This is a genomic window from Paraburkholderia xenovorans (assembly GCF_046030735.1).
Classification (GTDB): domain Bacteria; phylum Pseudomonadota; class Gammaproteobacteria; order Burkholderiales; family Burkholderiaceae; genus Paraburkholderia; species Paraburkholderia xenovorans_A.
Window position 1 is genome coordinate 1 of sequence record NZ_JAQQBV010000025.1, and the last position, 115,343, is coordinate 115,343.

At 63.7% G+C, this 115,343-nt stretch carries 102 protein-coding genes (1 of these 102 running past the window's edge); 47 read left to right on the forward strand and 55 right to left on the reverse strand.

Annotated features, from left to right (window positions below):
• Positions 1–118: 118 nt before the first annotated feature.
• The 3 genes from PQQ51_RS23025 to PQQ51_RS23035 form a co-directional block, all read right to left on the reverse strand.
• Positions 119–598, reverse strand: coding sequence for a hypothetical protein (locus PQQ51_RS23025; RefSeq protein ID WP_408499154.1), 480 nt, complete (start codon positions 596–598; stop codon positions 119–121).
• An 83-nt stretch (positions 599–681) separates the two neighbouring features.
• Positions 682–972, reverse strand: coding sequence for a hypothetical protein (locus tag PQQ51_RS23030; protein WP_408499155.1), 291 nt, complete (start codon positions 970–972; stop codon positions 682–684).
• Positions 973–1,058: 86 nt separating this feature from the next.
• The gene (locus PQQ51_RS23035; RefSeq protein WP_408499156.1) at positions 1,059–1,202 is read right to left on the reverse strand and encodes a hypothetical protein; all 144 of its coding nucleotides are present in this window, start codon (positions 1,200–1,202) and stop codon (positions 1,059–1,061) included.
• Between the two features lie 194 nt (positions 1,203–1,396).
• On the opposite strand from PQQ51_RS23035, the gene PQQ51_RS23040 reads away from it, so the two are divergent.
• From PQQ51_RS23040 to PQQ51_RS23065, 6 genes are all read left to right on the forward strand, one after another.
• On the forward strand, positions 1,397–2,386 hold the full coding sequence (locus tag PQQ51_RS23040) for a BMP family protein (protein WP_408499157.1): 990 nt from the start codon (positions 1,397–1,399) through the stop codon (positions 2,384–2,386).
• A gap of 6 nt (positions 2,387–2,392) precedes the next feature.
• Positions 2,393–3,787, forward strand: a complete 1,395-nt coding sequence (locus PQQ51_RS23045; protein WP_408499158.1) for an amidase family protein — start codon at positions 2,393–2,395, stop codon at positions 3,785–3,787.
• The gene (locus PQQ51_RS23050) at positions 3,784–5,316 is read left to right on the forward strand and encodes an ABC transporter ATP-binding protein (RefSeq protein ID WP_408499159.1); all 1,533 of its coding nucleotides are present in this window, start codon (positions 3,784–3,786) and stop codon (positions 5,314–5,316) included. Before PQQ51_RS23045 ends, PQQ51_RS23050 begins: the two co-directional genes overlap by 4 nt.
• 1 nt (position 5,317) lies before the next feature.
• On the forward strand, positions 5,318–6,364 hold the full coding sequence (locus PQQ51_RS23055) for an ABC transporter permease (RefSeq protein WP_408499160.1): 1,047 nt from the start codon (positions 5,318–5,320) through the stop codon (positions 6,362–6,364).
• A complete protein-coding gene (locus PQQ51_RS23060; RefSeq protein WP_408499161.1) occupies positions 6,361–7,284 on the forward strand; it encodes an ABC transporter permease in 924 nt (307 codons plus the stop codon). The genes PQQ51_RS23055 and PQQ51_RS23060 overlap by 4 nt, the downstream gene beginning before the upstream one ends.
• Positions 7,285–7,428: 144 nt before the next feature.
• A complete protein-coding gene (locus tag PQQ51_RS23065; RefSeq protein WP_408499162.1) occupies positions 7,429–9,117 on the forward strand; it encodes an APC family permease in 1,689 nt (562 codons plus the stop codon).
• Positions 9,118–9,209: 92 nt separating this feature from the next.
• Here PQQ51_RS23065 and PQQ51_RS23070 read toward each other — a convergent pair whose 3' ends face one another.
• From PQQ51_RS23070 to PQQ51_RS23080, 3 genes are read right to left on the reverse strand one after another with little or no spacing between them, the layout of a single operon-like run.
• On the reverse strand, positions 9,210–9,950 hold the full coding sequence (locus tag PQQ51_RS23070) for a PAS domain-containing protein (RefSeq protein WP_408499163.1): 741 nt from the start codon (positions 9,948–9,950) through the stop codon (positions 9,210–9,212).
• Between the two features lie 15 nt (positions 9,951–9,965).
• On the reverse strand, positions 9,966–10,613 hold the full coding sequence (locus tag PQQ51_RS23075; protein ID WP_408499164.1) for a response regulator: 648 nt from the start codon (positions 10,611–10,613) through the stop codon (positions 9,966–9,968).
• Positions 10,585–11,730 (reverse strand): sensor histidine kinase, encoded by a 1,146-nt coding sequence (locus tag PQQ51_RS23080; protein WP_408499165.1) that lies wholly within the window; start codon positions 11,728–11,730, stop codon positions 10,585–10,587. Before PQQ51_RS23080 ends, PQQ51_RS23075 begins: the two co-directional genes overlap by 29 nt.
• Before the next feature lie 307 nt (positions 11,731–12,037).
• Between PQQ51_RS23080 and PQQ51_RS23085 the strand changes: the two genes are divergently transcribed.
• From PQQ51_RS23085 to PQQ51_RS23120, 8 genes are read left to right on the forward strand one after another with little or no spacing between them, the layout of a single operon-like run.
• Complete coding sequence (locus PQQ51_RS23085; protein WP_408499166.1) at positions 12,038–12,625, forward strand: dimethylamine monooxygenase subunit DmmA family protein; 588 nt, start codon at positions 12,038–12,040, stop codon at positions 12,623–12,625.
• Entirely contained in the window at positions 12,622–13,557 is a 936-nt protein-coding gene (locus PQQ51_RS23090) for a PDR/VanB family oxidoreductase (RefSeq protein ID WP_408499167.1), read from the forward strand. Before PQQ51_RS23085 ends, PQQ51_RS23090 begins: the two co-directional genes overlap by 4 nt.
• A gap of 10 nt (positions 13,558–13,567) precedes the next feature.
• On the forward strand, positions 13,568–14,584 hold the full coding sequence (locus PQQ51_RS23095; RefSeq protein ID WP_408499168.1) for a heme-dependent oxidative N-demethylase family protein: 1,017 nt from the start codon (positions 13,568–13,570) through the stop codon (positions 14,582–14,584).
• A 44-nt stretch (positions 14,585–14,628) separates the two neighbouring features.
• Positions 14,629–15,759: an aminomethyl transferase family protein gene (locus tag PQQ51_RS23100; protein ID WP_408499169.1), complete on the forward strand. Its 1,131-nt coding sequence runs from the start codon at positions 14,629–14,631 to the stop codon at positions 15,757–15,759.
• 54 nt (positions 15,760–15,813) lie between these two features.
• On the forward strand, positions 15,814–16,671 hold the full coding sequence (gene purU / locus PQQ51_RS23105; protein WP_408499170.1) for a formyltetrahydrofolate deformylase: 858 nt from the start codon (positions 15,814–15,816) through the stop codon (positions 16,669–16,671).
• A complete protein-coding gene (gene folD, locus PQQ51_RS23110) occupies positions 16,668–17,552 on the forward strand; it encodes a bifunctional methylenetetrahydrofolate dehydrogenase/methenyltetrahydrofolate cyclohydrolase FolD (protein WP_408499171.1) in 885 nt (294 codons plus the stop codon). Before purU ends, folD begins: the two co-directional genes overlap by 4 nt.
• Positions 17,553–17,563: 11 nt before the next feature.
• A complete protein-coding gene (locus PQQ51_RS23115) occupies positions 17,564–18,931 on the forward strand; it encodes a trimethylamine monooxygenase (protein WP_408499172.1) in 1,368 nt (455 codons plus the stop codon).
• A gap of 48 nt (positions 18,932–18,979) precedes the next feature.
• Positions 18,980–21,322 carry a trimethylamine N-oxide demethylase gene (locus PQQ51_RS23120; protein WP_408499173.1) on the forward strand — a complete coding sequence of 781 codons (2,343 nt, stop codon included), beginning with the start codon at positions 18,980–18,982 and terminating at the stop codon, positions 21,320–21,322.
• A gap of 65 nt (positions 21,323–21,387) precedes the next feature.
• Here the strand turns inward: PQQ51_RS23120 and PQQ51_RS23125 are convergent, their stop codons facing one another.
• The 6 genes from PQQ51_RS23125 to glnT form a co-directional block, all read right to left on the reverse strand.
• Entirely contained in the window at positions 21,388–23,205 is a 1,818-nt protein-coding gene (locus tag PQQ51_RS23125) for a bifunctional protein-serine/threonine kinase/phosphatase (protein ID WP_408499174.1), read from the reverse strand.
• The gene (locus PQQ51_RS23130) at positions 23,206–24,642 is read right to left on the reverse strand and encodes an APC family permease (RefSeq protein WP_408499175.1); all 1,437 of its coding nucleotides are present in this window, start codon (positions 24,640–24,642) and stop codon (positions 23,206–23,208) included.
• A gap of 79 nt (positions 24,643–24,721) precedes the next feature.
• Positions 24,722–26,083, reverse strand: coding sequence for an FMN-binding glutamate synthase family protein (locus PQQ51_RS23135; RefSeq protein WP_408499176.1), 1,362 nt, complete (start codon positions 26,081–26,083; stop codon positions 24,722–24,724).
• A 25-nt stretch (positions 26,084–26,108) separates the two neighbouring features.
• Positions 26,109–26,798, reverse strand: coding sequence for a GltB/FmdC/FwdC-like GXGXG domain-containing protein (locus PQQ51_RS23140; RefSeq protein WP_408499177.1), 690 nt, complete (start codon positions 26,796–26,798; stop codon positions 26,109–26,111).
• On the reverse strand, positions 26,786–27,694 hold the full coding sequence (locus tag PQQ51_RS23145) for a class II glutamine amidotransferase (protein ID WP_408499178.1): 909 nt from the start codon (positions 27,692–27,694) through the stop codon (positions 26,786–26,788). The genes PQQ51_RS23140 and PQQ51_RS23145 overlap by 13 nt, the downstream gene beginning before the upstream one ends.
• An 11-nt stretch (positions 27,695–27,705) precedes the next feature.
• Positions 27,706–29,094 (reverse strand): type III glutamate--ammonia ligase, encoded by a 1,389-nt coding sequence (gene glnT, locus PQQ51_RS23150; RefSeq protein WP_408499179.1) that lies wholly within the window; start codon positions 29,092–29,094, stop codon positions 27,706–27,708.
• A gap of 157 nt (positions 29,095–29,251) precedes the next feature.
• On the opposite strand from glnT, the gene relB reads away from it, so the two are divergent.
• The gene (gene relB, locus PQQ51_RS23155; RefSeq protein WP_408499180.1) at positions 29,252–29,854 is read left to right on the forward strand and encodes a type II toxin-antitoxin system RelB family anti-toxin; all 603 of its coding nucleotides are present in this window, start codon (positions 29,252–29,254) and stop codon (positions 29,852–29,854) included.
• A 416-nt stretch (positions 29,855–30,270) separates the two neighbouring features.
• On the opposite strand, the gene PQQ51_RS23160 is transcribed toward relB, so the two are convergent.
• Positions 30,271–31,473, reverse strand: coding sequence for a lactonase family protein (locus PQQ51_RS23160; protein ID WP_408499181.1), 1,203 nt, complete (start codon positions 31,471–31,473; stop codon positions 30,271–30,273).
• A gap of 10 nt (positions 31,474–31,483) precedes the next feature.
• Here PQQ51_RS23160 and PQQ51_RS23165 point away from each other — a divergent pair, with 10 nt between their 5' ends.
• A complete protein-coding gene (locus PQQ51_RS23165) occupies positions 31,484–31,933 on the forward strand; it encodes a hypothetical protein (RefSeq protein WP_408499182.1) in 450 nt (149 codons plus the stop codon).
• Between the two features lies 1 nt (position 31,934).
• Here PQQ51_RS23165 and PQQ51_RS23170 read toward each other — a convergent pair whose 3' ends face one another.
• The 4 genes from PQQ51_RS23170 to PQQ51_RS23185 form a co-directional block, all read right to left on the reverse strand.
• The gene (locus PQQ51_RS23170) at positions 31,935–32,348 is read right to left on the reverse strand and encodes a DUF3331 domain-containing protein (RefSeq protein ID WP_408499183.1); all 414 of its coding nucleotides are present in this window, start codon (positions 32,346–32,348) and stop codon (positions 31,935–31,937) included.
• A 22-nt stretch (positions 32,349–32,370) separates the two neighbouring features.
• Positions 32,371–34,080, reverse strand: a complete 1,710-nt coding sequence (locus PQQ51_RS23175; protein ID WP_408499184.1) for a thiamine pyrophosphate-dependent enzyme — start codon at positions 34,078–34,080, stop codon at positions 32,371–32,373.
• 33 nt (positions 34,081–34,113) lie between these two features.
• Positions 34,114–34,488, reverse strand: a complete 375-nt coding sequence (locus PQQ51_RS23180) for a tautomerase family protein (protein ID WP_408499185.1) — start codon at positions 34,486–34,488, stop codon at positions 34,114–34,116.
• A 94-nt stretch (positions 34,489–34,582) separates the two neighbouring features.
• On the reverse strand, positions 34,583–35,383 hold the full coding sequence (locus PQQ51_RS23185; protein ID WP_408499186.1) for an acetoacetate decarboxylase family protein: 801 nt from the start codon (positions 35,381–35,383) through the stop codon (positions 34,583–34,585).
• 341 nt (positions 35,384–35,724) lie between these two features.
• Here PQQ51_RS23185 and PQQ51_RS23190 point away from each other — a divergent pair, with 341 nt between their 5' ends.
• The gene (locus PQQ51_RS23190) at positions 35,725–38,820 is read left to right on the forward strand and encodes an AAA family ATPase (protein ID WP_408499187.1); all 3,096 of its coding nucleotides are present in this window, start codon (positions 35,725–35,727) and stop codon (positions 38,818–38,820) included.
• Here the strand turns inward: PQQ51_RS23190 and PQQ51_RS23195 are convergent.
• The 11 genes from PQQ51_RS23195 to PQQ51_RS23245 form a co-directional block, all read right to left on the reverse strand.
• On the reverse strand, positions 38,817–41,924 hold the full coding sequence (locus PQQ51_RS23195) for an ATP-binding protein (RefSeq protein WP_408499188.1): 3,108 nt from the start codon (positions 41,922–41,924) through the stop codon (positions 38,817–38,819). The two genes, PQQ51_RS23190 and PQQ51_RS23195, sit on opposite strands and share 4 nt — an antisense overlap.
• Positions 41,921–43,627, reverse strand: coding sequence for a helix-turn-helix transcriptional regulator (locus tag PQQ51_RS23200; RefSeq protein ID WP_408499189.1), 1,707 nt, complete (start codon positions 43,625–43,627; stop codon positions 41,921–41,923). The genes PQQ51_RS23195 and PQQ51_RS23200 overlap by 4 nt, the downstream gene beginning before the upstream one ends.
• A gap of 219 nt (positions 43,628–43,846) precedes the next feature.
• Complete coding sequence (locus PQQ51_RS23205) at positions 43,847–44,878, reverse strand: helix-turn-helix domain-containing protein (protein WP_408499190.1); 1,032 nt, start codon at positions 44,876–44,878, stop codon at positions 43,847–43,849.
• A 172-nt stretch (positions 44,879–45,050) separates the two neighbouring features.
• Complete coding sequence (locus PQQ51_RS23210) at positions 45,051–45,464, reverse strand: Ros/MucR family transcriptional regulator (protein WP_408499191.1); 414 nt, start codon at positions 45,462–45,464, stop codon at positions 45,051–45,053.
• A gap of 172 nt (positions 45,465–45,636) precedes the next feature.
• Positions 45,637–47,100, reverse strand: a complete 1,464-nt coding sequence (locus PQQ51_RS23215; protein ID WP_408499192.1) for a mechanosensitive ion channel domain-containing protein — start codon at positions 47,098–47,100, stop codon at positions 45,637–45,639.
• Complete coding sequence (locus PQQ51_RS23220) at positions 47,101–48,669, reverse strand: MdtP family multidrug efflux transporter outer membrane subunit (RefSeq protein WP_408499193.1); 1,569 nt, start codon at positions 48,667–48,669, stop codon at positions 47,101–47,103. It abuts the gene before it with no gap.
• Positions 48,669–50,843, reverse strand: coding sequence for an FUSC family protein (locus PQQ51_RS23225; RefSeq protein WP_408499194.1), 2,175 nt, complete (start codon positions 50,841–50,843; stop codon positions 48,669–48,671). The genes PQQ51_RS23220 and PQQ51_RS23225 overlap by 1 nt, the downstream gene beginning before the upstream one ends.
• Entirely contained in the window at positions 50,840–51,949 is a 1,110-nt protein-coding gene (gene mdtN, locus PQQ51_RS23230) for a multidrug transporter subunit MdtN (protein WP_408499195.1), read from the reverse strand. Before mdtN ends, PQQ51_RS23225 begins: the two co-directional genes overlap by 4 nt.
• 26 nt (positions 51,950–51,975) lie before the next feature.
• Complete coding sequence (locus PQQ51_RS23235) at positions 51,976–52,329, reverse strand: YtcA family lipoprotein (RefSeq protein WP_408499196.1); 354 nt, start codon at positions 52,327–52,329, stop codon at positions 51,976–51,978.
• On the reverse strand, positions 52,329–54,050 hold the full coding sequence (gene poxB / locus PQQ51_RS23240; RefSeq protein WP_408499197.1) for a ubiquinone-dependent pyruvate dehydrogenase: 1,722 nt from the start codon (positions 54,048–54,050) through the stop codon (positions 52,329–52,331). Before poxB ends, PQQ51_RS23235 begins: the two co-directional genes overlap by 1 nt.
• 235 nt (positions 54,051–54,285) lie before the next feature.
• Entirely contained in the window at positions 54,286–55,203 is a 918-nt protein-coding gene (locus PQQ51_RS23245; RefSeq protein WP_408499199.1) for a LysR substrate-binding domain-containing protein, read from the reverse strand.
• Between the two features lie 183 nt (positions 55,204–55,386).
• Here PQQ51_RS23245 and PQQ51_RS23250 point away from each other — a divergent pair, with 183 nt between their 5' ends.
• Positions 55,387–56,082 carry a pirin family protein gene (locus PQQ51_RS23250; RefSeq protein ID WP_408499200.1) on the forward strand — a complete coding sequence of 232 codons (696 nt, stop codon included), beginning with the start codon at positions 55,387–55,389 and terminating at the stop codon, positions 56,080–56,082.
• A 47-nt stretch (positions 56,083–56,129) separates the two neighbouring features.
• Complete coding sequence (locus tag PQQ51_RS23255) at positions 56,130–56,552, forward strand: DoxX family protein (RefSeq protein ID WP_408499201.1); 423 nt, start codon at positions 56,130–56,132, stop codon at positions 56,550–56,552.
• A 12-nt stretch (positions 56,553–56,564) separates the two neighbouring features.
• On the opposite strand, the gene PQQ51_RS23260 is transcribed toward PQQ51_RS23255, so the two are convergent.
• On the reverse strand, positions 56,565–56,702 hold the full coding sequence (locus PQQ51_RS23260; protein WP_408499202.1) for a hypothetical protein: 138 nt from the start codon (positions 56,700–56,702) through the stop codon (positions 56,565–56,567).
• Here PQQ51_RS23260 and PQQ51_RS23265 point away from each other — a divergent pair.
• Together PQQ51_RS23265 and PQQ51_RS23270 are read left to right on the forward strand one after the other, a co-directional pair.
• The gene (locus tag PQQ51_RS23265; RefSeq protein ID WP_408499203.1) at positions 56,701–57,498 is read left to right on the forward strand and encodes a pirin family protein; all 798 of its coding nucleotides are present in this window, start codon (positions 56,701–56,703) and stop codon (positions 57,496–57,498) included. The two genes, PQQ51_RS23260 and PQQ51_RS23265, sit on opposite strands and share 2 nt — an antisense overlap.
• 50 nt (positions 57,499–57,548) lie before the next feature.
• Positions 57,549–58,382, forward strand: a complete 834-nt coding sequence (locus PQQ51_RS23270; protein ID WP_408499205.1) for an aldo/keto reductase — start codon at positions 57,549–57,551, stop codon at positions 58,380–58,382.
• A 42-nt stretch (positions 58,383–58,424) separates the two neighbouring features.
• Here PQQ51_RS23270 and PQQ51_RS23275 read toward each other — a convergent pair whose 3' ends face one another.
• The 6 genes from PQQ51_RS23275 to PQQ51_RS23300 all read right to left on the reverse strand — a co-directional run bounded on the left by PQQ51_RS23275 (position 58,425) and on the right by PQQ51_RS23300 (position 64,768).
• Positions 58,425–59,423 (reverse strand): sugar ABC transporter substrate-binding protein, encoded by a 999-nt coding sequence (locus PQQ51_RS23275; protein WP_408499206.1) that lies wholly within the window; start codon positions 59,421–59,423, stop codon positions 58,425–58,427.
• 62 nt (positions 59,424–59,485) lie between these two features.
• Positions 59,486–60,409, reverse strand: a complete 924-nt coding sequence (locus PQQ51_RS23280; RefSeq protein WP_408499207.1) for an ABC transporter permease — start codon at positions 60,407–60,409, stop codon at positions 59,486–59,488.
• A gap of 44 nt (positions 60,410–60,453) precedes the next feature.
• Positions 60,454–61,974 carry a sugar ABC transporter ATP-binding protein gene (locus PQQ51_RS23285; protein ID WP_408499208.1) on the reverse strand — a complete coding sequence of 507 codons (1,521 nt, stop codon included), beginning with the start codon at positions 61,972–61,974 and terminating at the stop codon, positions 60,454–60,456.
• Positions 61,971–62,933 (reverse strand): ABC transporter permease, encoded by a 963-nt coding sequence (locus tag PQQ51_RS23290; protein WP_408499209.1) that lies wholly within the window; start codon positions 62,931–62,933, stop codon positions 61,971–61,973. Before PQQ51_RS23290 ends, PQQ51_RS23285 begins: the two co-directional genes overlap by 4 nt.
• 156 nt (positions 62,934–63,089) lie before the next feature.
• Positions 63,090–63,968, reverse strand: a complete 879-nt coding sequence (locus PQQ51_RS23295; protein ID WP_408499210.1) for an SMP-30/gluconolactonase/LRE family protein — start codon at positions 63,966–63,968, stop codon at positions 63,090–63,092.
• 8 nt (positions 63,969–63,976) lie between these two features.
• On the reverse strand, positions 63,977–64,768 hold the full coding sequence (locus tag PQQ51_RS23300) for an SDR family NAD(P)-dependent oxidoreductase (protein WP_408499211.1): 792 nt from the start codon (positions 64,766–64,768) through the stop codon (positions 63,977–63,979).
• Between the two features lie 393 nt (positions 64,769–65,161).
• Between PQQ51_RS23300 and PQQ51_RS23305 the strand changes: the two genes are divergently transcribed.
• A complete protein-coding gene (locus PQQ51_RS23305) occupies positions 65,162–66,169 on the forward strand; it encodes a LacI family DNA-binding transcriptional regulator (RefSeq protein WP_408499212.1) in 1,008 nt (335 codons plus the stop codon).
• A gap of 43 nt (positions 66,170–66,212) precedes the next feature.
• Here PQQ51_RS23305 and PQQ51_RS23310 read toward each other — a convergent pair whose 3' ends face one another.
• The 11 genes from PQQ51_RS23310 to PQQ51_RS23360 all read right to left on the reverse strand — a co-directional run bounded on the left by PQQ51_RS23310 (position 66,213) and on the right by PQQ51_RS23360 (position 76,642).
• Positions 66,213–66,641 (reverse strand): ExbD/TolR family protein, encoded by a 429-nt coding sequence (locus PQQ51_RS23310; RefSeq protein WP_408499213.1) that lies wholly within the window; start codon positions 66,639–66,641, stop codon positions 66,213–66,215.
• Between the two features lie 47 nt (positions 66,642–66,688).
• Positions 66,689–67,114, reverse strand: a complete 426-nt coding sequence (locus PQQ51_RS23315) for an ExbD/TolR family protein (RefSeq protein WP_408499214.1) — start codon at positions 67,112–67,114, stop codon at positions 66,689–66,691.
• Between the two features lie 39 nt (positions 67,115–67,153).
• Entirely contained in the window at positions 67,154–68,038 is an 885-nt protein-coding gene (locus PQQ51_RS23320) for a MotA/TolQ/ExbB proton channel family protein (RefSeq protein ID WP_408499215.1), read from the reverse strand.
• Positions 68,039–68,126: 88 nt separating this feature from the next.
• Positions 68,127–68,840: an energy transducer TonB gene (locus PQQ51_RS23325; protein ID WP_408499216.1), complete on the reverse strand. Its 714-nt coding sequence runs from the start codon at positions 68,838–68,840 to the stop codon at positions 68,127–68,129.
• A 109-nt stretch (positions 68,841–68,949) separates the two neighbouring features.
• The gene (locus PQQ51_RS23330; RefSeq protein WP_408499217.1) at positions 68,950–69,840 is read right to left on the reverse strand and encodes an alpha/beta fold hydrolase; all 891 of its coding nucleotides are present in this window, start codon (positions 69,838–69,840) and stop codon (positions 68,950–68,952) included.
• Positions 69,837–71,525 carry a dipeptide ABC transporter ATP-binding protein gene (locus PQQ51_RS23335; RefSeq protein WP_408499218.1) on the reverse strand — a complete coding sequence of 563 codons (1,689 nt, stop codon included), beginning with the start codon at positions 71,523–71,525 and terminating at the stop codon, positions 69,837–69,839. The genes PQQ51_RS23330 and PQQ51_RS23335 overlap by 4 nt, the downstream gene beginning before the upstream one ends.
• Positions 71,522–72,505 (reverse strand): ABC transporter permease, encoded by a 984-nt coding sequence (locus PQQ51_RS23340; RefSeq protein WP_408499219.1) that lies wholly within the window; start codon positions 72,503–72,505, stop codon positions 71,522–71,524. The genes PQQ51_RS23335 and PQQ51_RS23340 overlap by 4 nt, the downstream gene beginning before the upstream one ends.
• Positions 72,502–73,503, reverse strand: coding sequence for an ABC transporter permease (locus PQQ51_RS23345; protein WP_408499220.1), 1,002 nt, complete (start codon positions 73,501–73,503; stop codon positions 72,502–72,504). The genes PQQ51_RS23340 and PQQ51_RS23345 overlap by 4 nt, the downstream gene beginning before the upstream one ends.
• Before the next feature lie 4 nt (positions 73,504–73,507).
• On the reverse strand, positions 73,508–75,199 hold the full coding sequence (locus PQQ51_RS23350; protein WP_408499221.1) for an ABC transporter substrate-binding protein: 1,692 nt from the start codon (positions 75,197–75,199) through the stop codon (positions 73,508–73,510).
• Positions 75,199–76,440 carry an SfnB family sulfur acquisition oxidoreductase gene (locus PQQ51_RS23355; RefSeq protein WP_408499222.1) on the reverse strand — a complete coding sequence of 414 codons (1,242 nt, stop codon included), beginning with the start codon at positions 76,438–76,440 and terminating at the stop codon, positions 75,199–75,201. Before PQQ51_RS23355 ends, PQQ51_RS23350 begins: the two co-directional genes overlap by 1 nt.
• A complete protein-coding gene (locus PQQ51_RS23360) occupies positions 76,421–76,642 on the reverse strand; it encodes a hypothetical protein (protein WP_408499223.1) in 222 nt (73 codons plus the stop codon). Before PQQ51_RS23360 ends, PQQ51_RS23355 begins: the two co-directional genes overlap by 20 nt.
• A 148-nt stretch (positions 76,643–76,790) precedes the next feature.
• On the opposite strand from PQQ51_RS23360, the gene PQQ51_RS23365 reads away from it, so the two are divergent.
• The 6 genes from PQQ51_RS23365 to PQQ51_RS23390 are packed head-to-tail and all read left to right on the forward strand — an operon-like array spanning position 76,791 to position 84,466.
• Positions 76,791–79,133, forward strand: a complete 2,343-nt coding sequence (locus PQQ51_RS23365; RefSeq protein WP_408499225.1) for a TonB-dependent receptor — start codon at positions 76,791–76,793, stop codon at positions 79,131–79,133.
• Between the two features lie 15 nt (positions 79,134–79,148).
• Positions 79,149–80,522, forward strand: a complete 1,374-nt coding sequence (locus PQQ51_RS23370) for an LLM class flavin-dependent oxidoreductase (RefSeq protein ID WP_408499226.1) — start codon at positions 79,149–79,151, stop codon at positions 80,520–80,522.
• Entirely contained in the window at positions 80,519–81,511 is a 993-nt protein-coding gene (locus tag PQQ51_RS23375) for an LLM class flavin-dependent oxidoreductase (protein WP_408499227.1), read from the forward strand. Before PQQ51_RS23370 ends, PQQ51_RS23375 begins: the two co-directional genes overlap by 4 nt.
• An 11-nt stretch (positions 81,512–81,522) precedes the next feature.
• The gene (locus tag PQQ51_RS23380) at positions 81,523–82,596 is read left to right on the forward strand and encodes an LLM class flavin-dependent oxidoreductase (protein WP_408499228.1); all 1,074 of its coding nucleotides are present in this window, start codon (positions 81,523–81,525) and stop codon (positions 82,594–82,596) included.
• Positions 82,593–83,366, forward strand: a complete 774-nt coding sequence (locus PQQ51_RS23385; RefSeq protein ID WP_408499229.1) for an LLM class flavin-dependent oxidoreductase — start codon at positions 82,593–82,595, stop codon at positions 83,364–83,366. Before PQQ51_RS23380 ends, PQQ51_RS23385 begins: the two co-directional genes overlap by 4 nt.
• Positions 83,366–84,466 (forward strand): LLM class flavin-dependent oxidoreductase, encoded by a 1,101-nt coding sequence (locus PQQ51_RS23390; protein ID WP_408499230.1) that lies wholly within the window; start codon positions 83,366–83,368, stop codon positions 84,464–84,466. The genes PQQ51_RS23385 and PQQ51_RS23390 overlap by 1 nt, the downstream gene beginning before the upstream one ends.
• 60 nt (positions 84,467–84,526) lie before the next feature.
• Here PQQ51_RS23390 and PQQ51_RS23395 read toward each other — a convergent pair whose 3' ends face one another.
• Positions 84,527–85,615, reverse strand: a complete 1,089-nt coding sequence (locus PQQ51_RS23395; protein WP_408499231.1) for a sigma-54 interaction domain-containing protein — start codon at positions 85,613–85,615, stop codon at positions 84,527–84,529.
• Between the two features lie 167 nt (positions 85,616–85,782).
• On the reverse strand, positions 85,783–86,550 hold the full coding sequence (locus PQQ51_RS23400; protein WP_408499232.1) for an SDR family oxidoreductase: 768 nt from the start codon (positions 86,548–86,550) through the stop codon (positions 85,783–85,785).
• A 203-nt stretch (positions 86,551–86,753) separates the two neighbouring features.
• On the opposite strand from PQQ51_RS23400, the gene acnA reads away from it, so the two are divergent.
• The 3 genes from acnA to PQQ51_RS23415 are packed head-to-tail and all read left to right on the forward strand — an operon-like array spanning position 86,754 to position 91,084.
• Positions 86,754–89,378: an aconitate hydratase AcnA gene (gene acnA, locus PQQ51_RS23405; protein ID WP_408499233.1), complete on the forward strand. Its 2,625-nt coding sequence runs from the start codon at positions 86,754–86,756 to the stop codon at positions 89,376–89,378.
• Between the two features lie 40 nt (positions 89,379–89,418).
• A complete protein-coding gene (locus PQQ51_RS23410; RefSeq protein ID WP_408499234.1) occupies positions 89,419–90,312 on the forward strand; it encodes a GntR family transcriptional regulator in 894 nt (297 codons plus the stop codon).
• Positions 90,313–90,349: 37 nt separating this feature from the next.
• Positions 90,350–91,084, forward strand: coding sequence for an ABC transporter substrate-binding protein (locus PQQ51_RS23415; RefSeq protein ID WP_408499235.1), 735 nt, complete (start codon positions 90,350–90,352; stop codon positions 91,082–91,084).
• Between the two features lie 17 nt (positions 91,085–91,101).
• On the opposite strand, the gene hpnK is transcribed toward PQQ51_RS23415, so the two are convergent.
• Genes hpnK through PQQ51_RS23430 form a run of 3 tightly spaced genes read right to left on the reverse strand, consistent with a single transcriptional unit; the run spans position 91,102 to position 93,574 of the window.
• Positions 91,102–91,956 carry a hopanoid biosynthesis-associated protein HpnK gene (gene hpnK, locus PQQ51_RS23420; RefSeq protein WP_408499236.1) on the reverse strand — a complete coding sequence of 285 codons (855 nt, stop codon included), beginning with the start codon at positions 91,954–91,956 and terminating at the stop codon, positions 91,102–91,104.
• A complete protein-coding gene (gene hpnI, locus PQQ51_RS23425; protein ID WP_408499237.1) occupies positions 91,946–93,178 on the reverse strand; it encodes a bacteriohopanetetrol glucosamine biosynthesis glycosyltransferase HpnI in 1,233 nt (410 codons plus the stop codon). Before hpnI (PQQ51_RS23425) ends, hpnK begins: the two co-directional genes overlap by 11 nt.
• Before the next feature lie 45 nt (positions 93,179–93,223).
• Positions 93,224–93,574 carry a hypothetical protein gene (locus PQQ51_RS23430; protein ID WP_408499239.1) on the reverse strand — a complete coding sequence of 117 codons (351 nt, stop codon included), beginning with the start codon at positions 93,572–93,574 and terminating at the stop codon, positions 93,224–93,226.
• Positions 93,575–93,738: 164 nt separating this feature from the next.
• On the opposite strand from PQQ51_RS23430, the gene PQQ51_RS23435 reads away from it, so the two are divergent.
• Positions 93,739–94,398, forward strand: a complete 660-nt coding sequence (locus PQQ51_RS23435; protein ID WP_408499240.1) for a response regulator — start codon at positions 93,739–93,741, stop codon at positions 94,396–94,398.
• Positions 94,395–95,810, forward strand: coding sequence for an ATP-binding protein (locus PQQ51_RS23440; protein ID WP_408499241.1), 1,416 nt, complete (start codon positions 94,395–94,397; stop codon positions 95,808–95,810). The genes PQQ51_RS23435 and PQQ51_RS23440 overlap by 4 nt, the downstream gene beginning before the upstream one ends.
• On the opposite strand, the gene PQQ51_RS23445 is transcribed toward PQQ51_RS23440, so the two are convergent.
• From PQQ51_RS23445 to PQQ51_RS23460, 4 genes are all read right to left on the reverse strand, one after another.
• Positions 95,766–96,788 (reverse strand): lysylphosphatidylglycerol synthase domain-containing protein, encoded by a 1,023-nt coding sequence (locus PQQ51_RS23445; RefSeq protein WP_408499243.1) that lies wholly within the window; start codon positions 96,786–96,788, stop codon positions 95,766–95,768. The two genes, PQQ51_RS23440 and PQQ51_RS23445, sit on opposite strands and share 45 nt — an antisense overlap.
• A gap of 108 nt (positions 96,789–96,896) precedes the next feature.
• Positions 96,897–98,057, reverse strand: a complete 1,161-nt coding sequence (gene hpnI / locus PQQ51_RS23450; protein ID WP_408499244.1) for a bacteriohopanetetrol glucosamine biosynthesis glycosyltransferase HpnI — start codon at positions 98,055–98,057, stop codon at positions 96,897–96,899.
• Positions 98,054–99,475: a hopanoid biosynthesis associated radical SAM protein HpnJ gene (gene hpnJ / locus PQQ51_RS23455; RefSeq protein ID WP_408499246.1), complete on the reverse strand. Its 1,422-nt coding sequence runs from the start codon at positions 99,473–99,475 to the stop codon at positions 98,054–98,056. Before hpnJ ends, hpnI (PQQ51_RS23450) begins: the two co-directional genes overlap by 4 nt.
• Positions 99,476–99,665: 190 nt before the next feature.
• The gene (locus PQQ51_RS23460) at positions 99,666–100,550 is read right to left on the reverse strand and encodes a LysR substrate-binding domain-containing protein (RefSeq protein WP_408499247.1); all 885 of its coding nucleotides are present in this window, start codon (positions 100,548–100,550) and stop codon (positions 99,666–99,668) included.
• A gap of 290 nt (positions 100,551–100,840) precedes the next feature.
• Here PQQ51_RS23460 and PQQ51_RS23465 point away from each other — a divergent pair, with 290 nt between their 5' ends.
• The 14 genes from PQQ51_RS23465 to PQQ51_RS23530 all read left to right on the forward strand — a co-directional run.
• Positions 100,841–101,572: an ABC transporter permease gene (locus PQQ51_RS23465; protein WP_408499263.1), complete on the forward strand. Its 732-nt coding sequence runs from the start codon at positions 100,841–100,843 to the stop codon at positions 101,570–101,572.
• Positions 101,573–101,576: 4 nt separating this feature from the next.
• A complete protein-coding gene (locus tag PQQ51_RS23470; protein ID WP_408499248.1) occupies positions 101,577–102,623 on the forward strand; it encodes an ABC transporter ATP-binding protein in 1,047 nt (348 codons plus the stop codon).
• 86 nt (positions 102,624–102,709) lie between these two features.
• Entirely contained in the window at positions 102,710–103,750 is a 1,041-nt protein-coding gene (locus PQQ51_RS23475; protein ID WP_408499249.1) for an extracellular solute-binding protein, read from the forward strand.
• 10 nt (positions 103,751–103,760) lie between these two features.
• Entirely contained in the window at positions 103,761–104,591 is an 831-nt protein-coding gene (locus PQQ51_RS23480) for an ABC transporter permease (RefSeq protein ID WP_408499250.1), read from the forward strand.
• Between the two features lie 70 nt (positions 104,592–104,661).
• Positions 104,662–105,138: a TIGR00725 family protein gene (locus tag PQQ51_RS23485; RefSeq protein WP_408499265.1), complete on the forward strand. Its 477-nt coding sequence runs from the start codon at positions 104,662–104,664 to the stop codon at positions 105,136–105,138.
• Between the two features lie 109 nt (positions 105,139–105,247).
• The gene (locus PQQ51_RS23490) at positions 105,248–106,447 is read left to right on the forward strand and encodes a porin (RefSeq protein WP_408499251.1); all 1,200 of its coding nucleotides are present in this window, start codon (positions 105,248–105,250) and stop codon (positions 106,445–106,447) included.
• A 377-nt stretch (positions 106,448–106,824) separates the two neighbouring features.
• On the forward strand, positions 106,825–107,985 hold the full coding sequence (locus tag PQQ51_RS23495) for a porin (RefSeq protein ID WP_408499252.1): 1,161 nt from the start codon (positions 106,825–106,827) through the stop codon (positions 107,983–107,985).
• A gap of 313 nt (positions 107,986–108,298) precedes the next feature.
• Positions 108,299–109,504 (forward strand): M14 family metallopeptidase, encoded by a 1,206-nt coding sequence (locus PQQ51_RS23500; RefSeq protein WP_408499253.1) that lies wholly within the window; start codon positions 108,299–108,301, stop codon positions 109,502–109,504.
• Between the two features lie 64 nt (positions 109,505–109,568).
• The gene (locus PQQ51_RS23505) at positions 109,569–110,585 is read left to right on the forward strand and encodes a quinone oxidoreductase family protein (protein WP_408499254.1); all 1,017 of its coding nucleotides are present in this window, start codon (positions 109,569–109,571) and stop codon (positions 110,583–110,585) included.
• Positions 110,582–111,010 carry a PaaI family thioesterase gene (locus PQQ51_RS23510; protein ID WP_408499255.1) on the forward strand — a complete coding sequence of 143 codons (429 nt, stop codon included), beginning with the start codon at positions 110,582–110,584 and terminating at the stop codon, positions 111,008–111,010. The genes PQQ51_RS23505 and PQQ51_RS23510 overlap by 4 nt, the downstream gene beginning before the upstream one ends.
• Positions 111,011–111,136: 126 nt before the next feature.
• Positions 111,137–112,792 (forward strand): ABC transporter substrate-binding protein, encoded by a 1,656-nt coding sequence (locus tag PQQ51_RS23515; protein ID WP_408499256.1) that lies wholly within the window; start codon positions 111,137–111,139, stop codon positions 112,790–112,792.
• 37 nt (positions 112,793–112,829) lie between these two features.
• Positions 112,830–113,798: an ABC transporter permease gene (locus PQQ51_RS23520; RefSeq protein WP_408499257.1), complete on the forward strand. Its 969-nt coding sequence runs from the start codon at positions 112,830–112,832 to the stop codon at positions 113,796–113,798.
• 26 nt (positions 113,799–113,824) lie between these two features.
• Positions 113,825–114,697, forward strand: a complete 873-nt coding sequence (locus tag PQQ51_RS23525; protein ID WP_408499266.1) for an ABC transporter permease — start codon at positions 113,825–113,827, stop codon at positions 114,695–114,697.
• A gap of 40 nt (positions 114,698–114,737) precedes the next feature.
• Positions 114,738–115,343, forward strand: partial view of a class I adenylate-forming enzyme family protein gene (locus PQQ51_RS23530; protein ID WP_408499258.1) — the start only. 972 nt of this gene lie beyond the right edge of the window; the window shows 606 of its 1,578 coding nt (coding positions 1–606); its start codon is at positions 114,738–114,740; the stop codon falls past the right edge of the window.

Sequence of the window (115,343 nt, forward strand, 5' to 3'; positions counted from 1 at the left end):
CCACGGCATCACGCTGTCGAAGGAAACCGTGCGCCACCTGATGAGCGACGCCGGGTTATGGATCCCGCGCCGTCAGCGTCCGCCGAATCGCTACCGGCCACGGGCACCCCGATCGTAATCAGCTCTTCCAATCCAAATATGCTGTCGTTATCTTCCGAACTGCGCTGATAGCTCCTAAAAATGCACTCACAACCCCAAGTAGTATCGTTAAACCGCCAAACCAATGAAGCAAGTGGCCGGCGACGGTGAGCATTGTCGACACAACGGATGAAGACGCAAGAATCTCCGTGTAGAACTTCTGTTCCTTAAGAGAATCCTTGGGCACTTCTGAGATGTTAGTGAAGGAGTAATATGCGAAAAATAGCCCAAGCACCGTGAAATTGATAACAATTATTTCCAGAATTGTTTGCGGATCCGAGGCGGAGGGTGCGTAGTGCACTACTTCCCAAACAGTAACGCCAACGGTCGCCACGTACACTGCGATAGCAATGATGTCGCGGATATTTATACGGGCGCCCAGATATCGCCAGAAAAGCATCGCCCTCAGGGTCGACACTACCCGGCAGAGCGCAGCCTTGCAATTAATCGGTGATTTCATTGGTTAATAAGCGCATAGCCCGACGCGAGTGCCAACCCAGCCTGACACTCGAACATGCTTCGATACACTGGCGCGAAAATATGTCAATTGTTCGGCAACCCACTTGAGCAGTACCAGTACATTTCACGACTGGTCGATGAAGTTCGACGAATGTATTTGAAACTGGCTAAAGTCCGGCCGAACTCAAAATCTGACTTCCGTTGCCAGTTCAAGTCAACTTCCGCCGACCACTCTCCCCGCTTAAACGCATACGAAATGCTCAAGGGCTGCGGATGTATGTTCGATTCTTCAAAGTGCTGCGCAAATATTTGCTTAACGGCGACGACCAACTCTTTACGGATGCTATCGTCTGGTTCAACGTACTCATCGGACATGCGTTTTCCTTTGCGGCCGAAGCCACTTTTCCGTGCTGGCTCGAATGTTGAATCTGCGCCCAATAATAGTTAACGGCATCCGGGCATCAATCTTTATCCAAAACCCCGTCGAATGCCGCGATAGCTTCCCATCGTTCCATCCGGGTCACCTCCAGATATGCGGCGACGCGATCCAGATGAAAATGCCCGCGCAGCAAGCGCACCGTGTCGAGCGAATGGCCTTGCGCCACCGGGCGGCTTGCAAATGCCCGATGCCCAAAACCTGTTCAAACGGTCAGTTTTGGTGCGAGATGTCTCCATTACCTAGCATGCCGGACGGGCGTCAACGCCAGAAAACAAGACAAATTCAATCCGAATCAAATTGGCACACACGTTGCTTGATGCCTATGCATTTTCTGGCGCACTCAAACAGGAGGAGACTTTCATGTCCGATGCACAAGCGTACCGACGTCGATTGCTCGCGGGGCTGGCCGCCGCGGCCGCCCTTCCCCTCATCGGGAAAAACGCATTCGCGTCGTCCCCGAAAATCAAGGTGGCGGGCGTGCATTCGGATCCCGTCGCCAATGCCTGGAACGCCCGCCTGCATGAAGCCCTGCAGCAGGCCGCGAAGGCGGGACGAATCGACTACGTGTTCTCTGAATCGGTCTCGAACACCGACTATCCGCGCGTGTTGCGCGAGTATGCCAACCAGGGCGCACAACTGATCGTCGGCGAATCGTATGGCACCGAGCGCGACAGCCGCGCAGTCGCCCGGGACTATCCCAAAGTCGGCTTTCTGATGGGCTCCAGTTCGGGCCCAGCAGGCGACAACTTCGGCGTGTTCGGCACGTGGAACCATGAAGCCGCCTACCTGACCGGCATCCTCGCCGGCCACATGACGAAGACCGGCAAGCTCGGCGCGGTGGGTGGCTATCCGATCCCCGAAGTCAACCGGCTGATCAATGCATACAGGCTCGGTGCGAGCGAAGCCAAACCAGGTCTCGTGTTTCAGTCCGGGTTCATCAACACGTGGTTCGACCCGCCCAAAGCCAAGGAAGCCGCGCTCGCGCAAATCGACAGCGGCTGCGACATCCTGTTCGGCGAGCGCATCGGCACGGCGGACGGCGCGAAAATGCGCGGCAAACTCGCGATCGGCTCATTGATGGACTATATGCCCCGCTATCCCGGCACCGTGTATTCGAACGCGTCCTGGTACTTCGATCCGATCCTCGAAGCAGCCCTTGCCGATCTCGCCGCGGGCAAGCCCGTGGGCCGCGACTACAGCCCCTATAGCATGATGGCGCGTGGCGGCAACGACATCACCTTCGACAGATCGCTCGTCCCCGCCGCCGCGCTCGCGCAGATGGAAGCGCGGCGAACCGCAATCAAATCGGGTGCGTTCAAGGTGCCGGTGAACGACGCCAAGCCGGCATAACACTCGATGAGCTTCGACGAACAGGACTACGTGAGCGCCGATGCGACCGCGCTCGCACAGGCGATTGCAGAAGGACGCACGGATTCGAGCACGTTGCTGTCGATCGCACGCGCGCGCGCCCAACGCCTCAACCCCGTGCTCGGCGCAATCAGCCATTTCAGCAATCCCCATGCTATGGCGACGGGCAGCATGGGCAACGCAAGCAGCGCCAGCACGTTCAACGGTGTCCCGATCGCCGTCAAGGACCTGGGCGCACCGCTTGCCGGCGTTCCCACGTTTGCGGGATCGCGGGTGCTGCAACGCGTCGATCAACCGGCGCCGCACGACGGCGCATTGATCGGCGCGTTGAAGCAAGCGGGCTTGATCCCTTTCGCCAAAACCACGGTGCCGGAGTTCGGGCTGAACCTGTCGAGCGAACCCGCATGCGGGCCGGCCTCGCGTAATCCGTGGGCGCTGGAATTCAGTTCGGGCGGCTCATCCGGTGGATCCGCCGCGGCCGTCGCGGCCGGGATCGTCCCGATCGCCCATGCCACCGACGCAGGCGGGTCGATCCGCATCCCCGCTGCCGCGTGCGGCGTGCTCGGCCTGAAACCGGGGCGTAACGTGATCAGGCGCGGCCCCGACTACGGCAACGTATTCGGTACGCTTGCCGCCGAATTCGTCGTGACGCGCAGCGTGCGCGATGCTCAATCCGTCTGGCAAGCAGTGACAGGACAACACGCGCTGCTACACCTCCCCCGTTTGAATATCGTGCTGATGGTCGATGCTCCGCAGGGTGTCCCGGTCGATCCGGCATGGCAGCAGGCTGCCGTCTCGGCTGCCGCTGTAATGGAAGCCGCTGGTCACAAGATCACGAGCATCACGCCGCAGCACCTCCACGGGTTGCGGCAGGCGAGTGCAGACGCCACGCTGGCTTTCGAAACCTACGCATGCAGAAGCGCAGCCGCCGCGGCGCTCGCGCTCGCGCCACGGGACGGAGAGTTCGAATCGATCACCTGGTGCGCTGCCCGTCGGGGAGAGTCGCTCAATGCACTCGATCATCAGCAAGCCGAAGTAGCGGTTGCCCGCGCCACGGATATCATGAGCGACCTGTTCGCCGATTTCGACGTGCTGCTGACACCTGCACTCGCGCTGCCCTTGCCGGAGATCGGCGTGTTGCGCACAGACGGCGAAGATCTCGACGCCCATTTCGCGAGATTCACGCGTTACGCGCCGTTCTCGCCGCTCGCCAATGCGGCAGGTTGCCCAGCCATTGCCGTGCCGCACGGATCCGCCCTTGGGCGGCCGTTGTCGGTCCAACTGATGGCGCGCCAGCGCGCCGAACCGCTTCTGCTCGCGCTTGCCGCACAACTCGAATCGCGCGCACCGTGGCCGCCTGTCGCACCGGGTTTCTCGTCATGACGGAGTCCACCAGAACACCCGTGCTCGAACTGCACGGCATCACCAAACGTTTCGGCGACATGTACGCCAACCGCGATATTTCATTGACGCTGCAGCGCGGTGAAGTGCTGGGCCTGCTAGGCGAAAACGGCGCGGGCAAGACCACGCTGATCAACATTCTCTTCGGCCACTACGTCGCCGACGCGGGCAGCATCCGGATCAGCGGGCAGCCACTCGAAAGCGGTTCGCCGCGCGCGGCTCTCGCAGCGGGCATTGGTCTCGTCCACCAGCATTTCACACTGGCGTCGAACCTGACGGTACTCGAGAACGTCATCGCCGGTACCGAATCGATCTGGCGCCTCGCGTCGAACAAACGGATGGCCAAAGAACGGCTACGCTCGCTCAGCAGGCAATTCGGTCTCGACATCGATCCCGATATGCGAGTCGCCCGGCTCTCAGTGGGGCAACGCCAGCGCGCGGAGATATTGAAATCGCTCTATCGGGACGCCGATATTCTCGTGCTCGACGAACCCACCGCCGTTCTTACTCCCGCCGAATCGCTGGCGTTGTTCGAGACGCTTAAACGTATGGCGCATCATGGGTTGTCAGTGATCCTGATCAGCCACAAGCTCGATGAGGTTCTGCGCGTCGCGGATCGCGTCGCCGTGCTGCGTGCCGGTCAACTCGTCAGCGAGCGCCCGACTGCCGGGCTTCAACGGGATGCGCTCGCGGAACTGATGGTCGGGCGCCGGGTGAGCCGCCCGCAGCGCAAGCCGCTCGCCGCGGGTTCGCCGGTGTTGCAACTGGACCGCGTGAGTGTCGCGGGCACGCCGGGATTGCACGCTGCGTCGCTTACCGTCAGAGCGCGCGAGGTGGTCGCGGTGGTCGGCGTGGCGGGAAATGGTCAGCGCGCATTGATCGACCTCGTGTGCGGGCTCGCCGTGCCCGCCACCGGCACACTGACGCGCAACGGCCGCCTCGCGAAGCGCGGCGACCTGTCCGGCATGCACCGCATGGGTGTCGCGCGTATTCCGGAAGATCGCCATGAGGAAGGCGTTGTCGGCGATATGGCGTTGTGGGAAAACGCGATTCTCGAGGACCTCGCCGAACCTCGCTTCGTTCGTTACGGTTGGGTACGGCGCAACGCGGCACGCGCGCACACCGCGAACCTGATTGCCGCGTTCGACATTCGCTGCCAGGGCGTCAATCAGAGAACCCGTCTGCTTTCAGGCGGCAACATGCAAAAGCTGATTATCGGGCGTGGGCTCGTCACGGCACCCACGTTGATCATCGCCTGCCAGCCGGTTCGCGGACTCGACGAAGGCGCCATTGCCGAAGTCCACACGCGTCTGCTCGACGCGCGCGAGCGCGGCGCGGGAATATTGCTGATTACCGAGGATCTCGACGAAGCATTCGCGCTCGCGGATTGCATCGTCGTCATGCAGAACGGCCGTGTCTCCGAAGCGATTCCAGGGCCGCAATTCGACGCGAACCAGATAGGTTTGCTGATGCTCGGCGAACATGCGCCAAACGAAAAGGATGCAAGCTGACATGCGCATTGAACGTCGTGACACCCGTTCCGCGAAACTCGTGGCAGGCGGCAGCATTGCCGCGCTGATCGTCATGGTCGCGCTGGGGTCCTTGCTGATCGCCACAACTGGCGCGCCCGTGCTGGCAAGCTGGCGTGCGCTCGTAACCGGCGCATTCGGATCCCGGCTTGCGATCAGCGAAGTGCTGACGCGCACCACGCCGCTCATTCTGACCGGGCTCGCCTGCGCGGTCGCGTTCCGCGCGCGACTATGGAACATTGGCGCGGAGGGGCAGCTTTATGCGGGCGCGCTCGCGGTTGCCGCGCTCGGCAGCGGTCTGATCGGGGCGCCGTCCATCGTGCTGATCCCCCTTCTGATGACCGCCGGCTTCGCTGCGGGAAGCGCGTACCTGCTGGGTCCCGCGTTGCTCAAACGCTTCCTGAACGTCGACGACGTGGTGACCACCCTCCTCCTCAACTTCGTGATGGGGCTGATCGTCTCGTTGCTGGTTCAAGGGCCGATGCGCGATCCCCTCTCGATGGGATGGCCGCAAACCATGCCGGTCGTGGATCAGGCCGTGCTGCCGAAACTGATGGCGCAAACCCGCCTGCACGTCGGCCTGCTCGTCGCGCTCGCATGGGCGCTCGTCGCCAGTGTGATCGAAGCACGCTCCGCGTTCGGACTGAAACGCCGAGCCGCAGGCGCGGCACCGCAGGCGGCACGCTTTACGGGCATTTCGGCGACCAGGGTGATGATCCTGACCGCGCTCTGGTCCGGAGGACTGGCGGGGCTGGCCGGCGCCGTCGAGGTCATGGGGCTGCGCGGCTACGTGACGGGCGATCTGTCGCCGGGTTTTGGCTACACCGGCGTGATCATCGCGATGCTCGCGCAACTGAATCCGCTTGCGGTTGTGCCTTCGGCATTCGCGGTCGCGGCGGTCTTCGTGGGTGCCGATGCGATGAGTCGCGCGTACAACGTGCCCGGCTACATTGCCGACGTGATGGTCGGCCTCTCGCTCTTCGTGATGCTCGGCACCTCCTTTCTGCTCGGCTACCGGATCAAACGATGACTGACTCCCTGCACATCCTGTTGACTGCGTCGATCTGGGCTGCCGTGCTGCGGATCGCGACGCCGCTCATTTTCGGCATGCTGGGCGAACTGCTTTGCGAGCGGGCGGGCATCGTCAATCTCGGCATCGAGGGGATCATGACCGTGGGGGCGTTGAGCGCGTGGCTCGCGGCTCACGCAGGACTCGGCCTCTGGACTGCCTGGCTGGTGGCGGCTCTGGTGGGCGCCCTCTTCGGTGCGTTTCATGGACTGTTCTCGATCTCGCTCGCGCAATCCCAGCACGTGACGGGGCTCGGCGTCACTTTGCTGGCGAGCGGACTCGCGTCGTTTGTTTATTCGGTATCCGTAACGTCAGCAGGATCGCCGCCGACCATCACGCCGTTCTCGCCGTTGCTGCTGCCGTTCATTCACGCGCCCTTCCTCCAGGCAACGGCGCCCACGTATCTTGCCTTTGCCCTCGCGGCGCTGCTCGCGTATGTCTTGTGGCGCACGCCATTGGGTCTTGCGATCCGGCTCGTGGGTGAACATCCGCAAGCCGCGCATGCGCAAGGGTTGAGCGTGGTTGCGATCCGCTACGGCGCGCTCTGCACGGGAAGCGCGATCATGGCGCTGGGCGGGGCCTTTCTGACGACTGCGGTGTTCAACAGCTTCGTCATCAATATGGTGCAGGGGCGTGGATGGATGGCGCTGGCGCTGGTCGTTTTCGGCGCGTGGCGACCTGGTCTGGGTCTGCTCGGCGCGTTGCTCTACGCAACGTTCGACGCGTATCAGTTGCGCTTGCAGACGCAGTTCCCGAATATCCCGTATCAACTGTTTCTGGCCGCGCCTTATCTGCTTGCGATTGTCGCGATGATTCCAATGGCCAGACGCGCAATCGGCCCGCAAGCGTTGATGAAAGCTTATGTGAAGGGAGACCGGTGACGGCGCCAGCGAGACGGCTCCTGCATCGGTCCTATCCTGATGATGCCCATCCCTCCCTCCGATGGAGTACCTCCTCGCGCCGCTTGCCCCACCGATATTGGCCGGTGAATGTCTGCAGAGTGACGACACCTCTGGAGAGCGAACGTGAGTTCAGTAAACGATGCAGGTCAGCAACTTCATCTTCCCGCGCAAGCCGACGCGACAGGACTGCATAGAAAGATCGGCTGGGTGGGCGCATTCTGGGTAGCCAGCGGCGTCCCGGCGCTGGTGCTGTTCTCGATCGGCTCGATTGCCGCGACCGTCGGCAAGCCGTCGTGGATCATCTGGGCGATTTCGATCTGTTTCGGCTTCATCCAGTCGTTCTCCTATGCGGAAATCGCCGGACTGTTCCCGCACAAGTCCGGCGGCGCGTCGGTGTATGGCGCGGTTGCCTGGGTGCGCTACAGCAAGCTGCTCGCCCCGCTCTCCGTCTGGTGCAACTGGTTCGCGTGGTCGCCGGTGCTGGCAATCGGTTCGGGCCTCGGCGCAGGCTACGTGCTGAACATGCTGTTCCCGGCGACCGCGGCAATCAATACCTGGCAGTTCACGCTGGTCGATCTGGGCTGGCTGTCGAGCGGACTGAGTCTGCGGATCAATGCGACCTTCGTGATCGGCGCCGCGATTCTGCTGACGACCTTCGCCATCCAGCATCGCGGCATTCTGCAGGCCGCGCGGCTCCAGATGATTCTCGCGATCTCCGCCTTGCTGCCGCTGCTGCTGGTCGGCGTGTATCCGCTGCTGACCGGCGATCTGCCGATGCACAACCTGTTCCCGCTCTATCCGCTGGCCAAAGACGCAGGCGGCCGCGTGATAGACGGCACGTGGAATCTGAGCGGCATCGAACTGATGGCCGGTGGACTTTTTATCGCAGCCTGGTCCACCTACGGATTCGAAACCGCCGTCTGCTATACGCGCGAATTCAAGGATCCACGCCGCGATACGGTCAAGGCAATCGTCTATTCCGGACTGCTGTGCCTCGTGTTCTTCACGCTTGTTCCGCTTGCTTTCCAGGGCGCGCTCGGTCTCGGTCAACTCGTGTCGCCCGAAGTCAAGGATGCCGCCGGTAACGTCACGCAACCCGCGGTCTACGACGGCATTCTGTCGCCCGGAATCTATAGCGGGATGGGTGTTTCAGAGGCGATGGCGAAAATCGTACACGCCGGCGGTTGGGGCGAATTCATTCTGAAGCCGATGCTGGTATTCGCGCTCGTGCTCGCCATCATGACCTCGATGGCGGGGTCGTCGCGCACGCTCTATCAGGCTTCCGTCGACGGCTGGCTGCCCCGCTATCTTTCGCACGTCAACCACAACGGCGCACCGACGCGCGCGATGTGGACCGATCTCGTATTCAATCTCGTGCTGTTGCTGATGTCCGACTACGTCGTCGTACTGGCGATGTCGAATGTCGGCTACATCATCTTCAACTTCCTGAACCTCAACGCGGCGTGGATCCATCGTCTCGACAGGCCGACCTGGGAGCGGCCGTTCAAAGCGTCGAAATGGGTGCTCGGCGCGGGCGCCGTTCTGTCGTTCGTCAACCTCGCGCTGATGGGACTGGGCGCGGACGTGTGGGGCAAAGGCACGCTGATTTCCGGCATCGTGTTCTCCGCGCTGATCGTACCGGTGTTCATCTGGCGTCACTACGTGACCGACAAAGGCCGCTTTCCGGATGCAATGCTCGACGATATGGACCTGTCGAACTCCGGCACCCAGCGGCGCGCCGGAGTTCTGCCGTACGCGGCGTTGCTGCTCGGCGTGGCAGTGGTGTTCGTGAGTCACTGGATCGCGACCTGACTGAACACGCGTCTGTTTCGCTGAGAACCGGCCGGCCGTGTGGCGCGACTCAGCGCGACTCAGCGCGACTCACCGCGTCACACGGCCGATATTCATCGCACCGCGAAGATCGCGCCTTCGATACCGAGCACTTCGCTGCTCGCCGAATAGATACCGATACCGCGCTCCCATACACTTCTCACGTCGCCACTCGCCCTTCGGATGCGATAGCGCAGCTCGAACGGCCGGCGATCCGCGAGTGCTTCCTGCACGCCGCGCCACACGTAATCCACGTCGGCCTGCACGATCAACTGGCTGTAACTATGTTCGTGACTGTCGACGAACCAGGCCGCCGGATAGCCCGTCAATTCTTCGCACCCATCGCTGACGAACTCCATCGACCACGACGGATTATTGCGGCCCCGGTAGATCAATCCCGGTACACCGTTCAGGAGTCCCATCGCGCTGCGCAGCCTCGCTTCGATTGACGTCTGCTGACGCTTTTGCGCGGTCGCGTCGAATGCGGACACAAAGAAAGCCCCGTCGTGCCGACGACATGTCAACTCCAGCCAGCGAAGCTCGCCGGGTGGACGCACGAACCGTATCCGCTCGCGAATGCAGACACCGGCTTCAGCATGCGTGCGCTCCAGCATCTCTCGCCAGATCGGGCGATCTTCCGGATGGATATATCCGGCCATCTCGGCGCCCACTGAGTGGGCGTCCATCAACTCGCCCCATGCAGCGTTCGCATTGCGAATGCGGCCGTCGTCATCCACTTGAAGCAGCGCGACCGGAAACGCGTCGAGGCTCGGCGCGCTCGCGTTCCTTTCGCTTGCAACAGCATTGTCTTGCATGTGTTTAAACCTTCATCATTGACGCCCGATGGCATCGCGGTGAGCCCACGCCGCCAGTTCAAGCCGGGAGCGCAAATTCAGCTTGCGCAGCAGATTCTTGACATAGACCTTGACGGTACCGTCGCTGATGCCCAACTGCCGCGCGATCTGCTTATTGCTCATGCCCTCCGAGATGAGCGCCAGAGTCTGTGCTTCACGCTCGGTCAGTTCGACCTGACGAGCGCTTCTTTCTCCTTCGGGCAGGTCGGCGTCTTTCGCGAGAAGCGTGACCAGACAATCGTCGAGCACGATCACGCCTTGCACGCAGTTGCGTATGTACACGCGCAGATCCTCGGGTTCGGTTTCCTTCAGCATATAGCCGTCTGCGCCGAGGCGAAGCGCGCTCAACAATTCGTTGCGATCGAGCGATGCCGTCAGCACGACCTTGCGGCAGTCGATTTCGAGCTGGCTGAGTTCGTCGAGTACATGCAAGCCGCCGAGTCCCGGCATGTGAAGATCGATCAGGATCAGACCGGGCTTCAACTGCTCCGCGAGCGTAATACCTTGCCGGCCGCTGGACGCTTCGCCGACCACCTGAAACTCGCCGGTCGAGTTGAAGTACTCGGCGAGGCCACGCCGGAACAGCGGATGATCGTCAATCAGAAGCAAGGTCGTCGGACCCATCGAGACACTCCGTTCTGGCATCGTCATTCGGGACAAGCAGGCGTACCCGCGTGCCGTTCGGCTGCATATTGTCGATCGCGACCCGCGCGCCTATCGCACGTGCCCGCTCGCGCATGATTTCCAGCCCGTAGTGCGTATCTTCCACCGACGCAGGCCGCAACCCGAGTCCGTCGTCCGTTACGGTCACGCACAAGGTGCCGGGGGGCACACCGGTCACTTCGATGCGCGCGTGTTTGGCATGCGCATGGCGCACCACATTCGACAATGCTTCGCGCACGATCTGCAACGCGTGCAGCGCGACATCCGGTGCGAGTTCGATTTCCGGCACGCGGTTGTCCAGTTCGAACACGACGTTGCAGCGGCGCGAAAACTCATCGACGGAATCGGCCAGCGCCTGACGCCACGAGCGTCCTTCGAGCGTCAGGCGTGCGCCGGTGATCAATTGGCGAACGTCTCGCTGCAACCGCGTCATCGTGGTTCGCAACTCGGCAAGCAAGGGTTCCGCGATCTCGGGTTCGCGCGAGCGCTGCTGCACGCGGCTGACGAGAAACGACATGAAGCCGAGCTGCTGCGCGACTGAATCGTGAAGCTCGCGTATCAGCACCTGCGCGCCGCCTTCGGACGTGTTTGCGTTGTTCGCGTTGGTGGTGTTGTCCTGCGTTGTCTCCCGAATGAGGCCGATCGCGGCACCGAGCGACTGCGCTGCATTGCCGACCTCCGCCGTCAGTGCCTCGCTCGCGGGCGAAGCCAGTTCGAGCATCAGCACAGCGCCGCCGCACGGCGCAACCAGCCGCGAGCGGCCGTTGCGCGCGCATCCCGAACATGGCCGGCACGACGATCCGGCACGCGATGCCTTCAGCGCGCAGTCGCGCTGTTCCTCACACGCGGGTTGACCTCCCGACGCGCCCGCACCCAACGTTTCGCCCGCGATCACGAGCACCGCGCAACTGCCGGGAATCTCCGTTTCGAGCCAGCCGAGAAACCGCTGCAACGGCTGCGTCGACCGGTTTCCCCCTGCGATGTCGGCAAAGATCCGCAGCAGCGCATCGCGCAAGCTCAACGAAAGATCGACGCGATCGGCCTCGCCGGCGGCTTGCGACGATGCGTGTCGCGGCATCACGGTCCGGCTCGACGCCATGCAGGGCATCCCATGAGAAAAGCCAGTGTAGAGGCAAGAACCATGCCCTTTGACGCGTTGATTCCGCACCACGCCCGCACTACTCCTTTCGACATACCTCGTTATCAGGATTGAACGGCGTTTCCCTTTAAGAAACTATTTTGCTTGTGGGGAACGCAGCTTTTTCGCGTGTTTTGACCGTCGGCCCCGCAGGTTACAACGCACTCGAATGGCGCAAACGCCCCGTTTTAGTTCAGATGCCAATGCACACGATTGAAGCGACAAGACAGAACCGGCGACTCAACACATGACATCGACGCACAACAGAACCCTAGGCGCGCCTGCGAGCCTGCCGCACTATCAGACACTCCGGATACGTGAAGACGCACGTCGGCACGTCGTGGTGGTTCAAGCGGACGCACTCGCGAAGATCGCGGCTTTCATCGCGACGCTGCCGGAAGAGCCAGATGTGAGCACCGTGCTCGTTCAGGGCGATACGTCGGCAACGTCGGCGACATCGGCAATAGCGTATCGAGCATCGCTCTTTCCAACGCACGACGCGCTCGCGCGCCAATTTCTCGCGACGCTGGATCGCGCGGAGATCGGCATGCGGCTCTACATTTGCGGCGATGAAGCGTTCATCTGGCGCATCCGTCGACTCGCCGACGAAGCCGGCATGCTGCCCGAGGAAATCGCGTCCCAACTGGAGGCCGCACCGCGCGCGGTCTACTGCGTGCACTGCGCCGCATCGCACGTGTACGACACATTGCCTGAAGTCGCCTGCACCGGCTGCGGCATCAACCTGAGCGTGCGCCAGCATTTTTCGCAGCGCGCCGGTGCCTATCTCGGTGTTTGCGCGGACCCGGATCGTCCCTATGCGGAGCGTCGCGTATGAACACAATCGAAGTTCGCATCGCGGCAACCCGGCTGCTGACACCCGTGGTGCGCGAGTTCACGCTGATCGCCCTACACGGCCGGTTGCCGAAGTTCTCCTCCGGCAGTCACATCCAGGTGCAACTGCCGCTAGATGAGCGGCCCTTGCGCAACGCCTATTCGCTGCTCGGCGATCCGGCGGACGCGTCCCGCTATCGCATTGCCGTGCGCAAACAGGACGATTCGCGCGGCGGTTCAGTGTTCATGCACGAACGGCTGCGTGAAGGGGCGACGTTGAAGATCACGCGGCCTGCCAATCTGTTTGCGCTGCACTCGGGCGCTCGCGCGCACATCCTGATCGCGGGCGGTATCGGCATCACGCCGTTTGTCGCGCATGTCGCCGCACTGGAGCGGGACGCCGCCGATTTCGAATTGCACTACGCGTACCGGCAAGGACTCACCGACGCGTATCGCAACGAGTTGAGCGAACGCCTCGGCAGCCGGTTCCATGCGTACGACGGAACCCACGCACGCCTCGACATCGACCGGGTGCTACGCGGCCGGCCGCTAGGGACGCATCTCTATGTGTGCGGCCCTCTAGCGCTGCTGAATGCGGTGCGAGCCACGGCTCGCGCACTCGGCTGGCCGGACGGCCGCGTGCACTGGGAAGCGTTCGGCGCGCCCCAACCCGGCGCTCCGTTCGTCGCGACACTCATGCGTAGCGGCACGAGGCTCGACGTCGCCGCGGACCAAAGCCTGCTCGAAGCGCTCGAAGCACATGGACTCGAGATCCCGAACCTGTGCCGAGGCGGCGTGTGCGGTCAGTGCGCGACCCGTCATGTTGCGGGCGAAGTCGATCACCGCGATCTGTTCCTTCACGAATCCGAGCGCGCCACGCACCTGATGCCGTGCGTTTCACGCGCTCACAGCACGTCCCTTTTCCTGGATCTCTGAGGACCGCCCCATGAGCGTCGTTCTGAAGCCTGTCGAAAGCTATCGCGAAGCGTTTTCGTTTCGCAACAGCGAAACGGCGATCGCCCGTTTCCCGTTCCCTTTTCCCGAAGACGCGTACATGTATTCGGTCAATATCGAGCCGGCCACGTCGCGCGATCCGGGTTCGGTCTTCGAGCACTGGTTCGATATCGACGAGCACTACCGCTCCGAAATCGCCGAACGCTCGCTCGTGCTGCAGAGCGACACGCGCCGCTCGATGGCGATGCCGCACATGCAGAAGGCGTCGTGGGACGCGCTGGAAATGATCATGGAGCATCTTGCCCACGACTATCCCGAACTGTTTTCGCTGCAGCGCGACGGCGACCGGTGGTTATGGCGCAATCACGCGCTCGGCATCGAGCAGGCGTTTCATTTCGGCGATGCACGCACGCTGCCCTATGCGCCGCTCGAATACATCATGAGGCAGACGCAAGGCGACATCGCGTTGCTCGATCAGCGCGCCGGCGACCTCTTCATGGACGCCGGTGTCATCACCGGGCCGGCCGACTGGTCTCTCGCGTTCGATGCGGGAATGAGCTTCAAACAATGGCATTCGCCGGTGCCGATGGCGCACGACATGGGGATTTTCGATCGCGCGTTGAAGTACCTGCTGCAGATCCAGCTGGATCGTCCGGTCCGGCGTCTGAACTGGACGATCACGATCAACCCGCGCCTCGATACCTCGCCTGAAACCTATCACCTGTGGGGCGCGGAGCGCGGCCAGGTGACGCCGGAAAACGTCGCGCAATGCGTGCATCTGCGCGTCGAGCTGCAATTCATGGCGCGGCTGCCGCAGAGCAACGCGCTGATGTTCAGCATCCGCACCTATCTCGCGAGCATGGCCGAACTCGCCACTCATCCCGCGTGGGCGCGCCGTCTTCATCGGGTTCTGCGCGATCTGCCCGACCCGATTGCCGACTACAAGGGCATCACGCGTTACCGGAAGACGCTCGTCGACTGGTTGAGCCAGTTCGACGACGGCGTCTGACGCGCCACCCGATTCACGCACACCTCACCTCTGGAGTAAAAGACATGGCTAATTCTTGGCGTATTTCCGCGCTCGCGGACCGGCATCGCGCATTGGGATCGAACCTCGAAGACTGGAACGGAATGGGCACCGCGTGGACGTACTCGGGCGAGCTCGCGGACCAGCACGAGGCGATTCGCACGAAAGCCGGGCTGATGGACGTATCCGGTTTGAAGAAAGTCCACTATGTCGGCCCGCATGCGGAAAGCCTGCTCAACTGGGCCACGACGCGCGACATCGGCAAGCTCTATCCCGGCAAGTCGGTGTATGCGGCGATCCTGAATGAAGACGGCAAGTTCATCGACGACTGCATCGTCTACCGGACCGGACCCAATGCCTTCATGGTCGTGCACGGTTCAGGAACCGGTTATGAGCGCCTCGTTCGCTCCGCACAGGGCCGCCAGGTCGCCGTATTGTTCGACGACGATCTGCACGATCTGTCGTTACAGGGCCCAGCGGCCGTGGATTTCCTCGCGGAACACGTGCCGGGCATTCGCGATCTGCCCTACTTCCATCATCTGCAAACGCGGCTCTTCGGCAAGCCGGTGACGATCTCGCGCACCGGCTACACCGGCGAGCGCGGCTATGAGATCTTCTGCAAGGCCGCGGATGCGCCGTTGATCTGGGACACGGTCCTCGATAAAGGCGCGCCGTTCGGCATCGTCCCGTGCGCGTTTACGGCACTCGACTGGTTGCGCGTCGAAAGCTATCTGCTGTTTTTCCCCTACGACAACTCCGAGATGTACCCGTTCGCGAATGAAAAAGCGGGCGACACGCTGTGGGAACTCGGACTCGACTTCACCGTATCGCCGGGGAAAACCGAGTTCTGCGGCGCGGGCGAACATTTCCGTCTGCAAGGCAAGGAGCGTTTCAAGATCTTCGGCGTGCTGGTGGACTCGCAAGAAGCCGCTAATGGCGGCGACGCATTGTGGAGCGACGGCAAGCAGGTCGGCGTCGTCACGTGCGGCATGTACTCACGGCTCACCGGGCGTTCGATGGCTATTGCACGCGTCGACGTGGATTACGCACGCGAAGGCGCGCCGCTCGAAGTGCGCGGCCGTATCAAGGCTCGGGCAAACGCCGCAACGTTGCCGTTCGACGATCCGGAAAAAAAGAAACGCACCGCGACCGGCTGATTTCCGCCGGTTCTCCCGTGATGTCTGTCATACCGTACTTTCAGGAGTGTCGCAGTGACCCAGAACACCATACTGACGATCAGTTGCCCGGCTACATCCGGCATCGTCGCGGCCGTCACGTCGTATCTCGCGCAATCGGGCTGCTATATCAGCGAGCTCGCGCAATTCGACGACGAATCGAACGGCACCTTCTTCATGCGCGCGGTGTTCCGCTTCAACGAAGCGAAGACCGGCAACATCGATAAACTCCGCACCGACTTCGGCAGCATCGCGAACGACTTCGCGATGCAATGGAAGCTCCACAGCGCCGCGCAACCGATGAAGGTGCTGCTGATGGTCAGCAAGTTCGACCATTGCCTCGCCGACCTGCTGTACCGGCATCACAAAGGCCAGTTGCACATGCAGATCACCGCGATCGTGTCCAACCATCTGGATTTGCGGCCGATGGCGGAGCGCGAAGGCATCCGCTTCATCTATCTGCCGGTGACGCCGGAAACCAAGGATCAACAGGAAGCCGAACTGCTGAAGATCGTCGCGGAAACGGAGACGGAACTCGTGGTGCTCGCGCGCTACATGCAGATTCTCTCCAACAATCTCTGCAAGCAACTCGCCGGCCGCGCGATCAATATCCATCATTCGTTTCTGCCGGGATTCAAAGGCGCGAAACCCTATCACCAGGCGTTCGAACGCGGCGTCAAGCTGATTGGCGCCACCGCGCACTACGTCACGTCGGATCTCGACGAAGGACCGATCATCGAGCAGGAAGTGCAGCGTGTCGATCATGTGCTGCAACCCGACGGTCTCGTGGCGATCGGGCGCGATACGGAAACGGTGGCGCTGTCGCGCGCGGTGAAATTCCACACCGAACATCGCGTGTTCCTGAACCGCGACCGCACCGTGATCTTCCGATGAGCCAGGCCCAACACCACGCTCAACTCATCGACGGCAAAGCCGCCGCAGCAGCGTTGCTCGAAACCGTCCGGCAGGACGTGGCAGCGCTGCGCGCCAGCGGCGTAATCCCCACGCTCGCCGTCGTGCTGGTGGGCGACGATCCCGCGAGCCACGTCTATGTGCGCAACAAGGTGCTGCGCGCGAGCGAAGTCGGCATCCGCTCGCTCGAACACCGGCTGCCCGCGGACACCGGTCAGCACGCGTTGCTGAAGCTGATCGCCACGCTGAACGCCGATGCCGGCGTGAACGGCATTCTCGTGCAGATGCCGTTGCCCGCGCAGATCGACGAGGGCGCGGTGATCGACGCGATCGATCCGCACAAGGACGTGGACGGCTTTCATCGCGAGAACGTCGGCCGGCTGGTGCTCGGCGAACCGGCATTGACGCCCTGCACGCCAAGCGGCTGCCTGTTCCTGCTGAAGCAGACGCTGGGCGACCTGTCCGGCAAGCATGCGGTGGTGATCGGCCGCTCGAACATCGTCGGCAAACCGATGGCTGCGCTGCTGCTGCACGCGAACTGTTCGGTGACCGTGCTTCATTCGCGCAGCGTCGGCGCGCGCGAGTTGTGCCGTCAGGCCGATATCGTCGTCGCCGCTGTCGGGCGCGCGCAGATGATCGACGCAAGCTGGATCAAGCCGGGCGCAACCGTGATCGACGTCGGCATCAATCGCATCCAGGCCGGCGATAAAACGCGGCTCGTCGGCGATGCGGAGTTCGACAGCGTCGCGCGCGTGGCCGGCGCCATGACGCCGGTGCCCGGCGGTGTCGGTCCGATGACGATCGCCTTTCTGATGAAGAACACCGTGCTGGCGGCAAAACGTCAGTCGCAACACGACTTGTGAGGGAAAAGACCATGAAAAAACGCGTCGCAATCATAGGTGCGGGCCCTTCCGGAATGGCGCAATTGCGCGCGTTCCAGTCCGCGAGAGAAAAAGGTGCGGAGATTCCCGATATCGTCTGTTTCGAGAAACAGAAGGACTGGGGCGGCATGTGGAACTACACGTGGCGCACCGGCACCGACGAGAACGGCGAGCCCGTACACGGCAGCATGTATCGCTATCTGTGGTCCAACGGCCCGAAGGAATGTCTGGAGTTCGCGGACTACACGTTCGAGGAGCACTTCGGCAAACCGATCGCCTCCTATCCGCCTCGCGAGGTGTTGTGGGACTACATTCGCGGACGTGTCGAAAAAGCCGGCGTGCGGCCTTATATCCGCTTCAATACGGCGGTCCGTCAGGTGAGCTTCGACGCCGCCACTCAGAAGTTCGCCGTCACCGCACAAGACTTTTTCGCCGGCACGACGGTGCGGGAGGAATTCGATTATGTGATCAATGCATGCGGCCATTTTTCCACGCCGAATGCGCCGACGTTCCCCGGCTTCGAGAGTTTTGGCGGTCGCATCCTGCACGCGCACGATTTCCGCGACGCACTCGAATTCAAGGACAAGGACGTGCTGCTGATCGGCAGCAGCTATTCGGCGGAAGACATCGGCTCACAGTGCTACAAGTACGGCGCGAAGAGCATCACGAGTTGCTATCGCACGGCGCCGATGGGTTATCACTGGCCCGACAACTGGGAAGAGAAACCGCAACTGCAACGTGTGCGCGGCAATATTGCCTACTTCGCCGACAACACGCACAAGCGCGTCGACGCGATCATCCTGTGTACCGGCTATCAACATTATTTTCCGTTCCTGCCGGACGAACTGCGCCTGAAGACCAACAATCGCCTGTGGCCGTTGAACCTCTACCAGGGCATTTTCTGGGAGGACAACCCCGGCCTGATCTACCTCGGCATGCAGGACCTCTGGTATTCGTTCAACATGTTCGACGCCCAGGCCTGGTACGCGCGCGATGTGATTCTCGAACGCATCGCACTGCCGCCGAAAGCGGAAATGACCGCGCACAGCCTCACGTGGCGCGCGAAAGAAGAACAGCTCGTCACCAATCAGCAGATGTTCGAGTTTCAGGGCAGCTATATCCAGGCGTTGCTCGATGCGACCGATTACCCGAGTTTCGACATCGAGGGCGTGAACCGCACCTTCCTCGAATGGAAACACGACAAGCACGACGACATCATGGGCTACCGCAACAAGTCTTACCGCTCGCTGATGACCGGCACGCAATCGCCGCCGCATCACACGCCGTGGCTGTCGGCTCTCGACGACTCGATGGGCGCGTATCTGGGCGACCCCGTGCCGGCTTTGAAAACCGCCAGTTAAGTGGAACGAACGCGCGGTACCAACAAGCGGCACGAACGAAGGAAAAACATGCTGATACGCAGTCCCACAAGCTCGCGTCCCGCCGAGCCCGCGCTGTTTGCACGCGCGGCTGGGCGTGAACGATATCGTGTCGCGGGCGGCGGTCTCACGGTCGTTGCGCTGACACCCGGCGACACCTTGCAGATCGTGGATATCGAAGGCCGCCAGCCGTGCGAACTCATGGCTTTCGATGCACGCGGCGAAGCAGCGCTGGCCGCGCTCGAACTCCGCGCGTCGGAGGATGCTTCGTTCATCGCGAGTGTGTTGCATAACGGCGAGCCCTCGCCTGTGCTGCGCGGTCTGCTCAAGCGTGGTGTCGCACAGAATGCATTGCAGTCCGCGGCGACGCTGTGGAGCGGCGACACACCGGCGGGCTTCATGCGACAACGGGTTGCCGCCGAAGCCTTGCTGGTCGTCGTCGGCGCGCCGGGGGCCGTCGCCGCGATCGATTCGCAGAACCCGCCCACCGGTTTGAGTGTCACGATCGATCGCGCGAATCCCGCGCTCATTGCCGCGCCACCGCTTCCCGACCCATTGGCCGAGCCGCTGAACGACTTCACGATCAGGCCCGGCACCGCCAGCGCGTACACGGTGCGAGCGGGAGAATTCATTCAGGTACTGGACGTGTCCGGCCGGCAATGTTCGGATTTTGTCGCGTTCGATCTCGCCGCGCTGGACAGAAACCAGGAACTCGATCTCGACCAGACCGTGACGAGAACGCTGAACGGCAACGCTTATCCCGCGCCTGGTCTATTCTCGAAGTTCTTTAACCGGAACATGCAGCCGATGCTCGAAGTCGTACGCGACACGGTAGGTCGTCACGATTCGTTTGCATTGGCCTGTGCGGCGCGCTACTACGAAAGCCAGGGCTACTTCGGCCATAGCAATTGCAGCGACAACATGAGTCGCGCACTGGCCGCGTTCAACGTGGCGCCGCGCCCCGGCTGGCCTGCGATCAATTTCTTTTTCAACACCGGCATCAATGCACATCAGCACATGACGCTGGACGAACCGTGGTCGCGTCCGGGCGACTACGTGCTGATGCGCGCGTTGACCGATCTCGTATGCGTGAGCACGTCCTGTCCCGACGACATCGATCCCGCCAACGGCTGGAATCCGACCGATATCCAGATCCGTGTCTATCCGAACAAGGAGCGCTTCTCCATTGCCATGGCCACACGAACGACACCCGACGCCGAACCGGTCCTGACTCGCGAGTCGGGCTTTCACGCGAGAACCTCCGCGCTGACCCGCCATTTCACCGACTATCGCGGCTGGTGGCTGCCCACCCATTACGACGGTTTCGGCACGCACGAAGAGTACTTCGGCTGCAGGGAGCGCGTCGCGATGATGGATCTGTCGGCCCTGCGCAAGTTCGAGATCGTCGGGCCGGATGCGGAAGCGCTGCTGCAATACTGTCTGACGCGCGACGTTCGGCGCCTCGCGATCGGCCAGGTCGTGTATTCGGCGATGTGTTATCCGCACGGCGGCATGCTCGACGACGGCACGCTGCTGCGCCTCGGCCCGGACAATTTCCGCTGGATTTGCGGCGAAGACTACGCCGGTATCTGGTTGCGTGAACAGGCGGCCGCGCTCGGCATGAAGGTGTGGATCAAATCCGCGTCGGACCAGATTCACAATCTGTCGGTTCAGGGGCCGTTGAGCCGCGAGTTACTGAAGCAGATCGTGTGGACGCCGGCCACTCAGCCGTCTCTTGAGAGCCTCGGCTGGTTCCGCTTTCTGGTCGGCAGACTCGACAACTACGACGGTTGCCCGATCATGGTCTCACGCACCGGTTACACCGGCGAACTGGGCTATGAAGTCTGGTGTCATCCGCAAGATGCCGAACGCGTGTGGGACCGTTTGTGGTCCGCGGGGCAACCGTTGGGTATCGTGCCGCTCGGATTGGCTGCGCTCGATATGCTGCGAGTCGAAGCCGGCCTGATCTTCGCCGGGTACGAGTTCACCGACGAAACCGATCCGTTCGAAGCGGGCATCGGCTTCTCGGTCCCGTTGAAGAGCAAAGCCGACGACTTCATCGGCCGCGACGCGCTGCTCGCTCGCAGCGCGCATCCGCGTCACAAGCTGGTCGGTCTGGAACTCGCCGGCAACGAACCCGCGCATCACGGCGATGGTGTGCATAGCGGGCGCGCGCAGATCGGCGTAGTTACCAGCGGCGTGCGTTCGCCGATACTCGGCAAGAACATTGCACTGTGCCGGATCGATATCGGCCACGCCGAAGCGGGAACGCGCGTCGAGATCGGCAAAGTCGACGGACATCAAAAACGTATCGACGCACAGGTCGTCGCGCCGATCTTCTACGATCCGGACAAGAGCCGTGTCCGCGCTTGAACGGCCGTCGCTGTGCCGCGAGGTGAGCCACGGCGCGCGGGTCGGAACGCGCCACTCACCTCCGCTCAATGCCGCATCAACGACCACAACAGCAGGGCCAATAACAGCACGACGATCACTTGCCAGAACAGCACCGGATCGCTCTCAAGCAAAGGCTTGCGCCGAACCGGCGCCATCGCATCGCGACCGCTCGAAAACCGTTCGAGATCCGCGCAGACTTCACGCACATCCTGATACCGGCGTGCGGGATCGGGCTGCAAGGCTTTTTCCAGCACAAGGTCGAGCCATTCCGGCGCGTCGAGCCGGTTCTGATAAAGCGGTACGCGGCCATTAAAGCCGTAAGGCAGCTTGCCGCCGCTGAACAACCGGTACAAGGTCACGCCATACGCGAACACCTCGGAGCGCGCATCGCCCTGTGCGCCCTTCATCAACTCAGGCGCCATATAAGCCGGCGAACCTGGCGCGGCGTCGGGGCCGGGCAACTGCATGCCGGGCATATAAGCAAACCCGAGATCGAGCAGGCGTGTGCTATTGCCGCGAATCACCAGCACGTTCTCGGGTTTGATATCGCGATGGAATATCTCGCGGCGATTCAACGCATCGATCGACTGACCCAATTGCCGCGCAATCTCCAGCGCACGCGGCAGCGCGATCGGCTGAGGCGCCTCCAGTAGCTTCTCGAGCGTGATGCCTGCGCCGAGCGGCATCACCACGTAAAGCCGGGTTTGTCTGTCGGCATCGACCGGCATCGGCGCGAGCACGCCATCGTCGCCGATCTTGCCGGCGAGCCAGCGTTCGCGCACGATCGCTTGCCGCACGTTCTCGTCCTGATCGACTCGCGGCTTCGGAAATTTGAGCGCGAGCGGCGTGTTCGGATCGGCCAGATCGCAGCCGGCGAAAATCCGCGAGTAGTAGCCGTCGCTCAATACACTCTGCAGCAGATATCCGTCGACCACGTCGCCGGCATCGGGAACCGCCGGAATCGGCAACGCACCGACCACACGTTCGAGGTAACCGACGTCGAGCGAAGGCAGGCCGCCCACATCGAGCACCGCGCTCGTCACGTCGTCCTGCGAGCCGCGTGTCATTGCCAGCGCATTCAGCCGGCGCGCAGTGTCGAGCGCACTGCCGCGCGCCGCCAGCACAGTCTGCAACTCGCGCATCGGCACGCGGCGATAGAGCCCGTCGGAGCACATCAGCAGACGGTCGCCCTCGCGCAACTCGACAGTTTCGATCCGCGTCACCAGCGTCGGCAGCATGCCGACCGCATGCGCGACATAAGAACCGAACGCGACCGGCACGACGTCGTCGTCGCCGAGCTGGGTCAGTTGGCTATCGCGCAGCAGATAGAGCCGCACGTCGCCGGCCGCCACCAGATAGGCAGTCGCGCGACGCACGATCAGCGCCGCAAAAGACGCGGCCATCTGCGTCAGTGCGGGATCGACGCGGCCGATCTGATGCAGCCAGCCGTGGATGGCTTCGAGCGCGCGCGCGGCGGCCACGCCCGGCTGCAACGTGTCGGGCAGCGCGTAATAGGCATCGATAAAGGTTCGCACCGAGAGTTCGGCCGCGACCCGGCCGCCCTTGCTGCCGCTCACGCCGTCGGCCAACGCGATCACGCTGCCACGCGCGGCGCGCGCCGACAGATCGCCGGGCATGACCGCGACGTAGTCTTCATTGACGTGATCCTGGCCACGCCCGCGCGCAGCGCAAGACACGCAGCCGATATCGACCGAAGCGCATTCGTCGCGCTCCGGCCGCAACTGCAGATCGATTTCCTGAGCACCCGTTCCGCGACGGCCGGCAGCCCTTCCCTGTGGATCGTCTGAAATCCGGCCCGTGCTCGGTGCAGACAAACTATCCGGGGAGAAGGGGTCATTCATTTACTTTTTGCCGTGGGTCATCACGTCGCTGGTTTCCAGATCGTGCTCGATCTTTTCGAGTATTTGCGGCGAGCGCTTCCTGAGCATCATCAACCAGACTGCGCCGACCAGCATATACGCAACGAACAGATAAGGCAGGATGTTATACGGATAGTCGGGCACCGGATACACGCTGCCGATGACCGCGCCGACCATCGCCAGTGCGCCCAGCACGCCCCATACGACGGTGCTCGTCTTGAGCTCGCCCTGTTTCTTCAGATAAACCGGTGCCGAGATGGCAACCAGAAAATACACGACCAGAAAGCCGAAGGTCGCAAACGTGCTGGTATAGCCGAAGGTGTTGAGCGGGCCCGTGCCGAGCATCGCAATGCACACCACGAGGGTCACGATCGACGAGAACGCAACGGCCAGGTAAGGTGTCTGGTGCGTGCGGTGCACCATGCCCATCGAGCGGTGCACGAACTGATAACGGCCCATCGAATACAGCAGGCGGCTGGACGAGTTGATGCACGCCAGCACGCACGAGAATGCGCTGACCGAGGCGATCAGATAGAACACCGGACCGAGCGGCGACGCGCCGACGCTCGTGAGCAACGTGCTGAGCACGGCCGAATCGCCGCCGAGTTTGGCCGCGTCGTCGTGGTAGGCGATCGTCATCGAATAGGCGACGAACATGAAGAACAGGCCCGACAAAATCACGCTCCAGACCACCGCGCGCGGAATCACGCGCAGCGGGTTCCGGGTTTCCTGGCCGAGCGACGCCGCGCTTTCGAAACCCACATACGAGAAGATGCCGAGCACCATGCCCTGCGCCATGCCCTTGCCGCTCACGCCCTGCAGACTCAATTGGGTGTGGTCGACGATATGGTCAGGATGCAATGCGAGCACATAGATCAGCACCCCGCCCACGATCACCACCGAAGCGGCTTCGATCACCAGCGACAGCCGCGACGAAAGCTTCACGTCGCGTGCGGAGAAGAACCACGCGAGGCCGACAAAGATCGTGTAGACCGCCCACGACGGAATCGCGATCCCCCAGGCCGAAAAAGCATTCTGCACGAACACCACGCCTGCGGCGCCCACCCCCATCGCGGTGCCTACGTAGGCGGCTATCAGGCCCCAGCCCGCTATGCCGCCCGCCATCGGTCCGAGCGCGCGCGAGATGTAGATGAAGAACGAGCCGGCCGTCGCGATCCGGCTCGATAGCGCGATGATGCTCATGCTCACCAGCAGCAGCCCGAGCGTCGAAAGACCATAGATCAACCAGGTCCCCGCACCGGCCAGCGCCGCGATCGCGGTCACGTTGATCGACGGTGTGAAGGTCGGTGAAAGGTTGGCGATGGACTGGCCGATCACCTCGGCAAAACCTAACGTACCGGCGCGCAGTCCGCCGGACGATGCCGGCGCTGCTTGAGTACTGCTTTGCGGAGTGCTCATATTGGGCTCCTGAATGATTAGTGGATCGACGTCGACGCGCTCAACTTTTCCACAGTCAAAAAACGCGAAAAAACTTAATTCATGCGGTCCATCCGGGAATCCATGAGGTCCCCGCGAGCGGAATGCGCGCCATCGCCGCGGCTTCCACCGTCAGCGCGACGAGATCCTCGGGTTCCAGGTGATGCACGTTCTGCTTGCCGCAGGCGCGCGCGATCGTCGTCAGTTCCATGTTCAGCGTCTTCAGGTAGTTGCGCACGCGGCGCGAACCTTCATCGGGCTGCACACGCTGTTCGAGCACCGCGTCCTGCGTGGTCACGCCGACCGGGCACTTCCCCGTATGGCAGTGGTGGCAGAAACCCGGCGACGTGTTCAGCGCCGCATAATCCGCCGCTGCCGGATGCAACGCGCCGTTCTGGAAGTACGTATCGCTGTTGCAACCGAGCGCCATCAGCATCCCCTGCCCGATCGCCACCGCATCCGCGCCGAGCGCCAGCGCCTTCGCCACGTCGGCACCGGTGCGGATGCCGCCCGACACGATCAGTTGTACCTGGCCTTTCATATTCAGATCTTCGAGCGCGTCCACGGCCTGGCGAACCGCGGCCAGCGTCGGAATGCCGACGTTTTCGATGAAGCAGGTCTGCGTCGCGGCCGTGCCGCCCTGCATCCCGTCGATCACGACCACGTCCGCACCCGCATGCACCGCGAGCTTCACGTCGTTGAACGTGCGGGTCGCGCCGACCTTCACGTAGATCGGTTTTTCCCAATCGGTGATTTCGCGCAGTTCCTGAATCTTGATCGTCAGATCGTCAGGGCCGGTCCAGTCCGGATGACGACTCGCCGAACGCTGATCGACGCCCGCCGGCAACGTGCGCATCGACGCGACGCGCGGATTGACCTTCTGTCCGAGCAGCATGCCGCCACCGCCCGGTTTCGCACCCTGGCCGATCACGATTTCGATCGCGTCGGCGCGGCGCACGTCGTCCGGGTTGAAGCCATAACGCGACGGCAGGCACTGATAGACCAGCGTCTTCGACGAGCGGCGTTCTTCCTGGGTCATGCCGCCGTCGCCGGTGGTGGTCGAAGTGCCCATCGCGGTGGCGGCCTGGCCGAGCGCTTCTTTCACGTTCGCGGACAGCGCGCCGAAACTCATCCCGGCAATCGTGATCGGAATGTCGAGCACCACCGGCTTTTTGGCGAAACGCGAGCCGAGCACCGTCTGCGTCGCGCACTTCTCGCGATAGCCTTCAAGCGGATAGCGCGACAACGACGCGCCGAGAAACAGCAGATCGTCGAAATGCGGTACACGGCGTTTCGCGCCCAGACCACGGATTTCATAGAGGCCGCGCTGTGCGGCGGCGTGGATATAGTCGATCGTCTTGCGGTCGTAGCCTTGCGACTCTTCCTGCTGCAAACGGGCGAAATGAACGGGTTTGGCTTCCATGGGGACCTTCTCAGAGAGCGTGTATTCAATATTCCTGGTTCGCGTCGGCGTTCCAGTGATAGAGCGTGCGGGCGGAGGCGATCCGTTTGAACGACGCCGGGTCGTGGTCGATACCCGCGGCAGCCAGCAGGTCGCGCACCGCAGCGAGGTCGGCGTCGGTCATCGGTTCGTACTGTGCGTCGGCGCCGAGCGATTTCACTTCGCCGCGTACGTACAGCACCGCTTCATAGAGCGAGTCGCCGAGCGCGTCGCCCGCGTCGCCGCAGATCACCATGCGGCCCGCCTGCGCCATGAACGCGGAGAAACTGCCGACCGAGCCGCCCACCACGATGTCGCCGCCCTTCAGCGAAATCCCGCACCGCAGACCCGCGTCGCCGTCGATCACGAGCAGTCCGCCGTGCGCGGAAGCGCCCGCGCCGTTCGACGCGAAACCCTTCACGTGCACCTTGCCGCTCATCATGTTTTCCGCGACGCCGGTGCCCGCGCTGCCTTCGATCTCGATGGTGGCGTGCTTGTTCATGCCGCCCGCGTAGTAGCCGGCGTGACCGGCAATCGTCACCTGCAGCGGCGCATCCACGCCGACCGCGAGGTTGTGCGCACCGTTGGGCGTGATCACCGTCACCTTCTGCCCTTCCAGTTCGCTCGCCGGTTGGTGCAGAAACTGGTTCAGCTCACGGACCGTCGTGCGCGCCAGATCGAAAGTCAGGCTTTCCATACATACATCTCCTCAGGTGCAGGTTCGAAGACCTTGGCGTTCTTGATATCCGGCAGGTGCGCGAGCGAGCGGAACTCCGAAGCAATCGCGACGTAATCGTCGTTCTCGGCGACCACCGCGGGCTTGCAGGCGAACGGGTCGCGAATCAGCGCGAGTTCGGTCGAGGTGCCCATCAGGAACGTATAGAAGCCGTCGAGCTCTTCGAAACCCTTCTGCAACGCGTCCGGCAACGTATCGCCTTCGCGCAGCCGCCATTCGAGAAAGCGGCACGCGGCTTCGGTGTCGTTGTCGGTGTCGAAGTGGATGCCTTGCGGTTCCAGCTTGCGGCGCACGCCATGCGCGTTCGACAGCGAGCCGTTGTGGACCAGGCAGAAATCGTCGCCGGCCGTGAACGGGTGTGCGCGATCGGGCGTCACGGCGGATTCGGTCGCCATGCGCGTATGGCCGACCAGATGCGAGCCCTTCAGATTCGCGAAGTCATAGCGGCCCGCGACTTGCGACGGCGAACCGATGTCCTTGTACAGATCGATCGAACGGCCGCTCGATAGCAGATAGAGCTTCGGGTAGCGTTCGCGCAGCCACGTCTTCACCCGCTCGACGTTGCCTTGCACGGTCAGCACCGCGTGATTGCCTTTCGAATCGATGCGGGCGGTGACGTCCATCGACGCGTTCAACGCATCCAGCAACGGCTGCCATGCGAAGTCCGCGCCCTCTTCGGTAAAGCCCGCATAGATGCTCAGCTTGCGCTGACTCGCATCCACCGGTTTGCCGAATACGGCGAGGCCCGCTGAATCCGGTCCGCGCTCGGTCATGCCGATCAGCATCGGCACCATCAATTCGCCCAGCCGCTCGCGCAGTGCCGGCGTCTTCACCAGCAAGCCTACAATTCCGCACATCGTGGTTCTCCTTAGAAAAATTCGAGGTAAGTCTTCAGTTCCCAATCCGACACGTGACGCATGTATTCGAGCCACTCCATTCGTTTGAGCTTGAGGAATTCGTCGGCAACCGGGCCGAGCGCGTCGCAGATCACGCGGTCGGACTCCAGTGCGTCGAGCGCCTGCTCGAGGTTTTGCGGCAGCACGCCGATACCGTGTTCGGAAAGCTTCGCGGGCGACCAGTCGTACAGGTTCTCGTTAGCCGGTTCGCCCGGCGACAGACCGCGGTCGACGCCGTCGAGTCCCGCGGCGATCACCGCTGCCGTCGCCAGATACGGATTGCATGCGCCGTCGGGCAAACGCAGTTCGATGCGCTCGCCTGGCATACGCACCATCGTCGACCGGTTGTTGTCGCCGTAACTGATGTATGCCGGCGCCCACGTGGCGCCCGTGAGCGAGCGGCCCACGACCAGCCGCTTGTACGAGTTCACCGTCGGGTTGCATAGCGCGGTCAGCGCCGGTGCATGGGCGAGCAGGCCCGCGGTGAATCGATAGCCGAGTGTCGAGAGACCCATGCCGAGCTTGTCCGACGGATCCGCGAACAGATTGCGTTCGCCGTCGCCGATCGACATATGCATGTGCATGCCGTTGCCTGGGCGATTGGCAAACGGCTTCGGCATGAACGAGCAGATCATGCCGAGTTCATTGGCGATCTCGGAGGCGGCCATCTTGAAGAACACGTAGTGATCGCACGAGGTCAGGCAATCGGTGTACGTGTAGTTGATTTCGAACTGGCCGTTCGCGTCTTCGTGATCGATCTGATAGACGTCGATGCCGACCGCGCGCATCGATTCGGTGAGCTTCTCCAGGAACACGCGCGTGCGCGACAGGCCTTTGTAGTCGTAGCACGGTTTGGCCAGCGTATCGCTGGGATCGCACGGCTCGAGCGAGCCCGATGCCGAGCGGCGCAGCAACGAGAATTCGGGTTCGAGGCCCGTAAAGAGCGTCCAGTTGCGTTCGCTCATCCGGGCGACCTGCTTTTTCAGCGTCACGCGCGAATCGTATTGCCACGCCTGACCGTCCACATGACCGTCGCAGACGATCCGAGCGAGTCCCGCTTGCCACGGCACCGGCGTGAGCGTCGCCAGATCGCCGACGGCCATGTAGTCGGGGCCGTTCGGCGCAATGCCGACACCCCAGATGGCGAACCCCGCGAAGCCGGCGCCGGCCTTCAGCACGCTTTTCAAATGGCTGACCGGCACGGACTTCGCCTTGGCCACGCCGTGAATATCCACAAACTGCGCCAGCACGTACTTCACGCCCTGCTGCGTCAGATAAGCTTGCGCCTCTTCCGCCGAGCCGAAGCGGGGCACGCATCCGAGTTCGTTGACCGGCAGCTTGCTCGCATCGTTCAGGTTCATCGCCACTCCTTGCAACTGCATCTATCGTGGGTTGGAAAGGCCACGCGCGATGCGCGCGGCCAGGCTATTCGTAAGAAACAAAAATTCCCATAGTGAAACTCTTCGCGCGTGACTCAGCGCTGCAATCTGCTACGCTTTCCTTTTACGTGAGGCCTACATGCAAACCGGTGACGACAACACGCCGCTCGAACGCTACCTTGGTAACACCATCCGCGAACTGCGCCAGCGTCACGGCCTGACCATCGCCCAGGTTTCGGCACAGGCCGGTATCAGCCGCGGCATGCTGTCGAAGATCGAGAACGCGCAAACATCCGCGGGTCTCGAAGTTCTCAACCGCATCGCCCAGGCGCTCGGCGTTTCGCTCTCCATGCTGTTCCGCAATTTCGACGTGCCGCAAGGCGGCGCCCAGCTCGTCAAAAAAGGCGGCGGTATGGAAGTGGTTCGCAAAGGCACCAAAAGCGGCCACACCTATCACCTGCTTGCCTACGACCAGGGTCCGCGCAAACTCTTCGAACCCTTCCTGATCACGATGGAGGACGAGGCGGAACGATTTCCTGTGTTCGAACATCCCGGCACCGAATTCATCCACATGCTCAAAGGCGTGATCGAATACCGCCACGGCCAGCAAACGTACATCCTGCATCCCGGCGACACGCTCACCTTTCAGGGTGAAATACCGCACGGCCCTGAGCGGCTGATCAAGACGCCGATTCAATTCCTGTCGATCTTTGTGTACCCGCAGTCGAGCGCGGCAGACTGATCGTTCGCCGCGCTCGTCACGATCTACTCGCCTGTTAATGCAACCTTTGTGCCATGTTTATCTTGGTGAATCAAAGATTCCCACTGATAAACGCTCCCGGCGTAGTGCGCCATTGCCGGCTGCGGCGCTGAACGACACGCCGGCCTGACCGCGGTGCACGCGTGCAGGGTGGCTGGTGCGACCTTGCACAAAAACGAGAGGCGCACTTAAGCCGCTTCAACAGCAATGCTTATACAAACTCAATGGGTGTGGTCGCGCTGCTTGCAGCGGCATGTCGGGCGACTCGACGCTGCTTGCGCGTGCTGAGTCGTCGAACGGAGTGGTTTGATTCAGGTGGGCGGACGAAGCTGCGTTGCGGGAGATGGTGAATTCGATTTGCGGACTGCCGGCCGTATTTTCCGGTATGCGCAAGGTTCTTACGGTACTGGCCGGGCGATGGCAAGAGTCGTCGGCGAGTTGCCGGCCGGAGCCTGGTTGCCTGGGACCGCCGTCAACGCGCCCGAGGTCGCGTCGATCGTAAATGCAGCAACCGTCCCCGCGGCTGTCGGCGCATACAACCATCGTCCGGTCGGATCGACGGTGACGTGCACGGCCTCGGAGCCCGGCGATATCTGGACGCTCTGAACGGTTGTGGGATCGAAAAGGCCGTCCGTTGCGCCGACGTTGTATATCTGAATCGTGTTGCTGCCTATCTTGCCCATATAGGCGAACTTTCCGGACGGCGTAATGGTTATCGAGGACGCGCCGACACCTGCGAGCGTGGTGGATACGCCCAGTTGACCTGTCGACGGGTTCGCGTTTTGCATGGAGATATCGTTGCCTCCATTACAGACTGTATAGACGTACTGCCCGGATGGCGCGACAGCGATGGCGAATGGCTGAAAGCACTCGAAGAATGGTGTGCCGAGTGCGGTGGTCAATGCACCGGTCGCTGTATTGGTGGTGAAACTAAAATCGAAGCCGCTGCTCTCGTCTGCAACATACAGCGACGGGCCGGTAAGAGAGACGGCCAACGCAACCGGTTGGCTTCCGGCCGGCTCCGTATCGACTGCGCTGAGTGCATGACTCGTCGGATCGATGCTGAACGAAGTGACGGTGTCGCTGCCCGCGTTCGCCACATAGACGAACTTACCCGATGGGTCGCTGACAATCGATTCCGGAGATAGCCCTGCTGCCACGCCGCCGTCTATAGGCGTGAGTGCGCCGGTAGTCGCATTAATGCTGAAACCCTGTACCGTGTTCGACCCAGGTTGGGCGATGTACGCAACGTTTCCCGTGACGGTGATATCCGTGGGCTGCGAGCCGGTGGGGAAAGGACTACCCGGCACCTGACCGAGCGCGCCGCTCGAGGGGTCGATTCGATACACCGATGTCGTGCCGTCCGCGCGATTCGGCACAAGCGCAAATTCCGCCTGCTCGCAATTGACTGAAATCGCTGCGACGTTCGATGCGGCGACTACACCGGCACCGTTTGTCACCACGCATGTCTGGCCGCCGGGTTGAACTGCGACGGTTACCGAATACGCCGCGCCACTTGCCAGTGCGGTCGGAAATACAAATGGTCCATTGGCAGAAATCGCGACGACGTCGCTGCCGCCATTACTCAGTTGGAGCGACACACCGCCCGGCATGCCTGCCACAGTACCGCCGACTGTAAATGTCGGCGTCGGCGTCGGCGTCGGCGTTGACGTCGAGGGCGTGTTCGGCGTGGAAGGAACAGACGGCGCGACGGGACTATCGGGAGGCGACGGCGACGCCGGGGGCGCGACGGGTGCTGTAATCGACGGATTGTTCGGGGCAATATCGCCACCGCAGGCGGTCAACGTCAGCAGCAAAGCCCAGGCTGCAACGCAGGCGTGGCGTTTCGCTATTGATACGACCGAGTACCCCGTTATTGTCGCCTTGCCGTTGGGACGTAATAAATCCGTCATGGTAGCGCTTGCTCTCGATGCCTGGTTCTTGTTCCGTGGGAAACCACTGCTTCTTTTTGTTAGCGATTATGTCAGAGCAAGTAGACTTCGCAACTTCTTATTAATAAACGGAAACATTGACCCGATGTCGCGGCACCGCGAGCAATAAACTAAACACCCTCGTCCGGCCCGTTCCCCTCCATCACGGACGCGAGAATCATCGCGTCGATATTTTGTGGAGCGTGTCGCGTGATTCGAGGGCGGTACACCGCATCACCTCGGGCTATCACCTGCCCGCTCAGTGCGCAGATGCCGCTTTTCCGTGCGACGCAGCGTCGCCAGATCTGTTCGCCATAGCGGCACGCGGTCGGGTCGCTCCATGCGACGGTGGCAATGGTCCGGCTCCTTCGCTCCAGCACCTGGATTGCGCACCTTCTGTAAGCGGCATGACGATAGTCTGCGCGAGCAGGCCGGTGCATCGGCGACGTGGCGCAGCTATCGGCGCTGAGATCAGCGCTGAAATCAGCATTAAGAAGCGCCACGATGTGGACCCAGGCGCGGTCGATGTCGCTGGCATCCTTCATGACGCGCTCCTTGAAGCAAGTCCTATAAGTTTTCGCGGATCATCGCGAACACATCCGCGGACTGCCCCTGCAGCATCGCTTTCGCTGAATAGAGGACCATTCCGTATGCGGAGCCCCACTCTATTTTCGGCGGCATCACGAGCGTCATCGTATCGACCTTGACGTTCAGAAGCGCCGGACCGGGCTCGTTCAACCATGTGACGACAGCCTCTTCGAGCTCATCGGCTTGTGTCACCGTGCGCCCCCAGAATCCAATCGCTTCGGCAACTTTGCCGAAGTCCGGATTTTGCAGGCCGGTATAGAGCGGAAGCATGCCTTCGGACTTCTGTTCGATGTCGATAAATCCAAGCTTGCCGTTGTCGAACACGACCACCTTGATGGGCAGCTTCTCCTGCACGGCCGTCATCAACTCGCCGAACAGCATCGCGAGGCCGCCATCGCCTGACATGGAAATCACCTGACGTCCTGGCTGGCACTTCTGCAACCCCAACGACATGGGCAGCGCCGCCGCCATCGTGCCGTGAAGCAGACTCGAAAACACGCGGCGCTTTCCATTCGTCTCGATGTGACGATATAGCCACACAGTGGGCGTTCCATCGTCGGCGCAAAAGAGCGCATCGCTCGCGGCATGCCGGTTGATCAGCTCGGTCAGATAGATAGGCGGAATCGTTCCCCGGTCCGACGCCACGGCCTTGGAGCGGTGGGTTTCCAGCGCAGCGGCATGCCGCTGGACGAGCTTGTCGCGGAACGTGGTTGCGCTGCGCGATTTCAGGCGCGGCAGCAACGCCTCCATCGTGGATTTGATGTCGCCGACCAGCCCTAACTCAACCGGATGCCGGCGGCCGAGGTGATCGGGCGCGAGGTCGATCTGAACGATTTTTGCCTTCTCAGGATAGAACTGCCGCCACGCGAAGTCGGCGCCGAGCATCAACAAGGTGTCGCATTCGGATACCGCCAGATAGCCCGCTTCGCCGCCGATAATGCCGGTCATGCCGACGTTGTACGGGTTATCGTGCTCGAGCACGTCCTTGGCGCGCGAAGTGTGCGCAATAGGCGCATTGAGCCGCTCCGCTACCGCAAGGATTTCAGCGTGAGCGCCACGGCATCCTGAGCCCCCATAAATCGTGATCTTTTCGCCGGAGTTGAGGATGTCGGCAACACGATCGAGATCGGCATCGCTCGGGCGCACCACGGGCACATTCGTGTGTACCGAATACGGAACGCTATCGCTCGTATTCGCATGGGCGATGTCGACCGGCACGATCAGCACGGCCACCCCGCCCTTCGCAATGGCGGTCTGGCAGGCAATCACGGTCTTGCGTCGCGCCTGCTCCGGCGTGATGATCATGTCGCAGAAAACGCTGCACGATCCGTAGATCGCCTTGAAGTCGACCTCTTGCGGAAAGTTGAAGCCGAGCTCCTCGCTCGCCACCTGGGTTGCGATCAGGATCACCGGAGCCCGATTGCGGTTCGCGTCCACCAAGCCGTTAATGAAGTGAAGACTCCCGGGGCCGCAGCTTCCTGCTACGGCGGTCAGGTTGCCGGTCAACATGGCTTCGCCTTCGGCGGCGAATGCTCCCGCCTCCTCGTGACGCACATGGACCCACTCGATCTCGCTCTCGTTGATGTGGTGAGCGATGAGATTGAGCGTGTCGCCCACGATCCCGTAGCAATGCTTGACGCCCGCCGACGCGAGCGTATCCACAATGACTTCGGCCACTTTCTTGCTCATTTATGTTCTCCTGAGAATACGCTGCGCCGTCGCCTATTCGCCCACGACGTCCGGCATGATCTGTCCCATCTCCATCGCCTGACTGGGCGGCACCTCCTGAATGCCGATGACAATCTGATCGTCGGGCGCCCCCGTCGCGCGCTGAAACAATGTCCACAGACGCTGCAGCAAGCCCCGTTTATAGTCGGCTGTGCGTCCGGTTCGGATCAGAAGCGTCAGCGCGGCAGTGGCCGCCGCTTCGCCGGCCGTGAACCCGTTGCCCGGCGCATATTCCTGAAACACCACATGCACCCAATTCTTCGGCACACCGGAGTATTCAGAATGCAGATGGGTCAATTCGGCCGCGAGCGTGGCCTTGGCCTCGCTGCTGAGCACGCCATCCTGAGTAATCAATGTGTAGAGCGGCATTCGAGCAATTCCTATGCGGACGTTGTACGAGCATCCATACCGCGACGCGTGCAAATATCGAGGCCTCCGCTAATTCGGGAGGCCGTCGCACCGTTCATTCAACGTAGTTCTTCAGAATGCGCAAATCCGTCACGGAGTACGCCATGCCAAGCCGGTACCCGCGCCCGACACGCACCGGTGCAATCAGATGCATCTCCTCGCCGGCGACCTCGGGAATCTTCAGTTCCGCCGATCCGGCCCAGACATCCACGATCGCGAGATTGTCCGTGAGCGACATGGTCAGTTCGTCGACCGGCGGCTTCTCCTGAAGTCCCGCCGCGAGTTGAGGAAAGTAGCGGCGCATCGTCGTCGGCCGGTTGAAAACCGTCGTCGGATCGGTCACGGCTTCGTCGAGCTGGATACGGGCGGTTGCAAGGCGTTCCCCGTGCGCTGACACACTGGCGCCGAAGCGGCTGCCCTTGGCAAGCGGCGCTGCGGCGAGGCTGGGCGCGGAGAAGCTGCGGGTCTGATAGACGCTCGCCAGTTTCTTCGGAAAGCCTTGCGCCCAACCGCGGGCGATAGCGGCATCGTTATCGACGAAGATGTACGGACAGTAGTTGACCGGCACACCGTCGAAGACCGCTTCAACCAGAACGAACGCCTCACGGTATTGATAGCGAGCCGGGTCCGTCAATTCGTCGTTGGAGCCGGTGAACTGCCAGTCGAGAAACCAGAAGAACGCGCGGCCGGCAGACTTCTCGTCCACCGTGACGCCCGGCGGCAGCAGCGCCGCGATCGCATTCGGGTCGGTCCAGTATTCGATCGCGATGCAATCGCTCGAGTAGTGCCACGGCGGCAACGTCGCCAGCGCGGACTTGCCTTGCGGCGTGACAGGAACTGAAAACGCTTTAGTCATTTTGTTGGGTCCTCGATTGGGGCGACCGGAAGTCGCTGTTCATGGGGGCGGGCATTCCCGGCAACTCCTCGGCAACTTCTCGACAACCAGCGCGCATTGCCTGACGCCGACCATTCGAAGGTGCATGTCGGCCGGACACCCTCCCCTTCGGTCCATTGCCATGAACCATTATTGTCGTAGGCGTTATTGCGTCCTATCCCCCGATCGGGGGGCGATGTCATCGACTGAAACCGCGCTCCCGACGTGCGCTTATCGGTACATCCAAGGTTTCCGCGGCTATTTTGCCGGTATAGAATCCGCTGGATATCAGAAATAGACGCGCCGTACGGCCGGAGACAAACGTGAGCGATTTCCCGCCTTTCCGGCTTGACCGAGCCAATCAGTGTGTCTGGCAATCGCTACCCGACGCGGGCGAGCGCCGGCTCAACCTCAGGCCTCGCGCGTACGACATGCTTCAGTATCTGGTCGACAACGCCGGCCGCCTCGTCACGCACGACGAATTTCTCGACGCGCTCTGGCAAAACGTTCTCGTGCAACCGGAAGTGCTGAAGGGGCACATGCTGTCGATACGCGCCGCGCTCGGCGACGATCCGGCCAACCCCAGATTCATCGAAACGCTTCGCGGCCGCGGCTATCGATTCATCGCGCCCGTGCTTGTCCAGCCGTCCGTTCATGCCGCAGATGCAGAGAAAACGGCTGATGGCACGATCGTCGGACGCGCGCCGCAGTTAAGCAAACTCAAAGCGCTATTCGACGAAGCCTGCGCAGGAGAGTCGCGCGTGGTGTTCGTCGCCGGAGAACCGGGCATCGGCAAGACGACGCTCGTCAACCAGTTCCTGGAATCTCTCGACGGCCGTGGCGACGTATTGATTTCTCTCGGGCGCTGCGTGGAGGGTTACGGTGGCACCGAGCCGTATTACCCCGTTCTCGAAGCCCTCGCCCAACTGGTGCGTGGCGACGCGGGCGCAGCCATTACGCGCAGTCTGGTTTCGATTGCTCCGACCTGGGCCGCGCAGCTTCCCGGTTCAGTGCCGCAGCGGCACCGCGCTGCGCTGCAACGCCAGTTGATCGGCGCCGTCAGCGGTCGGATGCTGCGGGAAATCTGCGAGTTTCTGGCCGCGCTGTCGGTGCAGAAGCCCATTGCGCTCGTCTTCGAAGATCTTCATTGGTCGGACTATTCGACCGTCGACATGCTCTCCGCTATCGCCCGTCACCGCACCCATGCACGCGTGATGGTGGTGGCCACCTATCGCCCCGAAGACGTGGAAGTCGCTCGTCACCCACTGGGCCGCCTGAATCGCGACCTCGGCTTGCAGAAGCTGTGTCATGACATCGTGCTCGGACCGCTAACCCAAGGTGCGATCGCCGAATACCTGCAAGGCAAAGGGCAACAAGCGCACACGCCAACGCCGGAGCAGGCACACGAAAATGAACTCGCGCAGTTCGTGCGCGAGCGCTCCGGCGGCAATCCGCTCTTCATGGTGGCGACGCTCGATCATCTGGTTGCGCAAGGAATCGCGCAGTCCACGCCGGATGGCTGGAAACTGCATGTGTCACCGTCCGAAGTGCGGCTCGAAGTGCCGCTGACGCTAAGCCAGGTGATCGAACATCGCATTCAACGGCTCACGCACGATCAGCAGCGCGTTCTCGAGGCGGCCAGTGTGGCAGGGCTCAGCTTCGACGCGACCGTCGTCGCTCCCGTGGCCCAGTTAAGCCAGGAATGTTTCGAGGAGATGTGCGAGGCGTTGTGCCGGCAGGAAAGTTTCATCCGCCGCGAGGCGCCTGCACCGCTCGATCATCAGGTCGCGGCGCGCACCTTCGCATTCCGCCATACGATGTACCGGCAGACCTTCTACGAGCGTCAGGGCGCACTGCGTACCGCGCATTCGCATCTTCGGATCGCGCAGACCCTCGAAGCGCGTTGCGCGCCCGAAGCACGTGGCAGCATTGCGGCCGAGCTGGCCCAGCATTTCGCGGCCGCAAGGCAATGGTCGCGCGCGCTCGGCTATCTGCGGATCGCGATCCAGACAGCGAAAAAACGCCTCGCCTATAACGATGCGCTCGCCATTCTCGATCGCGCGATGATGCTGGCCGCCAATCTGCCGGGCGACGCACGGGCCGCGGCGGAAGCTGAATTCCTCGAGGGGCGCGCATCGATCTATACCGCGGCGCATGACCGGCGCGCACGCGAGACATGCGAGCAACTGGCGGCGCGTGCCGCGCAACTCGGTCTGATCGACATCCAGAGCCGCGCGCTGCTGAGCCTCGCTTACGCTTATAGCTGGCGCGATCAGCTCCGCTGCAGCCGGATCATCGACGAAGCGCTTGCGCTCAGCGAACAGCAAACCGATGCGCAGCAGCAGGCCCGCACGCGCATCAGTTGCTATGTCTGGCGAATGTGGGTGCGCGGCTGGAGCGCCGAAGACATTGATCAGTGCGACGCTGCACTCGAAGCATTGCGTAACGGCGACGATCCGTTCACGACCGCCTGGTCGCAATGCGAATACGCGATGGTGCTGATGGTGTCCGCACGCTATCAGCAGGCTCAGGACAAGATTCTCGCGAACTACCAGTTCCTCGTCGACAACGACGAGAACCGGCCCGAGTTCAACATGGCCCGCGCCACCTGGATGGTCAATCTCGGCGTGCCCTGGACGCTGTTGTATCTGGGCGAGTTCGGGCGCGCGGAGCGGGAGTTCGACCGTGCGATTGCGATGTTCGCCGCGAACGGCAATCAATATGGCGCCGATACGCTCACGCTGTATCGCTGCTGGCTGCAATTTCATGCGCTGGACTTCGATGCGATGCTGGAGTCCTGTCAGCAGGTTATCGTCGAGTTACCGGCCGAGTTACCGGCCGGATTGCCGGCCAGAACCACCGGACACCGCTCGACACTGCCCGCGGAGCAGCGGCTCGGTATTCTCCTGAAGGGCCTGGCTTACCTGGGCCTCGGCGACAGCCACGCGGCACGGATTCATCTGCTCGACGTGATGCAGCGCATGGATGACGAACCGGTGATTTTCGACTGGTACTGGCGGCTGTCGCTCGAATGGGGACTCGCGAACCTTGCGCTGATGGAAGAAAAGCCGGACGAAGCGATCACGCATGCCGCTCGCCTGGTCAAGCTGGCAACCGGCACGGAAGAGCGCACGTGGCACGGCCTCGCGTGGGAAGTACAGGCGCGTGTCGCGCTGCAAGTCGGTGCAGTGACGGACGCCGTGCATTGCACGGAGAAAGCGATTGCGGCCACCCAGCACTTCCAGACCCCGCTCGCGGACTGGCGCATCCATCGCACGGCGAGTGAAGCCTACAGCGCGAGCGGTGACGCGCAATTGGCGGCTCGCCACGCGGCCCTCGCGGCAAGCAAAAAGGCGGCGCTGACGGCAAGCTTGCCCGCCGGGCATCGTCTGCGCGACACGCTGGGGGCAGACAGCTAGTCTGCAAACTGATCCGCGGGCTGCGCCGCGAGACGCCGGCCGATCCCGGTTCCCTGCGAGATCGAACCGGCAAGCCGGGCCCGTGATTCGATGCAGCACTGTCGCGCAACGGCCATGCGCTGCGTGTCGCCACGTGCTTCATGCAGCCACGCCGACGTGCGCTGCAGACGCCAGTTCGCGAGCGGCGTCTCGAAGCCTTCGGTTGCCGAAAACGCGGCCTTCAGATGACCCGCCGCGCGCGCCAGATCGCCCTCGTTCAACGACGCTCTTGCCATGGTGTCCCACGCCAGCGCTTGCCAGGTGCGTTCTTCGGTGGCGAGCGCGCGTTCGAGGAAGCGGTGCGCGCGATGCTGCGACGCATCGCGATCGTCACCCGCAATCGCGAGGTCCGCCCAGCCCCATTCGAGCGCGAGGCGCCAGTACCAGTCGAACATGATCGGCTCGTTTTCCATCAGCCGTTCGGCTTCGGCGAAACGCGCGGCGGCAGCGGCGTTCTCGCCGAGCCCTGCGTGAGCCAGCCCGGCGAGAATGGTCCAGACGCGCTGCTGCGGCGGCAGAAAAGCGGCGCGCTCGCGGACCTCGGCGTCGGACCCCGGCCGATCCGCCGCTGCGCTGAACTGCCGGTCGAGTTCGACCACGGTTTCGAAGTCCATCGTATGGACCAGCAACCAGCCGCGGTAAACCTGCAGTGTGCGCGCTGCAAAGTAATTGCCGTTGTCGTGATAGTCGCGGATGCCGCGATCGAACTCGTCGAGCGAACGGCCCAGATCGCCCACCGACATATGCGCCCACGCGACCCCGAGGCGCACCATCCACGTGCCGCGTGCGATATCGAAACCCGGATGAACGACCGCATGCCCGTACAGCACCTGATAGCTCGTCTGCGCGGTGTTCAACGCCGTGCGGTATTGCGTCGACACCATCAGCAGCATGCAGTGTTCGAGGTTCGCTTTCGCCATCGATACCGGATCGCCCACCTCGCGCAACGTGGCGAGCGCATGCGCACAGTGCTGCGCGTCGGCGGCACGCCAACCTTGCGTCCAGATACGCCGGACATGACACGCGATCTGCGTCGACGCACTGACACGCCGATCCGGATAGGACGCCGCGAGCGCAAGCGCCTCGTCGAGGCAGGCCACCGAGCGTGTCTGACCGCTCCAGCTCAGCACGTACGCGAGACCGAGCAGCGCGCGCAGTTGCACTTCGATCTTGCCGAGCTGCGTGGCCTGTTCGTGCAGCATGCGATACGCGTCGACTGCCTGCGGATCGTGGGCGGCGGCAAAGAGCGCCGCGCGCGCTTCGACGAATTCGATACGCCTGAGCGAGCGCAAGTCCGCCGGCAGTCGCGCGAGCAGCGTATCGGCCTGATCGAGCACCGTGAGGGCCTCGCGATACGCGCAGCGCACCTTCGCCGTTTGCAACGCGATTTGCACATAGTCGAGCGCCTTGTCCCATTGCCGCGCGTCCGCGAAATGCCAGCAAAGCTCCGCGGCAATGCTGCCGCGCTGCCCCGCGAGGAACAGCCGCTCGAGTTGCTCACCGATCAGCCGGTGCGACCTGGAGCGCCGCGTCAGCCCCTGGCGGTCGTAGAACACGCTGCGAACCAGCGCGTGTGCAAAGCTGAACAACTGTGTGCCGGAGCCATCGGGCAAGGTCCGAACGCCGGCGCGGCGAACGAACTGGCCGCGGCGGGCCAGTTCGTCGCACAGGTCTTCAAAGGCCTCGACGCTCATCGCGGCTGCTTCGGCCGTCGTCGCCGAGGCGAACGTCAATCCCGCCACGCTCGCCGCTTCGAGTGCACGTTGTGCCGCAGGCGTCAGCCGCTGGATGCCCATCTCGATGACCTGGGCGATCGTGCGCGGCAGCGCGCCGTGCAACTGCGTAGCGCTCGCGCGCAGATGCCAGCCGTCAGGCGTCGGTTCCACCAGCGCCTGCTCGTGCAGATGGTCGAGAATCGCCTGCATGTACAGCGGATTGCCGCCGGAGCGGTCGGCGACCAGATGCGCGAGTTCCTCGTCGAGCGGATTCAGGCTGGCGCCGTGCGTGAGCCACGCGCCGATCGCGTCGGGCTTGAGCGGCGCGAGTTCGATGAGTTCGCACGCGCCACGCAGCAGCAGCGTGTGACTGAGTTTTATCACCGGATGTTGGACAGATGCCGCTTCGTCGTTGCGGTAAACGGCCACCAGCATGAGCCGCCAGGGGCCCTCGAGCCGCGCGATCGCGGACAGCATGTCGATCGTCGAAAAATCCGCCCACTGCAAATCGTCGAGCACGATCAGTAGCGGACGTTCTACCGCCAGCGCTCGCAGCAGATCGCAGATTTCGCGCATCATCCGCTGCCTGCCGGCGCCGATCGTCTGTGCGAGCAACGTTGCGCGGATGTCGGCCGGCACATGAGCGGGCATCAGCAGCGCCCACGTGGGCGCGATTGCCACGAGCGCGTCGCGCACTTCTTTTCCACCCGCGCCGCGGCATAGACGGCCTAGCGCCTCGAGCAGCGGATAGTACGGCTCGGTCCCGCCGTAGCCTTCCACACATCCGCCGCTCAATACACGCGTGTCGCCGCGGGATACATCGGCAAGAAACCCGTCGACGAGCGCCGTCTTGCCGATTCCCGCCTCGCCGGCGATGAACACGATCTGCCGCGTGCCCGCCTGCGCGCGTTGGTGTGCGCCCAGCAATGCAGCGAGTTCGGACACGCGGCCCACGAACCGTTCCGCGCTGTGCGCGAGAAGGCCTGACTGGCCGCCCGCTGCAAACGTATCGACGGGTGCGATGAAGCGATAGCCACGCCCGCGATGCGTTTCCACATAGCGCGGACGCTCCGCGCTGTCGCCCAACGCACGGCGGATCGCCGCGATGTGCCCCTTGAGCACCTCGGGCTGCACATGCACGTCCGGCCATACCGCTTCGAGCAGCGCTTCAGACGACACGAGCCGCTGCGGATGCTCGACGAGATGACGCAGCACGGCGAATGTTTTCGGCGGCAAGTCGATGCGGCTAGCGGATTGACCCGGATTCAAACGCCACACGCATTGATTGGACAGGTCCAGCCTGAAGCCGGCAAAGTGGAGTGAGATTCGGGTGCGACAGTCGGGATTCAAACGGCAGAACTCCTCGGTGCGTGAAGCAAACCGAGGCGTGTCGCGAGCGCGACCGCCTCGGTCCGGTTTCTGACCGACAGTTTGGTGTAAAGATGCTTCGCGTGAGATTTGACGGTTTCGGGCGCGATGCCGAGCTCGACCGCGATCTGCTTGTTGGACAGCCCTCGCCCCATCAGCGCGACGATGAGGCGCTCGCGTTCGGTGATTCCCGCGCCCACGTTGGGGCGTCGTATCGCGAACGGCTCATTGGCTTCGCTGACGTCACGTCGATGCTGCCGCAGCATTCTCGCATACGGCAACAGCTCCCCGATATCGCCGGGCGCAACGATCCGCCGCTGCACGATCGCGTCGATCAGCTCGGCGACGCGCGCGCTGCAATCGACGAGCGTTTGATGCAAACCCACGACAGGCGCGCGCCTGAGCACGCCGACGAGCCGTTCGAGCGCTTCGTCGCGTTGCCCGCTCGCGAGCAACGCGTCGACGAGCAACAGCTCGACGGCCACCGCCGCGTAGAGACGGCCGCGGCGAACCATGTCGCGATGAACCTGCCGCACGGCATCGACATCGACATCGACATCGACATTGCCCGCGCACGGCGAATGCGCCAGCGCAAGACGCACCTCCGCGACCGTGTGAAAACGCGCGATCTCGACGCGCACGTTGCTGCTTGCGGCTCGCGATTCATCCGCGAGTTCGGCGAGGCGCTGCAAGCAGTTCGCGGCCTGTTCGACGCGCCCGCAGCCGGCCTCGATCTCCACCTGGTGCGCGAGACTCGCCGCCCGCAGTCTCGGCCAGCGGCGCCGCACGCCGAGCGCCTCGGCTTCACTGAGAATCACGAGTGCCCTGCCATGCTGCCCACGGCTTGCGGCAATGCGCGCGAGCAATCCATGCGCACGCAGCGCGCTTTCGACCGTACAGCATTCGCGGATGCCCGCGATCCGCGCGACGAGCAGCGCCTCGGCTTCGTCCACCTGTCCCTGTTCATAGAGCACTTGCGCGATGACGCATACCGGAAACGTGTCCGCCAGCGGGTGCGTGCCGACGAGGCACCGCCCGCGTTCAAGCGCGTGCGCAGCGAGCAGACGCGCCGCGCCGAAGTGCATCTGGTCGAGCGCGACTGCGGCGTCCAGTCCCAGATCGAACAGCGTGGACACCGTTTGCCTGCGGGTGGGCTGGTGACCCGGCTTGAAGCGCTCCACCGCGTAGAAGCTCTCCAGATCGCCGAGCCGCCAATACACGCTGCGGCACACGGTCAGCGCGACGTGCGCGGTCGTCGCGGTGGCGTGAGCGCCGCGCGCGGACCATGCGGCCGCCAACGCAGCCGCTTCGTCGTCCTGCAGCACGAATGCCACGGCCCGCAATGCCGCGATCTCGCAACGCAGCGCCTTGGCGGCCGAAGCGGACAGGCGGGTCGCCTGGTGTTCGATCAGGTCCGCGATGACGAGCGCCTCATGGCAATCGACGCGCATCGCGCTCTGCCATGCGCGTTCGATATCGAGCCTGAGTTTCGCAAAGCCGATGCCGACCCGCGCGCCGCCATGGCGAGCCATCCACGGAATCTCGGCGACGCAAACGCCTACTGGCAGACGCGCTGCGGCGATCACGTGCAGCGCGCCCGCCTCGGACGAAACGCAAGGGCTCGGCGCGCCTGGCTGCGACCGGCCAGATTTCGAAATGCTTTCGTGCGCTACGACGTCGTTCATGCGGGCTCCGGCGGGACACTCGCTCGTCGCAATGACTCGACGAGTAAAGATGCCGCCCAGACTAAACCTGACGTCGTCGCGAAGCGTGATGATTCGGTCATTTTTCGGTAATGGCCCGGTTGTGACGCGGCTTATACGGGAAGTCCGCGGACTAACCGGTGGCTCACAACCGCTAGACGGCGCTATTCGCGGGCGGGATGGCCGCCGTCAAGCAGCGCTTCATTCAACTGCCTCAGCCGGCGCATGGACCAGCGGCTCATCCGTCGGCCGGCCGCCTTGCACCCGCATCCGCGTACGCCACACGTTAGGCGGCTCGCCGAGCATCCGCTTGAAGACCGCCGTGAAATGCGCATGCGAATTGAAGCCGCAACTGAGCGCAACGTTGAGCACGCTGAACTCCGACGAGCGCAGCAGCATCTGCGCATGGTCGAGCCTGCGCCGCAGCAGGTAAGCGTGGGGGGAAAAGCCGGTCGTCGAACGAAACTGCGCGGCGAAATGCATCCGCGTGAGCCCGGTGCTGGCCGCCACTTCGGCGAGGCCGATCGGATTCGCGAGATTGGCTTCGATGAAATCGATGGCGCGGCGCAAACGCCAGCGCGGCAACGGCGCGCTCTTCGACGCCGCGCCGTCCGCGCGCCGGGCCAGCAAGCGCGCCACGATCGCATCGCAGACGCTGTCCGCATACATGCGGCCGAACGTATCGGCGAGCGGATTCGCGTCCTGGAGCGCGAGCGCCAGCCGCTCGATCGCGATGTCGCGAAAGATGCGCGGACTCTGGCTCGACAGATCGGGTCGCGCGAGTTGCCCTTCGGCTTCGTCATAGCGGCGCGACAACAGCGCCGGCGCGATGAACAGATGCATCACGCGGCACGGCGACGCGTAAGCAGCCTTGACGCTTTCGCCGGGTCCGGTGATCTGGATCGAACCGGGCATCAGCGGACCGTCGCAGAGAATCCGGCCGTCATGCTGAAACGTCAGCGTGGTGGCCGTCAGGCTGATGCCGATCGTGTAGAAGCGCTCGTCGCCCGCGCTCGACACTTCATGCGGCTCTTCCGCGTCCGCGCCCCAGCTTCCGGCGAGGATGCGATCCGCCGCCGCGGTATCGAGCGCGGAAAACGGCGCGCAGCGCCAACGCTCCTCAGCCCGTACGATCGAACGCTCGCTCGCGCACGGGCGTGCGCCCAAGCCGCTTCCTGTATCCGGACAGGTTGCCTGGCGAACGCGCGCCGCGTCCTGTGACTGTCTGGACATGGTGCTACTCCTGTCATGCGGCGCGCGCTCGCGGCGCCGACGGATTAGCAGCGCCCTCCCCGCGCGCCGCTTTCATTGATGAGCATCATGCGCGACACCGCGACCGCTGCGGTATCCCTCGAATGGGTGAAACGCCCCGGCGCGATTACGTCCACCTTTCTCTTTCGTCGCATCAGGATTTGGCAGGACGCCGCGGTTTGATCGCGCCGGCGGGATGATTCTTCGCAATGGTCGAGCGCAGCATCGAGTAAGCGGGCGCGACCATCGGATAGTCGGCGGGCAGCCCCCATTTCGCGCGATATTGATCGGGCGTCATTCCATAACGGTGCTGCAGATGGCGTTTGAGCGACTTCAGCTTGCGGCCGTCCTCGAGGCAAACCAGGTAGTCGTCGTGGATCGATTCGTCGATCGGAACCGCTGCTTCGGCCGACGGATTTGCGTCGTCGCCCGGGTCGCGCAGCGCGGCGAGCGCGGCATGGGTGCTGGAAATGAACGCGGCCAGATCGGCGGCCGGCAGCGGATTGCACGACACGAAGCTCGCGACGATTTCGGCGGTCAGCTCGACCAGGTGAGAGCGTGCCGTCATGGGCGGCCTCGCGGGCAAGACAGCTTTGCGTCAGTGAGTAAGGTGCCCGAAAGCGACGGGCGGATTCGCGACACCATGACCTTGCCTCTCTCTTAGGCGGGTAGTTTCCGAAGGTAGTGCCGCGCGCTGCACGGGTCAATCCCCCGATCGGGGGCGGACCCGCGCAGCGCGGCTAGAAGTGCAGCCCATGCAGCGCCTGCATCCCACGCGCGATCCATGCGGCGAGGCCGTGCGGTGTCGTCGGCATGGTGCCTGCCGGCTCCATCAGTGCCTGGCCGCAGCGTTCGCGCTCCGCGAGCTTGGCGGCCAGCACGTGCGTCAACTCGGGATGCCGTTTGAGCAGCGCGGCAATCGCGATGCCAGGGAGCTCGTAGACGATCGCATAGGTTTTCGCGGAGACCTCCGCCGCGATCGCCACGCCCGCGATGGGACCGCCTTCGCCGAGGTATTCGCAGGGCGAGAACCGCATGACGTCGACGGCCACGCCTTGGTGCCGGCTTGTCGCGTTGATCACGCCGTAGCCGACCAGCGTGATCGCGGCCGGCACTTCGCCGGCTCGCAGCAGTATCTCGCCCGGCGCCAGTTCGCGAACCTTCAACAGGCTGGCGAGCTGTTCCTTTTCGTCACGCGAGAGCAGCCCGAAAATGCCGATGCCGTCGATCAGCCGGCGTCCGACCGGGCGCTCGCCGGACAGCGCCGCGTCGTCGAACAGCGACAGCGCTTCGAGGTGCCGATGCGCGGCGTCGAAGAACGTATTGAGCGTGTCGTCGCTGCTGCGGCCGCTCGCGACGAAGAACGACACCTCGTAGTCGCTCGCCTGCCAGCCGACCGACTTCGTGACCACGTTCGTGGGCAACGCGGCGTCGATGCCGACGCACGAGTCGATCGCGAGCCGCAACGCCGACACCACCAGCGACGGACGATACGCGGGCAGCGCCTGGAATCGCACCACGGTTGCATGCGCGCCGGCCGGCATGCTCGCGTTGACGACCTTCGACTTCGCGATCACCGAGTTCGGCACGACGATCAGATCGTGGTTGCCTTTCAGCACATGCGTCGCGCGCCAGGTCACCTCGCGCACCGAGCCTTCCGAGCCGTCGTCCAGCACGATCCGGTCGCCGACGCGATACGGCGCGGTCGCATTGATCACGAAGCCGGAAAACAGATCTGCCAGCGTGCTCTGCAACGCGAGCCCAAGCACGATCGCCAACGCGCCGGAGGTGGCCAGCACGCCTTTGAGCGGAATGTCGAATACGTCCGTGACGATCGCGACGAGCGCGGTCAGATACAGCACCGTCTCGACGACGTCGAGCGTAAAGCGCTCCTCGCGCGTGCGATCGTTGACGGTGTAGTAGAGCCGCACCACCGCTGTCGTGGTGGACGCCGCGAGCAGCCACCAGACGATCTGCACCGCGCCGCGCGCAAAGCGGTATTCGGCGGACGCGCCCAGATCGGGCGTCTGGGTCGGCGTCAGCTGCGCGTGCAGCATCGCGACGGTCAATGCGGCGAACGCGAGGCCGCGCAACGCCGCGCGCGGCACCGTGAAGCGCAGGCGCGCGCAGAACAGCAGCACGACGAGGTTGAGTGCAACCGCGGCGACCGGCAAAAACAGCGGCGCAAGCGATTGGGCCGGCATCTAGCGCTCCGCGCGCGCCGGCTGGGGCGGCGACGACGGCAGGTCGTCGCCGCGATAGCCGCCGCCCAGCGCCCGCGTCAGCACGATTTCCGCTTCGAGTTCGTCGCCGTTCAATTGCAGCAGCGTGAGCTGCCCTTCGATCAGCGGCGCTTTCGCGCGTATTGCCGCGGTGTGGTCCGCGAGACCGCGCTGGTAGCGCGCGTCGGTGCTGTCGCTCGTGACACGGATCGCGTCGATCCGCTCGCGCTGCAATTGCACGCGATGGTCGAGATCGTCGATCTGGCTGCCGGTTTGCGCGACGTCGCGAACCGCGTCGAGCACCGCCTCGTTGTACTGTTCGATCAGCGTATTGCTGGCCGTGCGTGCGCCGTGCAGGCTTCCGTTCAAACGGCCGCTGTCGAAGATCGGCAGATAGAGCCCCGGAATCAGGTTGATCTGCTGGCTCGAATGCGTGAACAGATCGCGCATTCGCAGTGCGTTGAAGCCGAAGAATGCGGTGATGTCGAAGCTCGGATAGAACGCGGCTTTAGCGGCATCCACGCGATCGAACGATGCTTCGACCAGCCAGCGCATCGCCTGCAAATCCGGCCGCCGGCTGAGAAGCTCGAAAGACAGCGTGGACGGCAGTCCGACCGAAGGCGCCGGCAACGCGGCCGGCGCGATCGGCGGCAGATCGTCCGGGCCCGCGCCGATCAGCGCGCGCAGCGTTTCGCGGGTCTGCACGATCTGCTGCTGCGCGGCGGCGATCTGCTGGTCGAGCGCGAGCAGTTGCGAGCGCGCGTCGGCCGACTGCATCAGCGCCTCCAGACCGCGCTCGTGACGCGCGGTTCGGGTGTCGAGTTCGAGCGCGTCGACGCTGCGCAGTTGCTGCAACAGCGCCAGGCTCGCGTAGACGATCTGGACCTGGTAGTAAAGCTGTGCGACGCCCGTCGACACCTCCAGCTCCGCCTGCGCCGCATCGGCGCGCCGCGCATTCTGCTCGCCGAGCGCCGCACGCACGAGGTCGCGCTGCTTGCCCCAAACGTCGATATCGTAATGCGCGTCCACACCGACGAGGCCCGTCCAGTACCAGGGGCCGGACGCGCCGATCGCCGGATCATGCGACGCGTACGCGCTGAGAAAACCGTGGCCGGACACGTGTTCGCGATCGGCGGCGGCAATCCCGGAGAGTTGCAAGCCGGCGCCGGCGCGGGCCAGTTCGACCTGCGCGCGTGCCTGCGATACGTGCTCGCGCGCGATCGCCAGCGTCGGTGCGTGACCGAGCGCGCGCTCGATCAGCGCGGTGAGTTGCGGATCGCGATAGCGTTCCCACCAGCGTGCCGACGGCCAGCCTTCGCGCGCGAGATGGATGTCGTCGGCAAGACGGATCTGGTCCGGTGCGATGACGGCTGCCGGCGGGCTGTCGTGATGAATCAGCGCGCAGGCGGCGACGCATGAACACATCGGCAATAGCATGAGCCAGCGGCGCATGAAACCGGGCAAGCGTCGGACGGCGGCTTGCGCACGCGCGGTTTGCTTCAACGGATTTGACGGATTCAACGGATTCAATCGAAAAAGAGTGCCGCGCATCACGCTATCCCTATCTGTCCGGAGCCGGCCGAACCTGCGGCGCTCAGCTCGCCCGACGACCATCGCGGCAAGCCCGCGAGCGTCGCGTCGAGATGGACGGCGCGCTCCAGCAGCGCAGCGATGCGCGCGTCGCCGTCCGGTTGCGCCGCGGCGCTTGCCAACTGCGTCAAGTCCAGCGGCGCGGGCGGGCTCGCGAGCGGCGGCTCACTCGACAATTGCTGCGCGTAGTGTTCGAGCGACTCGCAGAGGTTCTGCTGCAGCGCCCCGCAGGCTTGTGTCAGAGCCGCCGCGGATGGACCGGCGCGTCCCGCTGCGAACATCGCCTCGTCGTGAAAAGCGTTGCTCGCCAGCAGGATGGAGCGACTCTGCGCGAGCACCGTTTGCGTGAGCAGCGTGACGCGCGCGGTCTCGCCCTCGCGCCAGTCCGGTTCGAGAGCGACTCGCGCGAGCGTCGCTTCGCAATCCGCCAGCATCGCCCAGGCGGCCGACGCGGGCTGCGATTGCGCCGCCCGCGCGGCGGCCTCGATGGCCTGCGCGTGGCCCCGCACGAGCGCCGCAATCGCACGCAAGACTTTGGACAGTTGCGAGCGCAGCGCGTCGGCTTCGCCCTCGGGCCAGACCGACATCTGGATGAAAGTCGCAACGCCGACCCCGAGCAGAATTCCCACCAGACGGTCGCGAATTTCGGTGAGATCGGACGGCGGCGAGAACGGCTCCAGCAGCGCGAGCGAAAACGTGAACATGATCTGCAAGCCGGCGTAGCTGATCCGCTCGGAACCGGCCGACACCCACGCGCCCAGCGCGATCACGGGCAGGCTCATCAGCAGCAGACCCGTCACGCTTTCGAGTTGCGGAATGACGAACGCGACCATGAACAAGGCGAGCGCGCTGCCGATCAACGCGCCGCTGATGCGCAGCAGCCCGTGCCGGCTCGACGCGCCGAGACTCGGCAACGCGACGACGAGACACGTGAGCATGATCGTGTGAATGCCGGGCCATCTCACCGCGTTGTAGAACACGTAGCAGATCAGCACCGACAGCAGCGTGCGAAGTGCGAACCGGGCGTAGCGCGGGTTCGAGTACGCATCGGGCGGCAGTAGCGCGGCGGGTGCAGCCGATGCTGGCGGCGTGTTCGCGTGCGAGCTTTGAGAGACGGTCGCGTCGGCCAATGCATCGAGCGCGCGCCGCATCGCGGCGACGGCGGGAAGCGACGCCGCTTCGGCATCGCGCTCCGCGGCGGCTGGGAGCCGTAATGGCACATCGTCGGCAATCGCTGCGTCCAACGCGGCGACGTCGTTGCGAACGCTTCGGATCGCCGCAGCACCCGCAGCACTCGCAGCACCTGACCCTTGCGCCATAGCCGGCAATTCGGCCGCCGCTTCGTACAGACGCGATACGGCGGTCACGCACGCGAGCAGCGTGGCACTTTCAGACTCGCTGTAGCGCTTGCGCATCGTGGAGAAGCGCAGGAGTTTCTGCAACGACAACGCCCCTTGCTGCAGATCGCTTGCACTGACAACCGGCGCCGCTTCTTGCGGATCGATCAGAGCGGCCAGCCTCGCTTGCACCACCGCGAGTTGCCGGCGCATCGCCGCGCGCAGTTGCCGCTCGGGCTCGGCGGGCAGCAGGATCGTATTGAGGATCAGCGCCACGGCCACCGGATAGTTGACCGCGGACCACACCCACAGGCAACTGCGCACCAGTTGCTCGGCGTTGTCGGTCCAATCGACAAAGCTCTGCGCATAGATCACGATGAGCGCGACCATAAAGAACACCAGCCCGAACTTCGTCACCGCCCGCATCAGGTACACGCTGCAAAAAAATACCGCGCTCGCGACGACGATGCGCACCAGCGGATAGTCGAAAGTCAGCACGAAGAGCGCGATCGCGCCGGCAATCGCACAGGTCGAACCCACGACCAGGTTCAGCGCGATCACGCGGGTCAACACCACGTTGGACTGCGTCACGTAGAACAGCGCCATCAGCGAGAGCGCCAGCTCGGGCACGCGCAGCGTCATCGACGCGACGATCACGATGGCGCTGCCCACCACGCAGCGCATCGTCACATTGCCGCGGCCGGGAAACCTCGCCAGTTCGCGTTGCAGGAATGCCGCGAAACGCGTGAGCGGATGCGGCCACGCGAGATAGCGTCGCAGGCCGGTCGCCGCGCTCACGACTGCGCTCCGCTCGCCGCAACCGCTGCGTGTTCGTGAACCCGCAGCACCGCGACCGCCGACGTGCCGATCCGGAACAGGCGCGGATCAGGTCGATCGACCAGAATCTTGACCGGAAAACGCTGCGCGACGTGAACCCAGTTGATGCTGCGCTGAATGCTCGGCAAGCCGTTCGCGGTGCCGCTGCCGTCCTGCGGATCGACGCCGTAGCCGATCGAATCGACCGTGCCGCTAAAGCGAAGCCCGGTGTCGCTCATCAGGTACACCGTTGCACGCGTGCCGGGATGAATCTGGCCGAGCTCGTTCTCGCGGAAATTCGCAATCACGTACCAGTGTCGCGTGTCGATCAGCGTGAAAACCGGTTTCTGCGCGGACACGTACTGGCCGACCGACGTGCGCAGTTCCACCACGCGTCCGTCGAATGGCGCGCGCACCGTCGCGTACTCGAGGTTCAGTTGCGCGCTCGAGATTTCGGCCTGCAACACCGAACGCTGCGCAACGAGCGCATCGACGCTGCTGACCGCCGCCTGCGCCTGCCGTGCCTGCGCTTCGGCGGCGGCCAGCTCCGCGAGGGCCGAGCGCTGCGCGGTGCGCGCGCGCTCCAGGTCGTCGGCGGAAACGTATCCCTTGCCGAGCAGCGGCTCCATTCTCGCGAGCGTGTCGCTCGCCTGGTTCGCCGCCGCCTGCGCGCGCGTGACCGCCGATCTGGCCGCAGTCGCGCCGAAGGTCTGCGCGTCGACGCTGCGCTGCGTGAGCGGGATCTGCGCGTCGAGCTGCGCGAGCGACGCCTTGGCCCGCAGCAGCGCGTATTGATACGGACGCGGGTCGATCTCGAACAGCAGATCGCCCTGCTTGACCGCCTGATTGTCGTGCACGGCAAGCTTGACGATCTTGCCGCTCACTTCCGGCGACACGCCGATCGTGTCCGCGTACGCGTAGGCATCGTCGGTTCGCGGCGCCGTGTCGACGCGCCAGATCGCCGCAATCGCCGCGACGACGGTCAGCACGATCAGCACGAGCGCCGGCCAGGTTCGCGGGCGCCTGGTCGCGCTGTTGCCGACGTTGTTGCCGACGTTGTTGCTGGCGTTGGAATTTGCCGCGCTCATGTTGGAAGCCATGTTCATACCCTGTGTCACAAATTGAAGCCGATGGCCCAGAGCACGATCGAAAAGAGCACCGTCAGCGCCGGATAAACGAGCGCCGGCGGCGTCAGCCAGCCACCGTAGCCAGTGCGATACGCGAGCACGTGTACAAGCGCCGTCAACACCGCGCCGCCGACGATGCAGAACAGCCAGTCCGGAAAGTACGCGCCGAGTACGCCCACCGACGGCGCGCCCGTACACGCGCTGAGCAGCACGACCAGCAACAGGCCGAGGGCCGCTTCGCAACGGCGCGCCGGACCCGTGCGGAGGGGCTCGAACGCGCGCCTGAACGTGCGCGCCCCGCACAACGCGCGGGTGCGGGAACCCGAATGAATGGCCGGCATCAGCGCGTCAGATTCACTTTCGCGACGTCGATCAGTTCACGGCCGCGGCCATCCAGCACCGCCTTCATCATGAACAGTCCGAAATGCCACGCTTCGTCGACGGTGGTTTTCGGCGGCATGATCAGCTCCTGCCGCGCGCTGACGACATCGACGAGCGCCGGGCCATCGTGCGCGAACGCCGCGGCGAGCGCCGCTTCGAGATCCTGCGGCCGCTCGACGCGAATCCCCTTGACGCCGATCGCCTCCGCCATGTTCGCGAAGTTCGGATTGGTCAGATCGCAACCCGTGTCGAGAAAACCCGACGCGCGCATTTCGATTTCGACGAAGCCGAGCGTGCCGTTGTTCAACACGACGACTTTCACCGGCAAGCCCGCCTGAACCAGCGTCAGGAATTCGCCCATCATCATCGCGAAGCCGCCGTCGCCGGACATCGACACGACCTGGCGATCCGGGAACGTTGCCTGCGCGCCGATCGCATGCAGCAATGCGTTGGCCATCGAGCCGTGATTGAACGAACCGATCAGTCTGCGCTTGCCGTTCAGTTTGAGATAACGCGCGCTCCATGCGATCGGCGTGCCGACGTCGCAGGTGAAAATCGCGTCGTCCGCCGCGAGTTCGCTGACGAGCCGCGTCACGTACTGTGGATGAATCGTCGTGCTCGACGGATTGCTTTCGGCGAGTGCATCCAGATCGTCGCGTGCGCGCGCATAGTGTTCGAGCGCGCGTTCGAGATGCGACGAGTCGGTCTTTTCGTCGAGCTCCGGCAGCAATGCGGCGAGCGTGTTCTTCACCGTGCCGAGCAGGCCGAGATCGAGCGGACAACGGTTGCCGAGCGCCTCGGGACGTACGTCGATCTGTGCGATCTTCGCGTTGTCCGGATAGAACTGCCGATACGGAAAGTCCGTACCGAGCAGCAACAGCATGTCGCAGTCTTTCATCGCGGCATAGCCCGACGCAAAGCCGACCATGCCCGTCATGCCGACGTCGTACGGATTGTCGTGTTCGATGTATTCCTTGCCGCGCAGCGAATGCACGATCGGCGCCTTGAGCCGCTTCGCCAGTTCGAGGACCTGATCGCGCGCGCCGGCGCATCCGGCGCCGCACAGCAGCGTCACTTTCGATGCGTCGCGCAGCAAGTCGGCGAGGCAGGCAATGTCCTCGTCGTTCGGGCGCAGCACGGGCGGCGTGGTGGGCACGACCCAGGCCGGCACTTCGGCAAGCGACGGCGACAGCGCGACGTCACCCGGCATCACGACGACGGCCACGCCGCGGCGCGCCACCGCAACGCGCATCGCCCGGGTCAGGATCTGCGGCAGTTGCGCGGGGTTCGACACCAGCTCGACGTAGTGACTGCACTCCTTGAACAGGCTCTCAGGATGCGTGGCCTGAAAATAGTCGATGCCGATCTCGCTGCTGGGAATATGCGCGGCGATCGCCAGCACCGGTACGCCGCTGCGTTGACAATCGAACAGCCCGTTGATCAGATGCAGATTGCCCGGCCCGCAACTGCCTGCGCAAACCGCGAGCTGGCCGGTCAGGTGCGCCTCGGCACCGGCGGCGAAAGCGGCGCCTTCCTCGTGCCGGACATGAATCCAGTCTATGTCGCCTGAACGGCGCAGCGAATCGGAAATGCCGTTCAGCGAATCGCCGACAACGCCATAGATGCGCTTGACGCCGACATGCGCGAGGGTGGCGACCAGGTAGTCAGCTGCAGTAGTCATGCAGCACCTCCAGAGAGTTGAGTGCGATTGCGCGGCGCGTTGAGCTCAAGCTGGGGTTCAAACTGGAGGTTCAAGCCGGACGCCCAGACGGACATTCGAGCCAGCAGGCCGCGTATGAAGCGATAGTGCCGCCCCTCGCGTGGCGGCGCTGTTCAAATCGCACGGGCCGCTAGCGATTTAGCACGGAGGAAGCCTGGTCGCTCCAAGGTCGCTCCAAGGTCGCACTAAGGTCCCTCTAACGCTGCCAGTTCCGGTCGGCGCAGCCGGCCGCGAGTGCATCGAGGAAATGACGGACGGCCGGAACCATGCCGCGGCGCGTGGGGAAGATCGCATGCACGAGGCCGGGCGTGGAGGTCAGGCCTGGCAGCAGGTGCTGCAACCGGCCGGCCTGAATATCGGCCTCGACCAGTTCTTTCGGCAATAACGCCACGCCGACCCCGGCTATCGCCGCAACCCGAAGGCTGGCGAGGTCGTCGGTCGCGAGGCGAGGCTGATGCGCCCATGAGGTCGCCTGCCCGTCGGCGTCGATCAGGTTCCAGACAAATCGCTCGCTGCTGCTCGCCATCGAAAGCGTGGGCCATCCCTGCACGGATTCGAGCGAGCCGGGCGCCACATGGCGTGCCGCCAATTCCGGACTGGCCACCAGAATATGGATCGACAAACCCAACTGACGCACGGCGAGATCGGTGTTTTCCAACGGCGGAAGCCTCACGCGGATCGCAAAGTCGAGCCCCTCCTCGACGACATCCACGCGACGATTGGTGGCATCCAGCAGCACCCGGACATCCGGGTGATCCTCGACGTATCGCGCGATGATTCGCGAGATGCCGGACTCGAGCAACGCCACCGGACAGGCGATACGGACCGTGCCCTGAGGCCTCGAACGCGTCCGGTCCACGATATCTTTGGCGGCCTTCGCTTCCGCCACCAGCGCGAGGCAATGCTGGTGGAACTGCCGCCCGGTTTCCGTCAACGACAGGCTCCGGCTCGTGCGATTGAGCAGGCGCACGCCCAGTTCTTCTTCCAGCGCGCGAATGCGCCGGCTGAGTTTCGACGTCTGCAGGCCGAGACTGCGCGCGGCCGCCGTATAGCTCCCATGCTCGACCACCTCCGAGAAGAGCCGCAGATCGTTGAGATCGGTGATTTCGTTCATGGGCATGCTTCACAACTCCTTTTTATCGTTCTGCCACGAGCAACGATACGTTCCAGTTTGGTATCTATGCGCTAGTTCATTGCGAATATAGCATTCGTCTCGTCAGTCGCACCGTTGCCGAATCCGGCCAGCGGCCCAGGCGACAAGCCGCTCATTGGCGACGAAGCGAACACGGAGGCAGAGATGCTCACACATCGGAGTTGGGAATCATTGGACAGGGCGGATCTCGGCTGGCTGCGCGCGAAATACCATTTCGCGGTCGGCGTCGACGGCAATCCCGCGCATGCGGCGCTGGGTCCGCTGATCGTCTGGAACGACGACGAGATCGCCGCTGGCGGCGGTTTCCCGATGCATGGTCATCGCGACATGGAAATCATCACCTATGTCCGTCAAGGGCTGCTCGGGCATCGGGACACGCTGGGATCCGAAGGCACGATCCAGACCGGCGATGTCCAGGTGATGAGTGCCGGCACCGGCATCCGCCACACCGAATTCAACCGCGGCGACGAACCGCTCAAGCTTTATCAGATCTGGCTTCTACCGCGTGAAGCCGGCGGCAGACCCGCGTGGGGAACAAGGTCGTTTCCCAGAAGCGATCGGTCCGGCCGCTTCGTGGTACTCGCCAGCGGTTTCGACGACGAAGGCGCGCTGGCTATTCGCGCCGATGCACGTGTGCTTGGCGCGATGCTCAACGCGGGCGAAAGCGTTCGCCAGGAATTGGGGCAAGCGCGCCGGGCCTATCTCGTCGTGGCGTCGGGACGCATCGAAGTGAATGGCGAACCCGTCGGTCCGCTAGACGGCGTGGCAATCACGGATGTCGCTGCCGCGCAGATTTCCGCTCTTGAGGATTCCGAGTTGGTGATGGTGGACGCCGGCTAATTTCTTTTTCGTATTCCACTTCCGCAAGTTCATTCAAGGAGATTGTGATGGAACGCTTTAAATTTCTTCCGCTGTTAGGTCGCATTCTGATCGGTGCGCCGTTTGTCATGAGCGGGCTTGGCAAGCTCGCAGCGTATGGTGCGACGGTCGGCTATATCGCGGCGATGGGTCTGCCCTTCCCGCCGCTCGCGTTCGTTGTTTCCGTGCTGGTCGAACTCGGCGGCGGCCTGTTGTTGCTGTCGGGCTATCGGGCTCGCACCGTGTCGCTGGCGATGGCGCTGTTCTGCGTCGTCACCGCACTGGTCTTTCATCACAACTTCGCCGATCAGAACCAGATGATTCACTTCCTGAAGAACGTGATGATGGCCGGCGGCCTGCTGCAAATCACCTGGTTCGGTGCCGGCGCGTTCAGCCTCGACGCGCGCTCCGGTCGCACCGCGTTGCGTGTTTCGCCGCTGACGGCGAGCTAGAAGATGCGCGCGTCAAGCGATCGCGTGACTGAACGGTTGCGCGCTCCGCTTGCCGCGATGCTTCTCCGGTATCGGATTACCCGTGGGAGTCAACACCATGTCTTTTGAAACGATCTCGTCGCCACTGTCGGACGCGAGGAAGATAGTCATGCGGAGCGCGGGCCGGATACACGGCCCGATCAAGCGGCTCGTCAGCCCGTCCGACCTCGGAGAACGGCTGAAACCGTTTGTCTTTCTCGACTATTTCGATAAATCCGTGGACGCCGGAATGCGGTTTTCCATCCATCCGCATTCCGGTCTCGCCACGACAACCGTGCTGCTGGAAGGCGACGTGGAGTATGAGGACACGACCGGTGCATCGGGCATTCTGCGCGCCGGCGGCGTCGAGTGGATGAACGCGGGACGCGGCGTGTGGCACGACGGTCAGGGTGTCGGCGAGGTGCCGGTGCGCGGCTATCAGTTGTGGGTGGCGTTGCCGCCCGAGCTCGAATTGGGCGACCCGCACAGCAAGTATGTGTCCGCGCAAGACGTCCCCCGGAGCGGTCCGGCCTCGGTCGTGCTGGGTCGTTATGGGGACGTCGAGAGCCCGATACCCGCGCCCGCAGGCATCAACTACCTGCTCGTGCGGCTGTCGGCCGGAGAGCAGTGGCAGTACGCGCCGCCGGCCGGCCACAGTGTCGCGTGGCTCAGCATTCAACGCGGCTCACTACGCGTTGCCGACGAATCCGTCTTCGACGGGCTTGTCGTGTTCAACGAGTCCGAAGGAGTTTTGTCATTCACCGCCGATGAAGATTCGGAGTTCGTCCTCGGCTCCGCGATCCCGCATCCGCACGATCTCGTGCTGGGCTACTACTCGGTTCATACGTCGCCAGAAGCGCTGCATGCGGGAGAAGCCAGGATCGCGGAGATCGGCGCACAGTTGCGTCGCCGTGGCCGCATTGGCTGATTTCGCAGAACGGTTCCGGCACGACACGAATACGCTATAGGGAGTACCTGATGCACGACGTCCATGTTGGTCACGCGGCGATTCCGGCCATCGGCTTCGGCACTTACGGAATGAGCGCCGCCGATATCTATCGGGTGATGCCCGCGGCCATCGATGCCGGCTACCGGCATATCGACACAGCGCAAATCTATCGTAACGAAGGGGAAATCGGCGATTGCGTCGTTGATTCCGGTATTCCACGAAACGAGTTCTTTTTGACGACCAAGGTGTGGGTCAGCCACTACGCGGAGAGAAACTTCGAAGCGTCTGTCGACGAAAGTCTCCGCAAACTCAAGACCGACTATATCGATCTGCTCCTGCTGCATTGGCCGGGAGGATCGGACGTGCCGCTAGCCGAACAGATCGCGGGACTCAACGCCGTCGCGCGGGCCGGCAAGGTCCGGCACATCGGCGTCAGCAATTTCAACCGCGCACTGATGACGGAAGCCGTTCGGCTTTCCGCGAAGCCTCTCGCGACGAATCAGTTTGAATATCACCCGTACCTCGATCAGTCCGTGCTGATTGAAAGCACGTTGCAGGCGGGACTTGTCGTGACGGGATACTGCGGGATGGCGATCGGCCGTGTCTTCTCCGACCCGACGCTGAAGGAAATCGCGGCGCGTCATGATAAGACCATCGCTCAAATCGTTCTGCGATGGCTGGTTCAACAGCGAGGCGTCGTTGCGCTTTCGAGAACCAGCCGGATCGACCGGCTGGCGCAGAACATCGCGGTATTCGACTTCGAACTGGATCGCGCGGACATGGCGGCCATACATTCGCTGACGACAGCGGGCAGTCGAATTGTCGATCCTCCGGGGCTTGCGCCGCGGTGGGATAGTCGTTGAGGCCGCTCGCCGCCGCACAGCCCGCGTCGCGGGTATCCGCCGTTATTTAAAATCGCGCGACCAGAGGTTGGGCAGGCTTTTTATCGTCGCAGGCGTGACCACCTGCCCCTTCGCCAGACAGCCGTCCGGCGAGCATTTCGGATCTTCATTCTGCTTGATCGCGATGATGACGCGCACCGCTTCTCTCGCTTGCGCATACGCGTCCCACGTCGTCGCCACGTCGATATAGCCGCCCTCCATCGGTTTCACGGCCGCCGAAAGCAGATCGTTAGTCGCAAGCCACATATGTTTCGGCTGCCCTGACGGTGCCCACCGATTCGCCTTTTCGAGTGCGGCCTGGATGGACGGGAAAGCAAAGTCGCTGGCAGCGAATACGCAATTGGCCTCGGGCTTGGCCGTCAACGCATTCGTCAAACCCGAGCGGAAGAGTTCCGGGTTCCAGTCGGTCGGAACCTTGACGATCGTTTCGTACTGGCCGGTTTCCTTCCCCACCGCATTCCACGCCTTGCTGCGGTTGACCGCGTTGATGTCGGTGAGCATTCCTTGAAGTTCGATGCACTTGCCGTGTACGCCGGCTTTTTTCAACACTTCGGCGAAAGCGAGACCGGTACTTCGGGCCTCGTCGTAACTATCGCCGCCCACATGCGCGGTCGGTTTGCCGCTGGTCGAACCGCGATCAAATGTGATGAACGGAATTCCCGCAGCCTTGGCCGCCCTGATCGACGTTCCAATCGCGCCCGAGTCGAAGGCCCGGGCGACGATCACGTCGACACGGTCGGTGATGAGATCGTCGATATTGGCGGCTTGTCTGGAAGGATCCGCGTTGGCGACGTTCGTGACCCATTCGAGCTTGTAGCCCGCTTTCTGACCTTGTTTTTCGCCTTCGGATTTCAGGAAAGACATCCACGCGGTTTCCAGCGACGATTCCTTGGTATCGAGCGAGAACCCGACTTTCAACGGCTTCAACGGCGCGGACTGCGCGAAGGCGATGCCACTCATGGCCAATGCAAAAAAGCCGGCGCACAGGATATAACGTTTCATACATGTCTCCTAGTTGTCATGTCGGACTGATTGAACACGCCTCCAGGCCAGGTCCCGACGTTTTAGCGGTTCGCGCTCGGGCGCATCGAGAGCCGGCCGCTTTTTAACGCGTCGGCATACATCGCGGCGAAAATGACCGCTCCGCCAACCAGCCTGTATGAATACGGGTCGGCACCGAGGTTGGTGAGCCCGTTGCGGATCATCTCGAAGATGAACGCACCCGAGATCACACCGAAGAAGATTGCGCCACGGCCGCCAAGCAGGCTGATACCGCCGACGACGACAACAGCCAACGCCGTGAACTCGAGGCCGCTGCCAAGCCAGGGACTCACCGCGCCGTTCTGGATCGTGGTCAGAATTCCGCCTAGGGAGGCGAATGTTCCCGCCAGAACAAAACCAAGGAAGCCGTTGCGTTCGACCGGAAGTCCGACCTTCCTTGCGACTGCGATATCGTTTCCCATTGCCGTCAGATGGCGCCCGAACGCCGTGCGGGTATGGAGCAGATGTGCAAAGGCCACCACGATCAACATGACGAAGACGTCGACAGGAATGGACCCGAGCGTTGCGTTGCCGAGTACGCGAATGGGTTCGGGCAACTCCACCAGCAACGCATCCGTCAACGCAAGGGCCAGGCCCCGGTAGATGATCATCGTTCCGAGTGTCGCAATCAGTGAATTAACTTTTAATCCGACGACAATGACGCCATTGAGCGCGCCTAGCAGTGCGCCGAAGCAAACGGTTAGGAGCGCGGCGAAAACCGGCGCCGTGTCGAACTGCTTCATCAGCATCGCCCCTGCCGCGCACGACAGAAAAGCCGTCGAGCCGACCGAAATGTCGAGTCGGCCGGACAATACGACTAGAGCGAGGCCTGCCGCGGTAATGGCGAGCGGCGCCATCGTGTGAACGATGTTCAGGATGTTGCCGAGCTGGAAGAAGTACGGTGTCGCCACTGAGAAGAAGATGAAGATCCCGGTGAAAACAATCATGAATCCTCTTTCAGTCAATAGCTGACGAAGATATGTTCTTCCTGTCATGCCGCTACCTCAGTGTCGGAATCGAGGGTCGTGATCGATTGCATCAGTGCTTGCGTATCAGCCGAACCGGGGAGTTCGCCGGTTAATCGTCCGCGGCGGATGATCAGGTAACGGTCGCAAACCCGCATCAACTCCTCCAGTTCGGACGACACCAGCAACACGCTGCATCCCTGCCCGGCTAACTCGACGATAAGCGTCATGATCTCGGTCTTCGCGCTCACGTCGAGACCGCGGGTCGGCTCGTCCAGCAGAAAGAGCGTTGGGTTGGTCGCCAGCCAGCGGCCAAACACGACTTTTTGCTGATTGCCGCCGCTCAGCGTACCGACGGACTGTTGAGGTCCGGATACCTTGATCCGCAACCGTTGAATCATCGAATCCGCAAGTGCGGTCTGACGCCCCCGGTCGACCAATCGCCATTTATTCAGTAGCAATCCCAGGTTCGGGAGTGCGATATTGTCAGCGACCGAAAGCGGGAGAAATGTTCCCTCGCCGCGGCGGTCTTCAGTGACGACGCCAACGTGAGCGTGGAGTTGCTTCGGCGCGATTGCGGCCAGTCCGCGCCCGTTGTTCCAATGGATCGTGCCGCTGTCCACGGGATCCAACCCGACCAGCGCCCGCAGGAGTTCCGTGCGCCCGGATCCGAGCAAGCCCCATAGACCGACGATTTCACCTCGCCGCATCTCGAAGCTGATGCCGTTCAATGCGCCTTGACGATTCAGATCGTTCACCGTCATCAAAGGCTCACCGGCAGACTTTTTGACCGGTTCGCGTAGGCGCCCCTGGTTTTCGGTCACGCCCAGCATCTGATGCACGACCGCGGCCGGATCGACTTCGGCTATCGGCGATCTCCACACCGTTTCCCCGTTGCGCATCACGGTGACCTGCTCGCAGATCGAGAAAATTTCGTCGAGAAAATGGGTGATGTAGACGATCACGACACCGGAAGCCTTCAGGTCGTTGATGACGTTGAACAGGCGTTGTCGTTCGGGACCGGTCAACGAAGAAGTCGGCTCGTCGAAAATAATGACCTTGGCCTCATGGCGAAGCGCCCGCGCGATTTCGACGAGCTGCCGGTCTCCAATGCCGAGTTGTTCGACGCGCGTCAGAGGGGAAATACTGCTGCCGAGGCGCCGGAGTAACGCTTGCGCCTCGCGTGTCATGTCATCCGAGCGGACAAACGGGCCCGACACCGGCAGAGCGTCGATGAATATATTCTCCGCGACGCTCATCGTCGGAAACATCGTCAATTCCTGATGGACGAATGCAATGCCGTGCTTACTCGCGTCCCGTGCCGAACGGAGAACAATGTCGGTGTTGTCGATGGAGATGCGGCCGCTATCGCAGGCAATCACACCCCCCAGGATATTCATTAGCGTCGACTTGCCGGCACCGTTTGCGCCCATCAGGGCCATCGCCTCGCCCGAGTGGGCTTCCAGATGCGCACCTTTGAGCGCTGCCACGCCGCCGAACGATTTTGATATGTTTTCCATACGAAGCGACATCTTCGGCGCGTTCATTGCCGGCTCTCCTTGCGTTTATCGGCGGCGATAAACGCAATGATGACGACGCCCTTGATCACGAGACTGAGATAGAAAGACACGCCGATCAGATTCATCGCGTTGGACAGCACGGTGATGAGCAACGCGCCGAGCATGGCGCCGGCAATTCGCCCGGAACCGCCGTAGATGCTGACGCCGCCGACGACACAAGCCGACACGATATCCAGCACGACACCGTCATTGCCCATATTGGCCGACGCCGATCCGAGCCGGGCGGTCAGCAGCACCGCTGCCAGCCCGGCCATGAGTCCGGAGAAGACATAGCTGGCGAGAACGACCGTTTCGACTGGAACACGCGCGACTCGGGCCGCGCGTTCATTGATGCCCACCGCGTACGCCCATCTTCCGGCAATCGACGAGCGCATGAGCACACTCACGCCGAACGCGAGCATCGCCACGACGAGCACGGTAAGCGGAATCTGAAACAGAGGCCGGGCCGCAAAGAGATCGAGGAAACGTTCGGGCAACTCGGAAATGCTGAGCGAATTGGTCATCCACACGGAGGTCCCGGAGATGATCGTCATGGTCGCGAGCGTGACGACGAAAGGGATCATTTTCAGGCGCGAGACGGCGAAACCGTTGACGAGGCCGATCAGCGCGCCGGTGCCGATCATGAGCAGCACGCCAACGGGCCAATCCCCGCCGGTCTTCATATACAGCGCGCCTACCACCGCGCTCATTGCCATGTTTGCCGGCAACGACAAGTCGATGCCGCCGACGATCATCACAACGGTCATGCCGATCGCAGGCAGCCCGAGTAAAGCAGCCTGCAAGAGCACATTGATGATGTTGTTGTATCGGAAGAAGTTCGGCACATTCAGGCCGAGTGCGATTGAGACCGCGAGAAGAATAACCATCGATACGACAAGTTGCCGTGACGGCCGAGGCAGCGCAGGAGTAGCGGTAACGGAGATCATGGACCTACGCTCCGGCAGCGAACAACCCTATACGCGTTGATGCTCATCATCATCTCCTTGAGGCCGCCTTTGAAAGGCCGCTCTTGTGAAACGTTATACAAACAACCGCAATGTTCGTTGGTGAAACGTTATATTCAAGTGTACGACTGTCGCGAACTAGCTGTTGATGAGGGGAATCCCGTATCGGGGCATGGACAAACCCTTCACGCCCGGCTCGAATGCGAATAGCGCACCATCGTGTTGTGTCGGGTCGGACAAGCCGATGGAGGCCGACGTGACGTAGAGAATATCGAGGTTCGCGCCACCAAACGCGCAACTCGTCGGCCGTTTGACCGGCAGTGGCACGACTTGCACCAGATCGCCCGAGGGCGCGTAACGACGAATTGCCCCGCCGTCCCAAACCGCAGTCCATACATCGCCGCCGGCATCCACGGCAAGACCATCCGGCACGCCTTCGCTCAATGGCCATTGCGCAAACACGCGTTGCGCGCCCAGCGTGCCGGTCGGCATGTCGAAATCGAAGGCCCAGATCGTGCCGACCATGCTGTCGGTGACATACATAGTGCGGCCGTCCGGACTCCAGCCCAAGCCATTCGGACATCGCAAACCCGTCAGACGCCGTGCGCAACGATCGTCGCCGCCGAGGACATACAGGCTTCCCTCAGGGGGCCAGGTTTCATCGTCGCGCAGGGTGCCTGCCCAGAAGCGGCCTAATGGGTCGACCGCACCGTCGTTAAACCTGTTGGTGGGAAGCCTGGGCTCCGGATCGACCAGCAGATCGCAGGTGCGGCCCGCTCTCCCGATGCGGAAAATCCCCTGTTGCAAGGCGGCAATGAAATTGCCGTCGCCATCCAGCGCAACGCAGCCGACCTGGCCCGGTGCGGCCCAGCTCTGGATCAATCCATCGCAAGGATCGAGGCGATGAATCGCGTGTGCCTTGATATCGACCCAGAACAGCGCCTGCTCGACCTCGTCCCAGACGGGCCCTTCGCCGAGCACCGCCCTGCCATCCCATACACACTGAATGTCAAACATGGTCTTTGTCACTCCGGTAAGGTTACGCCGAGGCTGGCCAGCAATCCTCCATCCACTTTGAACTCCGCGCCTGTGCAGAAACTCGCGCGATCGCTCGCCAGAAAGGCGACGACTTCGGCCACTTCCTCAGGGCGTCCGACCCGGCCGAGCGGTTGCGCCTTGCCCCATTGCCGGATCATTTCTTCCTCACTTCCCGGCGCGACTTCGGTGGCCGAGAGGTGTGTCATCGGCGCATCGATACAACCCGGGCAGACCGTGTTGGCCCTGATGCCGAACGAACCGAAATCCACCGCGAGAGACCGGGTTAAAGCGAGCATTCCGCTCTTCGACACCGCATACGCCGCCACACGCGCCTGATTGGCCAGCGCCTGCACCGACGCAATGTTGACGATCGCCCCGCGCCTGAGCGCGAGCATATGAGGCAGTGCGTAATGACAGGCCAGATAAGCGCCGCGCAGATTGACGCCGATGACGTGATCCCATGCTTGCGAGCCCATGGACGCGACGGTGCCATACGGTTGAATCGCAGCGTTGTTGATCAGAATATCGATGGAGCCGAGAAACTCGGCCGCCTGCGCCATCGCGACAACCACTTGCGCTTCGACGCTGATATCGGCAACGACAGTTGCTGCATTCAGCCCTTCGGCGCGCAGTGTCGCGCCAGCCTGTTGCACGACTTCCGGATCCTCGCCCAACAGGACCACGGATCCGCCGCGCTGGGCAATCAGCCGCGCACATGCCAACCCGATACCTCGGCCGCCGCCCGTAATCACTGCACCCCTGCCCGTTAAATCACTCACGCGGTCCTCACTTTCGCGCCCGCGAATACGCAGGCGATCAATAGATTAGCGATCCATGCGATGAGCCGGCACGGATGTCCGGTATCGCCATGGTCCGTTGACGTGCTGCGTCGTTGCCCTCGAACGAATCGTTTTCATGTTGGTGAAACGTTATACGAAAGCATACGTCTTTTCAGATGGAAGTGATCTTCGGGGAAATCCCTGATGGGCGCATCGAACAGATCGTTCGGCGGGTACATGAACAAAAATGCTTTGACGTCACGCTCCTGAAGCCAGACAGACGATCCGACCGAGGTCCGTTATCGGGTACCTACGCGGTTGACTGCCGTTCATATAACGTTTCATAATCAGGCGACGCACATACTGAGGATTGGCATGCGAGGCAAGCCGACAATGAATGAGGTGGCACGCGAGGCGAATGTATCGCTTGGCACCGTGTCAAAGGTTCTGAACGGCAAAGTGACTGTTGCAGAGGAATTGCGCAAGCGAGTCCTCGCCGCATGTACCAAATTGAACTACCAGCGCAATCAGATTGCCGCGAGCCTGAGAAGCCGGGAAACCCATACGATCGGCATCATCGTCCCGGATATTCTTAACACGCTCTACGCAGCGCTAGTCGAGAAGATCGAGAACCTCGCTTCGGCTGCCGGCTATACGGTCATGATCGTTGCGACGGGAGAAAATTCCGAGCGCGCGCAAGCCCGCATACGCCTGCTCAGGGAGCGGCAAGTCGACGGCATGATCGTCATGTCGTCGCTGGAAAGTTCGGAGCTGCTTGCGACGGCTGTCGGGGCCGGTATGCCTTGCATCGTGGTCGACCGGATCACGGAAGACACTCCGTTCCCGAGCGTGGCCACGGACAATGTCGATGCGACCTATCAAGGCACAAAACACCTGCTGTCGCTGGGTCACAGGCACATTGTCTTTGCTGTGACGTCGCCGCATCTGTGGAATACGCAGGAGCGCATCAGCGGCTTCGAACAGGCGATGCGCGAGGCGCGCGCCAAGGCCGAAGTGCGCGTGGTCGGCCTGAGCGTTCAGGAAGCGACGATCTCGCTGACTAACCTGTTTCGCTCACCAGACCGGCCCACTGCCCTTTTCACCGGCAATAACATCGTGACGCTCGGCGCCGTATGCGCGCAGCTTGAGTGCGGCCTCAGCATTCCAGACGACATGTCGCTGCTGTCTTTCGACGATTTCGAATGGCTGAAGCTCCTGCGGCCTGCGGTAAGCGCCGTGCAGCAGCCGGCCGATCAGATGGCCGTCGAGGCCTGGCGTCTGCTGTCGCAGCAGATCGGCAAGCGGCCCATTGCGGTTCCTCATATCCGGATCGGGGCGCAGTTGGTCATCCGTCAATCGACCGTGGCCTGCGTCACCCGCGGCAAGAAAGTGAAGGCGTAGTGGATGGGCTGGCAGGCTTGACTGCCGGCCCATCCCTCTCCCCTCACTGCGCGTCCGACTCGTCACCCACCACGCCAATCTTCGTCGCGCCTTCGCGCTGCGCGGCGGCCAGAACTTCGGCCACCGCACCGTACGGCGCGAGCTTGTCGGGCTGCAAGTGAAGCTCGGGCTGCTCCGCACGCGCAGCCACGTTCGCCATGTGCCGTTCAAGATCGCGCCGGCTGTCGAGCTTCGTGCCGTCCCAGCGCACCGCCCCCGCGGCGTCGATATCGATTTGAACGACGGGCGGCGGCGCGGCCGGCGGCGGCGTGCCGACCGGCAAATTCATCTTCACCGCGTGCATCTGAATGGGGATCGTGATGATCAGCATGATCAGCAATACGAGCATCACGTCGATTAGCGGCGTCGTATTGATGTCCATCATCACCTCCGGCTCATCGCCGGTGCCTCCCGACGGCGTGTGCATGCTCATCGTCGAACTCCAGTTTTCTGCGTTTTTTTGCGTGATGGGTGAACCGGTCATTGGCCGCGTGCAGGCGGCTGCGTAATGAACGACACCTTCGTGATGCCCACGCGCTCGCAAGCCGTCACCACGCGCCCGACATATTCGTAATGCGTGCGCTGATCGCCGCGCACGTGCACTTCCGGCTGCGGCTGACGCTGCGAAGCCGCTTGCAGTTGCGCGGTCAAAGCCGGCAACTCGATGCGCTTCTCGTTCCAGAAGATCGCGCCGTTCCTGTCGACGGCGATCTCGATGCTGTCCGGCCGCGTCTGCAGCGGCGTCACGGTTTCCTTCGGCAGACGCACCGGCACCGTATGCGTGACCACCGGAATCGTGATCAGAAAGATGATCAGCAGCACCAGCATCACGTCGACGAGCGGCGTCGTGTTGATCGCGGAGAGCACGTCGTCCTCGCCGCTCTCCTGCCCGATATTCATAGCCATGCGAGTTCGCTCCTGTCGTGCGTTGCATTCAACCGGCGTTCAACCGGCACTCGCGACGGCGCGCACCGCGCGCTTGCGTCCCGCAAGCAGCACCACATGCAGTTGCGCGCCGAACGCGCGTACCCGCTCCAGCAGCGACTTGTTGCGCCTGACGAGGAAGTTGTAGCCGAGCACGGCAGGCACTGCGACCGCAAGGCCGATGGCGGTCATGATGAGCGCCTCGCCGACGGGCCCTGCGACCTTGTCGATCGACGCCTGCCCCGCGATGCCGATGGCCGTGAGCGCGTGATAAATGCCCCATACGGTGCCGAACAGGCCGACGAACGGCGCGGTCGAGCCGACTGTCGCGAGAAACGCGAGGCCGTCCTGAAGCCGGTTCGACACATTGACGATCGAGCGGTCGATCGACGCCTGAATCCACGTGTTGCGGTCCACTTCTTCGAGAAGCGCCTCTTCGTGATGTTCCGCGGCCTCGATACCCGTTTCCGCGATGAAGCGGAACGGCGAGCGTTCGTCGAGTTGCGTGGCGCCCGATGCGAGCGACGGCGCGCTCCACAACTGCTCGTCGGCCAGCTTCGCGCGGCGGCCCGCGCGCGTCTGTTCGACGAACTTCGTCACGATGATGTACCAGCTACCCATCGACATCGCGACCAGCACGAGCAACACGAAACGTGCGACGAAATCGCCGTTATGCCACAGCGCTTCCAGCCCGTAGGGATTGCCGGTCTGTGCCACGGCCGCTGCGGGGACCTGATCGTCGGCCGCAGCCGCACCCGGCTGTTGTGGCGGCGCGGATGGGGCGTCCGCCGCCGGCGCCGCGCTGACGCTCGCCTGCGCATACGCCACATCGGGCACGACAGACGCACCCGTGGCCGAGAGAATCGACAACGCCACAGCAACCGACACAAATGCATGCTTCTTCATGAATGCTCCAGATCATTCGAGATTGCGCCACCGCGCACGCTTCGCGCGCAGCACGCATTGAGGCAACCTGAAACCGCGCCGCGCGCGGTCAGTTCAGATTGAACGAAAACGGCACCTGCACGCGCACGGACTGGCCCTGCGAGATGCAGTTGAACTTCCTCACGGCATTGAGCGCCGCGCGATCGAGAATCGGATCGGCCGACTTTTCCACCTTTTCGTCGGTGACATGACCCTGCGTATCGACCGAGAACGTGATCAGCACGTCTCCCGTGATGTCGTTGTCCCGTGCCTGCTGCGGGTACGTCAACGAAGCGCGCACGTTGTCCGAGTTCGGGCACACCACGCCCGCTTCGTGGCTGACCGGCTTCGGCGGCGCGGGCGGTGCGACCGTCGGCGCCGCCACCGGTGCGGGGCTCGGAGTTGGAGTCGGAGTCGGAGTCGAAATCGCCGCCGCAGACGGCGTGGGCGGCTGAACGATCGGCGTTGGCGCCGGCACCGGCACCTCGCGATGCGTGACGACGCGCGGCTGCGGTTTCGCCTGTGGCGGCGTCGGCGCGGACGGTTTGACAACGGGCAGCGGCGCGGGCGGCTTCGCAGCCTCGATGATGCGCGCGACCACCGGCTGCTGCACGATCTGCACGACTTTCGTCGCGAGGCCGTTGACGAGCGCCCAGATCAGCACGACGTGCAGCAGCACCACCAGCGCGATACCGCCGTAGCGCCGCGCCGAACCCTTCTGGCTCGCGCCGTATTGGCGCGGCCGTCCCGTCCACTTCTCACCGCTTGCTACACCTTCCGCCATGCGCTAACTCCAAACGTATCGTTGACGACGACCCCATCGACGGCCGTGCGACTCAAACTTCATGCAGCCCGTAAATTCCTGCTGGTTTGTCTCGCTCCCACCGCGGACTTCAACCGCGCACGGACGCGGCAGCGCGTTCGAGCAACGTGAGCAACTCAAACAACACGCGATCGACGTCGTCCGGCCGTTCGAGCATCAACTGATGCCCGCAGTCGCGCAGCACGTCGAACGTCGCGTCGGGCAGCGCCGCGGCAAGCGCGCGCCCACCCGCAGGCAGCGTCACGCCGTCGGAATCGCCCGACAGCACGGCGATCGGCACGTCCAGCGCCGCGAGCCGCGCCGCGCCAGGCCACGGCGCGGCGCTCACGATCGCCTTGAACGTCCCCATGCGGTTGCGTCGCGCGAGACGCGACTCATACGCGACGAGCGCCGGATTCGCCGTGGGATGCCACGCAAGCCGCGTGAAGCGGCGCGCGAAAATGGGCTTCAGCCATTCGAGCAGCCAATCCGGCAGCGCCGGCGTGCGACGCACCGGCCGCTCGAGCTGCGTGCCCAGCAGCAACGCCGCGCTTACCTCGTGCAGCCGGCCGTGTTGTTCCAGCCGATCGAGCAGCGCGAGCGTGCTGCCGGTGCCGAGCGAGTGCGCGGCGAGCACGTTGCGCTCGCGCCGATAGCGCTCGAAGATCGCGAGATAGTCGGCAACGGTGTCCTCGCCGCGATAGCCGCCGTGGCGCGGATCGGGCCGCGGACTGTCGCCGTGTCCGAGAAAATCCCACGCGACGAGCCCATAGCCCGCGTCGGCCAGCGCGCGCCATTGAAAGCGCCACTGGTTCTTGTTGCCGCCGCCGCCGTGCGCGAAGAACACGACGGTATCCGCATGCGGCGAGTCCGCCGGCGCGGGATGATGCGCGACGCTGAGCGTGCGTCCCGGACGAACCTCCACCTGCGTCCCGGTCACGACGACCGACGTGGCCGTCTCGCGTAATAGCGCCTGATTCATGATTGTTCCTCGTCGATGAGCGCGCTTCCCGATGCCGGCACGGGCGGCGACGCGCGTGCCGGCAGCACCGGTATCGCGTCGATCAGTTCACGCGTGTAGGCATCGCGTGGCGAGCCGAAAATCTGCGCCGTGTCGCCGAGTTCGACCACGCGGCCCGCGCGCATTACCGCAATGCGGTCGCAAATCTGCGCGGCAACGCGCAAGTCGTGTGTGATGAAGACGATCGCCATCGCCCGCCGCCGTTGCACCGTCGCCAGCAGATCCAGAATCTGCGCCTGCACGACCACATCGAGGCCCGACACCATTTCGTCGGCGACCAGAATCGCGGGATCGAGCGCGAGAGCACGCGCGAGGCTGATCCGTTGCCGCTGACCGCCCGAGAACTGGTGCGGATAGCGATCGAGTGCATCCGGAGACAATCCGACCTGTTCGAGCAACGCCGCCGCGCGCCGGTACGCTTCGCGACGCGGCACGTGCGCGGCGAGCGGCCCGGTGGCGACGATCTGCGCAATCGTCTGGCGTGCATTCAATGATGCATAGGAATCCTGAAATACCATCTGGATCTCGTGGCGCAGCGGCCTTAGCGCCCGTTCAGGCAAGCGCGCGAGATCGTGTTGACCGCGCAGCACGATGCGCCCCGCGTCCACGCGTGCGAGCCGCAGCAACGCGTGTGCGAGCGTCGATTTTCCGGAACCCGATTCGCCGACCACACCCAGCGTTTCTCCCGCGTGCAGTGCGAAACCGACATCGTTGAGCGCGTCCACACCGCGCCGTCCGCGTGTGGACAGAAACGGCAGCGTGCGCGCGGGCGCATAGCGTTTGTGAAGTGCCGCGACGTCGAGCAACGGCGTGCCATCGCGTCGAATCGTGCGCGCGGTGCGCCGTCCGTGCGGCATTGCATCGAGCAGGGCACGCGTGTACGGATGGTGCGGCGTGCTCAACACGTCGGCGGCAGCGCCGATCTCGACGATCGCGCCTTCGCGCAGCACCGCGACGCGATCCGCAATCTGCGCGACCACGCCGAAGTCATGCGTGATCAGCAGCACGCCCGTTTGCGTCGCGCGCGTCGCCTCGACGATCAGCGCGAGAATCCGCGACTGCGTCGTCACGTCGAGCGCGGTGGTCGGCTCGTCGGCAATCAGCAGCGCCGGTTCGAGCGCAAGCGCCATCGCGATCATCACGCGCTGCCGTTGTCCGCCTGACAACGCGTCCGGATACGCGTGGCGCACGCGCTCCGGTTCGGGCAAACCGACATCGCGCAGCAGCGTTTCCACGCGCGTGGTTCGCGCGGCGGCCTCGCCGCGCCGCGCGAGCACGCGATGCACGCGCAGCACTTCTTCGATCTGCGCGCCGACGGTCATCAGCGGATTGAGCGCGGCGAGCGGCTCCTGAAAGATCATCGAGATGTCGCGTCCGCGCAGCGCACGCCATTGCGCGTCGCTGCACGCGGTGAGATCGCGCCCGCGCAGCACGATACGACCGGCCGAGCGCCGCACGCCGCGCGGCAGCAGCCCGGTGATCGACGACGCGAGCAGCGATTTCCCGGAGCCCGACGCGCCCACCACGCACAGCACTTCGCCGGGCGCGATCGTCAGCGACACGTCGCGTACAGCCTCGCTGCGCTCCGCGCCGTGCGGCAACGCCAGCGTCAAGCGGTCGATTTCGAGCAGAGGCACGGCGCTCATCGCGACACTCCGTGCACCGGCCGTGTCTGCGACGTAGCATGCCGCAGCCCTTCGCCGACGCGGTTGATTGCGAGCGCGGTCGCGACGATCGCGAGACCCGGCCAGATGCTGAGCCACCACGCGTCCCGCACGACGTTGCGCGCAGCACCGATCATGAAGCCCCAGCTCATCAGCGAAGGATCGCCGAGTCCGAGGAACGACAACGCCGATTCGGTGAGGATCGCGGCCGCGACCATCAGCGCGGCGAGCACGGTGAGCGGCGCGACCACGTGCGGCAGGATCTGCCGCCAGACCAGCAGCGCGGGCCGCTCGCCCGCGACGCGCGCGGCCAGCACGAATTCGCGGCGCGCGAGTCCGATGAATTCGCCGCGCACGAGCCGCGCGATCGCGGGCCACGACGCCACCGAAATCGCGACGACCGTCGATTCGAGCGACGCGCCGAGCACCGCCGCGATCGTCACGGCCAGCGCGAACTGCGGGATCGTCTGGAACAGTTCGGTAACGGCCATCAACGCACTGTCGATGCGGCCGCCGCACCATCCCGCGATCGCGCCGATCGACGCGCCGAGCGCCAACGTCGCCACCGTCGCCGCGAGCCCGACGAACAGCGACACGCGCGCGCCCCACAGCAGACCGATCAGCTCGTCGCGGCCGAGCATGTCGGTGCCGAGCGGATGCGCGAGATGCCGCAGCGGCGGCAACAGCGGCTCGCCCGCCATGTTCCACGGCGACGGCAGCCACAGCGGCGCACTGAGCGCCACGAGCGCGACGACCGCGAGGAAGATCACGCCGGCCCGTGCGCCGGGCGAGTGCGAAAAGCGCCTGAAAAAGCCGTCCGCCGCGGGGGTGGTACGCGCAACCCCATCGCCGCGTGCCGACGCAGCTTCCGAAAAGACGGAGCCCGACAGTTTGCCCGGAACGCGCGGCAACGCCCGCGCAAAACCGTGCCGAAAACCCGGCCGCCGAAAACGTCTCGTCATCGCGCCTCCCGCTCACGCAAGCGTGGATCGACCACGCCATACAACACGTCCGTCAGCACATTGAACGCGACCACGAGCGCCGCCACGACAGCCGGCACCCCGAGCAACACCGGATAGTCGCGCTGCACGAGCGAGTCGTACATCAGTCCGCCGATTCCCGGCCACGCGAACACGATCTCGGTGACGAGCGCACCGCCCGCGAGCTGCCCGAGCTGCACGCCGCCGAGCGTCACGACCGGCAGCAGCGCGTTGCGCAACACGTGCCGGATCATCACGCGCCACTCGGACGCGCCTTTGGCCCGCGCGGTGCGCACGAACTCGCGCTCGATCACGTCGAGCATCGCCGCGCGCGTCAGTTGCGTATACACGGACGCATAGACGAGCCCGAGCGTCGTCGCGGGCAGCACGAGGTGTTCGCCGATGTCGAGCGCGTGACGCCAGCCCGTGTAGCCCGCGCCGATGCTTTCCATTCCGAACGACGGGAGCCAGCCGAGCACGACCGAAAACACGATGACAATCACTAGCGAGAACCAGAAAAGCGGCGTCGCATAGGTCACGACCGCGAGCGCGCCGATCGCGCGCGCGAGCGCACGCGCCAGACGGCCGCCGCGCCCTTCGCAATAAGCGGCGATCGCACCGGAGCTCACGCCGATCACGACCGAGACCGCGAACGCCGCCACCATCAGCAGCAGCGTCGCGGGCAGCCGCTCGGCGACGAGTTGCAGCACGCTTTCCTGATTGCGATACGAATACCCGAAGTCCACATGCGCGAGCGACCGCAAGTACAGCGCGAACTGCTCCGCGAGCGGCCGCGTGAGCCCAAGCTGCTCGCGCAGATGCTGGATATACGCGCCGTCGCCCGCGCCCGCATCGCCCGCGAGCGCAAGCGCCGGATCGCCCGGCGCGAGCCGGATCAGAAAGAAGTTGACGACCAGCACGCCCAGCACCACCGCCAGGCCGCGCACTGCCGTCGCCGCGACTCGCAGGATCGTTTTCATCGCGTCAGCCTATCCACGCGTCCTCGAGACTTTCGTTGACGCTCGTCGCGGTGCGCAGCACGTTGTGGACGGTGTTGCGATAGAGCGTCGGGTTGTTCATCTCGAACACGTTCGCAATGGCCGCGTCGTTGGCGAGCGCGGTCTGGATCTGCGCGTAGAGGCTGCGCCGCGTGGCCGGGTCGGTTGCTTGCGCGGCGGCATCCCATAGCGCGTCAACCTTCGGACTGCGGTAGCCCGCGACGTTGCCGAACGGCGAGCCTTTGGAAATCCCGTCGATGCGATACAGCGGTGCGATGCTGAACTCGGGGTCGCCGTTCTGGAACAGGAAGTTGTAGCTCAGATCGAAGTCCCAGTTTCCGACGTGCGCATACCAGCCCGCTGCGTCCGTGGTCTGCACACGCACGCGAAAGCCGACCTGATTGAGCGCCTGTTGCGTGTATTCGGCCACCCGCTCCCACGCGCCGCCCTTCTCGCCGTTGATCAGCACGAGCGGATACTTGCCGACATCCACGCCCGACTGCCGGAGCAGTGCGCGCGCACGATCGGGGTTGTAGGCGAAACGCGGCACGTTCGGATCGTAGAACGGCGAAGTCGACAGAAACGGCCCGCTCGCGGGCTTGCCGAAACCGAAGAAAATGCGCTCGACGATGAACTGCCGGTCGAGCGCGAGCAGCACCGCCTGCCGCACGAGCACGTTGTCGAACGGCGGCTTGCGCTGGTTCAGCTCCAGAAACGCCATCCCGGAGAAGAGCTCCCAGCCGCGCGTGGTCTCAGTGACGCCAGGCAGCTTCGCGAGGCGCGCGATATCGGCATAGTCGACGTCGCCCGCGCGCAGCAGATGGATCTGCCCGCGCTCGAACGCGATCGCGCGCGCGGCCGCATCGGGCACGATGTTGAAGACGATGCCGTCGAGATACGGCAACCCCTTCTTCCAGTACGCGGGATTGCGTTCGAGCCGGATATACGCGCCGTGCTTCCATTCGCGGAACACGAATGGCCCGGTGCCGACCGGATGCTGATTGGCCGGATTCGTGCGTGGATCTTTGCCCTGATAAAGATGCGCGGGCAGAATCGGCAACAGGCCGCTGCCGAGCAGATTCAGCAGCCCCGCGTACGGCTTCTTCAGGTGGAACGTCACCTGCAGCGGACCGCTCGCCTCGATCGACGCAACATACTTGTCGTACACGATCTGCACGCGCGGCAACGCTTTCGGCGCGATCTCGAGCAGCGTGACGACGACATCCTGCGCGCCGAACGGCTGGCCGTCGTGCCACTGCACGCCTGGCTGCAATTCGAACGTATGGCGCAGACCGTCGGGCGACGCGCTCCAGATGCGCGCGAGCACGGGTACCGGCCGCTGTTGCGGGTCGAACACGAGCAGGCCCTGAAAGATCTTGCCGCCCACGTATTGCGACGCGACGTGCGGCGTCAGCGCGTTCACGAGCGACGGCGGCTCGGGCTGCGCGAACAGCCCGAGCGTGCCGCCACGAACCGGCGTGGCGCCGGTTGCGTCCGTGCTCGCGGCATCGGCACCGAACGCTTCGCGACTCGCGCCGAATGCGAGTGCCGCCGGTGCGCACGCGAGCGCGAGCAGGCTGCGGCGTCGCGCGAGATTCAGCGGCTCATCGTGCTCCGCGTGCTCGTCGTGCTTCCCATGCTCGCGAACCGAAACCGGGTGATGCAAAAATTTGTTCATCACAGATACCCGTGGCGCGGCGGATTGACCTGATTGAGCACGTAGTTGCCGATCACGTGGTATTTCCAGCGCACCGGATCGTGCAGCGTGTGTGTGCGCGCATTGCGCCAGTGGCGATCGAGGTTGTATTCGCTCAGCACCGAACGCGTGCCCGCCAGTTCGAACAGCTTGTTGGTCGCGAGAATCACGAGTTCGGTGCTGAGCACTTTCGCGACCGCGACCTGCACCGATGCATCGGCAACCTGCGCATCGTCGAGTTCGGGCGGCAGTGCGGCGAGGTGTGCGGCAACGCGCTCGAGCACGGCCTCGGCCGCGACGAGCCGCACCTGAATATCCGCGACGTCGCGAATCACATACGGATCGTCCGACGCGCGCGCGATCCCGCTATCGCCCCACGGCCTGCTGCGCGTGGTCACGAACGTGATCGTGTCGGCGAGCGCCGCGCGTGCGATGCCCACGTCGATATTCGCGTGCAGAAGCTGCGAGAGCGGCCCCGCGAGCGTGGGCCGCTCGAACGCGGCCTGGATCGACACCACGTCCTGCGGATCGACTTCGACGCCCGCGAGCGTCAGCGTGCCGCTTGCCGTAGTGCGCTGGCCGAAGCCGCTCCAGTCGTCGACGATCTCGAGCCCCGGTCGATTGCGCTCGACCAGCGCCTGCACGTAGCGGCCGTCGTCGTCGAGCGCGAGCACGGCGATCCAGTCCGCGAACAGCGCGCCCGTCGCGTAGAACTTCTGCCCTTCCAGCACCAGACGGCCGCCGCGCCGCGTGAGACGTGTCGCGATCTCCAGCGCCGTCTTCGTGCCGCGCTCGGACGCGGCATGGCCGATGCGTTTGCCCTCCAGCACCAGATCGAAGAACTTGCGGCGCTGCGCGTCGTTGCCGGTGAGACGGATCACGTCGAGCGCGTGGAAATGATTTTTGGGCAGTTGTCCTATCGACGGATCGGCCTGCGCGATGATGCGCACGACCTCGCCGAGCGTCGCGAGCGATACGTCCGCGCCGCCGTAAGCGCGCGGCACCGTGATGCCCCACAGCCCGCTGCCGGAGAACAGGTCCAGCTCCGCGAACGGCAGACGGCGCTCGCGATCGCGCTGCGCGGCTTCGCGCGCCAGTTCGTCCGCGAGGCGGCGCGCGGTTTCGAGCGCGTGCGCGTCGTCGACGATGCGGCTCGCTGTCGGCCGCGGGGAAGTTGCGTGCGATGCGCTCGACGGCGCGTCGTCAGTCAGATAGGCACTCATGCAGGTCCTTGAAAAAAATCCTGACGGGCCAAAGAGCAAGGCCTATGCCATCACGGTTGCATAAGGTTTCGCGCTCACACGCGTCGCCGCGCAGCACTGGATTTCCAGCGAGATGCCGCAAATCCAGCACGCCGCTCGCGTGCATGCCGCGCTGCTGCATTTCCAGCAAAACGCGCGAATCCTCATCGGCGCGCGCGAACACACACCGACGTTTCGTTCAGCGGGAAGCCCGTCCTGTCGACACTTGCGCCGCCTGGCATAGCTGTTGCACTGCGCCCCGCCGTCGCGCTGCAGAGCGGCGCGCCACCACACGGACCAACAAGCCAGCCTGCACCAGGGGATAAGTGAAAATGAAACACAAGTTGTTACGGGCTTCCATCGGCGCGTCGGCGCTGATCGCGGCGGCGCCCGCGCTGCGGGCGCAGGAACAGCCGGCCGCGGGCGCACCCGTTGCGGCGTCGTCGAGTGCCGCGCAACCTGCCGCATCGAAGGCAGCGGCAAGCGGCGCGACTGCGGCCAGGCCAAACGCGGCGAGCGACGCGGCCGCGCCGGAAGCGCGACTCAAAGACGTCGTCGTGACCGCCGAGCGGCGCACGCAATCGGCCCAGCATCTCGGCGCATCGATCTCCGTGCTGCAGGGGCGCGACCTCAAGGCCCTGAACGTGAACACGGTCAACGATCTGCAGCACGCCACGCCGAGCCTCGAAGTCGAACCGGCGTTCGGCGGCGGCCAGCCGCAGTTCCGCATTCGCGGCGTCGGCTTCACGGACTACACCGCGAACAACTCGGCGACAGTCGGCGTGAACGTGGACGACGTCGCCTACGCGTTGCCTATCCAGACGCAGGGGCAACTGTTCGACATTTCGCGCGTCGAGGTGCTGCGCGGGCCGCAAGGCACGCTCTATGGCCGCAACACCACCGGCGGCACGATCAACTTCATCACGAACAAGCCGACTAAAGACTTCGAGGCGGGCATCACCACCGAATACGGCTCGCACAACCTGTTCACGAACGAGGGCTATGTGTCCGGCCCGTTGAGCGATACCGTGCGTGGGCGCGTCGCGTTCACGACACAGGATTTCGGCGCGTGGCAGACCAACCGCGACACCGGCCAGTCGCTCGGCAACCACAACAGCGCCGCCGGCCGGGGCCAGCTCGACTGGGACGTCACGCCGGACTTCAAGCTGCATCTCGGCGCGCACGGCGGATTCGACAAGTCGGATGACGAAGGCCTGTACCTGTTCACGCCGTACAAGTCGACGCTCACGGGCGTCGTCATTCCCGCCGACACCGACATCACGAAGACGGGCTGGGGCGTGAGCCCCGCGTTCTCGCGCGTGACGGGCCTGCCGCTCGACGCAAAGCCGGGCCGCAACAACGTGAACGCGGGCGCCGATATCACCGCGTCATGGAACGTCGGACCGGTCGAGCTCAAGAGCATCACCGCGTTCAACTATCTGCACCGGCGCGAGTACCAGGACTGGGACGCAACGAGCTATCACGACTCGGACGAATACTTCGACGACACCATCAACGAGTTCACGCAGGAAGTGCGCGTCTCGTCGCGCACCAACTCGCGGCTGCGCTGGGTCGCCGGTCTGTTCTATTCGCACGACGACCTCAACGAGAAGTTCTATTCCGACTTCTCGGACCGGCTCGGCTTCGTCGCGTTGACGAGCTATCGCCAGTCGGTCGATACGCTCGGCGCGTACGGCCAGGCGACTTACGACATCACGAGCCGCCTGCGCGGCATCGTCGGGGTGCGCCAGGAGCACGAGCGTCGCGAATTGCAGGACTTCGAGTCCGGCACGCTGTCGCCCGCGTTCACACCGTTCGCGGGATTCGCGGCGGGTGCGGCCAACCAGACGCTCACGTCGAACGGCACGTCGGGCAAGGTCGGCCTCGAATTCGATCTCGCGCCCACCACGCTGCTCTACGCGACGATCAGCCGCGGCTACAAGTCGGGCGGCTTCACCGCTCACAACACGGGGAGCTCGGACGCGCTCGCGCCGTTCCAGCCGGAAACGCTGACCGCGTACGAGGCCGGCTTCAAGACCGATCTCACGCGCTCGCTGCGCTGGAATCTGTCCGCGTTCCACTACGACTATCGCGACCAGCAGGTGCTGTCGGCCACGTTCGATCCGAACTCGCAGTCGCTGATCGGCACCTTCGTCAATGCGCCGCGCTCGCGCATCGACGGCCTCGAGACCGAGGTGAACTGGCAGCCGATCCGCGGGCTCGAGATCTCGCAGTACGTCGGCTACAAGGAAGGCAAGTACACGTCGCCGTTCGTCACGTACGACACGGTCGCGTCGGCGGCCGCGGGACACAACGTGTTCACCGACTACAACGGCACGTCGCTGAGCTTTCCGCGCCTGAGCTACGGCGGTCAGGTCGCGTATGGCTTCTTCGTGGGCGGCTACCGGCTGCGCGCGGAAACCAACTACAGCTACCGCAACGCGTACTCGCAGGAGTTGCTGCTCGGTCCGAACTACACCGTGGATGGCTACTGGCTCTTCAATGCGAGCGTGACGCTGTCGACGCCGGACCGTCACTGGGACGTCTCGCTGTGGGCGCGCAACCTGTTCAACCGCCAGTACGACCTGACGAAGAACTTCTTCCTGCCCGGCACCAACGTGGCCGCCGCAGGCGAGCCGCGCACGCTCGGTGTGCGCGTGACTTACACCTACTGACAGGAGGAGAGCGCCATGCCACGCCGCCCCGACAAGTTGAAGCTGAACGCGCTGCTGTATGGAACCGGTAGTCATGTCGTCGGCTGGCGGCATCCGCAGGCGGCGCCTAACGGCAACCGCGATTTCGCACACTACCGGCGCATGGCGCAGACCGCCGAGCGCGGCAAGCTCGACGCGCTGTTCATCGCCGACGTGGTGGCGACCCAGGGCAGCCACATCGACTCGCTGCGGCGCAGCGCGCGCGCCGACACCTTCGAGCCGCTGACGCTGCTCGCCGCGCTCGCAGCCGTCACCGAACGCATCGGCCTGATCGCGACGGCCACGACGACCTACAACGCGCCGTATCACATCGCGCGCAAGTTCGCGTCGCTCGATCACTTGAGCGGCGGACGCGCGGGCTGGAATCTGGTCACCTCCGTCGTGCCCGACGAAGCGGCGAACTTCGGCGCCGACACGCATCTCGCGCACGCGCAGCGCTACGCGCGTGCCGACGAATTCCGCGAGGTGGTCGCCGGACTCTGGGATAGCTGGGAGGACGACGCGTTCATCGAAGACAAAGCCGCTGGGCTGCACTTCGATCACGAGAAGCTGCACGTGCTCAATCACCAGGGCACGCACTTTCGCGTGCGCGGGCCGCTGAACGTCGCGCGTTCGCCGCAGGGTCATCCGGTGCTCGTGCAGGCCGGGTCGTCGGAGGCGGGCCGCGAACTCGCGGCGCGTTGCGCCGAAGTGATCTTCACCGCGCAGCATCGTCTCGAGGACGCGCGCGCGTTCTACTCCGACGTCAAGGCACGTCTCGCGCGTTACGGCCGCCAGCCGGACCATCTGAAGATCCTGCCAGGCGTGATGCCGATCGTCGGTGCGAGCGAGGCCGACGCACGCGACAAGCTGCGCGAGTTGCAGGCACTGATCGATCCGGTGCTCGGCCTGCGCCTGCTCGCCGACAACGCGGGCGACTTCGATCTTTCAGGCTATCCGCTCGACGGCCCGCTGCCCGATCTGCCGCCGAGCAACCGCAGCAAGAGCCGCCAGCAGGGCATCGTCGATCTCGCGCGCCGCGAGAACCTGACGATCCGGCAGCTCTATGAGCGCTTCGCGAGCGCAGGCGTCGTGACAGGCACGCCGAAGACCATCGCCGATCGCTTCGAGGAATGGTTCGAGACCTATGGCGCCGACGGCTTCAACGTCGCGTTCGCGTGGGCGCCGGGCGGCCTCGACGACTTCGTCGAACTCGTCGTGCCCGAACTGCAGCGGCGCGGCCTGTTTCGTACCGAGTACGAAGGACCGACGCTGCGCGACCAGCTCGGCTTGCCGCGTCCGGCTTTCGTCAGGCGGCCGTCCACGGTGCGTGGCGACGTGACCGGACCCGTGAGTGCGGAGGCGCCATGACACAACGTCTTCGCCTTGGCGTGCTCACACGCGTGTACGCGCCCGATGCGTCGCCGCGCGTGCTCCACAACACGCTCGCGCTGATCGAGGCCGCCGAAGCACTCGGCTTCGATTCGGCATGGGTCGCGCAACATCACTTCGGACGCGAAACGGGGCGCCTCCCCTCGCCGCTCGTGCTGCTCGCGGCCGCGTCGCGTCGCACGAGCCGCATTGCGCTCGGCACCGGCGTGATCGTGCTGCCGCTCGAAACGCCGCTGCGCGTGGCCGAAGACGCGGCCGTGCTCGACGCGTTGTCGGCAGGTCGTCTCCAGTTGGGTTTCGGCGCCGGGTTCGAGCCGGACGTGTTCGATGTCTTCGGCCGCACGTTCGATGCGCGCGCCATCGACCAGGCCAATGCGCTCGCCGCACTACGCGACGCGTTCGACGGTGTGCCGCTCGGCGAAGCCGGCGCGACATTGCAGCCGCCCGCGCCGACCCTTTCGGCGCGCATCTGGCAAGCGACGAGCGGCGTCGAAGCGGTCGCGCGCAACGGCCATGGTCTGATCGTCGCGCGCTCGGCGCAGCACGGCGAGGCCGCGCTCATCGCGCGCTATCGCCGCGCGTGGACCGAAGCACACGCGCCGCGCATTGCGCTCGTGCGCGCGGTCATTCCGGGCGCCGACACCGCGCGCGTCGACGCGCAGCTCGCGCCCGACATCCTGAACTACGCGGCGCGTCTCGCTCAGGCGCACGGCGCGCCGGCGCCGCAGCAGGCGGACGTCGCGCGCCTGCTGGACCAGTTCGGCGTGCTGCGCGGCGCACCCGACGCGATCGTCGCAGCACTGCGCGACGATCCCGCGCGCGAGGGCATCACCGATCTCGTGGTCCAGGTGCAGACCTTCAGCACCTCGCTCGATGACGCGTTGCAGCGGCTCGAAACGGTAGCGCGCACGATCGCGCCCGCGCTCGGCTGGTCGCCTTCTTCTGCGTCGCCTCCTCTTACGCTTTGATCAGGACACTCATGACCCCAACGCCTTCTTCCGCTTCATCGGCGCCGCGCCCGTTCCGGCTCGGCTTTCTGACGCACGTGCACGGCACCGGCGACGCGCGGCGCGTCTATGCGGATCTGGAAACGCTGTTCGTGGCAGCCGAGGAGCTCGGCTTCGACGGCGGCTTCATCGCGCAGCATCACTTTCGCGCCGAATACGGCCGGCTGCCTTCGCCGCTCGTGCTGCTTGCGTCGGTTGCGCAGCGCACGCGTCATATCGAGCTCGGTACCGGCATCGTCACGCTGCCGCTCGAAGACCCACTGCGGCTCGCCGAAGACGCCGCAGTGCTCGACGCGCTCGCGGGCGGCCGCGTGCAGCTCGGACTCGGCAGCGGCGGTGCGAACCTCGATGCGTTCGCGGCGTTCGGCGTGCCCGCCGAGTCGCGCCAGGCGCGCTTCGAAACCGCGCTGGAACGGCTTCAGCATGCGCTTTCCGGCGCGCCGCTCGGCAGCACCGCAGAAGGCGCGCCGCCGCTCACGCTGCAGCCGCCCGCGCCCGGCTTGCGCACACGACTGTGGCACTCGCACTCGACGGCACCTGGGGCGCGCCTCGCGGCTCACCACGGCAACGGCCTGCTGCTCGGCACCGCCGTGCACGATCCACGCACCGTGCAGTTGCCGCTCGCGAACGCTTATCTCGACGCGTGGCACTCGCGCGCCGCTGCGAACACGAACACAGGCACAAGCACCGACGCGCCGCGCATCGGCGTCGTGCGCGCGGTGTTTCCCGCTGCCGACCGGCGCACCGCGCTCGCCGAACTCGCGCCCGATGTCGTGCGTCACATTCCGTGGCTCGCCGCGACGGGGCATACAGGCGTGACCGAACCCGAGCAGATCCTGCGGCTCCTGAACGTCCATCATGGCCATCCGGAAGAAGTGATCGCGAGCCTGCGCGACGATCCCGCGCTGTTCCCTTTCGCGAGCTACTTCCTGCCGGTCGTGCAGTCGGAAAGCTCGACGCTCGACGACACGCTGCGCCGCCTGCGCACGATCGCCGAAACCATCGCACCCGCGCTGGGCTGGCGGCCCGCGCGCCACGCGCAATGAGCGGCGACTGTCCGCGGTCGGATCTTTCTTCGGACTCGCTGCACTGTCCGCCGTTGCGCACGCTGTTGCGTCTCGACGTGTCGGCGAACGACGCGCGGCCCGACCCCGCCGCCGACTGGATCGCGCTCGCCGAAGCGGGGCTCGCCGCCGGTTGTGACGCGGTTCTGCTGCCGGCCGGCAGCGCGGTGCCCGACCCGTGGATCGTGGCCGCCGTGCTCGTCGCGGCGTTGCCCGAGGTCCGCGTGATGGTGACGCTGCAGGCGGGCGCGCTGTTGCCCGTCGCCGCCGCGCATCTCGCGCAGAGCCTGCAGTCGCTGAGCGGCGGACGCGCGTTGCTGGCATGCGAAACCGACACCCCCGGCGTCGACGCGAGCAGCAGCGAGACCGCGCAGCTCAACCGCGACCAGCGGCTCGTACGCAGCGTCGAGTTCGTCTCGATACTGCGCGCGCTATGGTCGTCGCCCGAGCCGCTCCAGCATCGCGGCGTGTACTTTCGCGTGGAGAACGGACGGCTGCCCGATCTGACGCGGCAACGTCCGCCACTCTACTGGTCCGTGCCGGCGACGAGCACGCCCGTGCCGCCGCGCCGGGTTCTCGCGCCCTACTGCGACGGACTGATCGAACCCACACATGCCGGCCCCGAACTGCACGCGGCCATCGAGCGCGCCTATCGCGCGCGCGGGCTGCGCGCGCCCGCGCCGCACGACCGGTTGCGCCACGTGCGCACGTTCGACGTCCCGTTGCCAACCTCTCGTAGACCGCATACCTGATGCCCATCGACTTCAGCTGGTTCGCGCCGACCAACGGCGACGGACCGCACCTCGCGAATAGCGGTTTGCCGCGTCCACCCACGTATCTGCACGACTTTCGTCCGGCCACGCCGGACTACCTGCGCCGCGTGGCGGGCTCCGCCGAAGAGGCGGGCTTCGACAGCCTGCTGCTGCCGACCGCGGCCGGTTTCGAGGACCCCTGGCTGGTCGGCGCGCAACTCGCGTGCGCGACGCAGCGCCTCGCATTCATCGTCACGTTCCGGCCGGGGCTCGAACAGCCCGAGCAGATTGCGCAAAAAGCAGCGGCGCTTCAGCGCATCAGCGGCGGCCGTCTGCGTCTGTTCGCGGCGACCGGATCGAGCGCCTACGAACAGCGCGCGCTCGGCGATTTTCTCGATCACGACGCACGCTACCAGCGCACCTCCGAATGCCTGCGCGTGCTGCGACGGCTCTGGCAGGGCGCGGGACACAGCGTCGCCGGACGTCACTACACGCTGACGCCCGCGCATCCGGGCGTGCCGCTCTCCCCTGCGCCCGCGCTGTATCTCGGCGGTTCGTCCGCACTCGCCGAGCAGGTGGCCGCGAGCCAGGCCGACACCTATCTGCTGTGGGGCGAGCCGCCCTATGCGGTGCGCGAACGCGTCGCGCGTCTGCGCGCGCTCGCCGCGATGCACGCGCGCCCGATCCGCTTCGGCCTGCGTGTGCATGTGATTGCGGCCGCAACCGAACGCGCCGCCTGGGCGCGCGCGGACGAGTTGCTAAGTGGGATCTCGGACCGGACCTACGTGGACGCGCAACGCCAGCTCGACGAATACGAGTCGGTCGGCCAGCGCCGGCAAACCGCGCTGAGCCGCGGTGCGTTTCGCACGTTGCGTGAGCTCGAAGTGTCGCCGAATCTGTGGGCCGGGATCGGACTGATACGCGGCGGCGCGGGCACCGCGCTCGTCGGCAGTTACGACCAGGTGGCCGCACGGCTCGACGAATACCGCGCGATCGGCATCGAAAGCTTTCTGCTGTCGTCGTATCCGAATCTGGAGGAAGCGCCGCGCGTGGGTGAACACGTGCTGCCGCGCGTGCGCGCGCTGCTCGCGCGTGCCTGAGCCTGAGCTTGAGCCCGTTCTGAGACCGGCCGTGGCAAGAAAAAACGCGCGGCGTGCTACCTAGTCCTCGAGTGACGACTCGGCGCGCGGCTTGTGCAGCAGCCCGTAGCGCGCGAGCAGCGTGCGCATGGTGTTGCGCGTGACGCCGAGCAACGCCGCCGTGCGCACCTGGCTGAAACGGCAATGCTCGAACGCCTCGCCCACGACGAGCTCCTCGATATCGCGCAGCAGGCTCTCGCCCGGCGCACGAAACAGACGCTGTACGCCCGAGCGGATTTCATCCTGCGGCAGCGCCGTGGCCGACTCCTCGACGCGCGCGTAGCCCGCGAGCGCTTCGGAGAATTTCAGGTGTTCGACGCGAATCAGGTTGCCGTTCGACACGAGCAGCGCGAGATGGATCACGTTCTCCAGTTCGCGGATGTTGCCCGGCCACGGATACGCGAGCAACGCCTGCGCGGCGGACTCCGACAGCATCGGCTGCGCGCGGCGCAACTGCGCGCAGTAGTGCGCGCGGAAATGCTCGGCAAGCGGCAGGATGTCCTGCGGACGCTCGCGCAACGGCGGCACGCGCACGGGTGCGATATTGATCCGGTAGAAGAGATCCATGCGGAAGTTGCCGGCCAGCACCGCCTGTTCGAGATCGACGTTGGTCGCGGCAACCACACGCACGTCGATCGGACGTCCGCGTGTCGCGCCCACGCGCGTCACCTCGCCTTCCTGCAACACACGCAGCAGCTTCGCCTGCAACGCGGCGGGCAGATCGCCGATCTCGTCGAGAAAGATCGTGCCTTCGTGTGCTTCTTCGAAATAGCCTGCGCGGCGACCCTGCGCGCCGGTGAACGCGCCGGCTTCGTGGCCGAACAGCTCGCTTTCCGCGAGCTGCTGACTGATCGCACTGCAATTGACCGCGACGAACGCACCCTTGCGCTTGCTGACGTGATGAATGTGCCGCGCCACCAGCTCCTTGCCGGTGCCGGTCTCGCCGAGAATGAGCACGGGCGCCTGGCTAGGGCCGATCTGCTCCACGAAACGCAGCACGGCGTGCGAAGCCGGATCGGCGAACACGATGGCCTTTGCGCGTATCGAAAGCGGCTTGAGCTCGCGTTCGGGCAAGACGATCAGTTGAGGGGAATCTGTGTGGTTAGCCATGATCCGAGCAATAACGGATCCGTTGTTGAGCCTCTGCCGGTCCGAGTGCTTGATCTTAATCAAGTTATGCCGCATATGAAATGCGGATTGGTGCAATGCTTGTCTTCGATAGGAAGATAACCAAATAAGACGCCGATGGCTTCAAAGCACCGCTTCAGAACACCGCTTCAAAGCACCGCCAGCCAGCCGCCGTCCACATAGATGATCTGACCGTTCACATAGCTCGACGCAGGCGACGCGAGATACACCGCCGTGCCGACGAGTTCTTCCGGTTTGCCCCAGCGTTGCGAAGGGTTGCTGCTTTTCACCCATGCGTCGAAGGCGGCGTTTTCGATCAGCGGCTTGTTCATGTCGGTCAGGATGTAGCCTGGGCCGATCGCGTTCGCCTGAATGTCATGGGCGGCCCATTCGGCGCTCATCGCGCGAGTCAGCATCTTGATGCCGCCTTTCGCGGTCGTGTAGGCGCCTATCGTCGCGCGCGCGGCTTCGCTGGTCAGCGAGCCGATGTTGATGATCTTGCCGCCGTTGCCCCGCGCGATCATGCGGCGCGCGGCCTGCTTCGCGACGATGAAGGCGCTCGTCAGATTGGTGTCGATCACGCGTTGCCAGTCGCCCAGTTCAAGCTCGACGAGCGGCTTGCGAAACTGGATCCCCGCGTTGTTCACGACGATGTCGATCTGCACGCCGTCCTTGTCCCATTGCGCGAACGCGTCGGCGACCGCGACTTCGTCGGTCACGTCGAACGCGCGGCCTTGCACTTCGTAGCCCTTGCCGGAGAGTTTGCCGACTGCTTCCGCGACGCTTTCCGCGCGCGTGCCGTTGAGCACGACGCTGGCGCCGGCCGCCGCCAGGCCCTCCGCCAACGCATAGCCAATGCCGCGGGCCGAGCCGGTGACGAGCGCGGTGCGGCCGCTCAGATCGAATAGTTGGGTCATGGGTCCGTTCCTTTCGTGTGTTCGTGTTTCGTGTGTTCGTGTAGTCAGCAAAAAGCGCATGTGCGCGCGTCGTGATGCATCTTAGCGTCGCGACCAGCATGGGCGTCATGAAGTGCGCAGTGCGAGCCGTCCTGCAAGGTCGCGTCGATCTGAATTTTTTCGCCTTATTGCATTTTTGCGTTGAAAAGTGCAAAAATACGGTGATGAAATCCACCTACGCCCCCACAGAAGCCCGATTGACGGTCGACGACGTCAGTTTTCGGTTCGTCGACCTGCCCGGCCTGTTCGGGGACACGTTGCGCGAACTGCCGGTCGTGCTGCGCCTGCTGCTGGAAAACGTCATCCGCAACACCGAGGGTGAGGAACGGCAGCAAGCTGTCGACGCCATCCTTGCATGGACCACCCACGCGACCAGTGAAGCCGAGATCGCGTTCCAGCCGAATCGTGTGCTGATGCACGACACGACCAGCACCCCTGCGCTCGTCGATATAGCCGGCATGCGGGATGCGCTCGCCGAAGCGGGCGCCGATCCCGCCGCACTCAATCCGGTGCTGCCGGTGGACTCGTCGGTCGATCACTCGCTGGCTGTCGAGTATTTCGCCCAACCGGATGCCGCGCCGCTCAATCTGCAACTGGAACTGCGCCGCAACGCGGAGCGCTACCGGTTTCTGCGCTGGGCGTCGAAAGCGCTAACGGGGGTGCGGATTCATCCGCCGGGCACCGGGATCATGCATACGATCAACCTGGAGCAGCTTGCGACGGTCGTGTCGGCGATCGAGCGCGACGGCGAACCATGGGCCGTGCCCGACACGCTGATCGGAACGGACAGCCACACGCCGATGATCAACGGCATCGGCGTGCTCGGCTGGGGCGTCGGCGGTCTGGAAGCGCAGACGGTCATGTTCGGCATGCCTGTCATGCAGCGCATTCCGGACGTGATCGGCGTTTATCTCACCGGCGCGTTGCGGCCGGGCGTACTCGCCACCGACCTCGCGCTGACCGTCACGCACCGGCTTCGCGAACTGGGCGTCTCCGGCGAGTTCGTCGAATTTTATGGGCCGGGTGTCGCGGTGCTGACGGCGAGCGAGCGTGCAGTCGTCGCGAACATGGCACCGGAGTACGGTGCATCCTCCGGCTTCTTTCCCGTCGACCGGCACACGCTCGCCTACCTGCGTTCGACCCACCGGAGCGCGCAAGCAGTCAAGCTCGTGGAAGCGTTCACGAAACAGGCCGGCCTCTGGTTCGATCCCGCGAACAAACCGCGTTACACGAAGACGCTCGAAATCGACCTCGCCCGTATCGGCATGCATGTGGCCGGACCGCGTCGTCCGCAAGACCTGCTCGACTATTCGCAGACATCGTCCGCGCTGGCGAAGCTCGCTTTCGAACCCGCGCGGCCCCACGCGTCGATGCCGAAGCACCCGGTCGCGATCGCGGCGATCACCAGTTGCACGAATACGTCCGACCCTGCGTTGCTGATCGCCGCCGGACTGGTCGCCCGCAAAGCGCGCGCGCTCGGGTTGAAAGTGCCGGCGTGGATCAAGACGTCGCTCGGCCCCGGCTCGCCTGCCGCGGCCGCTTATCTGGAGCGCGCGGGTCTCGTCGACGACCTGTCGTCGGTCGGATTCGATATCGTCGGGTACGGTTGCACGACCTGCATCGGCAACTCGGGTCCGCTGACCACGCCCGTCCGCGACGCCATGGCGGACCATTCGATCTATCCCGTCGCGATGCTGTCGGGCAACCGCAATTTCGCCGGGCGCATCCATCCCGACATGGACCTCGGCTTCATCATGTCGCCGCCGCTCGTCGTTGCTTTCGCGCTCGCGGGAAATGCCGAGGCCGATCTGAGCCGCACTGCGATCCAGCAGACGCCTGACGGAAAACCGGTTTATCTGCGCGATCTCTGGCCGACGAACGACGAAGTCGCCGAGCTCGTGCAAGCCGCCGCCGATCCGCTCGACTACCCGCGTGCTTTTGCGCTCGCGAGCCAGAACCCGGCATGGCATGAACTCGACGCGCCGTCGAGCGCGCAGTTTCCGTGGCAGCCGGCATCCACTGCGCTGCGTCGGCCGCCGTTCGCATCGTTAGACGAAGGCAGTCAGCTCGGGCAATACAGCGCGTATCCGCTGCTCGTCCTCGGCGACGACGTAACCACCGACCATATTTCACCGGCTAGCGGCATTCCGAAAGACAGCCTCGTCGCGGACTTTCTGGTGTCCCGCGGCGACGATCGCGACGACCTCAACGTCTTTGCGTCGCGCCGCGGCAACTGGGAAGTGATGGTGCGCGCCGCGTTCTACAACCGCACGCTGGTGAACCGGTTGCGACCGGGCATGCCGGTCGCGCACACACTGCACGTGCCGAGCGGCGAGGTACTGCCGATCTTCGAAGCAGCGAACCGCTATCGTGAGAACGGCGATGCAGTGGTACTCGTCGCCGGCGAGCGCTACGGCACCGGCTCGTCGCGTGACTGGGCGGCCAAGGGGCAACGATTGCTGGGCATCCGCGCGGTGCTGGCGGCGAGCTTCGAGCGCATTCACCGTTCCAACCTGATCGGAATGGGCATTTTGCCGCTGCGCTTCGCCGAGGGCACCCACCCGGATACGCTCGATCTGCAACCCGGTGATAAGCTCGAAGTCGATGCGCCAGCGGATTGCCTGTCGCCGAGATGCAAGGTTGCGGTACGCATCGTTCGTGCGGATGGGCGAGTACAGCCCGTCGACGCAACCGCGGCGGTCGAGACGCAACTGGAATGTCGGTTGTTGCGCTCCGGCGGAGTCATTCCACTGATACTGAAAAAGACGTTGGCCGCGCAGCAGGCGTGAAGACGCGTCCGCTCCCGAGCCAAAGACACGCAGAAATTTTATGATCGACCGTTCCATCGCGACCCAGATTGTCGAGCTGATCAAGACCGAAGGCATGGAGGTCGGCAGTCACCTGCCCGCGCAGATGCTGGCCGACCGTCTACGGGTATCGCGTTCCCCGGTCAATGAAGCGCTTTTACTGCTGCACGAAAAAGGCGTCCTCACGCGCGAGAAGAATCGCGGTTTCTTCGTTGCGAAGCCGGTGCTCGAATCGCTTTCGGATGTCGTCGACGAACTCGGTCTGGGTGAAACCGATGTGATCACCCGCGTGTATTTCCAGATCGCCGACGACCTGCTGAAAGGCGAGCTTCCCAACGAATTCTCCGAGCAGTTGATTCGCCATCGCTACGGCCTCACGAGCGCGCAACTCACCGCCGTGCTCGGGCGCATCGCGAAAGAAGGCTGGGCCGAGCGTAAGCCCGGTTATGGCTGGGCGTTCTCGCCGATGCTGACCACACCGGACAGTCTCCTGCAATCGTATCGGCTACGACTCGCGCTGGAGCCCGCGGCGCTGCTCGAACCCGGCTACCGGCTCGATCCGAAGATTCTCGAACGCTGTCGTGCAGTCGAGCTTCATCTGCTTGCCGGCGGGATCGAAACCGACACCGCAGACCAGTTGCACGAGCGCGGCGTGCGCTTTCATGAATCGCTTGTGGAAGCATCGGGCAACAGTTTTTTCATCGACACGATAAAGCGGGTCAACCGGGTTCGCCGGCTCCTTTCGTATCGGTCGATGCAACATCGCGAACGTTATGTCGAACACTGCAAGCAGCATCTGCATGTTCTCGATCTGCTGAAGCGCGAGCGAAACGAAGAAGCGTCGGAGGAACTCCGCCGGCATCTGTTGCATACGCTGGATGCGTTGACCCGCATCAGCGGCATTCTTAAACCTTGAGCCGTGCTTCGCCGAGCGCGGCCGAATCGGACCAACCATGACTCTCGATCCATCCGTTGTCACCGCCTTCACGCCCACCGGCAAGCTGCGAGCGTCGATCAACCTGGGCAATCCGGTCCTCGCGAAGCGCGACCCGGTTTCGGGCGAGCCTTGCGGCGTATCCGTCGATCTGGCGCGCGCTTTTGCCGAACGTCTGTCGGTCGATCTGGAACTGGTGGCGTTCGATACGGCGGGCAAATCCGTCGAGGCCGTCAGCGACGAACGCGCCGACATCGGCTTTTTTGCCGTCGATCCTCTCCGCGCGCAGGCCATTTCCTTTACCGCGCCTTATGTGCTGATCGAGGGCTTCTACCTCGTTCGCGACGACTCGCCGATTACCCGCAACCAGGATGTGGACCAGCCGCACAACCGGGTGGCGGTGGGCAAAGGCAGCGCGTACGACCTGTTTCTGACGCGAGAGATCAAAACCGCGCAAATCGTCCGTGCGCCCACTTCGCCGGCCGTCGTTCAAACTTTTATCGAGCAGAATCTCGAAGTGGCGGCCGGCGTGAAACAGCAACTCGAGTCGGACGCGAGCAGGTTCTCCGGGCTGCGGCTGCTCGATGAACGATTCATGGTCATCCAGCAGGCGATGGGCACGCCGAAGTCGCGCGGCCTCGCGGCGGCCACGGCATTGCAACGGTTTGTCGAAGCGATGAAAACGAGTGGTTTCGTTTCCGCCGCGCTGGAGCGGCATGGGATTGCCGGCGCGTCGGTCGCACCCGCCGCGTGATCGACTGGACAACGCGCTCAGCGAACGACGAGCGCGGACGAGCGCCGCGGCAGATGAAGCACGTCTGAAAATCCGCCGACGCTCACGCCGGCGGCACGAATAGCGGCCTCCACGCGCGGCGACATCAGCGCATCCAGTTCATCCGCGTGGCGATAAAACTGCATGCCACGGCTTAACGGTGCATTCCCCTCCACCGCCGGATGACAATAAATTTCGCTCACCCCATGCGGTAAATGCTGGATGGCGGCCAACATCGCCGCCTCATCCATCTGGCCGCTCCTCGCAATGCCCACCACATAATCGTTATACGCAATGCCTTCACGATTGAGCCGGGCGCGCACCATCGCGATCCAGGGCCTCAGCCATACGGGCGTGCCGACTTCGTACGGCAACCGTATCGCTCGCATTCCGTAGTCGCGGCCGATATCCACGATCAGTCCGAGCACGGTCGGATGCAAATGAAAATGCTTGTGCGCGTTGACGTGATCGAGCGGCAACCCCGTCTTTGCAAACGCGTCGAACTGCGCGCGGATCTCGGATGCCAACTGCCTGCGCACATGCGGCAGAAAGAAAAACCTGACGCCGTCGCGCACCATGTTGTCGCCGAACCGTCCTTCTTCGTCGAGCAACGCCGGAATCGCGGCGCGCGTCATCACGGCTTCGCCATCGGCCAGCACCAGATGCAGACCCACCCGCAGGCGCGGCATCGCCTGGGCCCGCTCCACGGCATCGTCCGCGGCCGGTGCGCCGACCATCAGACTCGCGGCCGTCAATACGCCGTGCCGGTGAGCGCGCTCGACCGCCTGATTGACCCGTGGATGCAGGCCGAAATCGTCGGCCGTGATAATCAGGCCGGATGCTTTAACCGCCATCCGATATCTCCATCGCATCCATCGCGGCCCGTTCCGCGCCGGCCCCTGCGGAACTCACCGGCACGCGGGCGCCGCGCCACACGACATGCGAGCCGAATGCGGATGCGAACCACTGCAAGGCCAGCAACGTATCGCGCAACGGCACGAGCGGCAAATCCACCCAGAATGTACGCCGGTGCCGTGCGGCCCGCGCATGCAACAGCACGCGCGCGGCGCAGCCGGCCGCCGCGCTTGCGGCACTTGCATAGGCAGTCCATCGATGCAGATCGTCGGGCGCGCCCGCCGACAGGTTGCCGGCCAGCCACGCGCCCGCCAGCAGCCACGGCGACGTGAAGGTCACGAACAGAAAGGCAAAGCCCAGCGGGTTCAGCGAACGGATCGTGCGCAACCAGCGCGTTTCCCGCTGCCATAGCGCCGAGAAGTCCGGCTCGATCACGTCGGTCGCGACGATGACCCGGGAGAGCACGGTGCGTAATCCGAGCGCGCGTACGTGCTCGGCGAGCCAGTAGTCGTCGGCGAGACAGTTTTTCAGCGCGTCGAAGCCGCCGATCCGCGCGAGTGTCGTGCGACGCAGAGCGAGTGTCGCGCCGAACCCGAAACGACGCGAACCGGCCGCGTGCGCGACGCGCACCGACGGCGCGAACCATTCGTTGATGAACAGCGCACCGATGCGCGGCCAGAAACCGCCCACGCCCTTCGCCACGTAAAGACAGGTGACGATGCCGATGGTCCGGTCGGCGAGCGGCGCGGCAACGGTGTCGAGATAATCGGGATCGACGGCAATGTCGCTGTCGGCAATCACGATCACCTCGTGACGCGCGCGCTCCGCCATATTGATCAGATTACTCACCTTGAGGTTGCTGCCGTGCACGCGTGTATCGACGGCCAGTTCGATATCGTGCCACGGATAGGCGGCCTGCAACCGGCGCACCACGGGGATCGCCGCGTCGTCCGGCGTGGACACGCCGAGCACCAGCTGGAAACGGCCGTGCCGCTGATCGCAGAAAGTCCGGAGGTTTTCGTAGAGCCGCGGCTCCGCGCCGCAGAGCGGTTTGAGTACGCTCACGCCGACGTCGGCAAACGAATGCGCGCTTTGCCTCGCCGCGCCGGCCGCCCGCGTGCTGAAGAACGGCATGGCCACGGCCGCCAGCATTGCGTACAGGGAGGCCGCTGCGCAGCCCGCCAGCAGAACCCATTGGCAGAAGGTCAATGCGTGGGCCACGGTCAGCTTCCGTTATTTTTCCGTTAGTCGTCCGTTACTTGTCCGTTACTCTTCGGCCAGCACGAACGGCGTGCCTGTCAAACGCAGATGAAGAATCACGAGCCGTTTGCGCGGACAATCGGTCAGCACCTGCGCGGGCCGCAGCGGCGACAGGCACGGCACGACACGACGGCCCGCAATGGCGAGCTCGAACGCGGCCTGTGCGACGCGCCGGATCACGATCACGCCGACGACGATCACCGCGAGCGCGAACAGCCGGAAAGACGGCGAACTGAGGGTTTGCTGGGAAACACGCGAGATCAGCAATGCGATGCAGACGACGACTTCCGCCCCCATTGCCGTGACGGACGCCGCCATCAGATGAGCTCGCAGCATGTCGACGGTGACCGTTTTCATAGCGTAGTCTCGTGACCTGTTGAGGAGCGATACTAGCGACGCAAGCTGAAGGAAACCTTAAGCACCACGGCGTTTTTCAGCCAGCATGGTTACACTGCGAAACTACGGCCCGGCAATCGTTGGATGCCGGGGCACCCCGCAACAAAAAACGAAATCTGCAACCCATGCGCGTACTCCTCGTAGAAGACGACGACCTGATCGGCGACGGTGTCGAAGCCGGACTGCGTCAAGCCGGTTTCACGGTCGACTGGGCCCGCGACGGGAACAAGGCCGACCTGGCGCTCGCCACCACCAGCTATGCGCTGGTGGTCCTCGATCTGGGATTGCCCAGCCTGTCGGGCATGGATGTCCTGAAGCGCTTGCGCAGCGCGGGCAAAGACCTGCCGGTGCTGGTGCTGACCGCGAGAGATACGGTCGTGGACCGCGTCCGCGGTCTCGAAGCGGGCGCCGACGATTACCTCGTGAAGCCGTTCGACCTCACCGAACTGATCGCGCGTTGCCGGGCACTGCTGCGCCGCGCGCAAGGGCGCAGCGTCGATTTGATCCGCTATCAGGAACTGACGATCAACCCGCTCGCGCAAACCGTCGACGTGAGCGGTACGCGGGTATCGCTGACCTCCCGCGAATGGGCGATCCTGATGCAACTGCTGACTCACCTCGGCATCCCGCAGTCGCGCTCGAGTCTCGAAGAGAGTTTGTACGGCTGGCAGGAAGAAATCGAAAGCAATGCGATCGAGGTACACGTGTCCAATCTGCGCAAAAAACTCGGTGCGCGATTGATCAGAACCGTGCGCAATGTCGGCTACCTGATGGAGAAAACGTGATCTCCGCATCGATTCGCCGGCGCCTCGTCTTGCTGGTTCTCGCCAGCATCGTGCTGATCTGGGGCATTGCGCTGGTGTCGAGCTATCGCCAGGCCAAGCGCGAAGTCGGCGAATGGGAGGGCGCCCGCTTGACCGAGATCGCGCAGATCCTCGCGCTGCTGGATCAGTCGAACCTGAACACGCTCGCCAAAGCCCGCATCGACGTGCGCGAAGAAGAAAAAGCCGGCGAACCCGGCGCCAACGATAGCGACGACGACGACGCGCTGCCCCGCGACGCCCTCTTCCAGGTGCGCAGCCCGAGCGGCGAAGTGCTGGCCGGCAGCCCCGAACTGCATGCGCTCAACGCATGGGATTTGCCGATTCCGTCCGCGAGCGGCGCCGAGGACATGATGCTCGGCGGCCAGATGTGGCACACGTTCACATTGCGCGATACCGCGCTGGGACACAGCGTGCGCGTATTCGAACAGGCCAATACGCGCAGCGACCTGGTCAGCGGCGTCGCGAGCCGGATCGCGCGGCCTACGCTGATCGCGTTGCCGGTGCTGGCGCTGCTCGTCTGGCTGAGCATCGGCTGGAGCCTCGCGCCGCTCAAGACGCTCTCCGGCGCGATCCGCATGCGTGACGTCAACCGGCTCGAACCGGTCGACATCGGCCGCGCGCCGACCGAAGTCCGGCCGCTGGTGGACGCGATCAACCTCGTGCTGTCGCGGCTGCGGCATTCGATCGAACGCGAACGCGCGTTCACTGCCGACGCCGCGCACGAACTGAAGACGCCGCTCGCCGCGATCAAGGTGCAGGCCCAGGTCGCGTTGGCCGAACCGGACCAGGCGTTGCAACGACTCGCGATGCAGCGCGTCGTGCAGGGCGTGGACCGCAGCGCGCGGCTCGCCGAGCAGTTGTTGCTGCTCGCGCGTCTCGACGTGCACGAGAAACTGTCCACGGAGCCGATCAAGCTCGGCGTTGTCGCAAAAGACGCGCTGCTGGCTAACGAACACGACGCGCAGCACAAGGACATGCGCGTGACCCTGCAGGGCGACCTGCAAGCCGAGATCGACGCGGAGCCCACGCTGATCGGCATCATGCTCGACAACCTGCTCGATAACGCGATCAAGTACGGGCGCGCGGGCGGCAATGTCGAGGTGATCGTGAGCCACAAAAACGATCACGTGCGGCTCGTCGTGCGTGACGACGGCCCCGGTGTCGCCCCCGGGGATCTCGCGCGCCTGACGAACCGGTTTTTCCGTGCAACCGGCACGCAGGCGTCGGGCAGCGGGTTGGGGTTGTCGATCGTCGCGCGGATTGCGGAGCACTTCGATGCGAACCTGCAACTCGGCGCGGGCATCGGCGGGCATGGGCTCGCAGTCGAACTATCGTTTCCGGCTTATGCTGAAGCTGTCCAGAACGGCGGCTGAAAACCGGTTAGTCATACTGTTCGACGATTCGGCGAATTGCCAGGCTACGAGTCCCGGCACGAAGATCAATAGATCGCGAATGCGCCTCGCGCCGGCTAGCGCCAGACAGGTGGACGGATCGAGACCGAATGCGCTACCGATCAGAATGAAGCCGCCCTCCTGCACGCCGAGGCCGCCGGGCACGAAGAAGGCCGCGCTGCTGATCGCCTGGATCAGCGATTCGATCACGACCGCCTCGACCAGCGTCACGTGCGCGCCGAGAAAATGCAGTGCGAGCAGGATTTCAAGCGACGTGAGGAAGCACTGCAGCGGCTGCCAGAAAAACAGATAGCGCAGCACCACCCCGCGCCGGCGCCAGATCAGCCTGATCGCCTGATCGATCTGCGCCGACTGTCCGACGAGCGCGGCGAGCTTGCCGCTCGTCATGTGATTGAGTCCGCGCGTGATGCGCTCGAACGGACTGGCGTGCTGCACGAGCGCGAACATGACCAGCAATGGCGTCAACACCACCACGCCCCACGCGAGTTGTCCGGCGACGCGCAACGTGCCGGACTGCGCGTGCGCGAAAAGGAAGCCGATGCCCACCATCGTGAACAGCAACTGGCTGATGACGGTGAGTTGCATATCCACGACGAGACTGCCTACTGCCGTCGACGGGCGTACGCCCCAGCGCCTGAGCATCCGGAACGACACGAGCTCGCCGCCGATCCGCGCCACCGGCAACATGCTGTTCACCGATTCGCGCACCCACACCAGGTGCAGCATCCTGACGATGCCCGGCCGGTTCGCGCCGCGGATCAGTGAGCGCCAGTCGCACGCATTGGCGAACATCGGCAATACGTGCGCGAGCGCCGCCAGAAGCAGCCCCATGCCCGCCGCGCGCAGTGCGCCGAGCACGGCGCCGGGGTCGTCGCGCCAGACGAGCCAGAGCGAGACCAGCAAACCGGCCAGCGCGGCCAGACGGCCAAGATGTTTCATCGCGACGCCACCCGATCGGCGTGCGTGACGTTTGCGGTCACGCCGTTGCCGTCATGCGTTGTCTGAACCGAACTGTCTACCATTGCGGCCCCACGCTGCCGTTTACCGTCATTCTTCCTGCGCCGCCGAGAGCAGGCCGTCGCCGTCCACATCGAAGCTGAAACCTCGCCAGATCACGCGCGACGACCAGAAGCTCGCGACGAAAATCATAAACGACACGACATCCCAGAGCGGCAGCAGCCACAGATCGCGATAAGGCTGCCGCAACGCGCGATCGGACAACAGTTTCAGCGCAAGGCGCGCGCTCATGGCGACCAGCGCAAGCGCCCACGACCACAGCGCGCCACCCGAGAATACTGCAGCCAGCAGCGCGAACGCGAGCGGATGAATCAAGGCCGAGCCGAGATGGCCGAGCGGGTCGATACGGCGGATCGTGCGGCTCCAGCGCAGTTCGTGCGCGATCAGTTGCGCGGCGCTCGCCTCGACACACGCATGCGCGATCGTGAATGGCGGGATGACCACTTTTTCGCCGATCATCCGCACCGCTTCGCCGATCGCATGATCTTCCGCCAGATGCCTGACGAACGGCGTGAAGCCGCCGATTTTTTCGAGCGTGTCGCGCCGCATCGCAATGGTCTGTCCGAAACAGGGACGCGCGAGACCGAGCGCCAGCCCGGTGACGACGCCGGGCAGGAACTGATAATTGGTGGCCTTCGCCGACAGGCGCGGCCAGAAGCCCGGATCGGGTTGTCCGCGATACACGCAGGTGACGAGACCCACGCCCGGCTTCTGCAATTCGCCGATCACATTGCGCAGATAATCCGGCGCGACGCTCACGTCGCTATCGGCGAACACCAGCAGGTCGTGCCGCGCTTGCGGCAGCATGTTCATAATGTTGCTGATCTTGCGGTTCGGGCCATAAAGCCGCGCATCGGCAACCACGCTGATGTCCGCTTCAGGATGCAGGCGCCGCAGGTCGTCGACGGTTTGCAGCGCCGGATCGTTCGAGTCGTGCACGCCGAACAGGAATTGCACCGCGCCCGGATAATCCTGCCGGCAAAAGCTCGACAGGTTCGCGAGCAACGCCCACTCGTCGCCATGCAGCGGTTTGACGATCGTGACCGGCGGAAAACTGCTCGGCTCGGACACCGCCCGAGCGAAGAAGCGCCCGATCAGCATAGCGGCCAGAATCGTATAGCCGACGCCCAACACCGTGCCCGCCGCGCACGCATAGGCGAGCGTGACGGCGGCCAGATGCATGGCGCTCATGCCTCGTGCGCGCGCAGGAACCGGAAGAATTCGACGCCTTCACGCAAGCGCCGCTTCATCATGTCCCAGCTCGTCAACATCTCGCGCAGGATTTCCCAGATTTTCGACGGCCGGAAATAGAAACGCTTATAGAAGTTCTCGAGCTGGTGATAGATCTCGTCGCGCGACAGATGCGGATAGCCGATAGCGGCGAGCTGCACTCCCGACTTGCTGACCAGGTTGATCACCTTGTTCTCTTCGAGCCAGCCGTTTTCCACCGCCTGGTTGTAGAGCGTCGTGCCCGGATAGGGCGCGGCGAGCGATACCTGGATCGTGTGCGGGTTGATCTCCTTCGCGTACTCGATGGTTTTCTGGATGGTCTCCTGCGTCTCGCCCGGCAGACCGAGGATGAAGGTGCCGTGAATCTTGATGCCGAGCTTGCGGCAATCCTCGCTGAAACGGCGAGCGATGTCGGTGCGCAACCCTTTCTTGATGTTCAGCAGGATCTGGTCGTCGCCCGATTCGTAGCCGACCAGCAGAAGGCGCAAGCCGTTCTCCTTCATGATCTTCAGCGTTGCATACGGCACGTTCGCCTTGGCATTGCACGACCACGTCACGCCCAGCTTCCCGAGCCCGCGGGCGATCTCTTCGACGCGCGGTTTGAAATCGGTGAAGGTGTCGTCGTCGAACATGATCTCTTTCACTTCCGGCATGTTGTCGCGAATCCACTTCACTTCTTCTAGCACGTTCGCAACAGAACGCGTGCGGTAGCGATGGCCGCCCACCGTTTGCGGCCACAGGCAGAACGTGCATTTCGAGCGGCACCCGCGGCCCGTGTAGATCGACACATACGGATGCTTCAGATAGCCGATGAAATAGTTGTCGATCGTCAGATCGCGCTTGTACACCGGCGCGACGAACGGCAACTCGTCCATGTTTTCGAGGATCGGGCGCGCTTCGTTGTGTTCGATCGAACCGTCCGCGGCGCGATAGCTCAGCCCCTTAATGCCGGCGAAGGGTTGACCCGCGGCAACTTCCTGGCAGGTAAAGTCGAATTCTTCGCGGCAGACGAAATCGATCGCTTCGCTAGCGATCAGCGAATTGTGCGGATCGACCGCCACCTTCGCGCCGACCATGCCGATCAGCACCGACGGCTTGCGCTTTTTCAGGTCTTCGGCGAATAACGCGTCGGTCGGAAAAGACGGTGTGCTGGTGTGAATCACCACCAGATCGTAGTGCGCGGCGATCTCGAGCGAAGCTTCGACGGATAAGCCGTCGGCGGGGGCATCGAGTACGCGGCTATCGGGCACGAGCGCCGCCGGTTGCGCGAGCCAGGTCGGATACCAGAACGAGCGGACTTCACGCTTGGCCTGATAGCGCGAACCCGCGCCGCCGTCGAAACCGTCGTACGACGGCGCCTGCAAGAACAGGGTTTTCATGGATGCTCCAGCAAGCCTGTGATTGACGCGATGAGCCCCGGATTCCCGGTTGGGAACAGTCGGAACTATTTGCTCGCGGGCAAGCGAGCAATCGCGCAAATACTACGGAGCAAAGCTGAAGGAAACCTTAAGGAAACGCGGCTCACCCATGCGCCTTCCGCAGTCACGGCGGCCTCGATCCCGCGTCGGCTTACACCTCGGACAGCATCCATTCGCGAAAGCGCTTCAAACCCGGCTGCGTCTCGAGACGCTCCGGCGGATAACAAAGGTAATGCCCATGATTGACGTCGATCGGCGCCGTGAGCGGCTCGACGAGCGTGCCGGCCGCGAGATTGTCGCGCACCAGAAACGCGGGGATCAGCGCCAATCCCAGACTCGCCTGAGCCGCCTGAATCAGGACGGAATACTGCTCGAAACGCGGACCTGCGAGTACCTGCATGTCGCGCACCTCGTAGAACTCGGCCCACTGACTCCAAACCTGTTCGGCCTGGCTATGCAGAAGGCGCGGCACGCGCGCGGCATCTTGCGGTCGGCTCAATCCATAACGCTGCTGACACTCAGGCGTGCAAACCAACAAGAAAGTACGCCCGTCGATGTAATCGCATTGCACCCCTTCCCAACTGCCGTCGCCATAACGAATCGCCGCGTCGAGATCCGGCGGAAACAGATCGCCGTGCGCGAGATGCCGGCTGAAGCTGATCGTCAGTCCCGGCGTACTCGACAAGAATTCCGGCAGGCGCGGAATCAGCCATTTGGTCGTGAAGGTCGGCACGCTCGCGATCGTCAGCACGTCGCTTTGTCCGGCGGCGCTCATCAGTTCAAGCGACGCGTTGCCGAGATCGCGCAACGGGTTGACCACGCGCGCGAGATACAGGCTGCCCGCCCGGGTCAGCACGAGATTGCGGCCGTCCCGAATGAATAACTGCACGCCGAATGCATCTTCAAGACTGGCAATCTGCCGGCTGACCGCACTCGGCGTCAAACCCAGTTCCCGCGCGGCCCGGGAAAAGTTCAGATGTTTGGCCGAGCTCGTAAAGGCGAGCAATTCGGCGATGTTCGGGTAGAGGTGTTTCATCGGTTTTAGCGTCGAAGTGTTCCGGATACGCACAGCGCAATGCGTGTTTTGTACGTTTTTTTCATGACGACGCCATGTCGTATCCGCACACTTGCAAGCCAGTCGAATGCTTTCACCCCATCGAATCAAGGGGTGGCAGCTTTCAGTCCGCCTCAACAAGGAACGCTTGCATGCCAACGCCTGCCGCACCGGTCGTTCAGCCTCATGTGCCCGCTCGTCACAGCAGCACGCGCTTTACGTTTGTCAGACGCTTCGCGCTTCAATGCGTGACGGTGCTCTTTTCGGTCTACATGCTGCTGCCGATCGCCCTTCTGCTGATCGGCGCGTTCGGCGAGACGTGGACCAACACCGTGCTGCCGACCGGCATCACCGCGCACTGGTTCGTGGATCTGGCCGTCAACACGAGCTTCCGGCGCGCTTTCGGCGTGAGCCTGATGGTCGCACTCGCGTGCTGCTGCGCGAGTGCCGTGATCGGCCTGCCGCTCGCGTACGCATTGCACCATCGCTCGCTCTCCGGGCGCGGGCTGACGGCGCGGCTGATCGCGCTATCGCCGGTGGGCGTGCCCGCGCTGACGCTGGGTTTCGGCTACATCGCCCTATTCAGCACCGACACGTTGCCGTGGCTCGGCTCGTTGCCGCTGCTGATCGCCGCTCACACCGTACTGACGCTGCCCTACCTCACACAGACGCTGATCGCGGATCTGCGCCACCTCGATATCGAACGCCTCGAACTGTGCGCCGCGACGCTCGGCGCAACGCCGCTGCGCCAGTTCACGACGGTCGTGCTGCCCAATCTGCGGCAAAGCCTGTTCTCCGGACTCGTGATGGTGGCCGCGCTGTCGATCGGCGAATTCCAGGTGTCGAACCTGATCGCCGGCTTTCGCTACCGGAACTATCCGGTCGTGCTGCTGCAGGCGTTTTACGGCGCAACCGGCCTCGCCTGCGCGGCCACCGTGGTGCTGATCTGCCTCGCGCTGATCGCGACCCTCGTATCGATCAACACCGTTCAACGGATGAAGTAAAACGATGAGTCTCCATTTCGAAAACGTGAGCTTCACTTATCCCGGCGCGCAACACGGCATCGAAGCCGTCACGCTGTCGGTCGCGCCCGGCGAACTGCTCGCCGTGATGGGCCGCAGCGGTTCGGGCAAGTCGACGATCCTGCGGCTGACCGCGGGTCTGCTCGACGGCTATCGTGGCCGGATCGCGATCAATGGGCACGACGTGGCGGGCGTTCCGGTGTGGCGTCGCGAGGTCGGCATGGTGTTCCAGCAATACGCGCTGTTCCCGCACCTGAATGTGCTGGACAACGTCGCGTATGGGCTGCGGATGCGCGGCATCGATGCCGCGCAGCGCCGGGCTCGCGCGCTCGCGATGCTCGAACGGGTCGGGCTCGCGGAACATGCGCAGCGGCGTACGACCGTGCTGTCGGGCGGCCAGCAGCAGCGCGTCGCGCTGGCACGCGCGCTCGCGATCGACCCGAAAGTGCTGCTGCTCGACGAACCGCTTGCCGCGCTCGACGCCGGCATCCGTCAACAGTTACGCGACGAGATCCGCACGCTGCAACGCGCAACCGGCGCCACCACGTTGCTGGTCACGCACGATCAGGACGAAGCGCTGAGTCTTGCCGATCGCGTCGCCATCATCGACGGCGGCCGCGTGCTGCAGGTCGATACGCCGCAGCGTTTGTACGAGCGGCCGGTGTCGGCGCAAGTCGCACGCTTCGTCGGTCATTCGAGCGTATTGCCGGGACGTGTGATCGCGCCCGGCACGGTGGATGTCTCCTTTGCGTTGCTGCGCGCCGATACCGGTGCGCTTCGTGCCGGCGACACGGTCGATCTGTTGATCCGCCCCGAACACGTGGAACCCGACCCGCCGGCGGACGCCGTCAACCGGTTAGCGGGCCAGCGCGCCGAAGTGCGCTATTTCGGCGCGACCTGCCGCTACGACTTCATTCCGGAAGCCGCGTCACAACCGCTTCTGTGCGAAGGGCGCCGGCTTGCCGAACACGCGGTCGCCATCGCCCCCGAACATCTGCGCGTGCTGCCCGCGCAGGCCAGTCGATTTTGTTAATTCACCTTGTTTGACGGAGAACCAGAATGCTTGCAGGGCTTAGTCGTTTGTTGCGCGTCCGTCGTTTCGCCGGAGTCGTGGGTGCAATGTCGGTACTGACGTTCGCGTGCGCGGCGCATGCGGCACCGGACGCGCCGCTTTATCCGGGAGAAGACGCGTTGTACGCGAAAGCCGCGGACGAAGGTCTCGTGGTGTCGTTCGATACCGGCCCCGAATGGGCGAACTGGAAGGCGCTGTTCGCCGAATTCAAAAAGCGCTATCCGAAAGTCGAGATCACCTACAACGACATCGGCTCGGCGGCGACCGTGGTGACGCTCGATAAATCGCGGCATCGTCCGCAGGCCGACACCGCGTACTACTTTGCGGGGTCCGCGCTGGATGCGGTCAGCAAGGACGTCGTGGCGCCGTTCAAGCCGCTCAACTTCGACAAGCTGCCGCCGGTGTTTCGCGAGGCCGATGGCCGCTGGTTTACGGTTCATTCGCTGAACATCGCCCTTCTGGTCAACCGCAAGCTCGTCAAGGACGTGCCGCATGGTTGGGCCGATCTGCTGAAGCCCGAGTACAAGAACTCGGTGGTCTATCTCGATCCGCGTTCTACCGGTCAGGGACAGGTCGCGGTGCTCGCCGCGGCCTATGCGTTCGGCGGCAGCGTCGACAACCCGAAACCCGGCGCCGACTTCTTCGGCAAGCTGCGTGAAGCGGGCAACGTGCTGCGTGTCGAAGGCACCACGCCGTACGCGAAGTTCATCAAGGGTGAAATCCCGATCCTGATCGGCTACGAAAACGACGGCCTGAAGGCGAAATACGCGGATGGAATGGGCGACGCCGTCGAGGTCGTGATTCCGAAGGAAGCCACGGTGTCCGCGCCGTATGCGATGAGTCTCGTGAAGAACGGGCCGAATCCCAACGCTGCGCGCCTCTGGCTGAATCTCGTGATGAGCGACGCCGGTCAGGCCCTGTTCGCGCAAGGCTACGTGCGCCCCGCCGTACCCGGCGTGCAACTGTCGGCGGACATCCGCGCGAAGATGCCCGACGTGCCACAAGTGCACCCGCTCGACGTGGTCAAGGCCGCGGCGAAAAAAGCGGAAATCGACCAGTTGTGGACGCAGGCCGCGCTCGCGAAGTAAGGATCCGCACATGCGTACCTCTTCGATGAACGTAGGGCTCGTGCGCCGCTTCGGCGTCGTTCCCGCGGCACTCCTGCTCGCCCTTTTCCTGGCGTTGCCGCTCGGCGCGTTGCTGGTGTCGGCCGGCGAAGAGCACGGCGCGGCGTTCGTGCGCCTCGCGCACGATCCGCTCGTGGTCAGCGCGCTAGCGCGCTCGCTGCTGCTGGCGTTCGCGGCCGGCACCGTGTCGCTGGCCGTCGGGCTTCCGCTCGCAACAGTGCTCGCCGGACAGCCGCCACAGCGGCGCGGCTGGTTGCTGGCGTTGCTCGGTGTGCCGTTGGCGTTCTCCGGTCTGGTGATTGCGTACGGCTTCATTCTTGCGTTCGGCCGCGCCGGATTCGTCACGAGTGTCTTTGCGCTGCTGGGCGCCGACCCGGCCAGCGTGGGCGCGCTCATCTACACGACCGCGGGTCTGGTTGCCGCATACGCGTACTACCTGATTCCACGCGTCGCGCTGATGCTCTATCCGGCTATTGCGAACCTGGACCGCCGCCCTATCGAGGCCGCGTTGACGCTCGGCGCGTCGCCGCTGCGCGCGGTTTTCGACGTGGCGTTGCGGGAACTGTGGCCTTCGATCGCCGCAGCGTGGTGTCTCGTCACATCGATTGCGCTGGGAACGTACGGCACGGCGCTCGCGCTCGCCGGAACGCAAATCAATATCCTGCCGCTCCTGATGTACCTGAAACTTTCCGATGGACAGACGGATTTTCCGCAGGCAGCCGCGCTTTCGCTCGTGCTGATGGCGGTTTGTACAAGTGTTCTGGCACTGGGGGAATGCCTTGCAAGGCAACGACAATACTGAATGGTCCGACGCCACCCATGTGGCGCTCGGAAAACTGGCTCTTCGTCAGGCAGGCCCGACCCGGCACGCGATGCCGGTCGGATTGATCGGCCCACGGGAAGCCACGGCGGAACAGCTGGAAGCGGCAAGGAATCTCAGTTACGTATTGGCTGGCGCGGGCATGACCATTCTGTGCGGCGGTAAAGGCGGCGTGATGGAAGCCGCCGCGTTCGGCGCGGCGCGCGCGCGCGGCATCGTGATCGGACTGCTGCCCGAAGACGATGCCAACCAGGCGAACCCGTTTCTCACCGTGGCGCTGCCGACGGGCATGGGTATCACGCGTAACGCACTGATCGCGCGCGCCTCCCTGTGTCTGATCGCGATAGGCGGCGGCCTCGGCACGCTGTCCGAAATGGCGCTCGGCCTGCAGTGGAACAAGCCTGTCTTCGCGCTGCTCGGCGCGCCGCACGTTACCGGCGCCGAGGTGTTCGAAGACGTCGATGCGCTTGCCGCCAGCGTGGCTGACTGGCTGGTGTCGGCAGAGCAACCGCACGCTGCCGTCGAATAAACCGTAGTGCAGGCGCAAGTCGTAGACATGTCCATCTGAACTCCATCACGGAGTTCAGATTTAACCGGTTCAAAGATTCTCTTCCTTATAAATAGGTATCCTTATTATGATGAAAAAGACCACACTCGCCTGTCTTGCACTCGGCAGCCTGTCGATCGCAGCGCATGCGCAAAGCAGCGTGACGTTATACGGGATCGTCGATGCCGGGGTAGGCTACACGAGCGCTCAACGTGTCGCGCTGACCAAGGGTGCGCCGGGCAAACCGGTCGTCTATGGCAACGCGTCGAACTATGGATTCCAGAGCGGCACCTGGTACGGCGACCGTTGGGGCTTCAAAGGCACGGAAGACCTGGGCGGCGGTCTGGCCGCGGTGTTCCAGTTGGAAAACGGTTTTAATATCGGCACCGGACAGTTGGGCCAGGGCGGTCGCGAGTTCGGCCGTCAGGCATGGATGGGTCTGTCGAGTTCGAAATTCGGCAAGCTGACGCTCGGCCGGCAGTACGATCCGATCGTCGATTTCGTCGGCACGATCAGCGCGGGGACCTTCCTGAGCGGCATGGGCGCCCACCCAGGCGACCTCGACAATATCGACAACCAGTCGCGCGAGAGCAACTCGATCAAGTATACGAGCCCGTTATTCTCCGGGTTCCAGTTCGGCGCGCTATACGGTTTTGGCGGTCAGGGCGGGAGTGTCAACAATCAGAGCACGTGGAGTCTGGGCGGTCAGTACAAGTATGGTTCATTCGCAATCGGCGCAGCCTACCTGAAAGCGAACAACGCGTATGGGCCCAATAGCGGCGCGTGGAGCAGCGCTTACGACGGCACCTTCAGTTCATCGATCAACGAAGGCTTCGCGTCGGCAAACAACCAGCAGATCATTGCGGCCGCAAGCACTTATCAGATCGGCAATGTGACGCTCGGTGTTTCGTATAGCAACACGCAATACACGGCCGGCAGTTTCTCGCTCTTCTCCGGCAAGGAAACGTTCAATTCCGCCGGCGCCACGCTCGCCTGGCAGGCCACGCCGGAGTTGCGCGTTGCGGGCGGTTACGACTATACGCAGGGTAGCTCGATCTACGGACAAGCGGCGCCGAAGTACAACCAGTTCAATCTCGCGGCGTATTACTTCCTGTCCAAGCGCACTGCCCTTTACGGCGTGGCCGGATATCAGAAGGCAAGCGGCAAGACGCTCGACGCATTCGGCAATAGCGTGAACGCGACCGCGTCAGTGGGCGACGTGGGGAACGGGATTTCGTCGGCGAGCAATGCTCAGACGCTCGTTCGCCTCGGCATTCGGCAAACGTTCTAAGTTATCGGCAACGTAGTGGTGAACGTGTGATCGCAGGCCGTCAGCGCAATGCCGACGGCCTGCAAAAAGTGAAAGTCTCAATTCATCCATCCGCAATTATCGTCAAAAGAATAAAAAAGTTTTCACGATAATGTCGATCACCGGACTTCGGCGAAGACTCCGAAATCTTCTCGCGCATCCGGCCGACTTGCATTCCACTCCTGTCGCCGACACTTTCAGGGAGCCGGCGCACGCGGCGAATTTAATATTCGAAATGCGGAAAAGCAAATCGATTCCCCGCTCATATTAGTCAAATAAGGTATCGGTTAGCCGCCGTAGAGGCCACATCTAGCATGCGACGAATTCATTAAATCAACTAACCGCCGCATAAATCCTGGATGAATAACGTGTCTTCAAGATTTCGACTGACTTGCCTCGTGGCCATCAGCAGCCTTGCTTCCACCGCTCACGCACAGAGTTCCGTCACACTGTACGGACTGATCGACGCGGGTCTCATGTACACCAACAGCGTGAAGCGAGGCGCGTCGAGCGGTCCGCTTTTTCAGGCGACTAGCGGGAACATCAACGGCAGTCAATTCGGCGTACGGGGTCGCGAAGAGCTCGGCGGCGGTTTGAACGCAGTCTTTGCACTCGAGAACGGCTTTAATGTGTTGAGCGGCAAACTCGGCCAGGACAATCGGCTATTTGGCCGGCTCGCGTTTGTCGGCATCGGGAGCAGCCAGTTCGGGACCACCTCCATTGGCCGGCAATATGATGAAGGCGTCGACGATGTCGCTCCTTTGTCCGCGGAAGCACCGTTCTTCGGCAAAATGGGCTTTGCCCATCCGTTCGACAACGACAATCTCGACGACTCGCTGCGGATCGGCAACTCGATCAAATACACGAGCCCCAACCTGTCCGGACTTCAATTCGGCGGTCTCTATGCTTTTTCAAACAGCACGGCGTTCTCGGGCAATCGTGCATACAGTCTCGGAACACAATACGCTCGCGGGCCGCTGAAACTTGCACTGAGCTATCTCCAGATCAACGGTTCGAATAGCTCGAATACGGCCGGCGCCGTTGACCCGCTCGAATCCACCGCAAACGGCACAGGTGGATTCCTGCTTTCCAGCGATGTCGAACGCGTGACGGCTACGGGGATCAACTACGCGGTGGGACACGCCAATTTCGGCTTTGTCTATTCCCATAGTCAGTACGAAGGTACGACGATGTTCGGCTCGTCGCATGGCACGGTGACGTTCGACAACTTCGAAGTGAATGCGCTCTATGCGCTGACACCGTCCCTGCAACTCGGCGCCGCCTATGTGTATACCGACGGTAGCGTGACGAAGAGCAGCACGTACGGCAGCGATCCCAAATGGAATCAGATCGAAGCGCAGGCGGTGTACTCGCTGTCGAAACGCACGGACATTTATCTGGAAGCGATGTACCAGCATGTGAGCGGCCGCCAGTTCGTCGCCTTTATCAACACGGCCGGCGGCGCGGCGGCGGGCCCGGAACAGGTCGCCACAACGGTGGGGATACGGACCCGCTTCTAGACGATATGGCGATCGGGTCCGTCCGCGATGAACCGGCGGTTGCCGCAGCGCTTCGATCGAAAAGGCGAATTGAAAGCTCACGCCGGAGCGGCCGGCTGCACGCTGTAAGGATGTTGTCGTCCATCCGCAAGCGGAGCGCACCGGTGCGCTCCGGTAGTTGCTCGTCTGGGCTGCTCACATTCACACCGTAGGACCTAATGAAAGACGAACAAGTTGGTTTGAGCGGATAGAACTCGTTATTAAGATTCCGCACAACCAATAAGACGCATGCAACTCGCATGGCAGTCTTCGTTCAGCATTCATAAGGCAATCAATGGGCCATCCTGCGGTTCCAGTACTCGACCACGTCGTCAAAGCGGGCAATCAGCCGGGCGACGCCATCGTTCCGGATTACTGGGACTGTTTCACCGCGGACTACGCGGCAGCACGCAACAGTTTTATCGATGCCGCAACGCATGCCGGCGCGGAATTGACCACGTATGTCCATCCGTCTGCGATCGGACCGGACGGCGGAGCGTTGAGTATCGACGTTGCGCACATCGGCTCGCCTTCCGCGAAATACCAGTTGCTCGCATTGAGCGGCACGCACGGGCTCGAAGGTCCCGCGGGGTCCGCGATTCAGATCGCGTGGCTGAACTCGAGCGCCGCGCGCAATCTGCCCACCGGCGTTAGCGTATTGCTGGTGCACGCGCTGAATCCCTATGGTTTTGCGCACGCCACGCGTACCACGGAGAACAACGTCGACCTGAACCGGAATTTCGTCGCGCACGGCGGCGAATATCCGCGCAACGATCTCTACGACGAGCTTCATGCGCATCTGATTCCAGACGAATGGAACGGCCGCAGTCTCGCGGCCGCGGCAGAGGCGACGCAACGGTTTCGCGAAACACACGGCGAAGATGCGCTGTTCGACACGCTCGCGCGTGGTCAGTACACGCATTCTGAAGGATTGATGTTCGGCGGCGTCGCGCGCGAATGGTCGAACCTCACACTCGAAACGATTGTCGAGCGCCATTTGCAGCATGCGTCGCACGTGGGTCTGATCGACTGGCACACCGGCATCGGCGACTACGCCGAACCCTTCTTCCTGTGTTTCAACGAAGAAGGCGGCGCCGCGCATGCCGAAGCCACCACCTGGTGGGGCGACGAGCGAATCAGCGGCCAACGGCCTCATGGACTCGCGCGGCCGAATTATCAGGGGCTGGTGTTTCGGGGCATCGAACAATTTCTCGGCGATCGAACGCTGATCGGCGCGGTCGTCGAATTCGGCACGCGTGGCCGGGGTACCGCTATCGCAAGCCGTCTCGATCAATGGCTGCGTTTCAAGGCGCCACATGCGCTCGAGTCGGACCGCGCGCGCAATCAGGCGCTGCGGGCCGATGTGATCGATGCGATGGTCCCCACTTCCAGCATCTGGCGCCAGGCTGTGATCAGGCACGGGCTGGAAATCACCGCGCAGGCAATCGAGGGCCTTCACCATCTGCAGGTGCGGGATACCCGGAATGCTTCGTCCGTTTGACCGTAGCGTCCTGGCAGGGTCTCTACTTCACTTCGCCCATCGTCAACCGAATCGACAACCCTAGATGAAAGCCATCGTACTTCGCGAGCACGGCAGCAACGACAAGCTGGTGCTTGAAACCCATTTCCCCGATCCCGTCGCCGCCGCCGGCGAAGTGGTGATCCGCGTCAAGGCGTCGTCGCTCAATTATCACGACGTGTTCACCCGGCGCGGGATGCCGGGCATCAAACTGCCCTTCCCCGTGATCATCGGCCTCGATGTTGCCGGCGAAATAGAAAGCGTCGGCGCGGACGTGACCGACTGGCAACCCGGCGACCGCGTCGTGGTCGATCCGATCGATCGCATCAACGGCGGCCTGGTCGGCGAAACCACGCACGGCGGACTGGCCGAGCGTTGCCGTGTGCCGGTTCACCAACTCGTCAGGATTCCCGATAACGTCAGTTACGACGAAGCCGCCGCACTGCCGGTCGCATACGGCACCGCATTGCGGATGATGTCGAGCGTCGGTCAGATCCAGCCGGGAGAGCGCGTGCTGATCCTCGGTGCGAGCGGCGGCGTCGGCGTGTGCGCGGTGCAACTGGCCAAGCAGGCAGGCGCGGAAGTCATCGCCTGTGCGGGTTCGGCCACCAAAGCGGAACAGTTGCGCGCGCTCGGCGCCGATCACGTGATCCTCTATACCGAACAGGATTTCGTGAAAGCCATTCACGAGCAATTCGGCAAACCGGCGCGGCGGCGCGGCGCGGCGAAACCCGGCGGCGTGGATGTGGTCGTCAACTTCACCGGCGGCGATACATGGGTGCGCTCGCTGAAATGCCTGCGTATCGGCGGCCGGATTCTCACCTGCGGCGCGACCGCGGGTTTCGATCCGAAAGAAGATCTTCGTTATATCTGGACTTTCGAACTGCAAGTGCGCGGCTCGAACGGCTGGGAACGCGAAGACCTGCACGCCTTGCTCGATCTGGTGGCGAGGGGTGAGCTGAAAGTGCTGATCGACCGCCGCTGGCCACTCGCGGAAGCGGCCGGCGCCCTCGCGTCGATCGAAGACCGTCAGGTCATCGGCAAGGTATTGGTGACGCCATGAGCGAATCGACACTGTCCGCCGCGCAGATCCAGCAGATCTTCAACGCCTCGCCGTTTATCGCGTCGCTGAATATGACGGTACGCGCGATCGATCACGCGGAGCAGACCCTCACCGTCCACGTTCCGTTCCAGCCGGGCTTCGAACGCGGCGCGCAAACCGGCCAATGGCATGGCGGCCCGCTCGCCGCGATCATCGACACCGTTGGCGATTTCGCTGTCGGCATGCTGTTGGGCCGAGGCTTGCCGACGATCAATTTCCGCGTCGATTATTTGCGTCCCGCAATCGATACCGACATCGTCGCGGTCGCCCGCGTGCGGCGTAACGGCCGAAGCGTCGGCGTCGCGGATGTCGACCTGTTCAACGACAAAGGTGTTCTGCTCGCCGTCGGCCGTGCGAGCTATGCCACCCTCGCCGCCGCGGGCTGAATTCGCGCGCCGGATCGGGACGCAACGCTCACCCAACGCACAGTCAACGCACACTCAGCGCTCGCCTATCCGGTCATCCGCACACCACGCAAGGCCGACGCAATCACATTGGAAAAGGATTCAGTCATGGGCTACATCCGTAACCGCTCGCGCCGTCAATTTCTGGCGCGTACCACCGCAGGCGTCTTCGCGACGGGCTCGGGCTTGATGCTGGGTAGCGGCTACTATCGATCGGCGTTCGCGGCCACCACCGCGGGCAATGCGTCCGCTTCACCGCGGCGCGGCGGCACGTTGATCGCAAGCTGGGGCGGGCTCGAACCGCAAGCGCTTTTTGTTCCCGGCGGCGGCGGCTCCGCGCCGTTTCAAACCTCCACGAAGATTCTCGAACGGCTGCTGAAACTCGATAACAAGCTCGTGTTCCAGCCCGTGCTGGCCGAAGACGTGTCGCCGTCGAAAGACTTCAAGACCTACACCATCAAGCTGCGCCAGGGCGTGAAATGGCATGACGGTACCGACTTTAGCGCGGACGACGTGGTCTACAACGTGCTCGAACACTGGAAGCCGATCACGGCCGGCGTCGCGCTCAAGTCGCTCGCTTCCGCGCGCGCGATCGATCCTCACACGGTTGCACTCGTGTTCAGCGTTCCCGTGCCGGAGTTCTTTCTCAAGTCGCTGCTGGCCGGTCAATATCAACTGGTGTTGCCCAAGCACCTGTACGCAGGCAAGGACATCATCACGAATCCGCTCAACAACACGCCGGTCGGCACCGGTCCGTGGAAGTACGGTAAGTGGGTGCGCGGCAGTTACGTCGAATACCAGCGCAATGCGCAATACTGGTCTGCCGGTCAGCCGTATCTGGATCGCTTGATCGTTCGCTGGTGGTCGGATCCCGCGTCGCGCTCCGCGGCACTGGAAACCGGCGAGCTGGGTGTCGGCTATTCGAATCCGGTGCCCGCGAGAGAGGTCAACCGCCTGCTGAAGACCGGACAGGTGGTGGTCGATACGAGCGGCTATGAAAACTCCGCATGGACGGTCACGGTCGAATTCAATCAGCGCCGCGATATCGTGAAGCGCCGCGACGTGCGTCAGGCGATCCTTCATGCGATCGATCGCAAGTTCATCGTCGACACGATTTACTTCGGACGCGGCAAGCCCGCTATATCGCCGGTTTTCAGCAGCAATACGCTGTTCTATACGCAGGACGTGCCGACCTACGAGTTCGATCCGAAGAAAGCGGCAGCACTACTCGACGCAGCGGGTCTGCCGCTGAAGAACGGCAGCCGCTTCAGCATCAACTTGCTGGCGGCCGCGTGGTTCGAAGAAAACGCGCAGCTAGGTCAATACCTCGCGCAGGCGCTGCGCGATATCGGGATCACGGTGCGCCTCGATTCGGTGGACCGCGCCACCGCGCTCAAGCGGATCTATTCCGACTACAACTACGACATCGCGATCTCCAACTACACGGCAACGCTGGAACTGGTGCCGACCGTCACGCAATTCTTCACGACGGACGGAATCGTGAAAGGCGCCGCATTCCGCAATGCGACCGGCTATTCGAATCCGGCAATGGACACGCTGGTGAACAACCTGAGCGTGGAAACGCGCCCTGACGAGCGCAAGAAACTGGCTCAGCAGTTCGCGCAACTCGCGTCGACCGAAGTGCCGATCGTCCCGCTGGTGGAAATGCAGTCGTTCACGCTCGCGCGCAAGAACGTTCGTCAGTTCACGACCGGCGCCAACGTGCAGGGTGAATCGATGAACGACGTATGGCTCGACGCATGATTTCGCCTCTCGTGTCTGCGTGTTCAGGAGCGCCGTGATGCTTGCACGATTGCTATTGCGCCGTCTGCTGTGGGCCGTGCCTTTGTTGCTGGGTGTCATCGTGATGAACTTCGCGTTGATCCAGTCCGTACCGGGCAGCTTCCTCGACGTGATGACGGCGGAACAACAGGTGAGCGACCCGGTATTGATCGAGCGGCTCCGGGTGACCTACGGAATGGATCAGCCCGCATGGGTGCAGTTGTGGCATTACATCCGCTCCGTGGCTCACTTCGATCTCGGCTTCTCCTACCGGCAGAATCTGCCCGTGAGCGACGTGATCGTCGCGCATCTACCCGCCACGCTGATCCTGATGTTGTCGAGCATCGGCATCGCGGTGCTGTTCGGCGTGCTGGCCGGCGTGATCGCGGCGATCAAGGTCAACACGTGGTGGGACACACTGGTGTCCCTCTTAGCGGTGATCTGCTTCGCCGCGCCGAGCTTCTGGCTCGGGCTGATGCTGATCGTGCTGTTCTCGGTCAAGCTCGGATGGTTTCCGGTTGGTGGGATGAGCAGTATCGGCGGCGACGACAGCGGCTTCGGGCACACGCTGGATATTCTTCACCACCTCGTGCTACCCGCGCTGACGCTCGGCCTGTTTTACTCCGCCACGTATGCGCGCGTGATGCGTGCGTCGATGCTCGAAGTCACGCGGCTGGATCATATTCGCACCGCCTACGCGAAGGGACTGACGCGCACGCGAGTCGTGATCTCCCACATGCTGCGCAATGCGCTGCTGCCGGTCGTGACTCTGCTCGGCGTGCAACTCGGCACGGTACTGGGCGGCAGCATTGTCGTGGAAGCCGTGTTCAGTTGGCCCGGCATCGGCAGCGTTCTGCTCGATAGCGTGCAGAGCCGCAACTATCCGGTGGTGCTCGGCGTGCTGATCGTGAGCGCGGCGACGGTCATCGTGGCCAACCTTGTCGTCGACATTCTTTATGCACGGCTCGATCCACGAATCAGGGAATGACCATGACGCCCACTGACGAACTCGCTATGCAAACGCCCTCGCACGTGCCGCGTGTGGCGAAGCGCGCCGGTTTCCTGCGACGCTTCTCGCGACACCGCGGCGCGGTGATCGGCTCGGCGATTCTCGCGCTGATCGTGCTCGCCGCGCTGCTGGCCGGCGTGCTCTACCCGGAAGACCCGCTTCGTATCGTCGGCCCCGCTGAAACGTGGCCGTTCGAGTCGTGGCGCTATCCGCTCGGCACCGACGCGCTGGGCAGAAACATTGCGTCGTTGATGGTGCATGGCGCGCGCGCTACGCTGCTGATCGGTCTGAGCGCGAGTCTGGCCGCATCGTTGATCGGCATCGCGGTCGGCGCCGTTGCCGCGTGGTTCGGCGGCTGGGTCGATGAAGTCCTGATGCGCGTGACCGAACTGTTTCAGATCGTCCCTAACGTCGTGTTCATTCTGACGATCGTGTCGATTCTCGGGCCACGCCTGCAAAACACGATCGTCGCGGTCGCGCTGGTTTCGTGGCCTGCGGTGGCCCGTCTGACACGCGGCGAGTTCCTGTCGTTCAAGGAACGCGAATTCGTGCTGGCTTGCCGCACCACGGGACTCAGCACGTTTCGTATCGTCACCGGTGAAATTCTGCCGAACGCGTTGCCGCCGGTTCTGGTGGTGTCCTCGCTGGTCGTGGCTGGCGCCATTCTGTACGAATCGGTCGTGTCGTTTCTCGGACTCGGCGACCCGAACGTCGCAAGCTGGGGACGCCTCGTCGGCGAAGGGCGCAGCCTGATTCGCGAGTCCTGGTACATCTGTGCGATTCCGGGCATTGCCATCATGCTCGCGGTCCTCGCGTTGAACCTGATCGGCGACGGCCTCAATGACGCGCTCAATCCGAAGCTGCGCCACACCGACTGACCGCGCCACGCTATCAACCCGTCAACCCTGCCCCTGTGCGATGACTCATTCCTGGAAAAACCTTGGCGATCTGATCGACCGGAACCGCTCGCTGGCAAGCGACGCGCTGATCGATCTGCGCGTGCCCGAGCATCCGGTTCACTACACTCACGCCGCTGTCGATCGACTCGCGAACGGCGTTGCCCGCTTGCTGCTGGAGCGCGGGCTGAAGGCGGGCGACCATGTCGCGATCGCTTCGCTGAACCGCGCGGAATTCGTGATCGCCTATTTCGGCATCATGCGCGCGGGGCTGGTCGCTGTGCCGATCAACATCAAGCAGTCGAAAGACGTGATCGACTACGTACTCGACGACGCGTCGGTCGTGCTGGCGTTCGTCGATCACGCGAACCGGGCCGCGATCGAAACACGGGTACAGGTGGTCGATTTCGATGACGCCGGACCCGACGGCTTCGCCGCGCAAGTACGCGAAGCGGATGTCGATACCTTTGCAGCCGGGCCCGACGATCTCGCGCAGATGCTCTATACGTCCGGTTCGACCGGCCGGCCGAAGGGCGTGCCGCTCAGCCATGCAGGCCAGTTGTGGGCGCTGGCGGTCACCGCAGCGCCTAACGCACCCGCCGCGGCACAGGAGCGTTATCTGCTCGCG

Bases quoted from the DNA above. Each gene is read 5' to 3' on its own strand.
- PQQ51_RS23490 (WP_408499251.1), top strand. From the start codon at position 105,248: ATGAAAAAGACCACACTCGCCTGTCTTGCACTCGGCAGCCTGTCGATC.
- PQQ51_RS23165 (WP_408499182.1), top strand. From the start codon at position 31,484: ATGCCTGCCACAGTACCGCCGACTGTAAATGTCGGCGTCGGCGTCGGC.
- hpnJ (WP_408499246.1), bottom strand. From the start codon at position 99,475: ATGAAAACCCTGTTCTTGCAGGCGCCGTCGTACGACGGTTTCGACGGC.
- PQQ51_RS23280 (WP_408499207.1), bottom strand. From the start codon at position 60,409: ATGATTGTTTTCACCGGGATCTTCATCTTCTTCTCAGTGGCGACACCG.
- PQQ51_RS23185 (WP_408499186.1), bottom strand. From the start codon at position 35,383: ATGACTAAAGCGTTTTCAGTTCCTGTCACGCCGCAAGGCAAGTCCGCG.
- PQQ51_RS23285 (WP_408499208.1), bottom strand. From the start codon at position 61,974: ATGAACGCGCCGAAGATGTCGCTTCGTATGGAAAACATATCAAAATCG.
- PQQ51_RS23415 (WP_408499235.1), top strand. From the start codon at position 90,350: ATGACTCTCGATCCATCCGTTGTCACCGCCTTCACGCCCACCGGCAAG.
- PQQ51_RS23390 (WP_408499230.1), top strand. From the start codon at position 83,366: ATGCCCATCGACTTCAGCTGGTTCGCGCCGACCAACGGCGACGGACCG.
- PQQ51_RS23510 (WP_408499255.1), top strand. From the start codon at position 110,582: ATGAGCGAATCGACACTGTCCGCCGCGCAGATCCAGCAGATCTTCAAC.
- PQQ51_RS23095 (WP_408499168.1), top strand. From the start codon at position 13,568: ATGAGCGTCGTTCTGAAGCCTGTCGAAAGCTATCGCGAAGCGTTTTCG.
- PQQ51_RS23480 (WP_408499250.1), top strand. From the start codon at position 103,761: ATGCGTACCTCTTCGATGAACGTAGGGCTCGTGCGCCGCTTCGGCGTC.
- PQQ51_RS23315 (WP_408499214.1), bottom strand. From the start codon at position 67,114: ATGGCTATGAATATCGGGCAGGAGAGCGGCGAGGACGACGTGCTCTCC.
- PQQ51_RS23350 (WP_408499221.1), bottom strand. From the start codon at position 75,199: ATGAACAAATTTTTGCATCACCCGGTTTCGGTTCGCGAGCATGGGAAG.
- PQQ51_RS23270 (WP_408499205.1), top strand. From the start codon at position 57,549: ATGCACGACGTCCATGTTGGTCACGCGGCGATTCCGGCCATCGGCTTC.
- PQQ51_RS23070 (WP_408499163.1), bottom strand. From the start codon at position 9,950: ATGCAAGACAATGCTGTTGCAAGCGAAAGGAACGCGAGCGCGCCGAGC.
- PQQ51_RS23050 (WP_408499159.1), top strand. From the start codon at position 3,784: ATGACGGAGTCCACCAGAACACCCGTGCTCGAACTGCACGGCATCACC.
- PQQ51_RS23135 (WP_408499176.1), bottom strand. From the start codon at position 26,083: ATGGAAGCCAAACCCGTTCATTTCGCCCGTTTGCAGCAGGAAGAGTCG.
- PQQ51_RS23205 (WP_408499190.1), bottom strand. From the start codon at position 44,878: ATGTCCAGACAGTCACAGGACGCGGCGCGCGTTCGCCAGGCAACCTGT.
- PQQ51_RS23200 (WP_408499189.1), bottom strand. From the start codon at position 43,627: ATGAACGACGTCGTAGCGCACGAAAGCATTTCGAAATCTGGCCGGTCG.
- PQQ51_RS23465 (WP_408499263.1), top strand. From the start codon at position 100,841: ATGCTGCTGCCGATCGCCCTTCTGCTGATCGGCGCGTTCGGCGAGACG.
- PQQ51_RS23380 (WP_408499228.1), top strand. From the start codon at position 81,523: ATGACCCCAACGCCTTCTTCCGCTTCATCGGCGCCGCGCCCGTTCCGG.
- PQQ51_RS23445 (WP_408499243.1), bottom strand. From the start codon at position 96,788: ATGAAACATCTTGGCCGTCTGGCCGCGCTGGCCGGTTTGCTGGTCTCG.
- PQQ51_RS23220 (WP_408499193.1), bottom strand. From the start codon at position 48,669: ATGCGCGGCACTCTTTTTCGATTGAATCCGTTGAATCCGTCAAATCCG.
- PQQ51_RS23365 (WP_408499225.1), top strand. From the start codon at position 76,791: ATGAAACACAAGTTGTTACGGGCTTCCATCGGCGCGTCGGCGCTGATC.
- PQQ51_RS23060 (WP_408499161.1), top strand. From the start codon at position 6,361: ATGACTGACTCCCTGCACATCCTGTTGACTGCGTCGATCTGGGCTGCC.
- PQQ51_RS23085 (WP_408499166.1), top strand. From the start codon at position 12,038: ATGACATCGACGCACAACAGAACCCTAGGCGCGCCTGCGAGCCTGCCG.
- PQQ51_RS23485 (WP_408499265.1), top strand. From the start codon at position 104,662: ATGCCGGTCGGATTGATCGGCCCACGGGAAGCCACGGCGGAACAGCTG.
- PQQ51_RS23030 (WP_408499155.1), bottom strand. From the start codon at position 972: ATGTCCGATGAGTACGTTGAACCAGACGATAGCATCCGTAAAGAGTTG.
- PQQ51_RS23125 (WP_408499174.1), bottom strand. From the start codon at position 23,205: ATGAATGACCCCTTCTCCCCGGATAGTTTGTCTGCACCGAGCACGGGC.
- PQQ51_RS23215 (WP_408499192.1), bottom strand. From the start codon at position 47,100: ATGCCGGCCCAATCGCTTGCGCCGCTGTTTTTGCCGGTCGCCGCGGTT.
- PQQ51_RS23305 (WP_408499212.1), top strand. From the start codon at position 65,162: ATGAATGAGGTGGCACGCGAGGCGAATGTATCGCTTGGCACCGTGTCA.
- PQQ51_RS23430 (WP_408499239.1), bottom strand. From the start codon at position 93,574: ATGAAAACGGTCACCGTCGACATGCTGCGAGCTCATCTGATGGCGGCG.
- PQQ51_RS23340 (WP_408499219.1), bottom strand. From the start codon at position 72,505: ATGACGAGACGTTTTCGGCGGCCGGGTTTTCGGCACGGTTTTGCGCGG.
- PQQ51_RS23410 (WP_408499234.1), top strand. From the start codon at position 89,419: ATGATCGACCGTTCCATCGCGACCCAGATTGTCGAGCTGATCAAGACC.
- folD (WP_408499171.1), top strand. From the start codon at position 16,668: ATGAGCCAGGCCCAACACCACGCTCAACTCATCGACGGCAAAGCCGCC.
- PQQ51_RS23435 (WP_408499240.1), top strand. From the start codon at position 93,739: ATGCGCGTACTCCTCGTAGAAGACGACGACCTGATCGGCGACGGTGTC.
- PQQ51_RS23330 (WP_408499217.1), bottom strand. From the start codon at position 69,840: ATGAATCAGGCGCTATTACGCGAGACGGCCACGTCGGTCGTCGTGACC.
- PQQ51_RS23090 (WP_408499167.1), top strand. From the start codon at position 12,622: ATGAACACAATCGAAGTTCGCATCGCGGCAACCCGGCTGCTGACACCC.
- PQQ51_RS23255 (WP_408499201.1), top strand. From the start codon at position 56,130: ATGGAACGCTTTAAATTTCTTCCGCTGTTAGGTCGCATTCTGATCGGT.
- glnT (WP_408499179.1), bottom strand. From the start codon at position 29,094: ATGAACCTGAACGATGCGAGCAAGCTGCCGGTCAACGAACTCGGATGC.
- PQQ51_RS23120 (WP_408499173.1), top strand. From the start codon at position 18,980: ATGCTGATACGCAGTCCCACAAGCTCGCGTCCCGCCGAGCCCGCGCTG.
- PQQ51_RS23025 (WP_408499154.1), bottom strand. From the start codon at position 598: ATGAAATCACCGATTAATTGCAAGGCTGCGCTCTGCCGGGTAGTGTCG.
- PQQ51_RS23055 (WP_408499160.1), top strand. From the start codon at position 5,318: ATGCGCATTGAACGTCGTGACACCCGTTCCGCGAAACTCGTGGCAGGC.
- PQQ51_RS23515 (WP_408499256.1), top strand. From the start codon at position 111,137: ATGGGCTACATCCGTAACCGCTCGCGCCGTCAATTTCTGGCGCGTACC.
- PQQ51_RS23100 (WP_408499169.1), top strand. From the start codon at position 14,629: ATGGCTAATTCTTGGCGTATTTCCGCGCTCGCGGACCGGCATCGCGCA.
- PQQ51_RS23175 (WP_408499184.1), bottom strand. From the start codon at position 34,080: ATGAGCAAGAAAGTGGCCGAAGTCATTGTGGATACGCTCGCGTCGGCG.
- PQQ51_RS23310 (WP_408499213.1), bottom strand. From the start codon at position 66,641: ATGAGCATGCACACGCCGTCGGGAGGCACCGGCGATGAGCCGGAGGTG.
- PQQ51_RS23080 (WP_408499165.1), bottom strand. From the start codon at position 11,730: ATGCCGCGACACGCATCGTCGCAAGCCGCCGGCGAGGCCGATCGCGTC.
- PQQ51_RS23500 (WP_408499253.1), top strand. From the start codon at position 108,299: ATGGGCCATCCTGCGGTTCCAGTACTCGACCACGTCGTCAAAGCGGGC.
- PQQ51_RS23355 (WP_408499222.1), bottom strand. From the start codon at position 76,440: ATGAGTGCCTATCTGACTGACGACGCGCCGTCGAGCGCATCGCACGCA.
- PQQ51_RS23505 (WP_408499254.1), top strand. From the start codon at position 109,569: ATGAAAGCCATCGTACTTCGCGAGCACGGCAGCAACGACAAGCTGGTG.
- PQQ51_RS23180 (WP_408499185.1), bottom strand. From the start codon at position 34,488: ATGCCGCTCTACACATTGATTACTCAGGATGGCGTGCTCAGCAGCGAG.
- PQQ51_RS23170 (WP_408499183.1), bottom strand. From the start codon at position 32,348: ATGAAGGATGCCAGCGACATCGACCGCGCCTGGGTCCACATCGTGGCG.
- PQQ51_RS23290 (WP_408499209.1), bottom strand. From the start codon at position 62,933: ATGATCTCCGTTACCGCTACTCCTGCGCTGCCTCGGCCGTCACGGCAA.
- PQQ51_RS23295 (WP_408499210.1), bottom strand. From the start codon at position 63,968: ATGTTTGACATTCAGTGTGTATGGGATGGCAGGGCGGTGCTCGGCGAA.
- PQQ51_RS23385 (WP_408499229.1), top strand. From the start codon at position 82,593: ATGAGCGGCGACTGTCCGCGGTCGGATCTTTCTTCGGACTCGCTGCAC.
- poxB (WP_408499197.1), bottom strand. From the start codon at position 54,050: ATGACTACTGCAGCTGACTACCTGGTCGCCACCCTCGCGCATGTCGGC.
- PQQ51_RS23525 (WP_408499266.1), top strand. From the start codon at position 113,825: ATGCAAACGCCCTCGCACGTGCCGCGTGTGGCGAAGCGCGCCGGTTTC.
- PQQ51_RS23370 (WP_408499226.1), top strand. From the start codon at position 79,149: ATGCCACGCCGCCCCGACAAGTTGAAGCTGAACGCGCTGCTGTATGGA.
- PQQ51_RS23495 (WP_408499252.1), top strand. From the start codon at position 106,825: ATGAATAACGTGTCTTCAAGATTTCGACTGACTTGCCTCGTGGCCATC.
- PQQ51_RS23400 (WP_408499232.1), bottom strand. From the start codon at position 86,550: ATGACCCAACTATTCGATCTGAGCGGCCGCACCGCGCTCGTCACCGGC.
- PQQ51_RS23275 (WP_408499206.1), bottom strand. From the start codon at position 59,423: ATGAAACGTTATATCCTGTGCGCCGGCTTTTTTGCATTGGCCATGAGT.
- PQQ51_RS23345 (WP_408499220.1), bottom strand. From the start codon at position 73,503: ATGAAAACGATCCTGCGAGTCGCGGCGACGGCAGTGCGCGGCCTGGCG.
- acnA (WP_408499233.1), top strand. From the start codon at position 86,754: ATGAAATCCACCTACGCCCCCACAGAAGCCCGATTGACGGTCGACGAC.
- PQQ51_RS23460 (WP_408499247.1), bottom strand. From the start codon at position 100,550: ATGAAACACCTCTACCCGAACATCGCCGAATTGCTCGCCTTTACGAGC.
- PQQ51_RS23470 (WP_408499248.1), top strand. From the start codon at position 101,577: ATGAGTCTCCATTTCGAAAACGTGAGCTTCACTTATCCCGGCGCGCAA.
- PQQ51_RS23375 (WP_408499227.1), top strand. From the start codon at position 80,519: ATGACACAACGTCTTCGCCTTGGCGTGCTCACACGCGTGTACGCGCCC.
- PQQ51_RS23520 (WP_408499257.1), top strand. From the start codon at position 112,830: ATGCTTGCACGATTGCTATTGCGCCGTCTGCTGTGGGCCGTGCCTTTG.
- PQQ51_RS23395 (WP_408499231.1), bottom strand. From the start codon at position 85,615: ATGGCTAACCACACAGATTCCCCTCAACTGATCGTCTTGCCCGAACGC.
- PQQ51_RS23235 (WP_408499196.1), bottom strand. From the start codon at position 52,329: ATGCCGGCCATTCATTCGGGTTCCCGCACCCGCGCGTTGTGCGGGGCG.
- hpnK (WP_408499236.1), bottom strand. From the start codon at position 91,956: ATGGCGGTTAAAGCATCCGGCCTGATTATCACGGCCGACGATTTCGGC.
- relB (WP_408499180.1), top strand. From the start codon at position 29,252: ATGCAAACCGGTGACGACAACACGCCGCTCGAACGCTACCTTGGTAAC.
- PQQ51_RS23145 (WP_408499178.1), bottom strand. From the start codon at position 27,694: ATGTGCGGAATTGTAGGCTTGCTGGTGAAGACGCCGGCACTGCGCGAG.
- PQQ51_RS23130 (WP_408499175.1), bottom strand. From the start codon at position 24,642: ATGAGCACTCCGCAAAGCAGTACTCAAGCAGCGCCGGCATCGTCCGGC.
- PQQ51_RS23250 (WP_408499200.1), top strand. From the start codon at position 55,387: ATGCTCACACATCGGAGTTGGGAATCATTGGACAGGGCGGATCTCGGC.
- PQQ51_RS23320 (WP_408499215.1), bottom strand. From the start codon at position 68,038: ATGAAGAAGCATGCATTTGTGTCGGTTGCTGTGGCGTTGTCGATTCTC.
- PQQ51_RS23075 (WP_408499164.1), bottom strand. From the start codon at position 10,613: ATGGGTCCGACGACCTTGCTTCTGATTGACGATCATCCGCTGTTCCGG.
- PQQ51_RS23040 (WP_408499157.1), top strand. From the start codon at position 1,397: ATGTCCGATGCACAAGCGTACCGACGTCGATTGCTCGCGGGGCTGGCC.
- PQQ51_RS23335 (WP_408499218.1), bottom strand. From the start codon at position 71,525: ATGAGCGCCGTGCCTCTGCTCGAAATCGACCGCTTGACGCTGGCGTTG.
- PQQ51_RS23210 (WP_408499191.1), bottom strand. From the start codon at position 45,464: ATGACGGCACGCTCTCACCTGGTCGAGCTGACCGCCGAAATCGTCGCG.
- PQQ51_RS23115 (WP_408499172.1), top strand. From the start codon at position 17,564: ATGAAAAAACGCGTCGCAATCATAGGTGCGGGCCCTTCCGGAATGGCG.
- PQQ51_RS23325 (WP_408499216.1), bottom strand. From the start codon at position 68,840: ATGGCGGAAGGTGTAGCAAGCGGTGAGAAGTGGACGGGACGGCCGCGC.
- hpnI (WP_408499244.1), bottom strand. From the start codon at position 98,057: ATGAGCGCCATGCATCTGGCCGCCGTCACGCTCGCCTATGCGTGCGCG.
- PQQ51_RS23475 (WP_408499249.1), top strand. From the start codon at position 102,710: ATGTCGGTACTGACGTTCGCGTGCGCGGCGCATGCGGCACCGGACGCG.
- PQQ51_RS23045 (WP_408499158.1), top strand. From the start codon at position 2,393: ATGAGCTTCGACGAACAGGACTACGTGAGCGCCGATGCGACCGCGCTC.
- PQQ51_RS23260 (WP_408499202.1), bottom strand. From the start codon at position 56,702: ATGACTATCTTCCTCGCGTCCGACAGTGGCGACGAGATCGTTTCAAAA.
- PQQ51_RS23245 (WP_408499199.1), bottom strand. From the start codon at position 55,203: ATGAACGAAATCACCGATCTCAACGATCTGCGGCTCTTCTCGGAGGTG.
- PQQ51_RS23265 (WP_408499203.1), top strand. From the start codon at position 56,701: ATGCGGAGCGCGGGCCGGATACACGGCCCGATCAAGCGGCTCGTCAGC.
- PQQ51_RS23140 (WP_408499177.1), bottom strand. From the start codon at position 26,798: ATGGAAAGCCTGACTTTCGATCTGGCGCGCACGACGGTCCGTGAGCTG.
- mdtN (WP_408499195.1), bottom strand. From the start codon at position 51,949: ATGAGCGCGGCAAATTCCAACGCCAGCAACAACGTCGGCAACAACGTC.